This is a genomic window from Haloarchaeobius pelagicus, from assembly GCF_051207375.1.
Lineage (GTDB): Archaea > Halobacteriota > Halobacteria > Halobacteriales > Natrialbaceae > Haloarchaeobius.
The window spans coordinates 226,243-341,585 of the sequence record NZ_JBPJZD010000003.1 but is presented as its reverse complement, the minus strand read 5'-3'; the positions used below and the strand labels follow the sequence as shown (position 1 = coordinate 341,585).

Below are 115,343 nucleotides of genomic sequence, written 5' to 3'. Positions count from 1 at the left end.
TTGGTACATCGCTAATCCTGGAGTCTCAACATCCACTCTCGCCCGGCTTCTCTCTATCTACAGATAAACAAGGCGAGTGCCTCGGGGCTTGACCCCGAGGCGGTTCACACTTAATTACCTGACTCCCGTCTATCAGACTATGGCTGCTGGCGTCGAGACGTTACTGCTTGAGGTGTTGCCCGTGTTCATTATCGCGGCGGCAGTCGGGATTTTCGTCACAAAGGTCTGGGAGTTTCCCTACACGATTGCACTCTTGCTGGCCGGACTTGCCGTCTCGATACTGGGGGTGGTCACTGACCTGGTCACCATCGACATTCGACTCTCTCACGACATCATCTTCCTCGTTCTGCTCCCACCACTCCTGTTCGAGGGGGCAGCTACCACGGATCTGGCGCAGTTCAGGCGGCACTTCAACCCCATTCTCGCACTGTCGACCGCTGGCCTTCTCGTCTCTATTGGTCTCCTTGGTGCTCTCGGCCAGTACGTATTCGGTTACTCCCTACTGGTCTCGCTTCTCTTCGCCGCAATGGTTCTCCCGACAGATCCCGTGTCAGTACTCGCACTGTTCGATGAACTTGGGGTCCCGGACCGCCTCGCCGTCGTCGTCGAGGGCGAGAGTCTGCTGAACGACGGTGTTGGTGTCGTCGTCTTCACCGCCCTGCTCGCACTCGTTGCGGAGGGTGCGACTGCGGTCGACCTCCTCTCGATTACAGGGCTGGGGACGCTCATCCTGGAGATGGTGTTCGTGAGTCTCGGTGGTGCGCTGGTCGGATACGTTACCGGCTACGCGGTGTACAGCGTGATGCGAAACCTGGACGAGCACATGACCGAGGTCGTTCTCACGCTCATACTCGTCTACGGCTCGTTCCTCCTCGCCGAGCACTACCTACACGTCTCGGGCGTCATCGCCACGGTCGTCGCGGGACTGTTCATGGGAAACCGTGGGGCTGAGGAGGCGATGAGTCCCCAGACGAAGATTTCGATATTCACCAGTCTCGCGACGATGGCGTTTCTCGTGAACACGTTCATCTTCGTGATGATCGGCGTCACGACCCCGATCGATCAACTCGTCGCGCACGCAGACCTCATTCTGATGGCTATTCCGCTGGTGGTGCTCGTGCGAGCGCTCGCCGTCTATTCTGTTACCGCCTTCACGAACCGACTCTCGCTGTCCTCGATTTCGACCCAGTATCAGCACGTCATCGTCTGGGGCGGGCTCCATGGGTCGATTCCCATCGCGCTGGTCCTGGGTCTCCGTCCGGACCTGTACCCCGCACTGCCGGTTGCGGAACTCCGTGCGATGGTCTTTGGCGTCGCCGCCTTCTCGCTGATTATTCAGGGCCTGACGATGCCGACGCTTCTTGATGGACTCGGTGTCGTCACTCGCTCAGAAGCCGAGGAGGTGTATGAACTCCTGCGTGGACGGGCACGAGCCGTAGACGCTGCACTCGCTGCCGTCGAGAAGCTCCACAGTGATGGTGAGGTCCCGACGGCCATGTACGAGGCGTTCACGAGGGAGTACGGACGTGAGCAGGAGCAGCTTCGAACAGTCATCCCGGAACTTCTCGCTGCCTACCCGGAGGTGGGGCTCGAGGAGGTCATGATGGGCGAGCGACGCGTCTTGCAGGAGGAGAAAAGTGCCGTGCTCGACGCGATTCGAACCGGTGTCGTCAGCGACGATGTCGGTGAGCGTCTCCTGGAGGAGATAAACTTCAAGCTCGATCGAGTCGCGGCGGGCGAGTCGACCGTGATGGACGGGTGGGAGGGGTACGACGAGGTCTGGCGCGAGCGCGTCCGGGAGTTGGGGCTTTCGGTCGACGAGCCCGACGGAGATGCAGACAAAGCGGCTAGAGAGGAATAACGGTCGCTCGTCGTCTGCCCGAATGCGCTCAATAGATCCTCCGGTGTCGGAAGACTCGGTTACCGACGGTTGGCGTCGGGATGTGACCTGCTCCGATTACGATTCGTCACGGGACTCGTACGTGTTTTCGGATGTGTCGTCGGCGAAGAAGCCGAACATCTCGTCGTCACGCAGAAGGTAGTCGTTTTCGAGCATCTCCGAGACTACCCGGCCGAGGGTGTCGAGTTCCAACTCGATATCTTCCACGGTTCTAGCGTCGAGTTTCTCACGAGCCGCTTGCGGGAGCGTGGGTGACTGGTAGCCGACCTCGTCCGTCGTGGCGTCCCAGTAGAAGTCGAAGTCGTTGATAAGTTCGTATTCCATGACCACCTCGAAGGTGTCCACGGTCAGCCCAGTCTGGGCCGCCCACTCCTCGAAGGCATCGTTCCACGCGCCGCTCGACAGGATCGACGCGATCTCTTCCCGGCGATAGTCGTCTTCTGGGTTAGTGACTGGATTATCGATCGCTTCGTACTCACCCCTGGGCTGTGGCCCGTGGAGCGATGGCGAGTCCGGGATCGAAACGTCGAGAGCCATACCGAATATTGGCTATTCGAAAGCAAATACGCTCCGCCTGTCGCACCGGTTGACGGCGGAAACTGCCAGCCTGACAGTCGTATCGGTGCTGCCAATCTCCTGGGGTGAATTCTCGAGCCACATGTTTCTACCGTCGAGGCGTGTTCGGTTCGGGTGGCGTGGCCCGCGCCAGAGCAGCTCAGGGGGTTTGTTGGAGGATGGCGCGTTGAGTGCGCTCAGATGTCTATCGGATACTGTGTCAATAATTTGCCGGGATGGCCAAATCAAGGTCGTCGTTACATCGAACGATGGCGTATACGTATACATGACTAAACGTCTCGCATCCACGGTGGCGATGATAGATTCGAATCATGTTCTACAGCCGCTCCAGTTTGGGTCCGGCCAGTTCGTCGAGCTCGCAATCCTCTTCTTTATTCTCGCAATCGTCGCTGCAGTCCTTGGCGTACGTGGCGTTGCCGGGGTGAGCATGGACATCGCGAAGTGGCTCATCATCATCTTCATCGTGTTGGCGATTCTCTCGGTAGTGCTCTGAGCGCCGCGGCGTTCACAGAGACGCAAGGCGGAAGTCCACGGCTTTCGTCAGCACCGAGGCAGTGGCTCGCGGGCAGAGACCGTTCCTGTGGATGCCTTGAACGTGCCAATCTCTTCATCCGGCGAGAGAGACCCCGATAAGCGTCCCAACCCCGTAGGTCAGCCCTGCAGCGGCAAGCCCAGTCACGACCTGTCTCGTGCCAGAATAGAGTACACTTCGTCCAGTGAGTACCGTGATCGCCGCTCCCACTCCAAACAGTGCAACTGTACTCAACAGAAGACTCGCCCCTACAGCAGAGAACCCAGAAAGCGCGAAGTACGGGATTACTACTATGACAAAATCTATCCCCTTGGCCGCTTGCTGGAGATGCCCGAGAAGGAGGAACTCCCGTTCTATGACGCAACGGAACACGAGACCCTGACCGAAGACGAACGGGTCCAACGCTATCGGGCATGGAGCGAGTACCGGGAGAACCTCCGCACGGGGACGAGGCCAAGAGACTGATACCTCGTGCGAGCGCAATCCTGCGTCTCCGAGTGCGGGTCAAGCGGACAACGACAGGCGGAGAACTCAAACTGGTTCTCCGCCTAGATGAACCAAGCGGTCAGATAATGATTACAGGACCCAATGTCGGTCAGGCGGAATACGCGACTCTCCCAGAAACAATCGATATTCTTCGATATAGTGCTGAGAGTTTGAGTCTGAACTTCACCCGATGGGATGAACGATACGTGACCGGACCGAGTCTCTATTTCATCATCGTCGCAGACATCGATTTCGGCGAGTACACCGACCCGTTAGGAGACAATACATGGCCCGTCAAGCACTGTCCAGCAGTCACGATCTCATCTGACGAGTTCATCAATGCTGCCCGCAACGTGGCGTTCAGCTGCGATGGGGCGGTCGTGATTGCTGCAGACCGAACGATACAGGAACAGCTGGTTCGTGTTCGAAGCCCGAGTGCTACCGAACCAACCGAAGAGCCACCCATTGCGTCTGCCAATTGGATGGGGACCAAGCATCTCAGTGCGCTCGAGATCTCTCTCCGCGAAGAGGTCCTTGCCGCGGTGACACTCAGTGAAGAGAACGGGCGTGTGACAACCTTTCGAGACGGGGAATACAGCGATTTCCAACGTGACGAACTCGGGGGACGGTGGCGCATCAAAAGATAAACGTGGGTATCTTCGAAGCGGCCTATCGGCTTGAGATGACGACGAACCCGTACGATCCGAACCGGTAGAGTTGCTCCTGTAGGAAGATCGGTCTGGCCCTTCCACACGGTATTCTATCCCTCCCTCAGGAGTGAGGGAGATTCCTCAGATGGAAACCAATACAGACCCACCGCACGACGACGACGATCAGCACAGCCTACCAGACGATTTCGAGACGACCGAGCACATCTACCGAACCGACACGGGGGCATCGATCAAGCTCACGATGACCCGGGGAACCGGGACTCGTGACCAGGAGCGCCTCGAAGGGACGGTGAAAGCACCGACCGTCGAGCAGGCGAAAGCAGACATCGACGAACTGTTCCCGAAGCTGTGCCGCCTCGCCGAAGCCGCACGAGCGTTCGACCCGAGCATCGACATCAGCGAGTAAGCATCCTCCCACAACCTATGCCACTATCCATGCGAATCCGATAGCCACGAACAGTTCGAACGACGCCACCTCTGCCGAGACCGTGACCGTAGCGATGCGCTCCAGACGTATCTCGACGATTGGTGACTAACCTGAATCAGTATCAGTTATCGATTTTATCGGCCCCAGGGCGGTGAGGCGCGTCACGTGCCTCCTAAACCAATGTCGATAGAATTCCAGACCGCAGAGACGCACCGCAGAACCGACGCACACGAACATTTGCTCGTTCGCGTAACCGAACGAGCCACCACGAAAGGAACGCAGACTCATGACCGGACCTACGTCAGGTGTCGTGCCTGTGGCCAGGAACGGCTGTCAGAGCGGGAGTTCTCGAAGTCGTGTGGCGCAATAACCCTCCCAGGGCTACTGACCAGCACTGGCTACGAGATCGACGACCCGCGGACCCGTCGCGCGCTCACCGAAGAGATGGTGGTTGCGTTCGGCGACATCGGCCCAAGGTACGAGGTGCACAGCCAGTCCGGACGAACGTACACGGTGGACCTCGAATCGAAGACATGCTCCTGCCCTGACGCCGAGAAGAGAGCGCCCAAGGGTGGGTGCAAGCACTACCGGCGCGTCCTGTTCGCCTGCGAAGCTGGAGTGGTTCCTGGGCCCGAAGGCGTCTTTGTCAGGTGATGAACCTCGAAGAGTCGGACGAGAGAGGCCGGCCCAGATGGCTCGTTTTGCGGGTCGTGCTGTAGAGCGATTGTATCGGCCCACTGGGGGTGCGGGGCGTTCGCCCCGTTTCGACCATGTCGTCAGAACGAACTCGACCAGCGACGGCTAGAACCGACTCCCGACCGACTCGATGCAACGAATGCGGTGGCCGACTCACCCGTGAGGCAGCAGAGACGAGCTGTCGTGACTGTGGCCTCATCGTCGACGGACCAGCCTTCGAACCGGGCATCACCCAATTCGAGCATACGGGTGCCCCGCTTACAGCGACGAGGCACGACCGCGGGCTCTCAACCGCGATCTGGGTGACCAGGGACTCGAAGGGGAACCAACTCTCGGCCCGTGAGCGACGGCGTGTCTACCGGATGCAACGCGAGCATCACCGTGGCCGCTGGCGGTCGACGGCCGAACAGAACCTCTCCCGTGGCTGTCGCGAGGTGTCGCGACTGAGTGGGATGCTCGACCTCTCTCGTACTGTCCGCGAGGAAGCGTCGACCCTGTTCCGTGCCGCCCAGACGGCAGACCTGCTTCTCGGACGGTCGGTCGAGGCGATGGCCGCGGCCTGTGTGTACGCGACGTGTCGCTGTCGTGGGCTTGGGAGAACTCGCGAGGAGGTGCGCTGCTGTGTGGAATGTCCCGCAGGCCTGGTTGATGCGTGCTATCGCGCCCTGCAGAAACAGTTCCAGCTCGATACCCAGCCGACCTCCTACGATGCCCGACTTTCGCGACTCCTCTCTGAACTCGACGTCCCGGACGACCTCTCGCGTCGCGCCCGCGAACTCGGGAGACGAGCACGGGAACAGGGACTGACGAATGGCCGGCGTCCATCCGGTATCGCGGCGGCCTGTCTGTATCTGGCGGTGCGGGAGGTGAGATACCCACTGACTCAGAAAGCCATCGCAGACGCGGCAGGGTCGACGGCCACCACGCTTCGCGCTCGGTACAGGGAACTCTCCGCAGCCGATTCTATCGCCCCCTGAGGGGTGCGGGGGCCGACATTCGCACGTCCCCGTTCACCGATGAAGACAACGACTACCGAAACATGGCGATGCAGGGCTCCCTGCGAACGAGTACCTCGCGGTTCGACTGCCACCCGTCCAGTTCCACGGATGCTGACCGATGGCGGCCGAGACGCGGATCCTGACGATTCCGAGAGTGATCTGTGCGCCTGTGCAGACCTGACTGATGAGTTTCCGTGCTGGCACTGCTATAGAACTGGCAAACGAACGTTCGAGCGCTGAAATTACTGTCACGCACTAATGAGGATATAACCTCGAGCTCAGCAGAGGAATAGGTACATCCAAGCGGGGATGTGAACGATTCTCCCATCGTGCTCTAGTACGTCGGAGTTGTTCACACAAATCCCGAATTCGAGGTCTTTCCGTTCGATAAATTGCTCCAGTCCGCGAAGGTCTCGTGACGTGGAATCGCCATTTTTCACTTCGATTGGAAGTACGTAGTCCGGTCCTTCTAGGACGAAATCAACCTCTCTTCCGTCGTCTGAATATGCAATATCTGCATTTTGTGCTTTCGAGAGATAGAACTGAAGTCTTCTGGAATGATCGCAGATGGCAGTTTCGATGATCGGACCCATCCGGTTCGGATTCTCGAGCGTTGCTTCGGTGAGGGTTCCAGCAAGAGTGTTGTATAGCCCGATGTCTTGCAGGTATATCTTCGGCAGTCCACCGGACTTGTACTCTGAACTGGTGTACTTCGGACAGCGGTTGATGAGATAGAATTCGCCCAAATAATTGAGATAAGAATCTACGGTCTGACGGCTTACCCCCGCAGTATCCGCCAGATTTGACTTGCTCACTTTGGCTTGCGTGGAGTCCACCAGTAGGTCCAAAATTTTGAGTATTTTTCTGGGCTTTTCCACGTCAAATACGTTCGCAAGGTCCCCCGTCACAGTGTTCCTGAGGTCGGTATCCAACAACTGGTAGGCTTCTTCGATCGGTTCGTTTAGAACTCCAGGATACCCACCTTTCAATAGATATTCGTCCTTTAATCGTTTTAGCTGTGGCTTCTTGGTCTCGTGCACCCCAAAGAAGCGCGCCAGTTCACCAGTCAACGCTGACACATTTCCGGTTTTGACCGCGGTCTCCAAACTACTTCGTAACTCCGTCGATTCGGTGTAGATTACGTCCTCCTCCAGCACCTCCTCGTGCCTGACGTACTCGATGAATTTCATCGGTAACATAACTCGTTCATCCATACGACCGATCAACGTGTCCCCCGCGTCACTCTTGATAAGGGTGCTAATCGACCCAGTTGCGACGAACTGTATATTGGAGAAGGTATCAGTATAATATTTCAGCGTATCTGCCCAGTCCGGTGCCTTTTGAACTTCATCGATGAACACGTAAATGGTCCCATCGACGTCCCTGAAATCTTTCTGAAGAATACTCCCCCTGAAGATCTCAATTGCTTCCTCAATAACACCCTCCGGGTCAGAGAGGATTTTACTGTTCTCGATAGTCAGATAGAGGATACGTTCCTTGGGTACGTTTGATTCGGACAGCAGTGAATCGATGAGCTGGCCACAGAGTGTCGTTTTTCCCACCTGACGAGGTCCTCTGATGGTCATAATCTGTCTAGACGACTGTAGCAGGCGCTCTCTGATTTTGAAAAAGTCCCGCCGCTTGTGGTCCGCTTTTTTCAGTGAATCAGGGACCCCCCGTCCTTCCCACCAGCCGTTCATTCGACTTAAAAGCGCGAGGAGATCTGCTTCTTGCATACTGTCTTCTCACATCCCGACTACAAGTAAGTTGTTAACTCCATTCAACAACTTCTGGTGAATCTAGGAAACTCCACTGTACAACTCTGACTCAAAGTTGCAAGTAAGAGTTTACAATATCTGATTTAGGGGCCAAAATCACCGCATCAACTCGCCCTCTCTAAATGGAACATCTTGGAACCTAATAACTCAGAGTTATATTGGGTGGCTGAAAACAGCAACCACCCATGGTACCGAACCCACGCCCTGGGAATTCATGATTCACGTGATCCACTACTGGATGTGCGGCACTCTGTTCGAGATACACTGAGCCCTCTGTCTGCAGACCTGATATACCAATAAAGATTTGTTGGTATTTCTAGACTAGGAAGTGGAATTATCCCATGCTAATCAGTTGCATACCTTTATGCTATCGCCGATTGAGGTATCCAGTGGAACTTCATCCGCTGCGGTGCCTGCGAGCTTTGTCTAGCTGTGCTTCGCTGAGAGGTGTCGTTCTTCCATAAACCATGACCGCAACTGCTGCACGATTAGCAACGGGTATCGACCGTACGAAACACGCCCTTCGCTGGGTGATCCTCGGTGGGGTTATCATCACCGTGTTCAGCATGCCTGTGCTCGCCCAGGGGAGTGGCAGCGCATTCTGCACCACCGATATGGCGGATACCATCCGCAATCTGTTCTCTGTCATCCAGTTCGGCGGTCCCCTCGTCGGGGGCTTGCTCGCGCTCGGGGCCGCAGTGGCGACGCCGATGGTTCGACGCTCCGACCTCAAGCAGGAGCTGAAAGAGGTGCGCAACCAGGGCATCGTCTGGGGTGTTATCGTCGCCCCGCTCGGGACTGTCATCATCCAGTTCCTGCTGACCAGTGTCGTCGCTGGAGGTGCGAGTTGCGCCTTCTGAGGGCACAGGTCGCACTCCTCGTCGTCACGGTTGCCCTGCTCGCAGCCGTCCAGAGTGCTGCCTCACGCCCAGAAGCACCACCGGGGCTGGACCACGGCCTCTCCAACGAGACGTTCTACCCGCTCTGGGCGGGCGACCTCGACAACCGGACGGTCGACGAGAACGCCTCGGCCTTCGAGGAACTGAGTGCCCTGACCGACATCCCGTTCGCGGCCCCACCACCGGCCGTTGAGCGGTGGAACGCCAATGACATCGAGGACTACTCCCGGACCGACCACACTGTCTCGGTCTACCCGCAGGCCGCGACGCCTCGCTCCGGACAGTTCGTCAGGGACGCACACGTGACCGTCTTCGCCGTCCAGCCGTCGACGCGGGCACACATCGCCCCGGGTGACGAACCGCTGTATGTGGCCGCAGACGGAACCGTGTTGGCGACGTTGGATTATCGGATCGCCGTCCCTGCAGCCACGAACAACTCGACGCATCGCGTCTCCTGGGCGCTGGAGCGGACGACCGTCTCGCCCGTTCGACTTCTGGTAGACGGGCAAGTCGAAGACGTGAGCCTGGGGACGAAACGACCGAGGCTGCAGTACACGCGCCTCGACGAGTACGCGGGGACCGAGCACGACCTCGTGGTCGACGTGACCATCACGGTCGCCCTCAACCGAACCGTCGAACCGCTCAATTCGTCCTGTTCACCACCGGGTGGGAGTCCAAACACGACCTGTCCGGGTGTCCCTGCGAACAACTCGACGACCGTGACGGAGTTCGTGACGGTCGACGATTCGGTAGCCGTCACCGCGTACGAACTGGTCTCGTCGGCGACGGGTGTCGAATACCCTGATGGCGACCTCGGCCTCGAGGTCAGTGCGACCCAGCCGTGGCGTGGCTACGCGACCAGCGAGGCCACCGTCGATGGTCGCTGGGCGTTCTACTCCGCTCGTGATTCACCGTGGGATACGCTGGTGGTCACGACCGCGAACAACACGACGGTCCAGAATTCCTCGGCGCTCCCGCTCCAGGTGCACGCCTATCCCGCGCCAGCATGGGGCGACCGACCTGCGACCGGAACCGGGCCGGTGCAGCTCCTCGCCGCGGATGGCGTCGAACGAGACGCACCGGAACTCCCATCCCTCGTCGAACTTCGGACCCCGAACGGAACCTACACCGTGAGCGACCGCGTCGTCGCGCGCCACGAGGCCGCGAACCTGACCCCCTCGCTCACTGTCTACGGCCTCGTCAGGGGTGTCTCGGGACAGCGAGCGCTCTCGTCCGTACAGACGAATCCACTCACCGAGAGCACGCTTCGGTTGTCTGTCGCCGAGGCGACCGAGGAGACGGTAACTCTGGAAGTTCGGCTCAACGAGACGGTGAGCGGCGCGCCCATCAGCACCGAACGCATCGGCGGCACGGTCACCGTGGATGGGAACCCGGTCGAGACGGGCATCGACGGCGTGGGCACCATCACCCTCCCGCGCAGGAACGTCTACGCGGCTGAGTACGACCCGGGGACCTGGTGGGACGATGATGCCCCGCATCTGCCTGCTGCCGACGTGCTCTACGTCGAGGGGTCACCGTTGGCAGTGATTCAACTGCTCTACAACATGGCGATCCCGCTCGGTTCAATTCTGCTCGGCATATTCATCATCGACCGCATCACCGGCTGGGGTGTCTGGCCACCGTGGCGAGGTGTCCTCCGATGACGGAGCAGTATAGCCGTCGCCGATTCCTCGCAGGTGCGAGTCTGACGGGGGCCGGGCTACTCGCCGGCTGTCTGGGCGATTCGAATTCCGGAGAGACCGAGGCTTCTGAAACTGCGACGACAACCGAGGCGCTCCCCGATGTGGTCACGGAGATCGGCTTCGATGGAATGGACCTCGTCGTCGGCCTGCAGCCTGATGCGGCAGTCTCCAAACTGAACCTCATCTCGCCCGACGGGACTGCGTTCGCCAGCAAGTCCGTTACGAGGGGAGCGACGACCGTTCGGATTCCGATTCTGGATGCTGATACTGGGTTCAACGAGCCCAAGCACTACACTCCGGGTCTGCACGAATTGGTCGTGATAACCGAGGAATCGGCCGAAAGAATCCCTGTGAGTTTGGAGCCAGATATTCAGTTAGTCAATGTTCGGGTGAACTCGGACGCGACTAACATCGAGGACCGGGGTAAGTTGGAATTCACCGTGGAGAACGTGGGGACGGGTCCGACGTGGGTTTTCGATATCACCTACGAGGACGCGCCTAACAGTCGAGCAAACATCCCACTCAACGAATATCCTGGGTTCGCTAGATTCGAGTGGCCCAACGAAACGCGTGACTTCGTCGTTGGGCCAGCCGAACAACGCTCATTTGTTGATGATTTGAACCCGCTTCGATTCCCCGGTCAGGAGTACTCAGGATGTGACCTTGGAACGTTTGAGATTCGTGCGAAAATTGGGGTTGCTAATGGAGATTTGATTGAAGCGGACATTAAGAGCGAGATTGGTGGCGCGGAGATTAATAGAAATATGTACGCGAAATACGGCTGCGACGAATCGGTCGTCGAAGTCATTGCAATCCGGAGATCCAAATGGGAGAATTAGAAGAAGTAATCGTTCGAGCGATAAAGGGACTCCTGAAAGCGCTGTTCTTCCCAGTCGAAGGGCTCGTTGAAGAGTACGGCAATAAATTGGTTTCTGCTGTTGTTGGCTCCCCTTCACCGAATGCGATTTTCACGGCTCCCACCAACAAGCCCTGGCCATCAGTGTACGACTACTACTGGGAAATAATCATCCCGCTATCATTGCTCCTCTGGGGCCTCGCGGTCGGGCTCGTCATCTTCCTCGAAGCGACGAGTCACCTCTTCAGTGGGTATCATCGGTCGAAGCTGAAGAAGCGGACTGTCACTGGGCTCCTCGGAATTCTATCGTGGTGGTGGATTGCGGGACTGTCACTGCAGTTCACCGATTCACTGGCAATCTACCTTGCCCCGGACCTCTCGGACATCAATTTGGTCGAGTCAATTTCATTCGCTGGCATCGGTGTGCTGGGGTACGCAATCTCACAGGCAGTGAATCTCACCCTCGTCATCGCAATTCTCCTGCTGTACATCGTGCGCTACGTGGCGCTTTACATGTACGTCCTGCTGATGCCCATCCTCATCGCGCTCTGGATACCGGGCGTCGGCCCGTTCGCACTCATGTCGAGGCTGATGCTCCGTCTCGCCGGGTTCTATCTCCCGTTCCTGTTCATGACGGTCCCGGTGGCACTCCTGCTCCAGTTCAGTGGACTCCTTGGCGAGAACTTCGGCCTCTCCATCCAGGGAATCAGCGCCTGGCTACTGGCGCTCATCGTACCACTGATGGCCATCATCGCGCCGCTCATCCTGTTCTGGCAGGCGGGCGCCGTGTTCGTCGCGACCCAGCGCATCGCCGGCCAGATGTCCCGTCGTCGCGCACAGCACCGAATGGCTCGAACCCGCGATACCGGGCTTGCTGCCACCCAGGGCGGCCGCAACTTCTCTCGTGGCCTTTGTGGTGACGTTGCGGTGCGACGAGATGGGCAGTACATGCTGGGCTCTGGTGGCTCTAGGGCACACGGTGCAGGGGCCCGGGTCCGTGATGCAGGCAGTCGCCTCTCGGATGCGATCACACCAGGGGGCCGGCGTGGTGGCAAGGGCGGACCCGGTGGCAGCACCCGACCTACAGATTCTCGAGACACCAGCTTCGATACACTGCGTCCCCGGGCGCTCCCACCAGCACCGAGCCCGGAGGTATCGAGCACCCACAAGACCCCGCGAGGTGACTCCGATGCCGAATGAGCAAGCGAAGCGGGTGCCGAAGTCGCTGGGAACCGAGACCAAACTCCTCGGGCAGTACACGTTGAGCGACCTCGCAGTCGGGCTAGTCCCGGCTGTGGTCGTCGTCCTCGGGACGCAGCTGTTGGTCCCACCCGGAATGACTGTCGGTGGGTTCTCGGTCGAGCTGTTGGTGCTCCCTGTGGCAGCCGTTGCAGCCCTGGTCGGTGGGGTGTTCGTCTACCTCACGCCCGCGCACACATCGAGTCTCGACTGGGTGTTCACCATGGTGGGGTTCCAGAGACGACAGAAACGCCTCCCACACGAGACTGCCCGGGAGTACACCCAGGTTCAGCAGATCGACCCGGTATCGGGTTTCATCGAGCGCACCGATGGGACTCTCGTCGGCTTGCTCAGGGTCGACCCACCCATGCTTGCGCTGGCGACGGATGAAGAGTGGGCGGCGATGGCGAATGACTTCCAGAACTTCCTGAACACGAGCGTCGCCTTCCCGATTCAGCTCTATGCGACCACACAGGCATTCCCGGTCGAAGAGTATCTCGCACACTACGAGGCTCGCCTCGGCGACCCGGACGTGCAGGCGAATCCACGGCTGGCTGCACTCATCGAGAACTACGCCGAGTGGTACGCCGCAGACCTTGATGCGCGCCAGATGACCATTCGTGACCACTACGTGGTTGTGCCGGTCGGCCCGGACGAAGTGCGCTTCGAGCGCGAGAGCCTCTCCCAGCAACTGACCACGATTCCAGTTCTCGGCGCGTTCGTTCGAGCACTCTCTGCACCACCGATCGAGGAACAGCGCACGGCCATGCACGATGCACTCGACGACCGATTGGCCCGGCTCAGGGCCGGTACCAGAGAGATGCAGGGGTGTAACGCGAGCCGCGTCTCCGCGGCTGACACGGTCGCGTTACTCGATTCGTTCTGGGGCGGGCATACCGGGACCGACCGGGAAGTTGCCCAGACGCTTCGAACGGGGCCGATGGTCCGGGGGCGACGATGATTCGACGCTGGCTCCGGAGACGACGCTCCCCCGATTCGGCTCGTGACCACACAGCCGACCGAGACGGTGCCGAGGAGTACACCGGGAGCGACCGCGGCCTGGGTGACCAATCGACGGTCCACCAGACGCTTGTCGGCCCGGACAGCCTCGAACGGCATCCGAACTCGGTTCGAACGGGCGACCGCTGGCGACGCACGCTCTGGATGGGTGAGTTCCCCGACGCACCGGTCGATGGGCTGTTCGAGTCACTCTATGCGACGCCCGAGACCCGCGAGACGGACATCTCGATGCACATCGACCCGCGCGATACGGCTCGCACGCTCGACGCCCTCGAGAACAAGATCGAAGACCTCGAGGCGGACTTCGAGTACCTCACCGAGCGCCATCGCGCTGGCGCTCGTGGCGTCCGGAAAGACCTCGAAGACTACCAGGACCTCTACGACGTGCTGCGGAACACGTCGATGGAGGCATTCGACGTCTCGATGTACCTGAGCCTCCACGGCGGGACCGAGGACGCCCTTGACGTGGACGCTGTGATGGGCGTGGCCAGGCGGTCGCCGACCAACCTGACGCCGGTCACGCCGCGGTGGCAGCAACTCGATGCCCTGATTTCGGCCAGTCCGGTCGCTGTGGACAAACTCGAGGAATCGTTCGAGACGACTACGCCGATGCTCGGCGGGGCGCTCGGTGCGATGTTCCCGTTCGTCGCGGGCTCGTTCGCAGAACCCGGCATCGAGTATGGCACCTACGCGCTCAACGAGAGCCCGCTCATCCTCGACCGGTTCGCCCGCGAGACCGGATACTGCGCGATGGTCATCGGAAAACTCGGCGCTGGCAAGTCGTTCTCGACCAAACTGCAACTCCTTCGCCGGGCGATGTACGACCCGGAGACGGTCATCGTGATGCTCGACCCACTCGAAGGCTTCGCGAGCGTGAACGACGCCCTCGGTGGGGAACGCATCACCGTAGGCGGCACCCGTGGCTTCAACCCGCTCGAACTTCGTGAGACGCCCGCGAGCGTCCTCGAATCGGTCTCGGACCTCGACCCGTGGGCGGAGCAGGTCGCGTGGGTGCTCACGTTCTTCGAGACGTTCTTCGAGCACGTGGCCGCGAACCCACTCAGAGAGCGCACCCAGACGCTCAGGCGGGCGGTCCAGGAGACCTACGAGCGCCAGGGTATCACCCGCGACCCGGCGACACACGGCCAGCCGTCGCCGACCATCACCGACCTCATCTCGGTTCTGGAAGCGATGCTGGAAGACCCCGGCTCCTTCGACTATCCGACGGAGGGCGAACAGGAGCGTGTCCGCGTCGATGCACGCTCCCTGCTGACGGACCTGCGGCCCTCGTTCCGGCCGGATGGTGACCTCGCGAACCTGGCCCGTCCCACCGAGTTCGACCTCGAGTCGCCCGTGGTCTACCTGGACCTCCACCAGGAGGAGGGCGTCCGTGGCCGTGCCCAGACGAGTCTCATGATGCAGGTGCTGTTCAACGCAGTGTACGAGCGCGCCAAGGGGACGGACAAGAACGTCGTGTTCGTCATCGACGAGGCCCACTACCTGTTCAACGACGCTACCTCGCTCGGCTTCCTCGAGACGGCGGTCAGACACAGCAGGCACTACGACCTCTCACTGCAGTTCATCACCCAGACCGGTGGCGAGTTCGCGCTGACGCCCGAGGCGAGAACCATCGCGAGCCTCTGTTCGCTCACGCTCATCCACCGGGTGAACGAGGAGGCCGACAAACTCGCCGAGTGGTTCGGTCTGAGCGAGCGCGAGGCGAACTGGGTCCGAACCGCCAAGGCCGGGAACGAAGAGGACGGCTTCTCCGAAGCACTGCTGGGTATCGACGAAGCCGGCTGGTTCCCCTTGCGGGTACGCGCCAGTCCCTACGAACGTGAGGTGCTGGCTGGGGCTCTGGAGGGGACGCCCAACAGCTCCGAACCGTCTGTCTCGCCGGGACCGTCACGGACGGTGCAGGCCAGCCTCGACCAGACGCCCACGAGCATTCCCCGAGCTGATGGAGGTGAATCGCCATGACCGTCGACACAGAGGTCATCCCGGAGGCTCTCCGCGAGTACGACCAGTGGGTCCATTGGCGGGAAGTGCTCCGGAACGGGAAACGGACCAAGCTCCCGGTCGTTCCGCGGATGAAGAAGTACGCGTCTGTCTCGGACCCGGACACGTGGACGGACTTCGAAAACGCGTGTCGCGCACTTCGTAGCAACCTCGGCCTTGGATTCGTGTTCACCGAGGACGACCCGTTTCTGGGGGTGGACCTCGACAACTGTCGGGCAGACGGCGCGCTCGATAGTCGTGCGCAGGACATCGTCGAGCGTCTCGACTCGTACACTGAGGTCAGCCCCTCTGGAACGGGTGTCCACGTGATCCTCGAGGGCTCGATTCCAGGCAGTCGCTCGCGGAAGGGGTCGGTCGAGTGCTACGACTCTGGCCGGTTCTTCACGATGACTGGGGACCGACTCGCTACCGGCTCTCCCGCGGTCGAGCCTCGGCAGGTCGCCTTCGACGCGATGTACCGGACATACGTCTCACCGCGGAAGGCACAGAAATCGAACCGGTCGGCACAACACGCCACAGGGAGCACCTCAATGGGCACGTCGACCACGCTCGACGATTCGGAGCTCCTCGAGAAGGCCCACTCTGCCGAGAACGGCCAGAAGTTCACGCGACTCTGGGGTGGGAACACGACCGGCTACGAGAGCCACTCCGAGGCCGATATGGCGCTCTGTTGCCTGCTCGCGTTCTGGACGGCCAACGACGAATCTCGAATCGACCGCCTGTTTCGCCAGTCCGGGCTCCATCGACCGAAGTGGGACGAAGTCCACTATTCGGACGGGACGACCTACGGGAAGCGGACGATAGAGCGTGCGGTCAACGTGACGAGTGAGGTGTACACGCCACCGGCCGAGGAATCTGCTGAGATCACCCCCTCGACCACCCTCGACCGGAAGACGCAGAACGAGCTGTATATGCTCGGGAAGCGTAACGAACTCCTCGAGAAACGTATCGCAGACCTCGAAGAGAACCTCGCTGAGACGCGGGAAGCCCTCGACGAAGAACGCCGAGAACGAGCCGAAGAGAGACGTAACGCAGAGCGTCGCCTCCAGAAGGAGCTTGCGACGAAACAGGCCGAGTCACGCTCGCGGCTGCAACGGTTCCTCGACAGCAAACGGCTGTGGCCCTAATTGCCCTGTCTGGTGTGCAGACGGTAGCGCCTGACGGTCCTGGAGAAAGGCCCCTCGTACCACTCGATGCGAGCGTTCTCTTTGCTGCACCTTCGCGATTGACATCCTCCCCGTCAGGCCCGAACGCCGATACTGCGCGGAACCCTGTTCCGCGAGGTCAGCGGGACCTTCAGTCCCGCCCGATTTCGGCACGGACACTATGGTCTGGGTAGTAGAGTTCGGCTCTGTTGAAATCCTCAGAGGGTTACAGATTCGCCCGGTAGTTTGACCGAATGCAGGCCCTCCCGAGGTCGCGGTTACTCCGGTTTGTTGAGCAGGCGTATCACTTGGCTCGAAGAGCTGTCGCTCGGTACTCCTCGAAGTTCTCGAAACGCCGGTACACACTCCACCAACACATCGTCCTGCTGTGCCTCAAGGTTCGGAAGATCCCGACCAACGGTGTCGTCGGTATCGATGCATCCGGTTTCGACCGCAGTCACGCCTCGAAACACTACACGAAGCGAACGAAGTTGACGATTCAGCAGTTGAAAGTCACGCTCTTCGTAGACACGAGGTCGAACGCGATTCTCGACGTACACGTGACAACGACCCGAAAACACGACTCGCAAATTGCGCCGTCGCTCATCAAGCGAAACACCGGAGAAGTAGCGGTTCTTCTTGGCGATAAGGGATACGACGACCAGAAGGTTCGCGCGTTGGCCCGTGAAACTGGTGTTCGTCCGCTCATCAAACACCGCGATTTCTCGTCACTCCACAAAGCGTGGAACGCTCGACTGGACGCCGACATCTACGGTCAGCGCAGTCAGAACGAGACCGTAAATTCTCGCCTCAAACGCAAGTACGGCGCATTCGTCCGCTCACGGCGCTGGTGGAAGCAGTTCCGTGAACTCGTTGTCGGGTGTCTCACTCACAACATCGACAAGTCACTCTGAACGTTAGATATAGAGCGTGTATTCAGCAGGATACAACCGAAGATAGTTGTGAAAGTGTGTACTCAGTTACTCGGCTCTGAACGCTCTTCGAGCATCGCATCTTATTTTCCTCGGTAATAGAGCCAGAAGAAGACGAGTAGTGTCAGAGGGAAAAATATGATTGCGACGATAGCCAGTGGTGGAAAGAGGATGAACAGGGCAAACGTCTTCCATGAAACGATTGTGTCGCGGGGCATGGTCTGACCTTGGTTGACAAGATGTTTAAATTTGAAGAGACAGACTCGCACACCGACCTAACGGCTATTCCAGCGAGGCAACTGTTGGAACGATAGGATTTCAACAGAGCCTAGAGTTCGTATTTCGCGTGACGGGTACTTTTTACCATCTATGCATACCGTCTCGGTCGGACGGCTTTTCGATTGCTTGGAACCCCGTCCGTGCCGTCGTCGTCGGTTGCATACTGTTGGTCGGCTTCTTCCCCACCCTGAAGGGCGAGGCTTTCGCCTCGAACTTTCCGTAAGAGTGCCCATTCGGCGGCTCTCCTGGGCGTCTCGAGAATCGTGTTCGACCACACCCACGACGCCGCAAGACGGAGCTACCACTCAGTCGCCGTTCTTGCCTCGATGGGTCCCCGGTGGGTGTGCCACGCCAGTACTCGTCTCGACCGTCTGGAGGTCGGTCGTCGGGGGCGTGGTCGCTTTGGGCTCTTCGAGTTCGACCGTGATGAGGAAGGCAGCAGCGAAGGCGAACACGCTCGCGAGCGCGAACGCTGTCTCGAAACCGACAACTGTCGCCGTGATGCCGAGAATCGATGGTCCGAGTATCCCGCCGACGCCGGCAGCGGTCGATCTGAGCCCGACGAACGCCGCTTCGTGTGAACTCGGAACGGAATCCCCGATGACAGAGACGGTGCCGACGTCCATCGCAGAGAACCCGGCGGCGATCACGACGAACGCTACAGCAGCGACTGCGGCTCGCATCGGGAGCGACCGTGGGAGCGCGGCACCGGCGAGAACCAGGGTATAGACCGCACTCAGGATGATACCGCCGACGACGAGTCGTTTCCGCTCGCCGCGATCGGCGAGGCGACCGAACAACGGCATGAAGCCGATCTGTGCGGCCGGCCCGATTGCGAGAACGACACCCATTACAACCAGGGGAAGCCCGAGTCTGCCCACCAGATATATCGGAACCAGAATTCCGATTCCCTTGATCGCGATATGTCGGAGGGAGATTCCAACGTATAGCCACGTGAGGTTGGTCCGCCGAATCCGGGCTCTTTCGCTGGAATCGGGGAGCAACCGGGCATGCATGTTTCCCACGAGGTCACGAACCGAGGGCCGTGGTCGGGTCGGGGCCACCGGGTCATCGAGGAAGACGAGGAGAACGGTTGTGAGGAGACTCAAGAGCCCGACGACGAGGAAGAGAGACGACGGCACGAGGACCCCGAGCAATACTCCGACCGAGAGTTGCGCGCAGACGTCGCCGATCGCAGAGGAACTGCTGACGAACCCCATCGAGCGACCTTTCTGTGACTGCCCGACCAGGGACCGGACGATGGAGAGGATGAGCGGACCGAACGCCACTGCGAACACGGACCTGAGCCCCCGAAGCCAGACAAGTCCCCACACGCCATCGATCAGGAGAAACCCGAACGTCACGAGTGACGTGAACCCGCTCAGAACGAGCAGCAGGGCACGTCGCCGACCGAGGAGGTCACCGACGGCCCCCCACAATGGTGAGAAGATCATCGAACTCAGGAAGAAGACCGTCGCCAGCATACTCACGGCGAATGGGGACCCGTCACGGCCGATGTACACGACGAGCGCGGTTCCGAGCATCCCTCCACTCGCCGCCTGTGAAGCACCAGATAGGCCGATGACGACTTTCGGACGCCCGACGAGTCCGCTGCTGGTCACATGTGATTCAATCGAATAACGCACCTATGAAAGTCCCACCTTGGACGTCGCCGGGACAGCTAGGGGACCGCCGTGGAAATTCTAGAACCGACTTTCACCCACCGCCCGTCTCACCGACCAGTGTTCGTCTCGTTGTCGAAGTCAATATCCGTGCCCTCACAGAGGCCAGCAATATCCCTGTCAAGGGACATCGCGTCGCTGTCATATCTCACCGTCCGTTCGCGGATTAAGACCCCCTCCGTATATCGAACCGTGCATCAAGCGCGAGCATGCGGAACCCCGAATTGACAGGGGGAACCAGCGCCCTCGAGACGGTGTCCACTATCGAAGGCACCGTTCGAACTGCACCGCGAGAGACTGCGAGATGCCACCCACACAGGCTTGCCTACCCGAAGACCGACTGTGAGGAGTACCTGGCGATGCTGTGCATCGTCTCCAGCGTAAGGGGGGAGAACGTAGGTCGCAGTCAAGCGAAGGAATTTCCAACTGAGGATGAGAAAGTATACACTATATTTCTATGAGGTGTGGCCACGGTACCACAAACAGGCCTGGACCCATGCACGGCGAACTCACGGTTCGTCAGGGATGTCTGTGGAAGCCAGTGGGGCTGCTTCCTCGTGGTATCGCTCGTACAGGTCGAGCGCCCAGTCCCGGGCGGCAGGGTTGTCCGTGTCCACGAAGACACTGAGCATGCCGGTCTCGTTGTCGTACCCGCCGATGCCGACCCGGTCGTCGAAGATGGCGAGCCCGAACGGGAGGTCGTCGTGAGTCGAGAGGCTGAGCTCGCCGCTTTCGAGGGCGGCCTTGACAGCCTTCGGATATGCATCGACGATGTCCTCGACGACGGTCGGGAGGTAGACCACGTCGGTCTCCATACCGTCGAGTATCTCTTCGCGTATCTCATCGACGAAGATGGGCGCGATAGTGGTGGTGTCGAACCCATACAGGGTGTCCGAGTCGCGCAGGAGTTCCATGAACCGCGTGACCGGTGCATACGGGTTCGTCGGTTCCTGTTCGGTCACCCTGGCGTCCGCGAACAGGCCAACGTCGAGCTCGACCGCCCGGTCGGTGTGGGTGTCGAGGAACGGCTGGAGTCGTCGCGCTGCCGTGAGGCGCTGGTGATAGGTGGTCACCTCGGTGGCGACGGTTCGACCGAACGCCGAGAGTTCGAACTCGTCGTCCGTCTGCGCGAGGAGGTCTCGAGCTTCGAGGTCACGAACGATCCGATGAATGGTGGTCCGTGAGACGTCGAGTGCGTCCATGAGGGCCGCTCGCGTCTTCGGAGCGTCCCGCAGCGTCTTCAACGCATCTGCCCGTTTGATCGCTTCCACCGGCAGACTGTCGTCTCCTTCCACCGGGTCGGTGCACATTACGGACAACCATTCGTCTAGCCGACATAGCTGTTCGTGTTCGGAAGGTGGAATCTGTTTCACCCTCTGAAACGCCGTTCATTGTTCGTTACATGGACCATGGATACATATTTAACAACAGTAATTGTTACATACTTATCAACATGGGGAAATCTTCGATTCAGCGGCGGGCGGAACCAGCCAGTCCGCTCGCGACACTCAGTGTAGTTCTCCTCGTCGTTCTGTCCGGGGTCGTCGGCCCGGTCGGCGCCACACAGACGACGACAGCAGCCGCGATGGGCGGATCACCCGGTCTCGGGCCAGCGACGGGTAGTGACTCGGGGCCCAGTTCCGCCCTCGCGAGCGCGGGCTCTCTCAGTTCTCCCTCGACCTGGGAGTCGCTCGGGGCAGGCGACTGGCCGACGGCCGGTCGCGACCCAGGCTGGTCGGGATACAACCCGAACACGACGGCACCGACAACCGACCCTGACGTGCGTTGGCGGTACGGATTCACCGACGACGTGGGCACCGGACCTGCCGTCGTCGCTGGCGGGCTGGTCCTCGTCCCCGGACGGGACAGCCTCCGGGCCGTGGACAACGAGACCGGCGACGTGGTCTGGAACGTCTCGGGTATCGCCATCCAGGACCTCTCCGTCGAAGACGGGGTCGTCGTCGCCGGGACGGGCGACAGCGAGCTATTCACCTTCGACCTCACCACCGGGACGGAGCACTGGAACGTCACCGGGGTGAACGTCGACTCGACCGTCGTGCTGAACGGCACGGTGTACGTCGACGGGTCCACCTACACCGGGCAACGGATCTACGCGTACGACCTCACGAACGGGTCACAGTTGTGGAACACGGAGTACGCCGACGCCGCCTCGGGTGGGCTCTCCGCGAGCGGGGATACCGTCTACGCCACGGCCCAGTTCGGGAGCGACGCCAGAGAATACGCGGTCTACGCGCTGAACGCCAGCGACGGGACCGAGCGCTGGCGCTTCGCCATCGAGGGGCTCACATCGATGCGCCCCGTCGTCGCCAACGGATCCGTGTTCGTGGGCGGGGGGAGCGAAACGTACGACCCCAAGTTCTACCGACTCGACGCCACCGACGGGCACGTCGAGTGGGTGTTCGACGTGAACACCAGACCTGGCGGTGCCGCGGTCGCGAACGGGACCGTCTACCTGTCGGCGGGTAACACCGTGTACGGGCTGGATGCAGCCGCCGGCTCGATGCAGTGGAAGCACCAGCTGAAGACCGGCGTCGACTACGGTCTCACCTACACCACCGTGGATGCGAACGCCCCGGCCGTTGCCGATGGCGTGGTCTACGTGACGAACGACCGCGGAAGCACGGCCGCACTGGACGGGTCGACGGGGTCGACGCTGTGGCGCGACCAGCTCGCGGGGCAGGCCGAGCGGCCGGCCCTCGCGGACGGGCGAGTCTACGTGCTCACCACGAAGACGACTGGGACGGGGACGGACACCACCAGGGTGTACGCGCTGGAGTCACCACCCTTCTCGGTCAGTGGGTTCGCCGTGTCGACGACGACGGTCGAACCGGGCGAGCAGTTCACGGCCGACGTGACCATCGAGAACGTCGACGACGAAGCCCGTGATTACAACCTGTCGCTGCAGGCGGCCAGCCCCTTCCCGGGCGAGAACTGGACCCTCGGCTGGAAGAACGGGACCCTTGCTGCCGGTTCGACGACGACGCTGACGTACACCACGGGCCTCCACAGCGCCGATTCCTGGGAGCTCACGGTCAAGCGGTTGCGTGACGACGAACCGGCCACCGCACCGGTGACGGTCGACGTCGTTCACCCGTCGCCCGTGAACACGTGGCGGATGGGCGGGTTCGATTCGGCGCGGACCGCGGCCAACCCGAACACCGACGGGCCCACCCAGCACCTGCAGGAGGCCTGGAACGTCAGCCACTACGACGAGGACACCACCCCCGCGATGGTGAACGACACGGTGTACTTCATCGGTGACCAACCGCGGTACGACGGTTCTCCCGACGTCTTCAGCGTCGCCGCCCACGACCTGGGCACGGGCACGAAACAGTGGTCGTACAACTTCACGGCCGACAATCGCATCCCTGCCGGCTCGCCTGCTGTCGTCGACGGAACCGTCTACGTGGTCACCACTCCGTACCAGCTCCTGGACCCTGGCCCATCCATCCAGAGGGGCTCCGTCTACGCCTTCGACGCGGCGACCGGCACGCAGAAGTGGACGACGGACGTGAGCATCAACGTCAGCACCTACCGCGACCACGGCCCGGTCGTCGCCAACGGGAACGTCTACCTCGCCGGTGCGATCTACGAGCAGAACGATTACTACCAGAACGCCTCGGTCGTCGCCCTGGACGCCACGGACGGCAGCCTGGCCTGGTCGTACCACCTCGGGGATAAGAGCCTCTCGGAACAGTACGTCACCTACGCCGTCGGCGACGGCTACCTGTTCGCGACGGTCTCTGACGCCGTGGCGATCGGCGACCGGGACGAGGAACTCCACGCCTTCGACGCAACGACGGGCACGCGCGTCTGGTCCACCACCGACCTCGTGCTCGACCTGGGTGAGACGCCGGTCGTCACGAACGGCAGCGTCTTCGTCGTGAACGAGACGCGGAACGCGAACGACGAACCCGCCCAGGAACTCGTCTCCCTGAACGTGACGACGGGGACCGAGGAGTGGCGTTTCACCCCGACGACGATCCCGAACAACTACGGCGGGAGCGACGACGGCTGGCGGGTCAAACAACCCGCGGTCCGCGACGGCTCGCTGTACGTCAGACAGACCGCCTACTCCAACTCGGACTACAACCGCCTCCACCGCCTCGACGCGGCGACCGGGGCGGTCGAATGGAACACGAGCACCAACTTCCTCGCAGACATCCAGCTCGTCGACGGCGTCGTCTACGGTGCCGAGACGACGTTCGATCCCGGGTACACGCGCATCTACGACGCCGAAACGGGCGACTCCCTCGGCGACAGTGAGAAGGGGCTCTCTCGGTCGGTGGCGAACGGGACGGCACTCGTCTACGACGACTGGTCTGGTAAACTCCGCGCGCTCGTCGACGGGGGCGTTGTCGAGTATTCGAACCTCGCGGTGGCGTCGCCGACCGCCGGCGTCGGCGAGAACGCCACCGTCACGGCCACGGTGACGAACACCGGGGCGCTCCCCCGGAAGTACGACGTGAACCTCGGCGTGCTCCCGGACAGCGACCACCACGTCTGGAACTATCCGAACCGCGAAGGGATGCTTGCCCCGGGCGAGACGAAGACGATTACCTGGCAGGTCAGGCTGGACGCCCGCTCGGACTTCGTGTTCACGCTCTGGCCGTCCGGCGACGGGTCGTCGCTCGATAGCTACATGGTCGACGGTACGAGGTCGGTCACGGTGAACGTCGGCGACGCCCGCGACGGCCAGACCATCTCGCTCGGTGGCCCACGGACGCTCGATCCCAGCGCTGACTCCTGGCCGACCCACGGTCGCGACGCCCGGAACACGGGTAACCAGACCGGGTCCGGACCGACGGCTGTGCTCGCCGACCCCGTTAACTGGTCGGTGAACCACAGCGGCTACAACGGCCTGAGCTCGGCCCCGACCGTAGGTGGTGGCATGACCTTCGTCGGCGGGCTCGACGGCTCTGGGGCCCTCGGCGTGCTCGCCTACGACACGGCGACTGGTGCGCCGCAGTGGAGCTACATCACGGACGAAGAACTCGATGTCGCGCCGACGTACGCCAACGGCTACGTGTACGCCGGCGACTACAACGATCGAGTATACGCGCTCGACGCCTCAACGGGCGAGCGCCTCTGGGCGTTCGACGCCGGGAGCTCCATTGAGGGGATGACCGTGGTCGACGATACGCTGTACGTCACCGCAAACGACGGCGGTGGCGTCCTCTACGCCCTGAACGCGACGACTCGTGAAATCAAGTGGACGTTCCGGACTGCCGATGCGATCCCCGTGACCCCCGCGGTCCACGGCGGGTCGGTCTACGTCGCGTCCGCGGTCGGAAACCTGTACAAGTTCGACGCGACGACCGGAGCGGAACAGTGGTCGACCACGCTCACGGCGGACGCGAACTGGTTCGTCACCTCGCCGGTCGTCGAAAACGGCACCGTGTACGTCGCGGCCGGCAGCGACATGCACGCGGTCGATGCGGACAGCGGGAGCGTCTCCTGGAGTACCCCTGCGACCCTCGACGGACATGCGGGCGTCTCGCCTGCGCTGGCGAACGACACACTCTACTTCGGCGGGTCTGGCACGCTCAGCGCGCTCGACGCCTCCGGTGGGGGCTACGTCTGGAACTACACCGTCTGCTCCGACCTCGACCCATCGCCTGCGGTCGCGGGCGGTACCGTCTACATCGGCTCGATGGCTGGCGAGGTCTTCGCCGTCGACGAGTCGACGGGCGAGCTGACCTGGCGGTTCTCGGCTGGCGAGGAAGTGCCGTACCAGTCGACGGTCGCGGATGGTCGGCTGTTCGTCTCCGCGCTGAACGACAGCTCGGACGTGCACACCCTGTACGCGCTCGATGGCGGCACCACGGCGACCGAAGCGACGCTGTTCGAGTACTCCGGACTCGCGGTCTCCTCGTCGAACGTCACGGCTGGCGAGCAACTGACCGTCTCCGCGACCGTCCGGAACCTCGCTGACGGCTCGTGTACCTACACGGCGGACCTCTCGGTCGACGGGACCGTGGTCGACAACGCCACCGGAACCCTCGGCTCCAGCAGCTACAACGACGACGAGGAGGTGTCGTTCACGCACACCTTCGCCACCGAGGGCACCCACACCGTCACCATCGAGGACCTTCCCCCCGTCGACGTGAACGTCACGGCCGCCCAGCCGAACGTCACCGTGTCGCCGACGAGCTGGGACTACGGGACCGTCAACGTCAGCGAGTGGGCCAGCAGGAGTTTCCTCGTGCGAAACGTCGGGACCGCGAACCTCGACTGGCAGGATTCGGTGCTCGTCGGTGCGAACGCCAGCGAGTTCACCATCACGACCGACCAGTCGGACACCTACGCCTACCTCTCACCCGGCGGGTCGGGCTGGGTGACGGTCTACATCTCGCCCCAGACGACGGGCGTGAAGAACGCCGTCTTGCAGATCAAGAGCGACGACCCCGACGAGCCACGATACAACGTTACCCTCACGGGGACGGTCGTCGGCCCGCCGGAAGTCACCGTCTCGCCGACGACCTACGACTTCGGTGACGTCGGGGTCGGAACGAACGCCACCACGAACGTTACGGTCACGAACGACGGCGGCTCGCCGCTCTCGTTCGACGGCGTGCAGGTCACCGGGACTGACGCAGCCCTGTACACGGCGGTCGACGGATCGGGTGCGACCACCATCCCGGCCGGTGGGACGCACAACGTCACCGTCGAGTTCGCGCCGACCGCGGCCGAGACCACGACCGCGACGCTCGAGATCGCGACGAACGACTCGGACGAATCCACGGTGTCCGTCGCACTCTCGGGCATCGGGACGGTCACGTCGCCGAACCGGCCACCTGTCGCTGGTGCGGACCACTACACGACACTCGAAGGGGAGTGGCTGAACGTGAGCGCGCCGGGCGTGCTCGCCAACGACTACGACCCGGACAACGACTCGCTCATCGCGGCGAACGTCTACAACCCGAGTAACGGGACGCTCTCGATGACGGTGGGCGGTGACTTCCGGTACCAGCCCGACCCGGGCTTCACGGGAACCGATTCGTTCCAGTACCGGATCCAGGACAGTGAGGGAGCGTACTCCGGGTACGCGACCGTCACTATCGAGGTCCTGCCCGACCCCAACCGTGCGCCGGAAGCGGTCGGTGAGACGTACTCGGTACACGCCGGTGAGTGGCTGAACGTGAGCGCACCGGGCGTACTCGCGAACGATTACGACCCGGACAACGACTCGCTCATCGCGGCGAACGCGTACGACCCGAGCCACGGCACCCTCACGATGACGGTGGCCGGGAACTTCGAGTACAAACCGGACTCCGGCTTCACGGGGACGGACTCGTTCTCGTACCGCATCCGGGATGACCATGGCGAGTACTCCGACTACGCCACTGTCACCATCGAGGTGCTCCCGCCGCGCAACCGCGCCCCGACCGCGGTCGACGACAGCTACTCTGTCTCCGCAGGTGAGTGGCTGAACGTGAGCGCACCGGGCGTTCTCGTCAACGACTACGACCTGGACAACGACTCGATCTCGGCGACGAACGTCTACAACCCGAGCAACGGGTCCCTGTCGATGACAGTGGGCGGGGACTTCCGGTACCAGCCCGACCCGGGCTTCACCGGGACGGACTCGTTCAACTATCGCATCAGGGACGAACACGGCGCGTACTCCGGGTTCGCAACCGTCACCATCGAGGTCACCGCGGACAACCGGGCACCGACCGCCGTCTCCGACCACTACGGGACGGTGCAAGGCCAGTGGCTGAACGTGAGCGCGCCGGGAGTGCTGGCGAACGACTACGACCCGGACAACGACTCGCTCATCGCGGCGAACGCGTACGACCCGAGCAACGGGTCGCTGTCGATGACGGTGGGTGGTGACTTCCGGTACCAGCCCAACCCGAACTTCACTGGGACGGACTCGTTCAGTTACCGCATCAGGGACGAACACGGCGCGTACTCCGGGTTCGACACGGTGACAATCGAGGTCATCGACGCCAACGGGACGGCCCCGGTGGCCATCCCTGACCACTACACCGTCACCGAAGGCGAGTGGCTGAACGTGAGCGCACCGGGCGTACTCGCCAACGACGTGGACCCGGACAACGACTCGATCTCGGCGACGAACGTCTACAACCCGAGCAACGGGTCCCTGTCGATGACGGTGGGCGGTGACTTCCGGTACCAGCCCGACCCGGGATTCACGGGAACGGACTCGTTCTTGTACCGTATCCAGGACGCCAACGGGGAGTACTCCGGATTCAAAACCGTCACCATCGAGGTGCTGCCGGACCCGAACCGGGCACCGACCGTCGTGTCGGACACCTACTCGACCAGCGAAGGACAGTGGCTGAACGTGAGCGCACCGGGCGTTCTCGTCAACGACTACGACCTGGACAACGACTCGATCTCGGCGACGAACGTTTACCAACCAAGTCACGGCACCCTGTCGATGACGGTGGGCGGGGACTTCCGGTACCAGCCCGACCCGGGCTTCTCGGGTATCGACTCGTTCGACTACCGCATCACTGACGAACACGGCGCGTACTCCGGGTTCGGAACCGTCACCATCGTCGTGACCCCGGACGGGAACCGGAAACCCGAACCCGTCGACGACCACTACACGACGCTCGAGGGTGAGTGGCTGAACGTGAGTGCACCGGGTGTGCTCGCCAACGACGGCGACCCGGACGACGACTCGATACTCGCGTCGAACGTGGGCTTACCGAGCAACGGGACGGTGTCGATGACGGTTGCCGGTGACTTCCGCTACCAGCCCGACGACGGGTTCACGGGAACGGACTCGTTCAGCTACCGCATCCAGGACAGCGAGGGGGCATATTCCCAGTTCGCCACCGTCACCATCGAGGTGCTACCGGACCAGAACCGTGCGCCAACGCCCGTCCCTGATGACTACGTCGTCGGTCAGGGCGAGACGCTCGTCGTGCCCGCCCCGGGTGTGCTCGCCAACGACTACGACCCGGACAACGACTCGATCTCGGCGACGAACGTCTACAACCCGAGCAATGGGTCCCTGTCGATGACAGTGGGCGGGAACTTCGAGTACACACCAGATCCTGGCTTCACCGGTGTCGACTCGTTCGGCTACCGCATCCAGGACGAGCACGGCGCGTACTCCGGGTTCGTCCCTGTCACGATCACGGTCGTGGACCGAACCGTCACCAGCACGGCGGACATCTCGGCTTCGCCCCACCAGCTCGACTTCGGGACCATCTCGGCCGGGACGACCCAGACGGCGACCGTCACCGTCGGGAACGTCGGCGACGAGAACCTCACGGTCACCGGCGCGACCCTCTCGGGCCCTGACGCCGACGCGTTCGAGGTCACGTCGGGGAACGCGACGGTCGTCCTCGGCCACGGCTCGTCACAGACCATCACGGTCGACTACACGCCGACCGCGGACGGCACGGCCACCGCGACCCTGACGGTACACTCTGACGACGCCGACGAACCCACGGTCGACATCGCACTCACCGGCGAGAGCGTCGACGACAGCGCACCGACCATCGACGCCATCGACGTGACCGGTACCCACACCCAGGGCTCGACCGTGTACGCGAACGAGACCCTCGACATCGCGGTGGACGTCTCCGACCCCTTCAGTGCGGTCTCTCAGGTCCGCGTCACGCTCGACTCGCAGTTCTCGACCTACCGCGTGACGCGCGCGGCCAGCTACGACTCGGCGTCGGGCACCTGGATGGTGACCTTCCCTGAAAGCGACCTCGTCGACGACGGCCGCTACGACGTGGCCGTCACGGCAACCGACAGCCAGGGGAACCGCGTCATCCAGACCGCGTCCGAGCACGTCAGACTCGACCGTGAGGCGCCCGGACTGGCCGTGACGGCGACGCGGCTCGACCCGAGCACCGCCAACCTCACCGTCACTCCGGACGAGACGATTCAATCCGGCTCGCTCTCGGTCGACGTTGAACGACCCGACGGAACGGTCGTCTCCGTCGCGCTGACCGACGAGGGCGGCCACTGGAACGGCACGATCACCCTGCCAGCAGACGGCCAGTACGCCGTCGAGGCGGCTGCCGTCGACCTGGCCGGGAACACCGGCACCGACCAGGCGTCGGTCCTGTTCGCGACGCCCAGTACGGACGCGAACAACACCATGACGGTCCAGTTCCAGCCGTCCGGCCTGTTCGTCGAGTTCCGGACCAACCGGTCCGTCACCGACACCACGGTCACGATGTCCGAGAGCACGGTCGAGCTCGAACCGCTCGTCCGTGGCCAAAGTGGCGTGAGGTTCCTCAATGCGGTTCTCGGCCAGCAACTCGCCGATACCCTCACCGAGGCGACTATCGGCATTCCGGTCGACCAGTCGCTACTGCCCGCCGGGACGACCGAGTCTGAGGTGGCAATCCGCTACTACAACGAGACGACCGGGACGTGGGAGTACGAACCCACGACGATCGAGAACCGGACGGTGAACGGCACGACCGGCCGCTACTGGGTCGCGACCGTGCACCACTTCTCGACCTACGGCGCGGTCGTTGCCGACGTAGTCGCACCGACCGTCACTTCGACGACCCCGACCGAGGGAGAGGAGTTGGCGGCCGGCACGACTGCGACGACGGCCCGCGTCGAGTACGAAGACACGGCCAGTGGCGTGAACGTCAGTCAGGTCTCCGTGCTCTTCGACGACGTCCTCGTCACGCGGTCGTCGGCCACCACAATCACCAGCGACTACGTCGAGTTCGACGCGACCGGACTCACGAACGGCTCCAGTCACGAGCTGACGGTCACCGTCGAAGACGAGGCCGGGAACGCCCACACGGAGACGCTCTCGTTCTCCGTCGCGACGGCGGACAATGACGGCGGTGGCGGCGGCAGTGGCGGCGGTGGCGGTGGCGGCGGGCAGAGCGACGGTGGCAGCTCGGGCGTCATCAAGATCTCCGACTGGTCGGTCTCGGACACGACCGTTGCACCCGGCGAACAGATTACGCTCACCGTCACGGTCACGAACAACGCGGACAGCACGAAGGGCTTCACGCCCGCGCTGTACGTCGACGGCGAGTTCGTCGAGGGCACGCGCATCTCCGTCCTGCCGGGGAGCCAACGGACCGTGGAATTCACGTACCGGTTCGACGAGACCGGCACGCACAGTCTCAGCCCGGACGGGAGGGAGTTCGAGTTCGTGCGCGTCGAGGAAGTCACCACGACCACGACGACGACGACTACAACGACGCCGACGGCGACGCAGGTGGTCACCACCACCACCACCTCGACGTCGACCGACCCAGTGCAGACCACCGACGATACGGACACGGCTCGCCCGACCGAGTCCACTACGACTGGGCAACCCCAGACCAGCATCCCTGGCTTCGGTCTCGGGCTCGCAGTGCTCGCGCTCCTCGCCACCGTGGCCCTGCTCGGGCGCCGTGGCCGGCGTCGCGACTGACGGCGTCGCGACCATCGGTTCCCTGCCGCTGTCTGTTTACGGTCCGTTTCTCGACCTGTGTTGCGTGAGAACCCGACCCTCTCGGATCAGCGACTCTGTTGACACCGTCGGGGTATGAGAGGAGTCGCGTGCTGCGTAGCACGATAGAGTTCAGTCACCAATGCACGTTTGTCTCGTCATCGAACCGCTGAAACCGCTGACAGACCTGGAGCGCGACCGAGTCGCTGATAATCAATACCGATGGGCTGCTGTGTGGGTGATTCACAGGGCGTAGCGGCGATGGATTATCACCCGTGACGAGCCACTTCCCTTTCAGTTCCGTGCCGAGCGATCTCCGAGAGTGTGTCAACCGAATAGCCAGATTGGGCGTCTCTCTCAGTCCTCTCGAAGCTCGTTCGCGATCACGGTCAGCTCCGCTTTCCGGAACGAACTGCCCGCTTCCTCGGGGTCGTCCTCGTCAAGCTCGCCGACCTTCCAGAGGATGCCCGCGCGCATCTCCGGTTTCGACGGCAACGAGTGCTCTGGGATGTCGTACTCGACAGCCTCGCAGATCGCGGCGAGTGATTCCTTGGTGAAGCCGGTCGATTCCATCCGCTCGTAGCGGCCGACGGCGACTCGAATCTCGTTCCGGAGGGCGTGGACGGTCGGTGACATGGCAGGTCCAATGGCCGGGCCGGTTGTGTATATTCCGGTCGGGAATCCACGACGGGCGAGACGGACCTTGCGACTCAGTAGTCCCCGAGCACGCCCAGTTTCCGCGCCCGTTTCGTCGTGAACTGGAACACGAGATACCCCCCGAGTAGGTACCCGACGGCCACCCCGACGAGTACAGCCAGGTCGAGCAGCGGGAACTCCCACAACCTCGTCCCGGCTATCATCGTCCGCTGGAGGAGCGCACTCCCCTGGACCAGCGGGAGGAAGCGTGCCCAGCCGAGTCCGAACGCGGGTGCCGAGATGAGCAGGATGAAGCTGAACTGCAGGAGGTTGAGCCAGTTCCCGACCTGCTTGTAGAGGACGGTGATACCGCCCGCCGCGAACCCGAGACCCAGCACGGACGCGATCGACAGGGTCGCGACCACGACGATGGTCAGGACGTTCAACTGGAGTGTCGTCCCGGTCAGGACGAGCATGACGGCGAGGACGACTATCGAGGTGACGAACGTTCTGATTACCTTGGCGACGCCCTTCGCGAGCGCGACCGGGGCGAAGCCAAAGGGCGTCATGAAGTGGCGTTCGAGCGTCCCCCACTGGACCTCGCTCCCGATGTCGTTCGAGAGCGAGCTGTAGGCTCCGACCGCGAGCGTCCAGAGGAAGTACCCGACGATGATACCCTCAATCGAGTCGGTCAGCGCCTGTCCGGCGAGCATCTGCCCGCCGTAGAACAGCAGGCCGAAGAAGAACAGGGAGATGACGATGCCACCGATGGCGTTCGCCGGATAGCGCACGAACAGGAGGAACTCCCGGTAGAGGACGGCCTTCGACAGGTCCCAGTAGGTCGCCGGCTGTGGGTCATCGTCTTCTACTGACGGTGCCTGCGGTGAGGTGCCCTCACCAGTCTCGTGACTCATCGTTGCTCCCCCTTCGTCATCTCGAGGAATGCCTCTTCTAAGTCGGGAGTGACGGTCTCGATGGCGTCGATAGTGACCGCGTGGGCCCGCAGCACAGCCATCAGCTCGTAGAAGCCATCGGAGTCGGTGGCCACCTCGATGCGCGTGTGACCGTCGTACTGCTGCACGTCGGTCACGTCGAACTCGGCCTGGACCTCGGACAGTGCGTCCTCGTCGAGGTTCGGACTCGATACCCGGAATCCCCGCGTCTCGAAGCCACGGAGCAGGTTCGCGACGGTGTCGTCGGCGATGACTCGCCCCTCACTCATGATGATGACGCGGTCGCAGACGTCCTCGATGACGTCCATGTCGTGACTGGAGAGGACGACCGTGAGGCCGCGTTCGCTGACGATACGACGCAACTCACGGCGGAGTTTCAGCGAACTCTCCACGTCGAGTCCCAGCGTCGGTTCGTCGAGGAACACCACGTCGGAGTCGGTCGCCAGCACGCTCGCGAGCGATGCCTTCTGCTTCATCCCGCGGGACAGCTCTCGAACCGGTGTGTCCGCCTTCTCGGCCAGGTCGAGCTGTTCGAGCAGGCGCTGGTGTCGGCCAGCGACCGAGTCAGGCTTCACACCACTGATGGTCGCGAAGTACCGCAGGTTCTCCCGGACGGTCAGTCGCCAGTAGTCGTTGCGGGCCCCTTCGAGCATGGCGTCGACGTGGCGGTAGGCTCGCCGCGGGTCGGCGTGCACGTCGATGCCTCGTATCCGGACCGTGCCGCTGTCGGGCAGGATCATCCCGAGGATGGACTTGATGGTCGTGGTCTTCCCCGCGCCGTTCGGCCCGAGCAGGCCGACGACCGAGCCCTCCCGGACCGTGAAGGACACGTCGTCGACTGCGGTGAGTGCCTCGTCCCCTTTCCCGAAGGTCTTGGTGAGCCCCTCGACGGCGATGGCCGGCGTCTCCGCCGTCTGGTCCGAGTCCTGTCCCGACCGGTCGGCAGTTTCCGGCGGCTCGCTCGCTCGTTTCTCCGACTGGCTTTCCATCGGGCGGGACTTCGGCCCCTGTCGGCAAAAGGACACCTAGTCGTTGTGGGGCCATCGACCGGGCGGGCCGGAGCACGGCCCACGGGAAACGAACACGGTTATGATTCTGAACATGAAGTGTCGAACGTGTCGAACCTGTTTCGTGGTCGTGGTCTCGCCATGGCCGTCCTGTTCGTGATACTGGTGGGTGCCGGCGCGTGGGTCACCTTCAGCGGTCTCGGACCCCAGGTATCGGACTCGGACGCCACGATCGACCGGACGGACCTCTCGGTCCGGTTGAACGACGAGTGGGACTTCCCGGAGAGCGCGAACGACTCCGCGCAGACGTGTCTCACCTCGGGCACTCCAGGGGACAGCATCGGCGTGTACGGGACCGTGACGGTCACCGTCCCGGTTCAGGACGGGTTCGACCTCGATGACGACGACTATCGGGTTGTGATGACCCTCGTTGATGTCGGGGAGACGACCACCAAGACCGGTGACTACTCGGGTCGGGAGATGGTCCGCTTCTTCTGGATCGTCGAGGACGACGAGACCCTCGCCGTGGGTGAGACGACGACCGTGCGAATCCGCGTCCGGAATGGGCCCGAGGTGCTCGCGGAATCGACGCAGAACGTCGTCGTCGAGAAAGGTGACCAGACCTTCGATTGCGAGGACGCCGCGATTCGTGAGTCGGACCGTCACTCGGTCGAGGTGTGAGTTTCGACCGAAGAACACGCCTCGTCAGTGAAACCTGAGGTTCGACCTCACGTCTGGTCGATGGTCGACTCGGTGTTCACCGCGAGACTCCCGCGGACCGTCTGGGTCGCGACGTTCACCGCATCGGTACAGTCGCCGATATTTTCGACGTTGCTGTTACCGATGTCGAGGAACGTCACCAGCGAGAACGCGTAGTACCGGGCGTCACCGTCGCCGTAGGGCAGATAGGTCGTATAGCTGTTGACGTCGACGTTCGGGAACTCGACGAACCGGACCGTCTCGCCGTTGAATTCCTCCTCGTAGGCGACGCCAGAACTCCCATCGCGTTCGATGGCTGCTTCGATCTCTGACTCGGCTTTGCTTGCGGTGACCGCCTCCAGGGATTGGCCGACCCGGACCGTGGCGCTGGAGGACGACCCCTCGTTGGTCAGTTCCGGACTGACGATGCGCTGGATACGTGCGTTGCTCCGGTCGAGCGGGTCTTCGATGGTCCAGCTATCGATGTAGTCGAACGCGAAGACGTAGGGCGTCCCGGCTACGTCGTACGGCGTCGGAGAGCCGGTTATCGGCTGGCAGAACGAGGCAGACTGGCTGGCCGTCGTGGCGGGTTCGTCGGTCGCTGTCTCGGTCGACGTGGCAGTCGCGGTCGCCGTATCGGTCGCCATCTCGGTCGCCGTCGGTGTGTCACTTCCGTCTCCTTCGGGGGACCCGCCACTGTCGCTGGTACAGCCTGCAAGTCCGGACACACCCGCGGCTGCCCCAGCCCGTAAGAGGAACCGTCGCCGAGTGCTTTCACTGTCCATTACACTCAGACCTCCTCGATGGTCGACTCGGGATTGACGGCGAGACTCTCTCGGACCGTCTCGATACCCGCGACCGTCGCATCGACACAGAGCGGTTGTGCCACGTTCTCTTCGTCCAGCCTGACGATGCTCGTCATGAGCGAGAGTTCGAGTGGATAGTACCGTGCGTCGGCGTCCCCGTAGGGCAGCCAGAGTTTGTAGAAGTAGACGTCCTCGTCGGGTGACCCGACGACGCGGACCGTTTCACCGTTGAATTCCTGTTCTGTGACGACCTCGAACCGGGCGTAGTCACCGGAGACGGCATCGGAGATTGCTTCGTCGACCTGGGCCGCCGTCAGGGCCTCGTACGACTGCATGACGGTGAGGCCGGCGCTCTCCGTCTCTCCATCGACGGTCACAGTTGCGGAGGAGAACCCCTGCACTCGCCCTTTCGGTCCTGCAATGGGGTCCTTCGGTTGCCACGAGTCGATGTAGTCGAAGCTGAAGACGAACGGGGTACCAGCCACGTCGAATGGCGTCGGACTCCCTTCCAGGCGCGTGCAGTCGGGGTCCGGGTCGTTGTTCGGTGTCGACGTCTCACTCTGGTCGCCGCCGCCACCGGACGACCCACCCGATGCATCGGTCTGACTGCTATCCGTGCTCCCACCGCCACTACTGGTATCGGTTTCGCTCCCACCAGTGCACCCAGCCAACCCGGTCGTCGCGACCGTTGTACCGAGAAGGAACCGCCGCCGTGACACTTCTTTCATACGAGTTGTGTGGAACAGAACACTATCAGGTTACTTCGTGAACACTTGTTCACGGTGTGAACAGTGTGCCAACAGTGCGCAGCCGACTCGGTCAGCGTTCCGGTTCGAGATCCTCGACGGTCAACGGTGTCGCGTCTGCCTGAAGTCGCTCGAACTCTCCGAGGGCCCACTCCCGGACGGTGGGGGACTGGGTTTCGACGATTCCTCGGGGGACACCCGCCTCGTCGTCGGCAGAGATGACGGTCGTCTCGTCGTAGACGCCCGCCTGGAACGGGACCGATGGTCGCTCGGACAGTTCCAGTGTCCCCTCACCGACCATCTCACGGACCTGCTCGGCGACCGTCTCGTTCGCCAGGATCGCGTCGGTCACTATCGGCGTCACGACGCCTTTCGTGACGTGGTCCCCGTCGCGTGCGGTTGCGTGGCTCGAGGCGACGATCTCTGGCGACATCGCGTGGACCACCATCGAGACCGAGGTGGCCTGCTCGAAGAGCGCGCCGAGTCTGGAGATGTGCTGATTCGGAATCGTCGGTGTCGGCACGACCACCTCCGCATCACCGAGGGCGGAGAGATCGAAATCGAACGCCTCCACCGGCAGGTGTTCGAGGAGGGGTTCGAGGTGGTGTGTGGCGTCGACGACATCGAGGAAGCGTTCGTAGGCCGCGACGACGGTCTGCCCGGCCCTGGTCGCCCGATAGCCGTTCGTGTTCTGCTCGACCCACCCGCGCGCCTCGAGGTCGGTCGTGATGCGCCCGATGGTCACCCGCGACGCACCGACGCGCTCACGGAGTTCTGCCCGACCGCACGGCGCGTCGACGAGCGCAGCCAACACTGCAGCCCGGTTCGGCGACCTGGCCAGAAACGCGACGTCCTCAGCACCCATGTACTCTCTCCTACGCGCTACACTGATAATACTCACCCTCCGATACTCTCCATCCAAAAGAGTTGGATTATCGCTCAGCCAAGCGCCGGTTCGGACGGCCACCACTGCTTGATTGCGTCGAGAAACGGGGCATAGCCCACGTTCCTGCCGGTCAGGGGAGCAGTACGTCGGCTTCCGGGTTCTGGAACGGGTAGACGAGTAACTCGCCGCGCTTTCGCATCCCATCCACTGCCTCGGTCGCCGCGTGGATGTCCAACCCGCCCAGTATCGCCATCGCGTTGAGCAACTGCTGTTTCGGGACGGCCGCTCCCGACTTCCCTGTCGCCTTCGCGAGGTCTTCCTGCATCAGGGCAACGTACTCCCGGGGGTCGGTCTCACCTGCCAACCGGTCGTGCCAGGACTGGGGATAGAAACTGATGTGGCCCTGGTCGACCTCGTACACCGCTCGTTTCGACCACTCGTCCGAGTCCGAGAGGTGGCGCTCGAGTCGCTGCTCCATCTCTTCGACCGTGAAAGGGGCTGCCCCGCCGAGGTCGTTCTCGATGGCTTTGGCGTACGCGTCGAGGACCTCTCTGGAGACGCCCGACCCGTCGTGTGGGTGGTCCTGTTCGACGAGTCGCACGAAATCCGGGAAGGTGAGCCAGCGCCCCCGTTGGAACAGTTCGTCCAGCGCATGACTGTCGAGTGCTACCATGTGAAGACTACGATTGACCAGAGAATAAGCAATGGTCGTGGTGATTTGAACACTGTCTCCAGCTTCCACGTCCGCGCCGGTCGGCGTCGTTGCGCCGGACGACAATCGTTAGAGTACGTAAGGTCCGCGCTGGCGAATCGGCTCGTGATGTGGGTTCCCGGCTATCGCGGCGAACCGGACCTCGGTATCTGTCTCGATTGTGACTGACCCGCCGTTCTCGACCGTGATGAAATCTGCTGGCTCCATCGGTTCGTCGCCGATTCGCCCCTCACCAGCCACGACGAAGACGAAGCCGTTCCAGCCGTCGGGAACCTCCCACTCCCAGGCGTCGGTGACCGTGACGACGTGGTACTCCACGTCGGTCTGGAGGTCGAGTGGAGAGCCCTCCCCGACCACCGTCGTGACGGTCGCACCCTCGGTCTCGGAGACCGGAAGGTCCTCGCTCGATGCCTCCTGGTAGGACGGCTCGATATCCTTCTTCGCCCGGGGGAGATTGACCCACAACTGCAGGCCACTGCAGGCCTCGTCGTTGCCGGGCATCTCGGAGTGTTGCATCCCGCTTCCAGTCGTGATCCGCATCCCGTCCCCGGGTCGTGCCGTACTGGCGTGTCCCATCGAGTCCTCGTGGGCCATCGCCCCGTCGAGCATGTACGAGACTATCTCGAAGCCGCGATGGGGGTGGGTGTCGAAGCCCTGCGTCGGTTCGATGGAGAACCGCTCGAAGACGACGAAGGGGTCGAGGTTGGGCAACTGGTCGTACGGAAAGACGCGCCGGGCGCGCATTCCACCCGGATGTGTGAGGTCACCGGCCTGGCGGGGGACTGGGTCGGCGTCAGAAGGGTCGTGTTCGGTCATCTGTTCGTCGTAAGAGGGCGAGCCCTACCAATCGTGTGGTCGCGGAACCCTCGTTTGTAGGGTCGGAGGTTCCGTCCCAGCCCACGGTGGAGTATAAGAGATGTCGGCCCGACTACGGGTCATGGGACTACTCTCTGGCGACGACTCCGACGACGTCATCGTGGACACGTTCTCGGCGCACAAGAACACCAAACTCGTTCGAGCGATCGACACGGAGACCGGGGTCGTCTGCTACTGGCCGACGCATCACGAGGGGTTCGTCGCGATGCCACTCAGTGACACCGAACTCTCGCTCGACGATATCGAAGCGATGGAGGAGTAACAGCACCCTCCTCTTCCACCGTGGGCGATCTGTTACGCTTCCAGTCGGCCTGAATATCGACTGCCGAGTGGTAGTGGTGTCAGAACGTGAGTTGCTCACTGCACGGCGAACGGGTAGTCGTCCAACTTCCCGTCGCGCTCCCCGAAGACCAACTGGTCGGTCTTCGTCCCATCGACGAAGACCTCGGCCTCGATGCGGTCTGAGCGCATCGGCTCGCCCGTGAGAACCGCGGTGTCTGCGTTCGAGAGATCTGCTTCGACGAAGAGGACCGTTTCCCCGTCCGGACCACCGAACCAGCGCCATGAGTACGAGTCGTTCGATGCTGTCCCGTAGACGCCTTTCAACAGGAGGGGTTCGTTGGCGGCGTCCCCGATGTCGAAACTCGCGACCGCTTCGCCGTCGTCGAGGAACCGAAGCCCACCGGCCATGAACGCCAACTCGCGGTCATCCGTGCTATCTGGGTTCGTCTCTGCGGGGACGATCGTCTCGTTGAACGCGAAGCGAAGGGTCGTCCCCTGGGGAGTGAACCCGGCGGAGGTCGCGTTCGCGAGCTTCTCGGCTGTGAGTTCCAGATACTCGGTCCCGAAGTCGGTTCCAGGTTCGACCTGGGTGTCCTCGTACCATTCGTTGAACGAGGTGATGAGAACCGCTTCGCTGTCGGCGAGGTGCGGTTGAACCTGTTCTAAAACGCGTTCGTAGCGGTCTGGAGAGGACGAGAGTATGGGATTGTCCTCGCGGACGTTGTCGGGGATTCCGGTATCGTTGAATCCGGGGATGACGACTGGGACGAACCCGATGTCGGCGACCCGCGCTCCAAGGTTCATCACCCTGTTCCCCTGCTCGTAGTTGTCGTGGAACACCGCCTCGATGTCTGCCCGGGGGCTGTAGGGGTTGTACGAGGTGACCGCGTCTGCAACGTCGATTATCGGGTACGTGGCCGGGGCGGACCCGAACGGGACACCGGCCAGGACGTAGAGCTCTGTGTCCAGATTCGCCGTCGCATCCGCGAAGGCGGCTTCGACGTCACCGCTGAGGTTGTTCGAGACGTAGAAGTACACGACTGGTTGGCCGTCGATGTGGAGGTAGTTCTCGCGTCCGAAGTACCTCTCTGCGAGGTACTCGAAGTCTGACTGCAACCGCTCGCGAGCAGCGGACCGGTCGAGGTCGTACTCGTACGCTTCCAGACGACCGACCGTCTCGTAGAGGATCGAGAACTGGACGTCGTCGAACCGCTCCATCTCGGTGACCGTCCGGTTCAGCGCGGTGTCCGAGCCAGACTCCGGCCCCCACCAACTCACCGAGAGCCAGTCGATGCCGTATTCGAGACACCACTTGAGGTGCTGGTCGACGACGCGTGGGTCGTCAGCCGAATACTCTCCCAGCACGGGGTCGCTTACGGTCCATTCGGTCCAGTCCTGGTGACCGCCGGACATCTCGTACCAGGGGTAGTAGTGGGCACCGACGAGTCGGTCCGTCTCCAGGGGCTCGGCGAACACCGGGACGTGGTCCGTCTCCAGTTGTGTGCTGGCCTCCCGTCCATCGCCTGTGACGGCGGAGACCGTTATCTGGTACGCTCGCCCGCCTTCCACCGCAAGGGTGGTATCGAGCGTGAATTCGGATTCGCCACCGGCATCGAGGCTCACATCCGCTCCCTTCGTTTCGACCGTGACCGAATCGACGCCGGCGTCGGCAGTGATTCGACCGGTGACGACGATGTGTTGAGACGTGTCGCCAGTTTCGATAGCCGTCTGCAGGTCGAAGGTCGGTCCCGCCGCGACGGGTCGTGTCGTCATCTCCTCGTCTGTCGATTCCACCGTTGCGGAATCGGTCGTCGTCGTTCTGTGGGTCTTCGTTTCCCCTGTAGTGTCGGTCTGCTCGTCCGACGAAAGTCCCTGGCACCCCGCTAGCCCGGCTACTCCGAGTAAACTCAATCGCCGCAGGAGCTCGCGACGCCGCGTGGGGTCCATGTCTCGTAGTCCTCATCGCAGAGTGTAAATATTCGTGCCTGTCCCGGCATGTGACCACCGTTCGCCGTGACCGGTACATTGAAATCTGACTGTGCCTTGGGCCTCGATAGCACAGCGTGTATGACCATTCACAACACCCCCCACCATTGTCGAACGAACACCCCCACCGTCTTCTCGACCCTGCTGCAGGTGACCGCACATGAGTAGCGGGACCGACGTCGAGGTCGAGGTGACCATCCGGAGCAGTTTCGAGCTTCACAGTATCGACCGGACCGCCATCGACGACGTGGCCCTCGGCCGGGCGCTCGCCGGCCGATGGCCGACGGTGACGTGGACGACCCACAGCCAGGACGAGGCTCGCGTCGTCTCGGTCACAGCGGAAGGAGCCCGTACCATCGGGTCCGAGGAACTGCTCATCGGGCTGCAAGCGGAACTCGGGAGCCCGGTCCGGGTCGTCAGTTAGGCTCCTGGCTCCGGCGAGTGCTGGCTCTCAGCCGTGTGGGATGCAGTCAATCGGCGGGGCGAACAGCTACTTTCTCTGGGGTCGTATCCTACGCTATGCCTGCGCAGCGTTCCTTCCCACCAACGAAACGGATTCATTGGCTCCACCGGGCCGTCGAGGCCTGGGTGGCGAATCCGGTTCTCCGTGCTGTTCTTCGGTCGCCGTTACACCGAACCGTCGACCGCTGGCTCATCCTCCTCTCGTACGCCGGTCGACAGAGCGGTCGCCAGTACACCTTCCCGGTCGCCTACGCTCGGGTCGACGGCGCACTCGTCGTGGTGACGCCGAAGGCCGAGAGCGCGTGGTGGCCGAACTTCCACGACGGCCACCCCTGTTCCATCTGGTACAACGGCGAGGAGCGCGCCGCTATCGGGACGGTCACCTCGGGACCGGAGCGCCAGAAATTCCTCTCGGCGTTCGCCGACCAGCGACCCCTGTTGCGGCGTCTGTTGAAGATCTCGCGCGACGACCACGGCGAGTTCGACCCCACCGGTGAGCTGGCCGTGATCCGGTTCGTCTTGGGCCCCGCACAGGCACGGATACCGCCTGGCCCGGTCCCGAACGTGATTCGGGGCTTCTGAGGACCAGTTCCTGTACTGGTTCGTCTGACTGTCTGCCATTGCAACCGACATATCGGATGTGGTTTCTAAACATACTACTGTATACGGTGGCAGTTAGCAGCACCATACTCGGCCAATAGTTTAAAATATTAGGCTGCGAACCACTCAAGATTACATTTCGGTTGGTGCGGGTTCCCTCCGACAGAACCACAGGAGGGAGCGACAGAAATCGAAACGGTATTACGTGTATTACAGGGACACATTACACTAGCCAAAACAGATTTATATCCTAACTAGATTCAGGTTTTATTATTTATGGTCATATTGGCAGAGTAACACTTAATAGGTGGTGTCGGCCTCTATCGCACGTGACACATGACGGCGCACGAGCAGTATTACTGGTAATCTTATTGATTACATCTACTGTGACGATGGGTGGCACTGGTGTTGCGTTACCAGTGCAGGAACAGGTGGACACGGTCACGGTGACCGGGTCCGTGAACTACACAGATGGGAGTGACGCCACGGGGTGGAAGGTCCTCTTCGACGACGGCCCCTCCTCACCACCGACGATCGACCACACGGACAGTTCGGGCCAGTACAACGTCAGCCTGAACGCCTCTGAGACGTACCCCGTGTGGTTCCAGCAGTTCAACAATACCTACAACGCGACGGAGAACTACGTGCGTGACGGGCGCATCGACCTCTACGCTATCGGGAACGTCTCGACGGGGGCGTCCGATGTCGACATGGGCAACACGGAACTCCCCGACCCGAACCTGCTGAACGTGCAGGTCGTCGACGGGAATGGGGACCCCATGAACGGCGTCTTCGTCCGCGTCTTCCACGTCGCGAACGGGATCGAGGCGCAGATGAACACGGAGACGAACTCGAACGGGTACGTGTACGCGGGGAACGTCAGCGAACCCGGCGTCGAGGTCACCGGCACCATCAGGCTCGAAGTTTCCGGCCCACAGGGCTACACGAGCAACTATTCGACCATCGAGGTCACCGGCGACCGGAACTACACGGTCGAACTCACCGCGGAGAAGCAGGTCAACGGGACCATCGAGACCGCTGACGGCTCGGCCGTCGGGGCCGGCGACGACGTCGAACTGATGGCCGACGGGGACGGCCAGCTCGACGCCACCGATTCCAACGGGAACTTCTCTATCGGTCTCACCAGCAACGGGACCTACGGACTGCAGTACTACCAGGACGGTTTCCAGACCACCGCGCCCGCAGACGGCATCCCGGACATCTACGCGTTCGGGAACGTCTCCGTCTCGGGCGACACCGACCTCGGGACGCGGACGCTCCCCGAGGGCCACAACCTGACCATCAACGTCCAGAAGTCGGACGGGACGCCCGTCGCCAACACGAGTGTCCAGGTGAGCCACGATTCCGGCGAGAACACCGTCTACACGGACATCACGACGGACTCGCAGGGACAGGCGACCATCGAGGTCAACGGGTCGACCCAGCTCTTCGTCGATGCGGGGGACCTCGGGGTGCACTTCTCCAGCACGACGGTCACCAGTGACGAGTCGGTGAATATCACCTTCCAATCGTCGAACACGGTCACTGGCACCGTCGAGGCAGCCAACGGAACCGGTGTGGGCGCTGGGGACACGGTGGAATTGATGTCACCCGACTACACCCGGTACGAGAACGACACCGATTCGAACGGTAGTTTCTCGACGACCGTCCCGACCAACGAGACGTACGAGCTGATGTACTACCAGAACGGGACGGACACGGAAGCCGCCGCAGACGGGATTCCGGACGTCTACGCGTTCGGGAACGTGTCGGTTTCGGGTGACACCGACATCGGGACGCGGACGCTCCCCGAGGGCCACAACCTGACCATCACCCTCGAGAGCGAAGACGGAACACCGGTCACGAACACGAGTCTGTGGGTCGGACACGACCCCGACCCGTTCTACGCCAGCACGGAGATAACGACCGACTCGGAGGGGACGGCGACCATCGAGGTCACGGGACCGGTCTCCATCTACGTCCCCCAGACCGGGAATCTGGACAACACCAACAAAGACGTGGCGGTGACCGGCGACCAGTCGGTCACGCTCACGATGCAGAAGACCGTGACCGTGAACGGGACGGTCAGCGACCACACCGGGTCGCCGGTGTATCCGATGCGGATTATCTACTCGTCCGATGACGGGGTGTCCGACGGCGCGTGGACCTATTCGTCGGGCAGCTACGAACTCGGCCTCCAGCCGAACACGTCGTATCACGTCCTCTTCTCGCAGGAGAACACGGATACGGTCCTCCCGAACGATGGCGTTCCGGACGTCTACGTCGCGGAGATGGCCTCCGTCGGGAGCACCAACCAGACGAACGACATCCAGCTTCCGAAGGGCCACGACCTGAACGTCACCGTGGTCGACGAGAATGGTGACCCGCTTTCGGGTGTCGGCGTCCTCATCCAGGCCGACCGCAACAACTACGGGACGGCTGTCGATGGCACGACCAACGCCGACGGGCTGTTCGTCGGTGACGGAGCCAGCCACCCGGGCATCGAAGTGAATGGCTCCATCGACGTCGAAGTCAACCAGCCACCGGCCGGGTACGCCGAGAAGTACGTCGATGTGACGGTCACCAACAGCACGAACGTCACCGTCACTCTCGTGAAGACGATGAACGTCACCGGGACCATCGAAGGGGCAGACGGGACGCCCGCAACGAGCGACTTCCTACGCGTCTCGAACTTCTCCGACCCCTACGGTGAGAGCGTCTGGACCGACTCGAACGGCTCTTTCTCCGCGGCAATCGCGGAGGGCGGCCCCTACGAGGTCGAGTTCAGACAGACCGCAGCCGACGGCGACTGGCAGGGCTCCTTCCCGCAGGACGGTATCCCGGACGTCTACTACTTCGGGACCGTCAACCAGAGCACGAAGGACATGGGGACGCTGACGCTCCCCGAGCCACACAACCTGACGGTCCGTGTCCAGGACCGCAAGGGTAATCCTGTCTCGAACGTCGAGCTCGAGGTCGACCACGAACTACCGGGCGTCGACGGTGACGGTGACTCGATCGCGTGGACAGATTCGAACGGTGAAGTCCACGCCGAGGTCATCGGCCGCATCGATCTCTACGCGGACGGCCGCGACCGCGGCTACAAGACGAACTTCACCGAGGTCACTGTCGACAGTGACCGGACGGTAACGCTCACCATCGCTGCGGTCGCGAACCTCAGCGGGAGCATCGAGTACGCGGACGGAACCGTCCCCGAGGGCTACATCGCCTCCTTCGATGGCGACGAAAGCTACGGGAGTGACCGCGTCTCGACCGACGGCTCGTTCACGGCTGCGGTCGGTGTGAACGATACCTACGACGTCGAGTTCGACCAGCGCGACTGGCAGGGCGAGCACTCGCCCTTCCCGAAGGACGGCAAGCCCGACGTGTACGTGTTCGACGCACCCGTGACCGTCGGAACCAGCGACCAGACCATCGGTACCTGGACGCTGCCGGACGCCCCGCACCTGGTCAACGTCACTGTGACGAACGAGACCGGAGCCGTGCTCGAGGGCATCGACGTCAGTCTCGGCTACGAGAACAACGGTTCGACCACGTGGGTGAGTGGAACCACCGACACGAACGGCGACGTCCGCCTCTACGGCGCGCCGCCGGGCATCGAACTCGCGGCTGGGAACCTCTCCGTGAACGTCTACGGCGATGACCTCGGCTACGACAACAACTACACCGACTACACTATCGACAGCGACCGCAACCTGACCATCGAACTCGAATCGGTCAAGACTGTCACCGGTCGGTTCGTCGACGAGCAGGGTGACCCGCTCGTCGAAGACGGAATCATCGTGGTCGGCGAAGACAGTTCGTTCGATTACGTCCGAACCGATGCCCAGGGGACGTTCGACTTCGACATGCCTGCGGGTAACTACAGCCTGGTGTTCTCACAGGACAACTTCAGCACCGAGCTGTCCGGCGTCGGCGTCCGTGACGGTGTCGCGGACACCTACGAGTTCGCGAGCCTCAACCTTACGAGCTCGACCGACCTCGGCAACGTGACCATCCCTGATGGACACGTGCTCGACCCCAAAGTCGTCGACGAGAGCGGGAACCCGGTCGAGGACGCTGAAGTGCTCTACTACCCGAACGCGTCCGGTGGTGTCGAGGGCGGTGGCATCATCCTCTGGACCCTCTCGGACGGGCGCGTCCACGGACTGGAGAACCTGACCGACCCGGCCGGCCTCGAAGTGGCTGGCCCGGTCAAACTCACCGTCAGGGAACCCGACAACAGCACCCGGTTCAAGGACCAGGAGATCACGAACAACCTCACCGTTACGAGCAACATGTCCCCGACGATTACGCTGGCCGAGGAGAACAGCGCAGTCGTCGAGGGGACGCTCACGCTGTCGAACGGGTCGGATGCATCGGGTGACCTGGTCACCGTATTCAACGAATCCGACTTACAGACCAACAACACGGACGACACTGGGCAGTACAGCTTCGAGATAACCGAGAACGATACCTACTGGCTGGGCTACTACCAGCTCCGGAATGGCTCGTACTTCCTGCGCGACGGGAACGTCGACATCTTCGAGTTCGGGAGCGTCAACGAGACCGACACCGCGACGGTGAACGCGACGTTGCCGGCAGGGCACGTCGTGGACGTCACCGCGCTCGACGAGAGCGGTGACCCGGTGCCGAACGCATCACTCACCATCTGGGCAAACCAGAGCAGGCCGTCCACGGGCTGGAGAACGAACACCACCCAGAACGGCATCCTGAACGAATCCAGTTCCGGAACCGGTATCGAACTCTCCGGTGCGGTGAAACTCGAGGCGCAACCGCCGGAGAACGCCACGCGGTTCCTGAACGAGACGACGGTCCGGAACATCACGGTCACCGGCCCGATGAGCGTCGAGATCACCCTGCCGGAGAAGCAGGCGAACTTCTCGACTGACTTCTCGGTCAACGCGACCGAGGTGCTGACGACCGAGGCTGTCGAGGTGAATGCAACGGTCACGAACGACGGGCCGGTCGTCGGTTCCACGTCGGTCGAATTCGAACGTAACGGCTCCGTGGTCAACACGACCACCGTCGACCTCGCAGCGGGCGAGACGACGACCGTCACGTACAACATGTCCCTCGACCGTGGCGACAACGCTGTCAGCGTCAACGGGCTGAGCCCGACGACCGTGACGGCGCTCGCACCCGCGAACCTCTCGACGAGCTTCACCGTCGACCCGACGACCCTCTTGCCCAGCGAGACGGTCACGGTCACGGCGACCGTCGAGAACACCGGCGACGTGAACGGCACGCAGGAGGTCAACGTCAGCATCGACGAGTCGGTCGTCGACACGCAGACGGTGACCGTGCAGGGAACGTCCACCGAACAGGTCACCTACGAGACCTCCCTCGATACCGGTGAGCACACCGTCTCGGTGAACGACCTCACCGCGGCGACGGTCACCGTTCAGGAACCGGCGAACTTCTCGACGACCTACTCGGTCAACGAGACCACAGTGCTGACCAACGAATCGGTCGGCATCACCGCCACCGTCGAGAACACCGGCGACGTCGAAGGGACGACGTCGGTCGACTTCCTGGCCGACGACATCGTCATCGGCACGCAGTCGGTGACGGTCCCGGCCGGGAGTTCGAAACAGGTCACGCAGACGATCATCAGCATGACCCGCGGGACGCACAACCTCTCGGTGAACAACCTCACCCCGACCGAGGTCACCGTGCTCGCGCCTGCGAACTTCTCGACGACATACGCGGTCAATGAGACGAGCCCGCTCACGAACGAGACGGTCGGCATCACCGCGACCGTCGAGAACACTGGCGACGTCGAAGGCACCGAGACCGTCGAGTTCGTCATCGACGGCACGGTTGTCGACACGCAACAGGTCACCGTCGCGGCCACGAGCTCGAAGACGGTCACCTACAACACGACGCTGGACCGCGGCACGCACGACGTGACGGTGAACGGGCTCGACCCGGTCACGGTCACGGCGCTCGCACCCGCGAACGTCTCGGTCGACTACTCGGTCGCCCCGCTGACCGCGCTCACGAACGAGACGGTCTCCGTGTCCGTGTCGGTCAGCAACTCGGGCGACGTGGCGGCGAACCAGACGCTGAACATCAGCGTCGACGGCACGGTCGTCGACTCTCGCACGAAGGAGGTCGCCGGCACGAGCCTGGAGACCTACACGTACGACCTCGGGACGCTCGACCGCGGCACGCACGACGTGACGGTCAACGGACTCGCCGCGACCACGGTGACGGTCGAGGCACCCGCGAACATCAGCCTCGTCTCCCAGACCGTCGAGTCGACTGACCTGCTGTCGACCGACCCGGTCAACGTCACGGCGACGCTGGAGAACACTGGTGACCGAAACGGAACGACCTCGGTCGACCTCTTCATCGACGGGTCGGTCGTCGCGACCAAGACGGTCGCCGTCGCCGGTGGCCAGACCGCGACGGTCGACTTCACCGAGCGCGTCTACTGGGACAGCTACGGCGACCACACCGTCAGCGTCGGCGACCTCGCCGGTGAGACCATCACCGTCGAGCGCCCGACCAACCCGGACGCGAGTGTCAGTATCACCGCGCCGGCCGCTGGCAGCGTCCTCGCCACCGGCGACGTGGGCGTCGACTACACGTTCACGAACGTCGATACCGGCATCGACCACGCCGAGTACCGCGTCGACGACGGCAGCTGGCAGACCGTGGCGAGCGGTTCCCTCGCAGACGGAACGCTCTCGCTCACGGGCCTCGCAGACGGCTCGCACACCGTCGACATCCGGCTCATCGACAACCTCGGGAACGCGGCTGGCTCCGCCCAGACCACGTTCACCGTGGACACGACCGCACCCGTGACGGCTATCACGGCCGGTTCGGAAGTCGGTCCGCAGGACCCGGTCACCATCTCGGTGGAACACACGGACGCGACCCGTGACACCACCGTCATCGAGGTTCGTGACGGCGGCAGCGTCGTCACGACCTTCGACATGACCGACGAGGTCGACGCCACCAGTGGCGGTGGGGTCGGCAACGCGACGCTCTCCTGGAACGGCTCCACGGCCGACGGCTCGATGCTCAGCACCGGCGAGTACACGCTGGCTGTCGTCGGCACCGACGCAGCCGGTCAGCAGAGCGAATCGACCACGACCATCACGCTCGACCGGGACGTCCCGACCGTGTCCGTCCAGTCGGCCTCGCCCGACATCGTCGCGGGCGGTGACACCATCACCGTCTCCGGCACGGCCACGGACGACACGACGAACGTGTCCACCGTGACCGTCGTCTTCGACTCACAGTCCGGGCGCGCGAGCCAGACCACGGCCGCGACCCTGAACGGTGACGGGACGTGGACGGCGACACTCGACTCCAGTACGCTCCCGACCAGCGGGAAGTACACGGTCGGCGCAGTGGCAATCGACGACCTCGGCAACGGGGCGTTGGTCACCAACGAGTCGCTCGTGGTCGCGCTCGACCGCACGGCCCCCTCGCTCGGCCTGACGGTCGGCCAGCAGTCCACGACGACCGGTCGCGTGAACGTCACCGCGACCGAGAACCTCAGCGCGGCACCCGACGTCGACGTGACGCTCCCGAACGGCACGGTCCGCACGGTTTCGCTCAGCGAGACCAGTGCTGGCTGGACGGGCACGTTCGACTTCGGCGGCTCCGGTGAGTACGCTGTCAACGCGACCGGTACCGACATCGCCGGCAACGCTGGCAGCACGAACGCATCGACCACCGTCCAGACCTCGGCCAGCACGGCCGACCGGACGCTGACCATCACGAACGACAAGACCGGGACGTTCATCGAACTGCACACGACGACCGACGTCGACAACGCGTTCGGTGCACTGACCGAGAGTGAGCAGCCGCTTGCCTCGCTCAGCGCCGGCCTGTCCGGTGCGCGGTTCATCGACGGACAGCTCGGTGCGAAACTCGAGGGCAATCTCTCACACGCCATCATCGGCATCCCGGTCCAGCAGGACGACCTGCCGGCCGGCGTCGACCCGTCCGACGTGGAGATCCGCTACTTCAACGAGACGAGCAAGCAGTGGGAGGTCGTCGGTGACACCACGCTGGCGAACCGGACCATCGGCGGGACGACCCAGCAGTACTACCTCGTCAACGTCTCGCACTTCTCGACGTACGGCGCGGTCGCCGCGGACACGACGCCGCCGTCCATTGACGGCACCTCGCTGTCCTCGGGTGGCCCGACGTACGACTACGACACCGACACGGTCGACGTGACGTTCGACTACAGCGACACGCAGTCCGGCATCGACACGGACGCGGTCGAGGTGTACGTCGACGGCCAGCTCGTCACCGGCTCCTTCGCCGGCGACGTGCAGGTCACCTCCGACAAGGTGGTCGTCTCCCCGACCGGCCTCGTCGGCTCCGGCACCCACACGGTGACGGTCAAAGCCGTGGACAACGCCGGCAACGCGGCGGCCAACGTGACCGAGGAGTTCGAGGTCACGGCGGACACGACCGCACCGACCATCTCCTCGGGCTTCACGAACAACCAGACGCTGGCCTACGGGACCAGCGACGTGACGGTCGACGTGTCCTACACCGACAGCCAGAGCGGCATCGCACAGGACACCGTCAGCGTCATCTTCGATGGCTCGGACGTCACCGGGCCGGCGACGGTCACCTCGACCGGCGTCACCTACGACGCGACCGGCCTGAGCGCCGGCAGCCACACCATGACCGTCGAGGTCACGGACGCGGCCGGCAACACCGACACGCTCACGCGTGCGTTCACCATCGAAGCGGACACCACGGCCCCGAGCATCGACAGCACAGCGCTGTCGCCCTCGGGCAGTCCGCTCCCAGCGAACACGACCGAGGTCACGTTCGACGTGTCCTACAGCGACACCGAGAGCGGTATCGATGCGAGCAACGTCGTCGTGGAACTCGACAGCGGGTCGGGCTTCACCGACGTGACCGACAACGCGGTCGTCACGGCCGACTCGACCAGCATCACCGGCCTCGACCTCTCGCCCGGTTCCCACACCTTCCGCGTCACCGTCCCCGACGGCGACGGGAACGAGGAGACCGTCACCGAGACGGCGACCATCGGAACCGGCACCGCGCCGACGTTCGGCACGGTCGACTTCAGCCAGCCCATCTCAGATGGCAGCCTGGACGCCGGCACCAGCCAGACGGACATCACGGTGAACTTCGACGACGTCGACGGCGACGTCGAGACGATCACCGCGACGTTCGACGGCACGGACGTCACGGCCTCGCTGACCGAGACGAGTGGCGCGGTCACCTACACCGCGACAGGGCTCTCTGATGGGTCCTCGCACGCGCTGAACGTGACGCTGACCGACGCCGGCGGGAACACGGTCTCGAAGGCAGTCGAGTTCTCCGTCGACCAGAGCAGTGGCGGCAGCGGTGGCAGCACTGGCGGCGGTGGTGGCGGCCAGGGCGACACCAACACGGGGACGATCAAGATCTCCGAGTGGTCCGTCTCGGACTCGACCGTCGCCCCCGGTGAGCAGGTCACGCTCGCCGTCACTGTCGTCAACAACGCCGACAGCACGAAGACCATCACCCCCGCGCTGTACGTGGACGGCGAACTCGTCGAAGGCCAGCGTATCTCCGTGCTGAAGGGCATGGAGCGCACCGTCGAGTTCACCTACCGCTTCAGCGAGGAGGGGACGCACAGTCTCAGCCCCGACGGCAGCGACTTCGAGTTCGTCACCGTCGAATCGGCGGGCGAGTCGACGACCGCGACGCCGACCACGACTGAATCGACGCAGACCACGACCGCGACGTCGACCGGTGACGAACCGGTGCCGACGACCGGGACCACCGTGGCCGACACCACGACGGAACCCCCGGCCGGGGACGATGCTGACGACGACGGAAGCAGCTCCTCGATACCCGGATTCGGTCTCGGACCCGCGCTCGTCGCCCTCGTCGCGGCGGCGCTGCTCGCGATGCGTCGGACCAACTGAGCGCAGGACGACCTGCGTTCACCATCCGATTCCAGCGGACGGTCTGAAGGGTGGACATTGTTTTTTGCTCGTTGAAAAATTCTGCTGTCATACTCCCGATTACAGCTCCGATACTCGCGGTCGAAACACATTTTACGAGGCTATCACGAGTACTGGTATCACTACGATGGATCGTCGTACCTTCATTCGGGCGCTTGGCCCTGTCTCGCTTGCAGGCTGTCTTCGGCTGGAGAGTGACACTGCGGACGTGGCGGCTGGTACCGATACGGAATCGTCGACGCAGCTGTCGAAACAGACGACTGAGCAGACGACGGCAGAGACAACGACGGAGCAGCCGACAGACCGACCGACTGAATCGACGACGCAAGAGGAGACAGAATCAAGCGGGGACCAGCCGACACTGTACGAGGTCCAGGTCGACTGGGAGCACCTCGAATCGACGCTCGAAACGGCGTCGAGTTCGACCCGGTTCGCTGGTGCGAGTGCCCCGGGCGTCGCAAATCAAGTCTATCTCTCACACGTCGCTATCAGACTCCGATATCCAAGCAACGGTGCGGTATACTCCAAGGCAGTCCAGCGGGAGAACGACGAGGACGTGATCCAGATGGTGGTCCCTGCCACCTCGAAGGCGAACCTCGCCGTCGTGGCCGTGAACAGCGGAGGCGACTCGGGTACCCTGGAGGGGGTCGCGAGTTTCGAGGGGTTCAGCATCGAGGAGAGTGCGACGACACAGATGAGCACGAAGGCGTTCGAGTGGCTTCCCGCGGAGTGGCACGTCCAGTCTGCGTTCGCCGACGCGTATCAGGATGGCACCTTCACTGTCGACAAGGACGAGCAGCACTTCGACATGGGATACGTTGCCACCTATCCGTTCCCGGGAACGGACCTCGGGTACCGGGACCTGCTCATCCAGCTGCAGGGGCACGGTGGCCCCGGGAAGAACCTGGACGACTACCACGAGTATTTCATCCGGACCGACAACCCGTCTCCCGGGACAGCCTCCGAGACGGACGTCCGGTTCAAGCCGGTGTTGGCGAGTGAGAAGTTCAATCTGCCGTCTGGTGAGTATCTGATTCCTCCGGAGGGGACGTTCACTGTCCGCTGGCGGTGAGGCGAGTCTGCGGTCGAGTACCACAAGAAATTCGTGCGAACGTTGCCGCGGGAACTTTACGTCCAGCATGGGTCTGTTGTACCGTGACAGATACGTTCGGTCCCCGGCAGGAAGCGATACTCTCCGCGTGGAAGCAGACAGTTCCGGAGCATCCCACTGGACCGGGATACGACCTCTCGGAATCGAACCGGACCCGCGTGTGTACCGAGCGTCTGGACGAGTTCATCGAGGACCCATCGAAAGAGACCTTCGAGGAACTGTGGGACCTCGATGCCCTCTACGAGTCGCTCTCTCCGAACAAGAGCCTCGCCCTCGACTCCTTCTGGGGGTCGGTCGAGGAGCTCGCCGAACTGTTCGCCGAGGTGCGCGACGCCGAGACGTACGACCCGGCATGGGAGCGGAAGTTCCAGTGGTCCCAGTCGCTCTGGGAACTGTACGGGCGGACCCACGCCGAAACCAGTCCCATCCCGACGAGCCAGGCCGCGAGTGGGCTCAAGCAGTTCGGGTTCGCGGGCGGGAACACGTACAACAAACGGGTCGACTCGCTCGAACGGTTCGCGGAGACCTACCGTGAACGCGTCGGCCACGTGACGGCCGGGACCGACCACGAAGTCCCTGTCTGGGTCGAGATAGACGAACTCCTCGCGCTGGTGACGACGGTCGACCCGGAGACCATCCGGGCGGAGGTGGACGGTCCGCGCGGGCCACTCTACCGGTCGCTCGACGGGTACGGCTCGTCCGGAAGCACGGAGACGAACCGCCCGATACGGCTCGACTACGAGAAACTGGCCCCCGCCATCGACGGCCACCTCGCCGCGCGAGAGTCCGGAGCGTACCAGGACGAGACGACCGAGCACTGGGGCGGGACCCACATCGAGTCCTGGAAGTGGGAGTATGCGAAGTACTTCGAGGAGACGATTCGAGAGAAGTACGATATCACCGACCTCGACCCCGAGGAACTCGACTCGTTCTTCGAGGACCTCGACGTGGGGATGGAGCCGGTCTCCTCTGTCCTGAACCACATGATGGGTCGGTGGGGCGCGTCCGACTGGAACGCCGTCCGAAAGCACTGCCTCGAGAACCCCGAGGAGGGCGCAGCAGTCATCTCGGACCTGTTGACCGAAGACGCACACGTCACCGACCGACTCGGGGCACTCCAGAACTTCTGTGCCCCGCTCGACGTCTCCCCGGGGAACCTCATGCGGTTTGCGAGCACGCTGTTGATGTTCGCCTACCCCGAGGACTACATCACCTTCCAGTACAGCCGCTTCGACTCCTTCTTCGCGGCAAACTCCTCGGTCGACGGCCTCGACACCGGCTTCCGACCGACCCAGTACTGGCAGGTCGTCCTCGCCTGTCGCGAACTCCGGGACGTGCTCAGGGAAGAACGACCCGACGCCGACATGATCGACGTGCACACGCTGGTGTACGTCTGGAACGACTGGGCGGACGAGTCGGACTGAGAGTCCCAGACAAGTTTCAGCCGCTCATTCGTCCCCAGCTTCCACGAGCACGACCGGCTCTTTCTGCAGCGCCGGCCAGACGGCCAGCACCGTCCCGGTGACGACCAGCACGAGACTGGTCACGACCGACAGACCCAGCGTCGAAACACCGAGTTCCACGGGCGCGCTGACGCCATAGACCCGGAGCAATCCGAGTTGCTCCAGCGCGAGCACAGACCCCGTCCCGAGTGCTAGCCCAAGCACGGTCGCAACGCTCCCGACCCGGAGTCCATCACGGACAACCACGCCGAGGACCTGCCGACGGCTCGCACCGACCGCCCGGTACAGCCCGAGTTCGCGGTACCGGGCCTGGACGCTCCGGGCGAACGCGGCCGTCGTCCCGCCGACGGTCATCACGCCGGCGAACACGACGAGGGCAGCGACGATTATCTGGACGTTCCCGAAGACGGTCGCGACGGCTCGACCGATACCGGTCGTCCCGGCCTCGGTGGCGCTGTGGGAGGCGATTGCAGACGCGAGCCGAGCGTGGCCCTCGACCTGGAGCGTCGCGGTCGCCAGTTCCTCGCCGTCGCTCACGGCGGTGAACTCGTACGAATCGGGTGCCAGCCTGCCGACCGAAACCGGCACCGTCCGGGATTCACCGGGGGCGAGCGAGATGGACACCGACCGCGTTCCGCCGGGATAGTTGAGCAGGACCGTCCGAGAGAGCGTCTGGTTCCAGGGGTTCGAGACGGTGAGGCGACCCTCCACCTGCGAGAGCGGCGAGGCGGCCGCAGGGACGTCCCACGAGGCGACGAGGGAGCGCTGTGCGCCAGTCGTGGCCTCGAGCTGTTGCGTCGTCGCGTAGTCGCCGCGAGCGACTTGCACGTCGTGAGTCCCTGCCGATGGGACCGAAAGCGTCACGACGCCGTTCTCGTCCGACTCGTACGTCTCGTCACCGAGGGTAACCGTGGCCCCTGCAACGGGTGCGCCGTCAGCCACGCCGACCACCTGGACGCGGATGCTCGAATCGGGTGGCGCGACCGGGGGAAGTCCGCGGATGGTGACGGCATCTGCGGGCAGCACCTGCACCGTCCTCGTGCGGTCGTCGACGCCGACGGTCACCGGCCCGGTCTCGGTCGCTTCGAATTTGGTAGATACCTTCCGCGAGGCGAACGACCGGATCGAGACCGTCCGGTCGACCGATTGGCCGTCGATGGTGAACGTCACCGTCCGCTCCGTCGTCGTCGCAGTCGGGTTCAGCACCGTCGCGGTCACCGTGACCGTCGACCCGACAGTCGTCCGGTTCGGCGCACCGAGATCGACGACCTGGACCTCGTCGCCACCCGGGGAGGCGTCCGGTCGCTCGGAGAGCCGGATGAAGTTCACCGAATCACCGCGCTTCGTCGAGAGATGACGAGCCGTCGAGAGCGAGACGAGCAGGTGGTCGTCGAAGTACCCCGGTGCCTCGTAGGTCCCCACCACCGACACCGAGGTGAACGCGGGTCGCGTGCTCCCCCCGAGCGTTACCTCGTCACCGGGCTCGACACCGAGTGACCCGGCAAGGTCCGCTCCGATGACGGCCTCGCGCTGTGTGGTCGGCGGGCGGCCGGCGACGAGGGTCGCGCCGCTCACCGTCGCGAACTTCTCGTAGTCCGCCCCACGGACCAGCACGGCGGTCCCGTCGACGGTCGAGAAGCCCAGTATCTCCGGGCTCGCGGTAATCTGGTCCTGCGATTCGAGAACACCGGCGTAGTGCCCGGGGACGTCGCTCGCGATGGGGTGTGTCGCGCCCGGTTCGGTGACCGTCGCCCCGTCACCACCCGCAAGTGGGCCGAGCGCCCCCGCGAACGAGGTCACGAGCAACAGCACGGCGACGAACACGGTCAGGGCCCCGGCGGCAGGCACCACCCCGCGCCAGTCGAACAGTTCCGGTTCGAGCATTGCCGGTGCGAGCCTCGTCAGGCGACCGTCGGAGTAGTCCTCGCCCGTCTCGGCGTAGGGTGCGCCCCGGACTGCCGGAAGCGTCGCGAGTATCCCAGCGATGCCACCACTGGCGAGGACGATGCCGTACCCCTGCAAGAGCATCACCGCGGACCGTGCCGAGACGCGCATGGAGAGCGAGGTCGGTAGCCCGAGGAACACGCCCACGTTCGCGGCCAGATTCACACCGATAACGCCGACCGAATACCCGAGTGCGATTCCGACCGCCGTCAGCAACAGTGCCCGCCCGCCGAACAGTGTGAGGACCTGTCGCGGGAGCGCGCCGAGTGCCCGGACCAGCCGTATCTCCTCTCGCCGGTCCCTGACGGTCATCCTGACGACGCTGTAGACGATGACGCCCACGAGGATGGCGACACCCACTGCCCCGGCGAAGAGCAACCCGACGAGCGAGCGCGTTCCGGCGACGAAGAACGCGAGTGCACCGAGCACCGGTGACCCGTCGGCCGGGACGGTCGGCGTGTCCGTCTCGATTCGGTACCCAGCCCCGCCACCGACCTGGCTGGCGAGCGTCTCGTTCGCCACGTACCACTCCCCGGGAATCGCTTGCTGGCCGGCGGACCGCGTCTGGAGCGAGACGGTCGTCTCGGTCCCGTCGCTCGTCACGACAGTCACGTTGCCAGCTGACTGCCCTGCGCCGTCAGTAGCGACGGTGACACCGGCCCCTGGTGGCGGCGGCACGACGATACTCGACGCTTGCAGGCGCTGAGCCGTCTCGTTCGAGAGCCCGACGAGCGTCGCGTTCGTCCCGTCGATTCGAATCGTCCCTGCGGGGATGGCGACACCCTCGTCCGTGGCGGCGCTACCAGAGACGTGTTCGACGCTCGCTGGCGTTTCGAACTCGGCGGCGATGGCGGTCGTCTGGGTCGAGACGGCCGTCACGGCGAGCACCGTACTCGTGAAGAAGGCGACGGTGACCGCGATGGTGAGAACTGCCAGCCGGTCGCGTCGGGTCCACCGCGTCAGAACGAGCCGTCTGTATTCCATCAGGAGGTAGGGCTCTTACTCGTCCGCCGTCGGCGCATCTCGCGTCTCATCACCGAACTGGAAGCCACTGACCTCCGGCGGCGCGATGCGTTCGAGCACGTCCTCGACGACGTCCTCCGCATCTATGCTCCCCAGGTCTGCCTCGGTACTGAGTACGATCCGGTGCCGGAGCACGGGTCTCGCCAGCGCCTTCACGTCGTCGGGAATCACGTAGTCCCGACCCCGGATTGCAGCCCGCGCTTTCGTCGTGTTCAGGAACGTGATGCCCGCACGAGGTGAGGACCCGACGTCGACGTTGTCGTCCTCACGGACTGCCCGGACCACGTCGAGGATGTACTCCTTCACCGACGACGCGACGTGGATGTCCTCGACGACATCTCGCAGTTCGAGCACCTCCTCCGTGGTCAACACCTGTTCGACATCGCGCGCACCGAGCTGTGCGTCGTCGTCGAATCGGTCGAGCAAGATTCGTTCGTTCTCGCGGGTCGGCGTGTCGACGACGAGCTTCAGCTGGAAGCGGTCACGTTGCGCCTCGGGCAGGTCGAACGTGCCCTCCATCTCGATGGGGTTCTGCGTCGCGATGACCATGAACGGCTGGGGGAGTGGCAGGGTGTCTCCCTCGATGGTTACCTGGTTCTCCTGCATCGCTTCGAGCAGGGCGGACTGCGTTTTCGGCGTCGCCCGGTTGATCTCGTCGGCCAGCGCGAGGTTGGAGAAGATGGGGCCACGCTGGAGCTGGAACTCGCCAGTTCCCTCACGGAAAACGTGGGTCCCCGTGATGTCTGCGGGTAGCACGTCGGGCGTCATCTGGATACGGGTGTAGTCGAGTCCGACCGCTCTCGCGAAGGCGTTCGCCGCGGTCGTCTTCGCGACGCCCGGGACGCCCTCGACGAGGACGTGTCCCCGAGTGAACAGAGAAATCGTCAGGTGCTCGATGAGCTCGTCGTTGCCGACCAGAACAGTGGATATCTCGTCGCGGAGGGCGGCGTAGGCGTCGGCCGGGTTATTCATCGTTCACCGTATTTTCGGATGGCCTGTTAATACTTTTCGCGACACGGCGGACACGTTCGTGTTCCCACTCCGGATGTCGACGTTCCAGCAGGTCGGTGATGGACGCCTCGTCGAGTGTGACCGCTGTGAGCGATGGCGACTCCCGTCCCCACGGGACCGGAACCGAGACCGGCAGCCCACGAACGGCGATGGTTCCACCGACCAGGAGCAGGAGGCCGGTCACGAGCAACGCCAGCGCCGAGTCGGCGAGCAGATGCGTGAGCCTGACCAGTGGCGGGAGTTGCCCTGCGTGGGAGTAGTCGAAGAGGACCGTCTCGGACTCACCCACGATAGAGGAGAGGAACGCCCGGTTGTCGCCCCGGTCGAGCATCGTGTTGATGAACACGCTCGGGTCGGAGACGACGACGACCTGTCCCTCACCGACGGACTCGGCGACGACGACGGGATAGCTGGCGAGCGTCTCGTTGTCGTCGAGGGCTTCGTTCCCGTTCGCGTCCAGATACCCGTACGGGGAGCTCCGAACGAGAACGGTGCTTCCGGTCCCCGGGTCGACGACCGTCGCGTAGTTCAGCGCGAGTTCGTCCACGTCGGCCACGCGCGAGTCGTCACTGACGTTCGTCGCCAGTGGCATCGCGGGGGATTCCGTGTAGTGCTGTTCGTCACGGAGGGTCGTCCCGTCGAGCCGAGAGCCGGCGCCGATCCCCGAGAGCAGTGGATTCACGGCCCCGCCGAAGTCACCAGCCACGACCAGTGTACCGCCGTCCCGGACGAAGTTCCTGAGGTCGGCTTCGGCTGCCGGGCCGTAGTCGCTGGTCGGCGAGAGGACGAACGCCGTGGTCTCGTTCGCATCCAGCATCTCGTACTTGCCAGTCTCCTGTGCGACGACGACCGTCCTGTCCGTCTCTCCCACGATAGTCCGTGCGTCCTGCGACCCGTCCCACGCAGGGTTGTACGCACCGAAGGCGTCGGCGGACGTGACGCCCGCCCAGAGTCCTGCCCCGACGAGCAATACCAGAAGGCCGACGACGAGGAGTTGCGGGTACCGGACCGTCCGGCCAGCGACCCGCACTCAGAACACCCCCGGTGGCAGGATGGCCAGGATCCGCCGAATCACGATGTAGGCGAAGACGACCAACCCGAGTCCGATGAGCCAGCGCAGGCGCTTGCGCCAGGCTGGCGTCACGTTGATCGCAGCCGTCAGTTCGGTCACGACCAGCACCCCGATGAGCGAACAGACGAAGAACAGCTCGTACTCGAGCGCGCCCAGCAGCGACAGCGCGAGTGCGCTGGCGAGGGTCCATGCGAGCGTCGCATGGACGTACCGCTGGCGACGACGAGTTGTCATTGGTCGCCGATTGTGCGGGGGCGCTCAAGAAGATGTTGGCTCGACCCCGTGCCTGCTGTCAATCTTCGATGTCGTTCCCACAGCCTCTGCAGACGTTCGGTTGCCAGCCGACCGTCTGGATGATCGGCTTCTCTTCCTCACAGTGCTCGCAATACTGAGTTTTCATACCTGACATGTTTTCCCCCACCACAACCCCAATGTGGTTGACGTGATAATAGCGAGACATCCGTAGTATATAGGTTTTGGCCATGCATCTCAATGCCTGCCGCAATCTTCTCCGGGAAAACAACGAACGTATCCCGCTGCTCTGCAAAGCAGCATTCGATGTGGCCCTGGGGACACGCTGCGTTCGGCTATCTCGCTTATCGTCTGCTACCGACGAAGCGGAAGGCGCACGAGTCGGTGCTAGTGTTACTCGTGTTGCTGGTCGGGACACAGTTGCCTGACCTCGTCGACAAACCGCTCGCCTGGTGGGCAACGATATTGCCGACGGGCCGGAGTTTCGCTCACTCGCTTCTGACGCTGAGCGTCTTCATCGTCCTCGCGTACGCGGTCGCTCGGCGGTACGACCGTACCGACCTCGCGTTCGCCGCGTCGTTCGGCTACGCCTCCCATCTCGTGGGAGATTCACTCAACTCGCTGCTGCGGCTCCAGTTTGCTGACCTCACGTTCCTGCTGTGGCCGGTCCTGCCTTCGCCGGACTACCCCACGGACAAGAGTTTCACCGCCCACTTCCAGAACCTCTCGTTCTCGGGGTTCACCATCGTCGGGTTCGCGCTCTCTGTGCTCGCACTCGCGGTCTTCGTCCGGACCGAGTTGAACCGCCGATAGATCAGGAGGCCTCGGGTGGTGTCGTTCTAGTATTAATACCAGTAGTGAACCGTTGTTGAACTGTCTATAGTTTAGAACAGTCCGGGCGGCCTGTCTGTCAGCGAACGGGAATAGTCGTTGGTGAGCAATCCCCATACGTTATCTCCAAACCCCCCGACCCCGGGGACGGTCTGGTGTGCCCCACGGTATCGGGATTCGACCGAAGAGCCTATTTAATTCTACTCAAAAATTTTGGTAATGAAACGACGTGCGTTCCTCGCGCTCTCCACCGGAATCGTCACAGGGCTCGCTGGATGTGCTACCGACAACGGGTCGGGAGCAGGTGCGGGTACTGCCTCGACTGCGCCGACCGCGACGCCGACGCGAACCGCAGATAGCGACGGGGCACAGGAGATCGGCGGGGATGACGACACCGCGACATCGGGAACGGAACGCCCCAGTCCGCGCGAGGTCACGTGGAACCCGAACGACCCGAAGCCGGCCGATGGCTACCCGCCAGACCCGGATTCGGTCCCTGCCGAGCGCGACATCGACACGGGTGCGTACGAGACCATCGAGGTCGATGGCGAGCAGGTTCGACTGGCTCCCGTCGAGGACGTCCACTACTGGTGGGGCCGACGCGAGGCCCGGTTCGCCGATGCCCGTGGGATGGCCCAATACCGGAACGAGCACGTTTACGGTGCGGTGAGTTCACCGGCTGGGAGCCCGCTGGATATCTCCCCGGTCGCGGACTGGAGCCAGTCCGACCGCATCATCTGCTACTGCGGCTGTCCGCATCACCTCTCGTCGGTTCGGGCCGCAGAACTCCAGCAGGCCGGTTACTCGAACGTCCTCGTCATCGACGAGGGCTACTACGAGTGGAAAGGACTCGACTACCCGGTCGTCGGTGAGAACGTCTCGGAGCGGCGTACGTACCGCATCCGGGGACGTGTAAGGCCGGAACACCAGGGCGAGATGGTCTGGGTCCGCGAGGTCGGTAGCGACCGGATGGAGGCCGCACCGATACAGGCCGACGGGTCCTTCTCGGTCCACGTGAAGTTCGCGGACGTGACCGGCCAGACGAGGGGCACTGTCGAACTCCCGACAGGGGATATCACGGGCACCCTTGCCAGTCTCTCGACGCGCGTCGTGCGCGGGTAGGGGGGAATCGACGTCAGGGGAGGCCTTCATTGCAGCCAGTTCGTCTCGGGTTTCAATAACCATCCCCGATAGCCAACAGTATTGGTTGGTGTATCGAGCAGAATCGGGCGAATCGGGCCCACTAGTTTAGTTACCAAAGCAGATTGTCTTTTTCTCGGTGGCTTCAGTATACTATTTAGAACAAATACAATGTTTTATTAAGTCTTGCTTCGCCCGACATGGTATGCGACGACGTGACTTCCTCACATCGCTCACGGTCGCGGCGGCGGGCACAGCAATCGGGAACTCCGCATCTACGGTGGCGCGAGCCGCCTCGGGTAGCATCGACTCGCTGGAGTTCGACTCCACGGCGAGCCTCCTCGACGCTTCGGGCAACACCCTGACCGACGACTCGCTCATCGCGGTGAAGGCGGAGACCACTGCCAATAACGACGACGCCGACGGGAACGGCGACGCGGTCGCATACCCCTACAACACCGACATCCCACTCGTGGCGGTCGACGACTCCAGCGCGGGCACGGTCGTCGGCTTCGGCGCGACGCTCGTCTCCGACGACGCGAACTTCAGGAGCGACAACGAGGAGTTCGTCCTCAACGTCTTCGACGCCTACCTCGGTGGCTCCGGGACCATCCTCTACGACGAGGGACACGACGCGTACCACACGCTCACCGGTTTCTCGAACATGGCGAACTACGCCGAGACCCAGCAGAACTACACGGTGACGGGCACCTCGACGCTCTCGTCGGACCTCTCGACCGCGGACGCGGTCTGGCTCACCGGCCCGGCGACCGCGTACACCAGCTCGGAAAAACAGGACCTCGCGGACTTCGTGGCGGGTGGCGGGCACGTGTTCATCTTCGACCGCGCCGACTACTCGAACTTCGACGAGACCGCGAACCTCAACGACATCGCGGACGGCCTCGGACTCGCGTTCCGCTTCAACGACGACCAGGTCACGGACAACGACAACAACGGAGGCGTGTATTACAAGCCGACGACCTCCCGGTTCGACACCACCTTCGATTTCTTCGCGGACCGGCCGGGGATGGAGATCGACCCGGACACGACACACCTCGTCGACGTCGTCGATGTAACCGACGGGGACACCGCGAACGTCCGATTCGACTCCGGGCGCGAGGAGAACGTCCGCATCCTCGGGATGGACACGCCCGAGAAGGAACAGTACCAGCGGTTCGAGCGCACCCAGGAGTGGGAGGGCATCGAGTCGCTGACCTACCTCGCGGACTGGGGCGCGAACGCGACCACCTGGGGACAGAACGAGTTGAGTGGAAAGACCATCGAACTCTCGTTCGACCCCGCGGAACCGGGCATCTTCGACACCTACGACCGTCTGCTCGGATACATCCACTACGACGCCACCGGCGATGGCGTCCGCGACGACTTCTACAACCTGCGCACGGTCCAGAACGGCTACGCCCGCGTCTACGCCTCCGCGTTCAGCAAGTACGAGCAGTTCTACGACGCCGAGGTCACGGCACAGCAGAACGGGACGAACCTCTGGGCCCAGAGCGACCCGTCGGCCACAGACCCCATCCGGAATCGGCCCGTGGACGACCAGTTCTTCCCGGACGCGGCGTCGATCAAGACGAGTTCGGGAGCCATCAGCCAGTCCCGCGTGCCCGTGCTCGCGGAGTCGACGGCGACCCAGACCGGGACCCCGAGCGTCTCGTACACCGACATCCCGCTCGTCGGCGTCGACGAGGCGGCGAACGTCGCGATGGTCGGCTCGCCGTTCATCGACGAGTCCTACGAACAGGCCGAGGATTACGCGGTCGACACGTCAACCTACGAGAACTTCACCTTCCTGACCAACCTGCTCGACTGGCTCTCGGAGAGTGCAGGGAAGGTGGTCATCGATGGCGGTCACGGCCAGTTCAGCGCCGATTACGCCCTCTCCAGCGAGGACGTGGCGTACTACCAGCGCTACCTCGAAGGCGTCGGCATCGACTTCGACCAGGTGAACAACCTCACGAGCGACAACCTCTCGGGTGCGCGCTCTCTCATCGTCACCTCGCCGCCACAGTCGCTCACGACGGCCGAGACCGACGCCATCTCACAGTTCGTCGCGAACGGTGGCTCTGTCGTCCTCATCGGTGCCTCGACGGCGACGAGCGATGCCCGGTCGAACCTCAACACGCTCGCGGCCGACCTCGGCAGTGACCTGCGCCTGAGCGACGACCAGGTCGAGGACGATTCGAACAACGTGAATTCCGACGCGACCGTCCCTGTCAGCACGCGATTCGATACCTCGTTCCCGCTGTTCTCAGCGTTCGACGGCAGCAACACGGGCGGGTCGGGCACACTCGAACTCGTGAAGGTCCACGCCGACGCGGCGGGTACCGAGTCCGAGAACCTCAATGACGAGTACATCGTCTTCGAGAACACCGGGTCCGGCTCGATGGAACTCACGAACTACGTGGTCGAGGACGCCGCCGGCAAGAGCTACACCGTCCCCGAGTTCAGCCTAGACGCCGGGGCGCGGGTCACGCTCCACACTGGGAGTGGGACCGACTCGGCAACCGACCTCTACTGGAACCGTGGCTCCTCGGTCTGGAACAACTCCGGCGACACCGTCATCGTCACCGACGACTCCGGTGCTGAGATCATCAACCGCACCTACAGCGGCGATGGCTTCGACGAGACCGGCGACGACGGGAGTACCAGTGACGGTATCGTCGTCAAGAACGTCCACGAGGACGCCGCTGGCACCGACTCGGAGAACCTCAACGACGAGTACGTCGTCTTCGAGAACGCCGGCAGCTCGGCGGTCGACATGACCGACTACGTCTGCGAGGACGAGGCGGCCCACGACTACACCTTCCCGTCGTTCACCCTCGACGCGGGCGCGACCGTCACGCTCCACACCGGGAGCGGGACCGACACCAGCACCGACCTCTACTGGGGCCGTGGCTCCTCGGTCTGGAACAACTCCGGCGACACGGTCTACCTGTTCGACGCGAGCGGGAACACGGTGTTGACGCACTCGTACTGAGTGACTGGTCTCCCGGTAGCGCAGGCTGTTCTTCCTTCTTTCCCCGCGGTCGTTCGGCCCGCGATGAGCGGTTCCAAATATATTTACAACTTCTGTAAGTAATATCTCTACAATGGCTGGTCTCGAACACGACAGCGACTGGTGGAAAGAAGCAGTCGTCTACCAGGTCTACCCCCGCAGTTTCAACGATACAGACGGCGACGGCGTCGGTGACCTCCAGGGCGTCATCGAGAAGCTGGACTACCTCGACGAGCTGGGCGTCGACGTCGTCTGGCTCAACCCCGTCTACGAGTCCCCGAACGCGGACAACGGCTACGACATCGCCGATTATCGCTCTATCATGGACGAGTTCGGGACGATGGCCGACTGGGAAGCCCTCCTCGACGGACTCCACGAGCGCGGTATCGCGCTCATCATGGACCTCGTGGTCAACCACACCTCCGACGAGCACGAGTGGTTCCTCCAGTCGCGCGACCCCGAGAGTGAGTACCGCGACTGGTACTGGTGGCGCGAGGGCGTCGACGCGGACGAGGTGGACTGGGACGCCGAGGAAGGGCCCGAGGGCGAAGCCCCACCGAACGACTGGGGCTCGTTCTTCGGCGGCCCCGCGTGGGCCTACGACGAGGAGACGGAAGAGTGGTATCTCCACCTCTTCGACCGCAAGCAGCCCGACCTGAACTGGGAGAACGCCGACGTCCGGGAGGAGGTGTTCGACATGATGCAGTGGTGGCTCGAGAAGGGCATCGACGGGTTCCGGATGGACGTCATCAACCTCATCTCGAAGGTCGAGGAGGACGCTCCCGACGATGCGATTCCGGAGCACTACTTCAACGGCCCGCGCATCCACGAGTACATCCAGGAGATGAACGAGGCGGTGCTCGAGGGCGAGAACCTCCTGACCGTCGGCGAGATGATCGGTGACGAGATGGCGATGGAGACCGCGCGCCAGTACGTCGGCGAGGACGGCGACGGGCTCAGCATGATCTTCCACTTCGAGCACATGCTGCTCGACCGTGGGCACAACATCTGGGAGCGCAAGGAACTCGACCTCACCGAGTTCAAGGCCGTCTTCGACCGCTGGCAGCACGGCCTTGCCGACGACGGCTGGAACAGCCTCTACCTGAACAACCACGACCAGCCCCGGATGGTCTCCCGGTTCGGGAACGACGACGAGTACCGCCGCGAGTCCGCGAAGCTCCTCGGAACCCTGCTCCACACGCTCCAGGGGACGCCCTACATCTACCAGGGTGAGGAACTGGGCATGACGAACTACCCGTTCGAGTCCCTCGACGACTACCAGGACGTGGACACGGTCAATCCGGTCCAGAACGCGATCGACGACGGTCGCATCGACTCGTTCGAGGCCGTGGCCGACGATGTGCGCCAGAACTCCCGTGACAATGCGCGGACCCCGATGCAGTGGTCCGCCGACGAGCACGCCGGGTTCACCGATGGTGAGCCGTGGATGCAGGTCAACCCGAACCACGACCACATCAATGCCGAAGCCGAGCGCGAAGACCCCGACTCGGTCTTCCACTACTACCGTGCCCTCATAGACCTCCGGAAGGAACACGACGTGGTCGTCTACGGCGAGTACGACCAGCTCACGCCCGACCACGAGGAACTCTGGGCGTACACCCGAACCCACGGGGACGAGCAGCTGTTCGTCGCGCTCAACTTCTCGGATTCCTCCACGACGATGGACGTCTCCGAGTTGGTCGACCTCGGCGACGGCGAGGCGACGCTCCTGCTCGGGAACTACGGCCAACGAGAGGAGTCGGCAGCTGCCGACTCACTCGCTTCGGTCGACCTGCGGCCCTGGGAAGCTCGAGTGTATCGCCTCGAGCCCTGAATCACAACGATTAATCCGAAGTGTGACACATACTCGTGTTCATGCCGCCTGAGCAGCGCCCCACCGTCGATGCTGCCTACGACAAGTTGGCACAGACGTACGAGTCGCAAGAACAGGACCCGTACTGCGCTGATTTCGAGTTCCCTGCGACGACCGAGCTCGTTCCGGACGTAACGGGGAAACGAGTCCTCGATGCGGGCTGTGGACACGGTCGCTACACAGAGTGGTTGCTCGAGCGAGGGGCAGCGGTCGTCGCGGTCGACAAGAACGAGGAGATGCTCGAACAGGCGAGACGACGAATCGGTGATCGAGCGGTGATTCGCCAGGGCGATATCACAGCACCACTCGAGTTCGCCGGCGACGACGAGTTCGATGGCGTCATCTGCGGCCTGTCGCTCCACTACGTCGAAGACTGGCGACAGCCCTTCAGGGAGTTCGCCCGCATCCTCAAGCCCGGCGGATTCCTCGTGTTCTCGGCGCAGAATCCAGTCGACGAGTACATCGCGTTCGAGGCCGAGAACTACTTCGAGGTCGAACAGGAGGTGATGACGTGGTCGGCCGACGGTGAGGAGGTGGATGTCCCGTTCTATCGCCGCCCGATTTCGGAGGCCATCAACCCCCTCATCGAGACCGGGTTCCAACTGGAGGAACTGGTCGAGCCGACGCCGAAAGAGACGTTCAAAGAGAAGAAGCCAGAATCCTACGAGAAACGACTGAGATATCCGACGTTCCTGTGTGTCCGGGCATCGAAACCCGAATAGTGACCGAGCTCGGCTGTCCCGCAAACGAGACGGTTCTGCTCGGTCGCTTCGTTCTCTTCGTCACCGTGTGACGTATCTGGCCGAAGTTCAACTGTGTCTCCCCGATAGAATCGCAGACCTGGCTCTAGCGGCCGGTCCAACGAGGAGTACGGCAGAACCGGTTCAGACGTACTCGATGCGGTGCAGCTCGTACCGGTAGGTTCGCCCCTCGTTCTTGATCACCAGATACTGTCGCTGCCCGACGCGTTCGAGCCTGTTGAAGTGCTCGCCCGTGTTTCCTGGGTTCAACGAGTGCGGCTGGCCGTCGATGTCGAACTGCAGTCGAGCGAGGTCCCCCTTCACGCCGTCGACCTGCCTGGCTTCTACCGACACGACTGACCCACTGTCCTCGATGCTGATGTCACCGGTCAGCTTCCAGGTGTGGCCCCCATAGCGCAGTTCCCTCCCCTTGATGTCGTCCCAACGTGCCTGGAACATGATTTCACTCTAGGGGTGGTAGCCACATCGCGGTTTCGCCAGTGCTGTCAACGAGAATGAGTGGACGGCTCCACTACTTGTTGTACGACTCCCGAATCCTGAGCGTTCCGTTCGAATCACGCACGACGATGGTGTCTTCGAGGTTCGCCCAGACTGGCTTCTCCGACCCCCAGTGGTAGTCCCACTCGGTGTCGACGCCATCTCCGGTGTGCAGCGTGACGTGGTCACCAGGTTCGAGGACCGTCCCCTCCGGGAACTCGAACTGTTCCCCCGCGTCGTCCTCGACGGTCCAGCCCGAGATGTTGAGCTGGTCGTCTCCGGTGTTCTTGAACCGGACGTACTCTTCGTCGAGGTGCTTCTCGTCCCGACCCATGGGGTCGTTTCGAATCTCGTCTATCTGTAGGTCGCTGTGGTGGACCTTCTCGGGTTGGCTCATATCTCTCCCCCTCAACAGTAGTACGCGAGCAAGGCACATAGGTCAGTCACCTCGTTTCGCGCTCGACTGACGCCCCCCGTTCCTGGCGACTTCGTGTCGTGAGAGAGCTACGCTCATTCCGGTTCGGGCCCTCTGTGGTGACATGGAACCCGTACTTCCTGACCGGTCGTTGCTCCGACGGGCGAGGGAACAGCTCGATAGCTGGGTCTTCGATGGCCGGGACCGGGCGTTCGCTGACCTCTTCGACGGCCCCGACGCAGTCGTGACGGGGGCGGAACTTCACCAGCTCGACCGCATCGACTCCGCGCTGAGCAGGCAGACGGGCCTCGGTATCTGGGGCAGTGACGACTACGGTATCATCACGGGACACGACCTCGACGAGGTCCCCTTGCGAGTCGTCTGTACCCTCCACCCCGAGATTCCGGGCGAGGGCTACCGGGGGCAGCACAGCCTGGACGAGGCGACCCGCGAGCAGTTCAACGACGTCCTGTTCGAGTACTGTGAGCGCGTCGCGGCCTACAGCCAGACCGACCTCGAACGGTTCTTGCAGGACGTCCAGCAGCCAGCCTGAGACGGCCATCGACCCGTCTGAAATTCCGTTCTCCGCACGCATCGGCCCGCGCACTTGGGATATAAGGGAGTGGTTGGAATGGCGCGCGAGCCTACTCTGTCCGAGGAAACCACCATGGCAACGAAGCGTAACCCGTTCGAGGAACTCCAGCGGTTCTTCGACAGGATGGGCGACCAGTTCGCGGAGTTCAACGACACCTGGACCGGCTGGGGGCAACCGATGAGCGACTGGAGCGGAGTGACTGTCGAGGCGATGCCCCTCGACATCCAGGAGGTGAACGACGAGCTGGTCGTCGCCGCGGACCTGCCCGGTTTCGACCGGGATGAGATCGACGTGACCATCGACGGGAACATGCTCAGTATCAGTGCCGAGCACGCCACCGAGAGCGAAGACGAACAGGAAGGTGAGTTCATCCACCGCGAACGGACCCAGCGGTCGGTCAAGCGGTCGGTGACCCTGCCGGCGGCTGTCGAGGAGGACGTCGTCTCGGCGACGTACAAGAACGGCGTGTTGACCGTCGAGTTGAAGAAATCCAAGAAACCGAAGGGGAAAGACATCCCCATCGAGTGAGCTGGACCGTTCCAGCCCACTGTTCCGTCACTCGTCTTCCCCGAGTTCCTCTTCGAGTTCTTCGTCCTCGTGTTCCTTCTTCCGTTTCTCGGCTTCGTCTTCGTACGCCAGTTCCTCCTCGAGCTCGTGTTCGCGCTGTTGCTCTTCCTTGGAGTCGGCCTGGTCGTCCCGTCCTTTCTTGGTATCGGCCATGCCATCTAACACGCTGGTCACTCGGGTAACGGTTCCCTTGATTAGACGCATCACCACTCCACAGCCTCGGCCCTACACGCGCTCTCCCCGCTCTCGGACGAGCAGTTCGACCAGCGTCTTCGCCAGTCCCAGCACGACGGGCCCGATGAAGAGCCCGAGGAAGCCAAAGACCGCGATGCCCCCGAAGATGCCGATGACGAGGACGCCAGTATCAAGTTCGGCACCACGCTTCATCGCGAACGGCCGGACGACGTTGTCCGACCCGCTGATGACGATGGAGCCGTACACCAGCAGTCCCACTGCCTCCGGGATGCTCCCAGTGCTGAGAAGGTAGAGGACGGCCGGAATCCAGACAACGGAGGCACCGATGATGGGGAGCAGCGCCAGCACGAACGTCGTCATCCCCCAGAAGATGATGTTGTCGAACCCGACGGCGACGAACCCGAGGACGGTCAGCACCGCCTGTAGTGCCGCGACGATGACGTTCCCCACGACGGCTGCCCACAGGAGATCATCGGTCCGCTCGATCAGTTCGTCCATCGTGGCAGGGTCGAGGGGGATAGCGGACCGAATCCAGGCGACGAGTCGGTCCCCGTCTCGCAGGAAGGAGAAGAACGCGAAGAAGAATACCACCGTCCCCACCAGGAAGGCCGGGACGCCGCCGAGGAAACCGACCACACCCCCCAGAATTCCCTGGAGGCCAGCCTGAAGCGCACCGGCGACCGGCTCGGCCAGCACGGAGAGGTCCGGGGGGTTCGTCCCGAGCCATCCCCGAAAGACCGCCTCGATAGCCGCGATGTCGGGGACCTCGACTCCACGGAGCAAGAGGACGGCCTGGGTCGCTGCGACGGCGAGGAGTAGCAGTATCGGGGCGAGGACGACCACGACGGTCGCGGTCATCGTGACGGCCGCCGCGATTGTGCGCCCCAGTCGTGCCGCAAGCCGTACCTGTGCCGGCCTGGCGAGGTACGCCAGCAACCCGGCCAACAGGATGGGCTGAAGGAACGGCAACACCAGAAGCGCTGAGAGGATTCCGGCCACCAGCAGTAGAACTCGTAACGTGGACCGGGACGACGCGTTCTTGCTCTGGTCGGTCTCGTCGTTCTGTTCCACGTCGTCAGTCCCGTCGCTCTCATCCCCCGGGTCGACCATCAGTCGACCCTCCGTCCAGGCCGCGACCCGACCCGCATTTCGGGCGGGAGTCGACTGCGTTCCATGGAGTCGTTCTAGGTGTGCCCCGGTAATTACGGTTATCCAGTCCCCGTGGCGGGATGCACGTCCGCTGCGGGTGTACACTTCCGAGGCGTAACGCCATCCGAGCTGCTCGTACTGCGCATCCAAAATAAACTCTATATTGTTTATTTATTCCATCGTAGATTGGACGGGAGCGATCAACTGTCACGGCACGATTGCCGGAGTGAGGGAGACACGTGTTCGATAATCAGCGTAGATAACTCAAAACGGCTGTAAATGGATGATAGAGGGTTGTATCCCAATACAGATTCCGAACAGGCGAGAGATAGAGCAGTGGGTTCGATTCTATACCCAATATCCGTAACTACTTCCCGGCGAAAGCCTATCTAAATTCGGAAAATCACACTGAGACCAATAATTCTCCGGAATAAATAGCCATTTGCTACTGATTTGTAGGCGGGTTATCCCCTATCCCTCACAAAATATTAAACACAGTTACATAAACAAATCAATAATTTATCTGCTGGTTTTGGGCGAGTTCCGCAACGGGTGGATGAAACGACAATTTATAACCACGCCACCACAAGGTTCCCGGTATGGCCGACGAATCCGAGAGTACGCTGAGTGGTCGAGGGAAGGTTTCTCGCCTCATCGAGAGATACAATCTCGGAGAGGAGACAGGCGCGGACCTCGTCGCTCGATGGACCGGTGACGGCGCTGAACGGATGAGCCTTCGAGACCTCGCAGACTATTTCAACCGGAAACTCCTGCGTGCTGCCCTCCAGGAAAACGGTACCCATCCCCACGAGGACGAGGTAGAATCCTATTACCTCCGGCTGACCAACCCCGATATCTCAGCTGGAGACAGGATAGAGATCGAGACGCAACTCGAATCGTCTGGAATCGACGTCGATGCACTCCTCTCGGATTTCGTCTCGTACCAGTCGATACGGACGTACGTGAAGAGCCGAGGTGCCGAATACGAACAGACCACCGACGAGGCCCAGATAGAGAAGGACGCCGAGAGCATCGAGCGGCTCCGGTCACGCCTCGAATCGGTCGCAGACGAGCGAATCGACCGGTTGGAGAGGACCGGACGGATCTCTGTCGGTGATTACTCGCTCCTTGTCGAGGCGACCGTGCTCTGCTCTGACTGTGGGAACCAGTACGACATCGCCGAGTTCTTCAGAAACGAAGGGTGTGACTGCGAGTCAGCCACCAACGAATCTGCGTGACCGCCGGTAGTGAGGCCGGTCGACTCTGGCTTCGGCCACTGCGATAACAGGCGTACTGTTGTTATGGGTGGCTGTGAGAGTCAGTCGAAGGGGTTCGTCCAGTACCAGCAGTGACGGGTGCGACGGCCCGCAGACCGTCCATCTCCACGAGTAGAGCACGGTTCGAGACCACCCATAACAGAAGCACGGGTGTTATGGTAAGTGGCGAGTTACGCAAAACGTGAGCCGGCTCGGTCAGGAAAGCGATATCTCGAGTTCGAACTCGTTCGCCACACCCAGGAGGATGTTCGGAAGCTCGCTCCGGAACCGTTCTTCGTCGACCCGGTTCGCCGGGCTGGCGACGCTGAACGCACCGACGACACGCCCATCGGGTCCTTTCACAGGAACACCGACCGCCTTCACACCATCCAGTTGCTCCTCCTCGTTGAACGCGATTCCCCTCTCGCGAATCTCGGCCAGTTCGTCCAGAAGGTCTTCGACGTCCGTGATCGTGTTCTCCGTCTCGGCAGGCAGTCCCCACTTGTCTGCGATCACCCTCACCTGGCTCTCGGGAAGCTGGGAGAGCAACGCCTTCCCGGACGCCGTCTGGTGGAGATGAAAGCGCTTGCCGACGGTCGAGTACTTCCAGACCGCGTGTCTCCCGGAGTACGTGTGCAGGTAGACCCCGCGTCCGTTCTCCTCCACGACGAAGACGGCCCGGCATTCCGTCTCGTTCGCGAGCTGCTCCGTGTAGGACTTCGCCGTGCGGTACGCTTCCTTCTGGTTGGCCACGTAGTCGCCGAACGAGAGGAACTTGAGACCGAGATGGTAGACGTCCCCGGACTTGACGACGTACTCCTTCTCTTTGAGCGTCGTGAGATGGGCGTGCATCGTACTGGGGGCGAGCCCCATCTCTTCTGCCAGTTCGGTGACCCTCGCTCCACCGATCTCCCTGAGTGTCTCTAACACTTCGAGGGAGGTCTCCGTCGTCCGCAACGTCCGTCCGCTTTCATTCGTGCCCATACGGTGGCATTCACGAGGAAGTACTTAAAGTTCCGCGTGTGCGAATCCACCACTCCGTCGTCCCGGATTAACAAACACGGTCATGGGTCTTGGTGGTCCAGAACGGCTGGTGGCACGAGGGATAGTATATAATATTCTGACCGAGCGAATTAATTCATAATATAGTTACAAACTCTACTGTGGACAGTGTGTGAGATTATACGCTGAAAAGTAGATTTCCGTTGCAAAATCCCCGGTATTAGTCTTCGTTCGTCTGCCCAACATCGTGACCTATTCGTGTGTCTGGCCAAGAACTCGACAGGACTCGCCTGTCGAACGCACTCGATTACCATGAACAACCACGATAGAAAACCTGAGACATGGGAATCGCAGTTTGTCCCCGCTGTCTCCGCTTCAGCGGGCAACCGAAGTGGACACCAGTTCGTGAGGTGCGAATACCTCTCATGAGTGGTGCTAACGTACAAAAACGGCGTGCTGGGGGTTCGAGGGACGGTGCAGAGGAACCGAAACGACGGCAGTCCGGGCGGTCAGAGGCCGAGCTTCTCTCGCGCTTCGGCAGGGGTCGCGATAGGACGCTCGAGTTCCTCGGCGATTCTGGCGGTCCGGCGGACCAACTGGGCGTTGCTATCGGCCAGCTCTCCCTTGCGGTAGTAGACGTTGTCCTCCATGCCGACCCGGACGTGCCCACCCATGGTTATCGCGGCGGTCGTCATCGGGAGCTGATGTTTGCCGACGGCCAGCGCCTGCCACTCGACCGGTTCCGGGAGGTTGTCGACGAAGTTGATCAGGTTCCGTGGCCCCGGCGGCATCCCGTTCTGCATGCCGAAGATGACCGTCGCCCAGTAGGGGGCGTCGAGGAGACCCTCTTCGATGAGGTGTTCGGCCTCGGGTATCTGGCCCGGGTTGAACAGCTCCAGTTCGGGTTTCACCCCCGCGTCACGCATCCGTTCTGCGTACTCCTCGTTCTGCTCCCGCGTGTTCTCGGCCGTCCTCGTCTGCCCGAAGTTGATGGGGCCGAGGTCGATGGTGGCCAGTTCCGGTCGGGGGTCCGTCTCGAGGACAGGCGCGATGCGTTCCTCGCGCGGGTAGATGCCACCGCCGCCGGTGGTGAAGTTCACGATGATGTCGTCACAGTACTCGTCGATGCAGTCACGCATCTCCTGGAACCGGGCGACGTCCTTGGTATTCTCGCCGTTCTCGTCGCGGGCGTGCAGGTGCACGATGGAGGCACCGGCCTCCTCACACTCGGCCAGGTCCTGTGCGATCTCCTCGGGCTGTTCCGGCAGGTTGGGGTTCGCTTCCTTCCCCTGGTGCCCGCCGGTGGTTGCCACGCTGATGATGAGCTTCTCGTCGAAATAGTCGTTGTAGCCGTCGTACGCCATACGATTGGAACTGTGGGAATGCGAGATTTATAATTTTGGGTGTGTCGGACAAGTAATTTTCATCTAGTTATCGCGTCTAATTATGCGATATATTTATTACTTGTCTCGTGAACCTGTTGATACATGGTATCAGGAAGCACTGCCATCGTTACCGGTGGCGGTCGCGGTATCGGCCGTGCTATCTGTTGTGCACTCGCAGCAGAGGGGGCCGATGTCGTTATCGCCGACATCGACCGTGAGGAGATGGCTGAGACAGCGGCCCTCGTCGAAGAAGAGGGGGTCCGTGGGTATCCGGTGCAGACCGACCTTCGGTCGTTCGAGGACATCGAAGCGACCGTCGAGGAGGTACTCGAAGAATTCGGATCGATCGACATCCTGGTCAACAACGCAGGTATCGCGGGGCCGACGGCCGAGTGTGAAGCCGTCGAACCCGAAGAGTGGGACCAGACTATGGCGGTCAACCTCCGTGGACCCTTCCTCATGTGTCGGCAGGTGCTGCCGTCGATGAAAGAACAGGGGTACGGGAGGATTGTCAACATCTCCTCTGTGACCGGGAAACGACCGTTGACCCAGCGGACACCGTATGCGACAGCCAAGATGGGTCTTATCGGATTCACGCGCACGCTCGCTGCGGAGGTCGGTGAAGACGATATCAACGTGAACGCCGTCTGTCCTGGGTCAGTCGACGGACCGCGTATCGACCGCGTGTTCGAAGCGAAAGCCGAGGCCCAGGGCAGGACGTATGAAGAGGTCAGAGGCGATGCGGAAGCTGAGAGCCCACGTCGTGAACTCGTCCAGAAGGAAGATATCGCACAGACTGTTTCGTACCTCTGCTCGTCAAGTGCGGATCGCATCACAGGACAGGATGTCAACGTCTCGGCCGGGAAAGTGATGTACTGACGGTTTCGGACCATCGTCACCTGAAGAACCCCTCGTCGCAGCTCCATTTTCGTCCGTCTCTCCTGCTTAGCACTGATTTGTAAATTAACATTCATAAGGTTTAAATGGGTATGCCCTAATGTTCGGATTGTTCAATACATGGCAAGAGATAGCACCAATCACTCTCGGCGGTCCTTCATGAAACGGTCCGTTGCTGGTGGCTCGGCAATGGGGCTCGGTGCGATTGCAGGGTGTACCGGGAACTCGGGAAGTTCCAGCAACGGCGGTGGCAATGGCGATGCAGAAAGCGGTAGTGGCGGTACGAGTGGTGGTGGCGGCGGTGGTAAGTCCATGGCGACCATCACGCGACTATCCAACGCCTACTGGGGCTCCTGGGTCAAGGGATACAAGGAGGCTGCTGAGGCCCTCGGGTACGATACCAACGTCCAGCTCAACGAGGGGAAACTGAGTAAACAGATCCAGCAGGTCGACTCGGGTATCGCGAACAACGTCGACCTCATCATGGGACAAGCGTTCACCAACTCCGGCGTCCCGCCGATCGCCGAGGCGGCCGTCGAAGCTGGCGTGCCACTGACGATGCTGTGGACCATCGACAAGTGGTACACCCCGGAAGACGCTGGCGACGAGTTCGTCCAGTTCTTCATGCCCAACGCGATCAACAACGGCTACACCGCTGCAAAGGCGCTCTTCGAGGCGATGGGCGGAAGCGGTAACATCGTCCACATCGAGGGCGTTCGCGGCAACGCTGCCAACACCGGCCGCAACCTCGGCCTGGAGAAGGCGATGAAGGAGTACCCGGACATCAACCTGCTTGCACCCCCGCAGCAGGGGCGGTGGGTCAAGTCCGAGTCGCGGAAGGTGATGTCCGACTTCGTCTCGCAGTTCGGAGACGATATCGATGGCGTGTTCGGGCAGAACGACGCCGTCGGGCTCGGTGCCCTCACGATCGCCGAGGAGAACGACCTCGACGTTGAGGTCGTCGGTATCGACGGTATTCCCGAAGCGCTAGAGCTCGTCGAGGAGGGGCGGTTCACCGCGTCCGTCTCCTCCCTCGGCCCATGGCAAGGTGGCTGGTGTCTGGTCAAGGCACACGACTTCGCGAATGGTTGGCGGCCCAAGCCCGGCGAGCGCATGATGCTGCACGGCAGTCCGCTGCTCGTGAACGAGACGAGTGATTTCGACATGATCGAGACGCTCCCAGTCATCGACGCCGGTGACTTCAACCAGCTCATCTTCGAGGGCGACTCCACTCCCTACGACTGGGAGAAGATGTCCGTCGTCGAAGCGGGCGAGGACAACTGGGACCCCCAGAACTCGCTCGTGCCCATCCGGAAAGAGGACATGGTCGCACCCGGTCTCCTCAACTGGAAGGATGAGAACCGTCCAAGCGGGTACGAAATCCCGTCCGTATACTCCGATTCGGGGGCACTGGACGAGATCGAGCAGATGTACGCGGACCACTACCAGACCAACCCACTCCAGTGAACATCGTCACAGCGCTCCCTGAGAACAATGGCTAACAATACCACACAACATGTTGCACCCGATGACGAGACATCGGCACAACGACAGAGCGAATCCAGCCTCCGTGTCCACGATATCTCGAAATCGTTCCGGCACGTCACCGCACTCGACGGCGTTTCGCTCCACATCGACAAGGGTGAAGTGGTCGGGCTCGTCGGCGAGAACGGGGCTGGTAAGAGCACGCTCCTGAACATCCTCACGGGAGTGTTGCAACCCGACGACGGTGACCTTACTATCGACGGACAACCGGTCACGCTCTCGAATCCCAGCGAAGCCGCCGAGTACGGTGTTTCGCTGGTTCATCAAGAACAGGACGTCATCCCGAACCTCAAGGGATACGAGAACCTGTTCCTGGCCAGGGAGTCGTCTCAGTTCGGTATTCTCAGACGGAGCGAGATGAGAGAACAGGCCCAGGCGTTCGTCGACGACCTGGGCATCGATATCGACGTCGACGAGTACGTCAAGGACTACTCGTTCAACGAGCGCCAGATGCTCGAGATCGCCAAGGCGTTTCATCGCTCGAGCAAATCTGACAACCCCGTCATCCTCCTCGACGAGCCCACGGCCGGGCTGGAAGAGGCGGGCCGGGAACTGCTGTTCGAACGAATCGACGACCTCCGCGACAAGGCGACCTTCGTGTTCGTCTCCCACGAACTCGACGAAGTACTGCAGGTCACGGATCGAGTGTATGTCCTGAAGGACGGTGAGCTCGTCCACGAAGTCCCGTCGGCCAAAGCAACGCAGGACCTGCTCCAGGAGAAGATGGTCGGTCGCGAGAGCTCGTCGGAGTATTACAAGATACCCGACCAGCGGGACGAGTCTTCCCTCGGAGAGCCGACGATGGAAATCGAAGACCTTCGGTCTGACCAGGAAGACATCGGCCCGCTCTCGTTCTCCGTCAGTGAAGGTGAGATATTCGGCATCGTCGGGGTCGAAGGCTCGGGCAAAGAGCGGCTCGGTCGGTTGCTCGCCGGCGACCTCCCCGCCAGCGACGGGACGATACGAATCGAGGGCGAACCCGTCGAGACCGGGTCTGTCGCAGAGATGGTCGAAGCCGGGGTGGGGTACGTGCCGAAAGACCGTAAGACGGAGGGATTGCTGTTGTACCAGTCTGTGGTCAACAACACGTCACTTGCCGCCGTCCGGACGATGAACGGTCGGCTTCCACTCTTGGACCTCGACAGCGAAGTCGAGATGACCGACGAGGCCATCGAGGAGTTGAACATCAAGACACCCGGTCGTGAAGCCCTCGTCCACGGACTGAGTGGTGGCAACCAGCAGAAGGTGGTCCTCGCCCGTTGGCTCGCACAAGAGTCCTCCGTGCTGGTCGTCGACAACGTCACCAGAGGTGTCGACGTCGGCGCGAAAGAGGAGGTGTATCGACTCTGCCGGGAACTGACGGAGAAGGGCGTCTCGATCGTCTTCATCGGCGACGAGCTTCCCGAAGTCATCGGGATGTCGAACCGCATCGCAGTGATGCGGAAAGGACGACTTGACGAGGATATCTTCGATGCGTCGCCCGGAAACAAACCGACCGAAGAAGAACTGATTCAGCGGATGATCTAACAATGAGCGGAAACACGCAAGAGAACACGATTTCGCAGTGGATTGCCGAGCAACGAGACCAACGGACACTCCAGGACTGGATCATCGACGTCGGCCCGTTCGCCATGTTGATGATCCTCGGTGTGGTGTTCTCCCTGCAGTCGGAGAACTTCCTCACGTACGGGAACCTGGTCACCAACGTCGCGAAGAACAGTGCGTTCCTGTTGCTCGTTGCACTGGCTGGGACGTTCCCCATCCTGCAACAGAGTATCGACCTCTCCGTCGCACAGCTCGTGACGCTTACCGGGGTCGTCGCCGCCGTCCTCGTGGGCGACTACGGAGTCTTCGCGTTGGTCATCGCCGTGTTCGTCGGCATGCTCGCTGGCGCCATCAACGGACTCGTGTTCACCAAGCTCAAGGTTCCGTCGTTCCTGGTCACCCTGGGTACCCTCTCGATCATGGGCGGGCTCGCCCTCATCGTGACTGACGGTTCGTCCATCACGTTCCGGAACGACACCGTCCGGAACATCGCCACTGGCGAGTGGATTCCGGGTGTGCCGAACCTCGTGATGTGGGGCCTACTGTTCTACGGCTTCACGGTGTTCCTCGCGTGGCGGACCAAGTTCGGGCGCTACTGTTACGCCCTGGGTGAGAACGAACGCGTCGTCGAACTCGCCGGCGCGAAGGTCGACCGGTACAAGATCTACCCGTTCATCCTCTCGGGGCTGCTCTGTGGGGTTGCTGGCGCGCTGCTCGCCGCCCGCATCTCCTCGGGGTCAGCACAGATGGGTGAAGGGTTCCTGCTGCCGAGTATTGCGGCCATCGTCATGGGCGGGACTGCACTGACCGGCGGTGTGGGCGGCCCCCACCGGACGCTCCTCGGCGTCCTCGTCATCGCCGTGTTGCAGAACGGCATGAACCTCACCGCGGTCGACCCCTTCATCCAGGAGATCGTCCTGGGAGTCGTCGTGGTCGCTGCGGTCGCCCTGTCCATCGACCGCCGCAAGATCGACGTGGTGAAGTGAGCGCGCCGGGCGCTCCGCTCAGTCACAGTTGATCGGCCATCGGGCATCGCTTCTTCCGTCCGTCTCGTTCACCTTCTCGAAACGTTTCTGAGGCTTTTCCTTGTCCTCGTGTCGACTCCAGCTGGTTCTCTAGGACAATCGATGGCGAGGCACGACCGCGGTCACACTGCTCGCAGGGGGGTTGAATCGGCGAGAGAAAGAAGCGTCCCTGTTCATGTTCTGGCCTGAAGACCTGAACGCCACAGCCGGTGTCAAGCGTCGCGGTTGCTGTATATCCGTTCGTGACTGTGCGAGTAGATCTCCAGCAGGTTCCCGTACGGGTCTTTGCAGTACGTCAGCGTGTACTCGTCGTCGTCCTCGAATATCTCCCAGATCTCCGAATAGTGGTCGCCGCCGTGCTCGTCGATGCGTGCGGCCAGTCCCTCGACGTCTGGGTCGATTACACACAGGTGAAACAGCCCTGCTCGGGTCGGGTCCGGCTCCGAGTTGGCGTCCGTCGACGCGAACTCGAACAGTTCGATTCCGATCTGGTTCCCTGTGGCGAGATGTGCAAAGCGCATCGTCTCGAATTCGCCCAGGAGATTCGCGGCCTGTCGCCCGCCGTATCCTTCGTTGGCAGTTATCTCGTCGGGACCTTTGACGTGGCTGAACCCGAGGACGTCACAGTACCAGTCGATCGCTTCGTCGAGGTCCGGAACGGTGAGTCCGACGTGGGCGAGGCCACGCGGGTATGTTGATTCGGACATTCCGTGCCAAGAGATGGCACGCAATATCAAATAGTTTCGGTTTCAGCAACTCCTGTGGACGGCGTTTACTCGGCCCATGGCGTGCTATCGACCTTCTCCTCCTCGGCAGGATTCACTGTTCGAACGACCCGTTCGATACCATCGATACGCGCGAGTTCGTCGTCGGTGAGTTCCAGCGTGAGTGCGTCGTAGTTGTCCGGGATGTGGTCGCCAGATGCCTTCGGGATGGCCGCGACGTTCTCCTTGCTGAACAGCCATGCCAGGCTGACCTGTGCGACGCTGACGCCGTGAGAGGCGGCGATCTCTTGCAGCACTGGCTCGTCGAAGACTGCTCCCTGTGCGAGCGGAGAGTAAGCAACGAGGTACATGTCTGCCTGCTGCACGTACTCGACTAATTCGTCCTGGTGGAGCATCGGATGCATCTCGACCTGCGTCGCCAGTACCGGTGCGTCGAGGATTTCACGCGCCTCGTCGAGCAGCGCTGGCGTGAAGTTGCTCAGTCCCACGCTGCGTATCTTGCCCTCCTCGTAGAGCTCGTCGAACGCGCTGAGCGTCTCCTCGGGGTCGTAGGCGTTCGTCGGCCAGTGGACGTAGAGCACGTCAGTGGCGTCCAGCCCCAGTCGTTCGAGGCTCTCCTCCGTCGTCCGTCGCACGTCCGATGCACCCAGGTTCTCCGGGAGGACCTTCGTCGCAACGGTGACCTCTTCACGGGGAATGGAACTTTGCCTGATGCCGTCTCCCACGACGGCCTCGTTCTCGTACCACTGTGCAGTGTCGATGTGGCGGTAGCCGATCTCGAGTGCGGTTTCGACAGTCGACGGGTCGGTGATGCCGACGGTTCCAAAGCCAAGTCTCGGCAGTTCTCTGGCTGGCATGGTCAAATGTTCACAGACAGCAATGAAAAGCGTATCGTCGGATTCAGTCGTTCGCTGGTCTCGAGTGGCCCACGCTACGGTTCGACGAGGATCTTGACGTGCTCGCTCTCGGGGTCGAGCAGATCTTCGAACCCGTCCTCGACGATATCCTCGAGCGATATTCGGGCGGTGATCATCGGTTCGGGGTCGAACTCACCGGATTCGAGGAAGCTCGTGACCATCTCGAACTCACGGTCGGCGAGTGGCCCGCTGAGGTAGCCGTTCGAGCCGTTTATCGTTCGTTCGACGACGACGAGTTCGTTGGGCGTGAGGCCGACGTCGTCGTCGGAGATGCCGACAGCGGTGATCTGGCCACCACGCTTGGTCGCCTCGATAGCGGCCTTGAACGTCGGTTCGATACCGACCGCTTCGAATGCGACGTCGACGCCTCCATTGGTCGCCTCGTTGATCTCGTCGACCGCGTCCGTTGCGGTCGGGTCGAGTGTCTCTGTCGCCCCGACCGTTTCAGCGATCTCACGGCGCTTCGGTCTCGGCTCAGAGACGAACACGTCCGTCGCACCTGCTGCCCTGGCCGCCTGGACGATGGAGATGCCGATGGGGCCTGCACCGAAGACAGCGACGCTATCCCCGGCCTGCATCCCGGACCGTCGCGTCGCGTGGACGCCAACGCTGAACGGTTCCACGAGGGCCCCGTATTCGACCGGAACACTGTCGGGGAGCTGGACGACGTTCCCTGCGGGGACGACCGCGAACTCGGCGAACCCGCCACTCGCTGCGGAGAGGCCGATGTTCGCGACTGACTCGCAGAGGTTGTGACGGCCTTCGGCACAGTACCGACACTCCCCACAGACCATCGCGGGGTTGGCTGTGACTTCGTCGCCGACTTCGACGTCCTCGACGTCTGGACCCACCGCCGTGACGGTGCCACTGAACTCGTGGCCGAGTGGGACGGGGAGGGCGACGCCAGTGAGTGGGTGTGGGGTATCCTCGTTGGGGGTCAGGTCAGGGCCACCCTCGTACTCGTGGAGGTCGGTCCCACAGATACCACAGGCCGCGATCTCGATTCGTACGTCTGCTGGGCCGAGGTCTGGCTCCTCGACTGATTCGACACGCAGGTCTTCCGGGCCGTAATAATTTGCAACCCTCATGTCCCAGAGTAACATGGACCACCCACAAAAGGATTCGCTTGTGGCAAGTATCCCGGTCCTGGTCGTGGCGAGCTAACCGGGGACGACCAGTGGGAACGAAGCGTTCAGTCCGACTGGACCGTTGCGACGTGGTCGTCGGGAACGGTGCCGTCGTCGTTCCAGTCACGCACGCCGTAGTACTCGTCGAGTGCCGTCTCGAAGTCGGGCAGGTCGTACGGCAGGCGGTCGTCCGCCCGGTCGAAGCCACGCTGGTTGTTGAAGTGTCGTTCGAGTTCCACCACGCGCGAGCCGATAGCGAGCATCTCGTCGTAGTCCGCGTCGAACAGCCCCTCGTAGCGTTCCTCGGTCATGGTGCCACGCGAGAATCGACAGATGATGCCACAGTCCTCGAAGGCGCGGGCGTTCTCCTGTCTGACCACGAATGGAGCCTTTCCATCGAGGCCGCCCTGGGGGAGCGCTTCCTCCTTCTCCACGAGCGGGTACTCCCACGAGTACAGCGTGGTATACATGTGGTCCGCGCCGCGATTCGCCGTGGCATAGCTGAGCCCCTGGCCGTGGAGTGTGCGGCCATCGTGGGCGGCGAACTCCAGTCCCTTCACCGTCCAGTTCTCGACCCCGAGTTCCTCGTGGAAGCGGTCGATGCCCTCTGCGAGCGTGTCGCCGACGTCCTCGCGGTAGGCGATCTTCTCGACGAGGTCGAAGATGAGGTCGGTGTTCCCGAACTCGTCCTCGCTCGCGAGGTACGCCGAGACCACGTCGCCACAGGAGATGGTGTCCATCCCGAACTCGTCGCAGAGGTCGTTCGACTTCATCACGTCCACGATGTCGTCGACACCCGCATTCGACCCGAACGACATGACGGTCTCGAACTCGGGCCCTTCGGTCTCGACGCCGCGTTCTTCGTCCTTCGTCGGGAGCTTGCAGGCGAACGCGCAGGCCGAGCACGTCCCGCGTTTGTACTTCTTCTCCTCGACGCTGTCGCCGTTGATGCCCTCGACGCCCTCGAACGAGAGCTCCGAGAAGTACCGCGTCGGGAGCGCGTCGACCTCGTTGGCGAGGTCCGTGACGTTGGTCGTCCCCTGTCGTTTCATCAGGCTGTCCGAGGTCGCGGCGTCCCGATGGACGTCCATCTGGACAGGGGGAATCTCGATCTCGTGGCGCGAGTCACCCTCGAACGTGATGGCCTTCACGTTCTTGGAGCCGAGGACGGCACCAAGGCCACCGCGGCCGAACGCCCGGCTCTCGGTCGTCATGATAGACGCAAACCGGACCGCGTTCTCCCCAGCGGGACCGATGCACGCGGTGTGCTCGGGTTCCAGACCGTGCTCGTCCTCGATGTACGCGACCGTCTCGGGCACGGTCGCCAGTTCGAGGTCCGGGACCGGTTCGAACTCGACGCCCTCGTCGGTGACGTGGACGATGCTGAGTTCGTCGCACGCCCCGGTGAACTCGACGGCGGCGTAGCCGGTGTCTGCGAAGTGGCGCGACATGAATCCGCCCGCGTTCGAGGAGAGCAGGCCACCGGTCTGTGGTGAGACGGCGGTGCAGTTCATCCGGCCGGTGAAGCTCATGTTCGACGTCTGCATCGGGCCGGTGCTCAGGTAGAGTCTGTTCTCCGGGCCGAGCGGGTCGGCGTCGAACGGCACGCGCTCGTGGGCGAGTTTCGTCGCGACACCGCGGCCGCCGACGAACGTCTCCACGACGTCGTCGATGTTCTCGGTAGTGGTCGTGTGGTCCCCACAGTCTATCGACAGGAGGGGCCCCTCAGTGTGAAGCATACACAGAGACAGTCTCGCACGGTCTACTAAGTCGTTACGACGTCGGCACAGATGGATTCAGGCCGTGAAGCCGCCATCCAGCACGAGGTTGTGACCGGTCATGAACGAGGACTCTTCGCTGGCGAGGAACAGTGCCGCATCCGCGACCTCCTCCGGTTGACCGGCCCGCCCGAGTGGTGTCTGTTCGAGGATGCCACCTGCCGTGTCGCCGTCCTCCTGGGTCATCGCCGTCTCGATGAATCCCGGGTTGAGTGCGTTCACCCGGATATCGTTCTCCCCGTGCTCGACCGCGAGCTCGCGCGTGAGGTTCGTGACGGCCCCTTTCGAGGTGCAGTAGAGCGAGGAGTTCGGGAGCCCGCGGATTCCACCGATGGAGGACATGTTGATGATACGGCCTCCCTCGTCCTGGTCCACCATCGTCTGGATGGCGACCTGGCTGCCGAAGTAGACGCCCTTCACGTTGATGTCCATCAGGAACTCGAAGTCCTCCTCGCTCGCTTCTTCGATGGGGAGCTGCCGGTCGACGCCCGCGTTGTTGACCATCACGTCGAGCGAACCGAAGGCCTCGACGGTCTGGTCGACCGCGTTCCGGAGTGCGTCGATGTCGGTCACGTCCGTCTCGACGAACTGTGCGGTTCCACCTTCGGCTTCGATGACCTCGTGCGTCGGGTCGCCGCCGAGTCGGGGTTCCATCTGCAGGTCCGCGACGGTTACGCTTGCGCCCTCCTCGGCGAAGCGTCGCGCGATAGCTCGGCCGTTCCCTGATGCGGCACCGGTCACCAATGCTACGGTATCCGTGAGTCTACCACTCATGGTCTACTGGAAGACGTGTCTGTGATGAATTAAGTGTTACCCGGTCCTGAGGTGGCGCATAATGACGTTAGATTGATTGGTAAATGTTCGTGAACATCCATAACTTTAATACGGAATGTGAGAAACCGTGACCTTGTATGTTAGAGTCTGGCGCATTAGTGGTTGACTCTGTCAGTCACTGTTTCAACCACACACCCGACAATCACAAGCACCCACACGCCCAGCGATGGGACGACGAGACCTACGAACTCGGCGCGAAACTCCTCCCCGACAGCCACGTGCCGTCGGAAGAGGTGTTCTACCGAGACCACTCGCCCGAGGAACTCGCTCGCCTCATCTTCCTGGAGAGCCAGATCGACTACAGCGTCTACCACTCGCTCCCGCTCGACGACTACTTCCACGACGGGTACGTCTCGCGCGAGAAGGGCTTCGAGTTCTGCGAACAGAACCCGACCCGGACGTCGATGTACGTCGACATCAACCCGCTCGAGGACGATGCCGTCGAACAGGTCCACGAGTACGCGAGTCGTGACGTGGTCGAGGGCATCAAGCTCTACCCGTCGCGGTACCAGAACGGACGCGACCTCTCGCTCCAGCTCAACGAGGACACGGTCTGGCCCATCCTCGAAGCGGCAGCCGACTCCGACGTCGACACCGTCGCGATGCACAAGTTCATCCCGTTCGCCACGGCTCCGGTCAAGTACTTCCGGATGGACGACGTCGAGGACGCGGCACTGTCGTTCCCCGACCTCAACTTCGAGATCATCCACGCGGGCTTCTCGTTCCTCGAGGAGACGGTGTTCGCGATGGCCAGCCACGACAACGTGTACGCGAACCTCGAGAACACCGCCTGTATGGTCAACACCCGCCCGCGCAAGTTCGCCGAGTCGCTCGGCGAGATGCTGTACTGGGCCGGTCCGGACCGCATCCTGTTCGCCAGCGGCGCGACCGCACTGCACCCGCAGCCACCCGTCGAGGGCATCTGGAACTTCGAGATGCCGGAGGACCTGCGCGTGAACCAGGACTACCCCGAGGTCACCCAGGAGATCAAGGAGAAGATTCTCGGCAAGAACGCGCTCCGGCTCCTCGGGAAGGACCCCGACGAGGTTCGTAACCAGATCGAGGGCGACAAGTGGGACCAGAAGCGCGCGGAACTCCGCGAGAACGACGACTTCCCGGTCGAACCCTGGTCCACCTACGAGACCACCGCATGAGTATGTCCAACCACATCACTCCCGACCACGTGTTCGACGACCCACTCAAGTCCGAGATCAAAGCCGAACTCGACGAGGTGCTCGACCCGTGTAGTTGCGCGAGCGACCATCCGATCAGCATTCTCGACCTCGGTCTCGTCGAGGGTATCGAAACACGCGACGGCGGACGTCACGTCGAGGTGACGCTGCTGTTGACCTCGCAGCTGTGTACCTACTTCATCGATATGAACGACGAGATCATCGAGCGCGTCGAAGCGCTCGACCCTGTCGAGGAGGTCATCGTCCACCAGGACACCAGCGGACAAGTCTGGACGAAAGAACGCATGTCGGATGAGGAGCGGAAGACCCGTCGCGAACGGTTCCTCCAGCGCATGGACGACGCCGGGGTCACACCCTACGCCGAGCGAACCAGCTGACCGTATCGACCCGAATCACCAACCGACTCCCACCCGTGCCACATCACCGAGGCGCGTCGGCGACAACTCCCACCGCTGTCCGATAGCACCCACCCGTCGCCGGGCGCTTCGATGATTTTCGAAAAATCGACCGCCGAGCGACGGCTACACCGCGTCTTCGATCGCCTCGAGCGCTGCCGGGTTCTCCATCGAGGAGAGGTCACCGGGGTCCTCACCACGGTAGACCGCTTCGACAGCGCGCCGGATGACCTTCCCCGACTGGGTACGAGGCAGGTCGTCGACGAAGACGAGTTCTCGCGGCCGGAAGGGTTTGCCCTGTTCTTCGCCGACCAGTTCACGGAGCTCACCTGCCAACTCATCGCTCGCCTCGACGCCGGGTTCGGTGATGACGAACGCAACGACTGCGGTCCCGGTGGTGTCGTCGGGGACACCCACAGCCGCGGCTTGATTGATATCGGCGTGCTCGCAGAGGACGCCTTCGATCTCGGCGGGCCCAACCTTCCGACCGGCCACGTTGAGCGCGTCGTCGGCGCGGCCGTGGAGGAACCAGAATCCGTCCTCGTCCTTCTGGGCCCAGTCGCCGTGGTCCCAGAGGTCGTCCCAGGTGCTCCAGTACTCCTCGAGGTAGCGCTCGTCACCCGACCAGAGCGACTTCGTCATGCTGGGACAGGAGTCCCGGGCGACGAGGTACCCACGTTCGTTGTCCTCACGGACGCTCTCCCCGTCGCCGTCGACGACGTCGATGTCCATCCCGAGGCCCGGGCCACCGAGGCTGCAGGGCTTCAGGTCGTTGATCGGCATGGGCATGAGGAAGCAGCCACAGATCTCCGTGCCGCCGGAGATGTTGATGATGGGTGCCTCGCCTCCCCCGACGTTCTCGTAGAACCAGTGCCAGGACTCGGGGTCCCACGGTTCGCCCGTGCTCCCGAGGAGACGCAGGCTGGAGAGGTCGTGCTGCTCGACCCACTCGTCACCGTGCTTGCGCAGGGCGCGGATAGCCGTCGGCGAGATGCCGAACTGGGTGAGCTTGTGACGGTCGATCATCTCCCAGAACCGGTCTGGTTCCGGGTGGTCCGGTGCGCCCTCGTACATGAAGACAGTCCCGCCGAACGCGTGGTTGCCGATGAGCGTCCACGGGCCCATCATCCAGCCGATGTCGCTAACCCAGAAGAATCTATCAGAGGGCTTCTGGTCGAAGCCGAAGTGCAACTCCTTGGCGCACTGCATCAGCGCGCCGGCGTGGGTGTGGACGATACCCTTCGGGGTGCCGGTCGTCCCCGAAGAGTACAGCAGCATGGACTCCTGGCTCGAATCGAGCTCCTTGGACTCGTACTCGTCCGACTGCGGTTCGACGGCCTCGTGCCACCACTCGTCACGGTCGTCGTCCCAGGGCACCTCGACGCTACTCCCGGGGTCCGAACCACCGAGCCGGTCGTAGACGACCGTCTCTTCGACGTGGCCTGCCGCATCGATAGCGTCGTCGGCAGCCCCCTTGAGCGTGATCTCGCCACCGCGACGGTAGAAGCCATCTCCAGTGAACAGCACCGAGCATTCCGCGTCGGCGATGCGCGTCGCCGCGGCGTCGACGCCGAACCCGGAGAAGATGGGGACCGCGATGGCACCGACCTTGAAACAGCCATAGAGGATGGAGACGACCTCCGGAACCATCGGCATGTATAGCCCGACCGTGTCGCCGGTCTCGATACCGGCCGATTCGAGGTAGTTCGCGACCTTGTTGGCCTGGCGATGGAGCTCGTGGTAGGTTATCTCTCGAACGTCGCCGGGCTCGCCTTCCCAGATGAGCGCGACCTTGTTCCGCGTCTCGCTCCCTTGGACGGCGTGGCGGTCCACAACGTTGTGGGCCGTGTTGATGGTCCCGCCCGGGTACCAGTCAGTGAACTGCGGCCCGTCGCTCGAATCCCGCACGGAGTCGTACGCCTCGTAGAACTCGATATCGAGGTAGTCGACCAGTTCGTCCCAGAACCAGTCGACGCCGGATTGCGGGACTCCTTCGATGTCCGTGGTCGTCCGTTCGATCAGTTCGTCGTAGTCGTCGATGTCGTACTCCTGCATGAACGCCCAGACGTTCGTCGACTCGACGAACGCCCGGGACGGCTCGTGCGCTATCGCTGCAGAATCCGCTGGCTGGTCTGACATAGCGTCTGTCCTATTGTGACAACGGCAGGCATGATAAGAGGACCGGATGGCGGCGTTCCCTGCGACTACTCGAAGTGGCCGGACTCCTTGTACTCCTGGCCGAGTTCGACGTAGTGCTCGTGTGTGCGGGATATCTCGTCGAGCTGTGCGTCGCTGAGCGGTTTCGTCTCTGCAGGGGTCCCGTACGCCAGGTGCCCCTCGGGAATCGTCTGGTCCTGGAGGACCACCGTGTTCGCTGCGACGATACAGTTCGATTCGACTGTGGCCCCACGAAGGACGGCACTATGCATCCCGACCAGCGAGTGGTCCTCGATTGTGGCGTAGTCGACGACGGCGTTGTGTCCGACGGTCACCTCGTCGCCGAGCGTCGCGCCATGGAGCATCGAGAACTCCTGGACGTTCGTCTCCTCCCCGACGTCGACGGTCGCCCCGTCCCCCCGGAGGCAGACGAACGGCCACAGGCTCGCACGCTCGTCGACGACGACGTCCCCGATGAGGTACGCCATGTCCGAGACGAACGCGGACTCGGCGACGATCGGGCTGGTGTTCCGCAGTGGTTTGCGCATGGAACCAGATGGATGCTCGACCGGCATAGTACTACTTGCTTGGACGGAAGACGAGCATCCGACTCCCGGTGGTGTCCGATAGTTCGACCGATGGAACGACCGCTGCCCCAGTGTCCAGGTCGGCATCCGCATCACCGCGGAGTCGTCCCGTCATGGTGACTGGTCCAAATTCGGCGATGCCGACCACGTACGGCGTCTCGCCTTCGAAGCCACTCCCGGCGACGTGGATGCGGGTCTGGTCTTCGAGGACGCCCGCGGTGGGCAACGGCTCCTCGGAGAGGTCCGGCTCGCCACAGACCGGACAGCGGGGGCTTGGAGGAACCGAGCCATGCCCCTCGGGACACGCCAGATAGTAGCCCTCGCCGCTGGCGATGGCGTCGAGGAACTCGTCGTACCCGGCATCCCTGGTCTCGTTCATGCGACCACCTCCGGACCTGCGGCCCGGCGAACTCGCAGGAACTCGCTTCGCTCGCTCATGTGACCACCGTCAGACTCGGGGTCTGACGTCTTCGCATTCACGTCGCTGCGCTCGTTCATGCGACCACCTCCAGAACATGCACGACAGCACTCGCGACGGTCCCACCGGCATTGTGCGCGAGTCCGACACGGGCGTCGGGCACCGCATCGCTGTGGACGTGCTCACCTGCCAGAAGTTCGGTGAGCTCTGCGATCTGTGCGACACCGGTCGCGCCGACCGGGTGCCCCTTGGCCTTCAGGCCGCCGGAGAGGTTGACTGGCAGCTCGCCATCACGGGTCGTCTCGCCTGCGGCGGCCGCAGAGATACCCTCGCCCGGGTCGTAGAACCCGAGTGCCTCAATGGCCAGCACCTCCGCGATGGTGAAACAGTCGTGGACCTCCACCAGGTCGATATCTGCGGCCGTGACGCCGGCCATCTCGTAGGCCGCTTCGGCCGCCTGCTCGGTCGCCGGCGTGGCGGCCCGGTTCGCACGCCGCTGGAGCGCCAGCGTGTCGCTGCGCTGGCCGGTGCCAGTAACGGCGACTGGCGCGTCGAGGTCGTGCTCGTCGGTGTACTCGTCACTGACAAGGACGACCGCGGCGGCCCCGTCGCTGATGGGACAGGCATCGTACAGGCCGACCGGTTCGGCGATGGGGGGTGCATCCAGGACGTCCTCGGTGGAGATCTCCTGCTGGAGATGTGCGTTCTCGTTGTCCAGTGCGTTCTCGTGGTTCTTCACCGCGACCGCGGCGAGTTCCTCTCGCGACCCACCGTACTCCCTGAAGTAGGCTTCCGTGAGGAGGGCGTACGCCCCAGGGAAGGTCATCCCGACCCGGCGTTCGTGCAGGTCGTCGGCGGCCAGTGCCAGCGCGTCGGTCGCGTGATGAACGTCGACGTTCGTCATCCGCTCCATCCCACCGACCAGGACGACGTCGGCGTCGCCGCTGCGGACCGCCCGCACGCCAGCGCGCATCGCCACGCCACCGGACGCGCAGGCACTCTCGAACCGGGTCGAGGCTGCGGTCGTCCCTACGACCTCCGCCACGAGCGGTCCCTGATGGCCCTGGTCCTCGGTGACCTCGCCGATGAAGTTGCCGTACAGTACCTCGTCGATGTCGGTACGAGGGATACCGGACCCCTCCAGGGCGTCGTCGCTCGCCTGTGCGAACAGGTCCCTCCCGGTGCGTTCCGGGTGTTCGCCGAACGGAGTCACGGCTACGCCCGCTATGCGGACTGATTGCATACGACAGTCTAGAGCAGAGTCTATATTGTAGCTATTGCGGTCGTGACAAATACCGAAACGGCTCGTTCAGACCGATTCGCTCCCGGCTGGCTGGCTCGCTCGGTCGATGGACAGCCGCGTGAGGAGCGCGATGGCCACGAGGCTGGCCATGATGGGGACGATGGTCTGCATCGCCTCCGTGATTCCCACTCGTCCGGCGAGGATGCCAACGACGAACGGACCGGCCGTGATACCGAAGAAGTTCGCGCCGGTGGCGATGGCGTTCACCGGGCCGCTGAACTCCGGAGTCGTGTCGACGCCGAACGCGGAGAGCGTCGGGAAGAACCCGGCGACGAACAGACCGAGGCCCATCACAGCCGGGAAGAAGACCGCCTCGATGCGCAGCACGAAGGCGACGACGAGCAATGGAAGCGAAGCCAGCCCGACGATGGCGACGATGTCCAGGTGGCCGACCCGGTCCACCAGCACGCTGTACGCGAGCCTCGCGGGGATATACATCACGAGGAAGCTCGAGAGCAGGACGTTCGCCGATTCGCGGGGCATGAACTGGGACGCATAGAATGGGAGCCAGGTGAACACCGTCCCCTCGATTGCCCCGCTGCAGACGAGCGCGGCAACCATCCCGATGACCGCGGGTTTCTCCAACACGGTGCGCAGGGCACCAAGGGAGATTGTCTCTTCCGACCAGGATTCCGCAGGGAGGTCCAACCGCCACATCCCGACGAAGAGCGGGACGAGCGCGAGTCCGACCAGCGCGTACACGGCACGCCAATCCGCGTTCGCGAGGACCGCGTTGACGAACAGCGGGCCGGTCGTCGCGCCGACCGCCCACAGCAGCGCGTACAGGTTGAACATTCGCCCGCGCCTGTCCGGGTAGAGGTGACTGAGCAACGGCCGGTCGAGCGCCCGGACGGTTCCGACGCTCGCGCCTTGCAGAAACAGGAACAGGAGAAGTGCGGCGAAGGAGCTGGTCACGCTGATGACCAACGACGCCACGATGGTACCCGCCGTCCCGAGGACGAGCATCCGCTTGATGTCCAGCGCACCAGAGCGCATCCCGACAACCATGACGGTCAGCAGGAGTCCGAGCGTCGCTGCGGGTCCGACCATCCCGAGCAGTTCCTGCGTGACGAGGAACTCTTCCTCGAAACTGGGCAAGAGTGCGCCCATGGACTGCTGGATGACCCCGTGACCAGCGACGAACGCGAACAACACGACTGTCCAGACGCGACGCGAACGCATGGAGTAGCGATACACACGGCGGTTGGTAAAGTGTTCTGTCGAGGGCAGATTTCCCCTCACGTGGACACTCCCGACCCCAGACACTATGTAGATGCGCGTGGTTGTCGGTACCGTATGTACCGGATAGTAGCACCGGTCGGTACGGACGTCGAACGAGCACTGACACAGGCATCCTATATCGCGGGACTCCCGAACGCGGAGTCGGCCATCGCGGTGACCATCGTGCACTCGTACGCCGACGAAGACGAGGCCGAGAACCCGATGGACGATTCGCTCCCCCCGGAGGAGAGCGAGGCGGTAATCGAAGTGCAATCGCACCTCGAAGACCGCGGTATCGAGGTAGAGAAACAGGAGATATACAGTCCAGTCGACAAGGGAATCATCGAGGCGGCTCGTGATCTGGACGCCGAGCAGGTCGTCATCGCGGGGCGGAAACGGTCTCCCGTGGGCAAGGCGCTGTTCGGCAGCACCACGCAGTCGGTGTTGTTGCAGTCGGAGATCCCAGTCGTCGTGACCGGAATGGCAGAGTAACGCACAGGACGACCCCATCGAAGTGATGAGCCAGCCGTACCCCTGACGCTGCACGTGTCGGGGCGACGGGGTCGGATAGCGACAGCTCTGGAACCCGAATGCTGCCCGCTCGAAGCATTCTCTGTATTGCCACACTCTCTCGATGAGCTGCCACCGGGACCCAAGTAGATGGGACAGGTCAGACCACAGTTTTCAAAATAAAATTATACTCTTATAGCTAGTAGGAGCCGGCAAGTACACGGTGCGACAGTGGCTCGGCAGATTAATTGACACTTCTACGCCGGTACCCCGAGTAATTGGCGTTTGAGAGCGTTACGTTTCCACATTCCCTCGTTCAGTCGTCTGATTTTCTTGTGTCTGTCGTGAGCCACCTACTGGAGATCCGCTTCGACACCAATTCGTCGATAACGCGTGATATGCGCTGTGAAAACGCGGGAGTGGAAGGATTTGGGTATTCACTGGGTAGAGTTTGTTTCAAACCTGCGACTGCTTCGGTGTGGCGGACAACAAATCATAATCTCCATTGTAATATGCCATAATAGTAATTATTCAGTTAATTGCCACCCCGATGATTTCCACTCACTCAGCTGGTGACCTGGGTCTCGGGAAACGAACCATCGAACAGAATCTGTGGAAGTATGAAGTACAATTTCACAAAACATTTTTGTACTGTGGGGTGGTGGTCTGAGCAAACGTGGAACGTGACAATGGCTGACAGGAAGAACACACCGACAGGCGGCGACTCCCTGACACGGCGACGAGTCCTCCAGTACGGCAGCGTGGCGAGTCTCGGGATGTTCGCCGGCTGTGGCGGCACCCAGGGAGAACCCACAGAGACGACCGCACCGACAGAAGAATCGACCAGTCCCGACACCGAAACCGAAGACGACCACCCGAACGACAACAACCGACCGCCCGGTGGCGCGTTCGACCCCGGGCCACCTAGATTCATGCAGGTCGGCGAGCGCCTCATGGACCCCATCTTCTCCGACGCGAGCCACGGCCTGGACCGGGACAACCTCGCGCCGTCCATCCAGAACCCGACGCGCGACCCCGACAACTACAGTCCGGACGACTTCACCTGGTCAATCGCGTCGAAACCGGACGACAGCGACGCCGAACTCGTGTTCGCGCCGACCCCCTACGACGAGGGAGCCGAACAGTACGACGCGGGCCAGCACAACACGGCGGAGTTCGAACCCGACGTCCCCGGGACCTACGTCGTGGAACTCGCCGCACCCGACGGGACGTACCAGCAGACGATTCGAGTGTTCGAGGCTGCACCGAGCAACGCGGGTGGCCCCCCAACGCTCGAACTCTCGGGGTCGTACGACGGTGACGCAGACGAGTTCGTCGTCGACGCCAACGCGGCGCTGGCGAGCGACAGCAACGCCGACGCGAACGACCTGGACGTCGAGTTCCTGCCAGCGGACCAAGCAGGCCTCTCGAACGCCGACATCGAAGTCGACGACCAGCACCGGGCGCACGTTCCGAACGACGCCCTCGACGGCCCAACGCGGCTCTCCGCCGCCGCCTTCGACGGCGAGGCACACAGCTACACCGACGAGATCGAACTCGACCCAGAATCCGAGTCGGTCACCCTTCCGAACCGCCCGCCCGAGTGGCTGGACGACGCGGTCATCTACGAGATATTCACGCGCTCGTTTGCCGGGAGCGAGGGCGCGACCGACTTCGCGTTCCTCCAGGAGAAAGCCAGCTATCTGGCTGAACTCGGCATCGACGTGGTCTGGCTGACGCCTATCGTCCCTGCATGGAGCGCGACCATCGACGCCGAGACCGACACCCACGCACCGGGCGGCCCTCACGGCTACAGCACGGGTGACTACTTCGACGTGGCCGAGGATCTCGGCACCCTGGCCGAGTACGAAGCGTTCGTCGCGGAACTCCACCGCCACGACATCAAGGTCTGTTTCGACCTCGTCATCAACCACTGCGGCTGGACTCACCCCTTCTTCCAGGACACCATCGCCAGCACCGGCCCGGACCCGGCGAACTCCTGGGAGTTCCCCCAGATTACGGGCTGGAACGAGGACTCGAAGTACTTCGACTGGTTCGACCGCATGGAGGGACTATCCTACGACGCCGCACCCGCACAGACGAGCTTCTTCGGGGTTCGCCTCCAGCCGAACCTCAACTTCGGGAACGTCGCCCTCCGTGAGCACATCCTCGCCGCGGCTGACTTCTGGTCGGACATCGTCGACGGGTTCCGGTGCGACGTCGCCTGGGGTGTACCCCACAGCTTCTGGAAGGAGGTTCGTGACCTCGTGAAGGCGAAAGATACCGAGTTCTTCCTGCTCGACGAGACGGTCCCGAACGACCCCTCCTTCGCCGAGTCCGAGTTCGACGTGCACTTCGACACGGTCGACTTCATGAACACCGTCCACGACGTGGCCCGCGGCGAGGCCAAGCCCGCCGAACTGGTCGATGCTGTCGAGGGCCGCCCAATCGAGGGGTTCCCGAGCTACACCCGGCTCATCAATTCCGTCGAGAACCACGACGAACCCCGGCTCTACTACGAGGCCAAAGCGCACGGGAGCCGCGACGACCCGGCCAGGGCCCAGCGCGCTGCGGCCGCAGCCAGCTTCACGCTGCCCGGAATCCCGTTCGTCTACTACGGCCAGGAACGCCTCATCAGCGAGTATGGCACCCGGCGCGAGAGCGTGTGGGAAGACAACGTCAGTCTCGACGACGACATCGAGACGGACCCGTACAAGCGGGCGTTCATGAACTGGGCGGAGAACGGCGACACCGTTCCACAGGACCACCTCGGGTTCTACAGAGCACTCATCGCGTTCTACCACGAGTCACCGGTACTCGGTCCAGATGCAGAACTCACCCGGGCCTGGCACGAGACCGACGCAGACGGTGACGTGCTCGCCTTCGGGCTGGACGCCGAGGCCGGCAAGCGCGTCGTGTTGGTCAACTTCGGTGTGGACGCGGCCTCGGTCGACCTGCGCGACGCGGTCTCGACCACCGACGAGTTCTCCGGGAGCGACAGACAGGTCGGGAGCGGCGAGGGGACGGTCACCGTCTCGGTCGACACGCTCGCCGTCTTCGAGACATCCTCACTGGTCGGGCTCGGCGACCGAATCGTCGGGCTGGATGACGTGACCGGTGACGATGCCGGACCCGGGAACTACACCTACCCGACCGGCGTTGCTGAGGGAAGTTTCGACATCACCGGCGTCACCGCGTTCGAGACGACCGACGACTACCAGCTGAAGTTCGACGTCGCCGGGCCGGTCGAAAATCCCTGGAACCTCGACCACGGCTTCTCCCACCAGCACATCCAGTGCTACCTCTCCAACGGGAAGGGCCTCTGGGGCGTCGACGAAGCACGGGCAGGCGTCGGCGTCACCATCCCCGACCTGTACCAGTACCGCATCCTCGTCGACGGCGAGCACGGCGTTCGCGTCGAGACCGCACTCGACGAACAGGTCGCGACCGGTCAGGTCGCCCTCCTCCCCGATGGGGGTATCCTCGTCCAGTTCCCCAAGCACTCACTCAACGACCCGCTCTCGTCGATGAAGGTCGCACCCCTCGTACTCGGCTACGACCCCGAATCCGAGGGGAACGTCATGCAGGTCGAATCGACTGCCCACGAGCGTACCTTCGGCGGCACAGAGAAGGCGAACGCCCCGAACGTCGTCGACCTCGTGACGCCACAGGGCGTGACCAATGCCGACGCGCTCGCCTTCAGTGAAGATGCTCCGGCAGAGGTTCCCTACACACCGATGACGTCCTCGTTCGAGTCCCTCGCGAGCTGGACCGACCAGTCCGGCGACGACCACGGACCGGGGAGCTACACCTACCCGACCGCGGGCGATTTCTACGAGAACGCGTTCGACCTCACTGGCTTCCGCATCGAGGAGAGCCGCGACCGCGTCCGGTTCCTGTTCGAGATGGCCGACCCCGTCGAAAACCCGTGGAACCTGGAGAACGGGTTCTCCCATCAGTTCTTCCAGGTGTACCTGCGCGACCCCGGTGCAGCCACCGACCAGCCCGCGAGCGAGCAGGCTCGACAGAACGTCGTCGCGACCTTCGAGGCACCCTACCACTACCGGGTCGTCGCGAACGGCGAATCGACGGTCAATGTCGAGGTGCCGAGCGACGACGGCGGCGAGACGGTCAGCACGGACACCGACGCCGGCCTCGCCGACGAGAAGACGGTGTACCTGGAGTTCCCGAAGCGAGCCATCGGCGGCTCGGTTGCCGGGATGGAGATTGCGCCGCTGGTCTGCCCCTACGACGGCTACGGCGACGGCGGCCTGCGCGCTATCAGCTCGTCGAAGGGAGAGTGGACCTTCGGCGGCGGGAGCGACGGTAACGTCGAACCGAAGGTGCTCGATATGATTCCCCCGGAGGGGACGAGCCAGTCCGAGGCACTCGCCTACAGCACCAGTGAGCAGGCGACGATTCCGTTCCTGTCGGTCGAGAGTGAATCGGAATAGGAGTGAGAGTGGTACCCACGGTTGGAAAACGTTTTTCAAGCTGACAACAGTCCGATACTGACACGCATGCGCCTCCGTTCCTCCAACGACGATCCACCTGCGACGCTCCCGCACGCCGCGGTCGAACTCGACCGCTGGAATCCACTGGACGACGCGATCCCCGACCACTGGCGAACGCCCATCGTCAGCATCAGCGACATCCACGGCTACCTCGACGACGCTCGCAGTGCCCTGACGGCCGTCGGCGAGACCGACCGGTTCGACCCGGTGGTTACCCAGGACGAGGACGGCACCCTCCACTGGGCCGGGAACGACTACGTGCTCGTCTTCAACGGGGACATGGTCGACCGCGGCGACCGTAACGACGAAACCCTCGCGCTGGTCCAGCGACTGCTCGACGAAGCCCCCCGCGGTCGCGTTCGCTTCCACCTCGGGAACCACGAGATGGCCATCCTCCTCCCCGAGGTCCTGTACTGGCCCGAGACGTACAGTGGCCGCCTCGACGACGAGTCGCGCGAGCGATTCCTCGAGTGGGTCGACGCCGGACTGGTGAGTGCGGCCTTCGAGGGACACGAGTACACGTACAGTCACGCCGGGTCGCCCGGCGCAATCGACGTATCTGCGGCGAACGAAGCGGTTCAGGCAGCAGCGCGTGACCTCGGTGCTGCAATCGACGCGGGCGAGTACATCGAGGTGCAAGAAGAGATACCCGAGCAGTATCCGACCGTCTTCGGCCTCGATGGTGGGTCCGGTCGCGGGCCCGACGCAGGCCTCCTCTGGATGGACTTCAAGCACATGCCGACCGACACCCCCGCGCAGGTCGTCGGACACACGAAGCACAGGGCTCCAACCCGCCGCGGCCACGCGGTCTGTGGGAACGTCATCCGTCAGAACCAGAAGACGACCGGCGGTGAAGGCGTCCTGGTCGAGGCCCCCGAAGCCCTGTGGGCCGTCACCCGCGATTCCGGGGGTCAGGCGTTGGTCCACACGGTCTGAGCCGCACCCGATTGTTCTTCTCCGGTCGGTCTGGACTGGTTCAGGCGAGCCTGCGACAGAATTTACACAGTCCAAACAGTGTGCAATGTGTTAAATGTGTACACATTGTGCACTGCTCTCCCGGAATCAGACTGCGTCCACGACCAGCACGTCGTCGACCGTGGCTTCGGTACCATCGTCGACAGGGACCGAATCGACAGCTGAACCGGTCACGAGGTCGGTGTCTCCGATGGACTCCGAGAGCGTGACGGTCGCGGTGCCATCGCCGAAGTGGAGGAGGACCAGCACCCGCTCGTCACCGTCGTCCCGGGCGAACGCGACCGCTTCGGTCGTGTCAGCCACGTAGTCGACGCGTTCGACCGACCCCTCACGGAGAACTGCGTGCTCGTCCCGGGCTCGGCTGAGCCGCCGGTGGTAGTCCGTGAGGGCGGTGTCCCCATCGTGCCAGGCCATCGGGCCGCGGTACTCTGTCATGCCGCGCTCCTGTCCGGCGTAGATCATCGGCGCGCCGGGGAGCGTGAACGTCGCGGCGGCGGCAGCCCGTAAGGCGTGCTCACTACACTCGTCGATGTAGCGGTCCTCGTCGTGGTTCTCGACGTAGCGCATGTGAACCGAGCGGTCCGGGAAGCCCGCGTGCTCGATGTGGTCCAGGGCGTCGAGGATGGCGGTGGCCGGTTCGTCGCCGGTTCCGATGTCCCGGAGCGCGTAGTAGAGACTCGTGTCGTAGTGCGCGTCGAACTCCTGGTCGTGGTAGTCCGGGTCGTGCGGAATCGTCTCGTCGAGCCACCCGAACTCTGGATGGTGCTCGTTGACGCGCTCTCGAGTCTCCTTCCAGAAGCCGTGCGGGACGCCCCAGGCCACGTCGCACCGGAACCCATCGACCACGCCGGCCCACTCGTCGACCACGTCGAGGAGGTGCGACCGGACGGCGAGCGATTCGAAATTGAAGTTCGGGATGCGCTTCCAGTTGAAGTACCGTTCGGCGCGCTTGTCGGATTCTCCAGGCCCGCGGGACCGCGGGCTCGGCTCCTCGTTCGGCGTGAAGGCATCTGCCCGCTCCTCCCAGACGTACCAGTCCTCGTATTCGGGCACGCCCGCGGCGCTCATCTGGAAGAAGGGGTGCTCGCGGTCGGAGTGGTTGACGACGAGGTCGAACATGACCGTCATCCCACGGTCGTGGGCCGCCTCGACGAAGGACTCGAACTCCTCGCGAGTGCCGAGGTCGTCGGCCAGCTCGAAGAAGTTCGTGATGTGGTAGCCGTGTTCCGTCGGACTCTGGAGAACGGGCGTGAGCCAGACACAGTCGACGCCGAGCGAGTCGATGTACGGGAGTCGTCGCTCGAGTTCCTCGAAGGTAGTCGGGGGGCGCGTGCCGGCGAACGACCGGACGAATATCTCGTAGATGGTGGCGTCCTGCAGCCACTCGGGGGCTTCGTTCGGATAGTGGAGATAGACGGAGTCCTCGCTGCTGTCCTCCACGCGGATGTCGACCACGTCGGGCACACTGTGTCGTTCGCCGACGGCGACCGCGTGAATGCGAGCGCGCTCGCCGACCGCGTCGAGGGGAAGGCTCGCGGTGTTCCCGTCCCTCTGGAGGTCGCTATCCGAGACGGCGTCGCGGTCGTCCGGGTAGAACTCGACTGAAATCTCCTCGTCCTCGAACTTGCTCGCGGGTGCAGCGGCCGTGACCGCACTCACGACGACTGCGTCGTCTTCGACGCTGGCGTCGAGTCGGAGTTTCGGTCGGCCGGGACCGGACACCTCGTGCATGCCGCCTGGAACCCAGAACGAACCGGGGGCGGTGAACCCGAAACGGTGTAATCCCGGCGAGAGTCGCTTCTCGATACCGACCATGCCGTTCTCGACCGTCGGCTGGTCCACGCCGAGGATGTGTTCGTTGAACAGCCCGATGACGGAGACGTCGTCGAGCTCGTCGGCGTCACGGGGGAACTCGTCCAGGGGGTACTCCAGCCGTGTCTCTTTTCGGTCGTCCGGAAAGACCCGAACCGTGAGTTCGTGGGTCCCATCCGGCGCGTCGAGTGCGATCCGATAGGTGCCGGGCGCGTCGGGGTCGAAGTCGAGGACTGCGCCATCGCCGAGGGTGGTCGTGCTTTCTGCTGGCGCGTCCACGACTCGCCAGTCGTAGTCGCCGCCCGGGTCGGGGTCTCGCGGCGCGAGTTCGACAGGGTCGCCGACCGTCGTGAATCGAGGGGGGCCAGGATGATGCATCGTACACCGAGGCACGGTGTCGGCCATCATAACGGTAATCAGAAGGTATCTTCAGTGGCTTCCAGCGTCTCGGTGAACTGGGTTCATCGTCGGCTGCCGGAGCTAGTCGGGGACGCGCCTGAGACTGGCCCGCTGGACCCGTCGACCACCTCGTGAGGAGACCGGGGTTGGTATCGAAGGAAGACCGACAGGCCGCCGACGTTGTGAAGAAATCTTCTGGAACCGTTGCAACGACTACTCTGGGATGTCGAGGTCCACGCTGACCCTCTCGCCCGTTCGTGCCGATTCGTAGGCCGCTTCGGTGACCGCAGTCACGGCCAGCGCGTCGCGGGCCGTCGCCGGTGGGGTCTCACCGTGCACGATAGCGTCGATGAACGCCTCCGCACGGTTGCGGTTCTCGACGCCCTCGGTCGAAGGGTACACCTCCGTGCCGTCCGTTTCGACGATGGAGACCGCTCGTTCGTCCCAGTCGGTCCCGTCGATGCGGACGCCGCCGTCGTCGCTCCAGAGACGGATGTGTTCGCTTACCCGCGGTGAGTCCCCGGAGACGGAGAGGCTCGCGACGCAGCCGTTCTCGAACGTCACGTTGAGGACCGCCTGGATGTCGACACGTTCGGCCTCGTCCTCGTACACCATCTCGGCAGACACGGACTCGGGGACCAGGCCGGTGGTCCAGAGGACGGCATCGACGAGGTGACTCCCGGTATCGTAGAGCTGACCGCCGCCGCTGAGGTCGGGGTCGTGTCGCCACGTCCCGCCCGTCGCCGCGAGCCAGTTCTGGGTTATCTCGGCCGTGATGAACTTCGGCTCGCTGCCGGCGAGTTCGTCTCTGGCCAGCATGAACGCCGGACTGAGGTGGCGCTGGTAGCCGACCATGAGAATCGTGTCGCTCTCGTCGGCGCGCCTGACGAGGTCTTTCGCGTGACCGAGGTCGGTGGTCAGGGGCTTCTCGCACATCACGTGGAGGCCCGCATCCATCGCGGCCGTGATCATCTCGTAGTGGAGCGTATGGGGTGTCGAGATGACGACGGCGTCGATGTCAGCCTCGGCGAGCATGTCCTCGTAGTCCCCGTACCGCGACTCGGGAGGGACGCCGAACTGGTCGCCGGCCCGGTTTCGGTTCTCCTCGCTCACGTCCGCGATGGCCGCTATCGACGCATCCTCGACCTCGGCCAACTGTTCGCCGAAGAACGTGCCGAACCCGCCTGTCCCGATGATGCCAGTGCTGATTGGGGCTGTCATTGCGTTACCGGGAGTTGGGGACAGCGCCCAATAAGGTTCAGCAGAAGTTTTCTTCGGCCGAGAGGGACAGGTTCAGGAGACTGCTCGCCGAAGAGCAGGTATGGAAGAGCGCACCGCCGACGTGGACGCGGAGGAGGCAGCCGCCGCGCTGGGGGCGCTCGCGGACGAGGCACGCATCGACATCCTGCTCGCGCTCTGGCAGTCCGACCCGCTCGGATTCGCCGCGCTCCAGGAAGCAGCGGGCTTCGAAGACAGCGGGCGATTCAACTACCATCTCGACAAGCTCGTCTCCCGGTTCGTCACCAAGACCGACGACGCCTACCACCTCACTCCCTCCGGTGCCAAGGCGGTCGACCTGGTCCTGGACGAGCGCTTTGGGCCAACTCCGGCCCCGCTCGACGAACCGGCTGGGGCGGACTGCCCCGAGTGCGGGACCGAACTCCACGCGACCTACGAAGACGGCGACCTCGAACTCGCCTGTCCCGCGTGTGAGACCCTGGTCCACTACGGCTACTTTCCCCCGCGCGGGCGGGCGACCCGTGACGCCGATGCGTTCCTCGACGCGTACTCCCAGCGCCTCTGGCGGGACTTCACGCTCGCCCACCGTGGCGTCTGCCCGCACTGCAGCGGCAGGATGCAGACGACGGTCGAAACGGACCCCGGCTGGTACATCGACTACGCGGCCACGAGCAACTGCGAGGACTGCGGCAGCACCGTCGGGTCGACCATCGGACTCCGGTTGCTTTCGGACCCCGAAGTCGTCTCGTTCCTCGCTGACCACGGTATCTACGTCGACGACCGCCGGTTCTGGACGTTCGACTTCTGTCTGAACGACGAGGCAGTGCGTGTCGTCTCCGACGACCCGCCGCAGTATCTCGTCCCCATCGAAGCCGGGGGTGAGACGCTGGCGGTCACGGTCGACGAGACCGCAACCGTGGTCGAGACGGCGAGGCGGCGACCCAGACACTAACGACTACCTGTCGCCAGCTCGTCGAGACGTTCTCTCTCGCCAGACTGGACCAGTCAATCGTCAGTTTCGGCAGGTGCGACCACCGTCTTCCGTTCGACCCCGTCACTGGACTCCGTGTCGAAATTCGCTGCGACCTGTGCTGGCATGTGTTTCGTCCACCGGTAGCACCCGTACGCGAGCACGCCGGAGCCCACACCCGCGAGCACGACCGCTTCGCTGACACCGGCCGAGAGTCCGAGCGGGCTGAACAGTCCGAGTGACCACCAGTGGCCCCCAGCACTGAGTGCGGAGACGAGTTCGGAGCCGTTCGTATCGACGGTCTGCAGACCACCAGTCACGGTCCCGATTTCGGTGATGTACGGCGCAAGAACCGTACTCGCGACAGTCACGATGGTGGTCATGATGCCACCGCCGATGACCGTCCGGACGAGGTTCCCCTGGCTGATCGCGGCAGCCCACATGCAGAATATCGGCAACACGACGAGGTCTGCCAGCGGCATGACGACGATGCCGGGGATGAACGCGAGGCCCAGCGCATAGGGGATGAGCAGGAGTCCGGCCACGACTGCGGTCGTGTCGGCGAACACGATGGCCCCGGCATCGATGCCGATGACGACCGTGTCGCCACCGAATCGGTCGCTCTCGTTGACCCGGGTGGACGCCTGCTCGACGACGGGGTCGAGGCCGTCGACGAGGAACTCGACCATCTCGGGGAGGATGGTCAGCAAGCCCGCGACGTAGACCGCGGTTCGGAAGCCGTCCATGGGTGGTTGCTGTGCGAGGAGACTGATGAACAGGCCGACGAGGAAGCCGAGCAGGACCGGTTCTCCAAGGACGCCGATTCGCTCCTCGATAGCCTCGGGGCTGACCTCCAGCGACCCGATGACGGGGAGCGCCCGCAGACACCGGTCGATGGCGAAGACGAACGGGGCCTGCAGGACGCTCTGCGCGTGGGGAAGGCTCGTCCCCGGAATCCCGAAGTAGACCTGCCCGAGTTCGGCCGTCCAGTCGGCGAGTCTGAGCACGAGTATCTCGGTGACGATTGCAGCGAGGAGGCCCAGTGCCCAGCTCCCCGTGAGGACGTAGACGATGGCCGCGTTGAGCGCCCATTGCCAGTAGTTCCAGATGTCCGCATCGAGAGTTCGAGTCCAGCCGAGCGCGAGCATGAGGAGGTTCACGCCGAGCCCGAGCGGGATGATGAGCGCGGTCACGCCCATCGCCCAGGCGAACCCGGAGACCGGTGCCCAGCCGATGTCGAGTCCGACGAGGTTCAGGTTCCAGACCGTCGCGAGTGCCTGGACCGTCTGTGCGATCGGCCCCAGGACGAAGTCCAGCAGCGCGAAGATACCGACGAAGGCGACGCCGACGAGCAGGCCCGAGCGAACCGCACTGAGAACGGGCAAGCCCACGACGACGCCGAGGAGGAACACGATGACCGGCATGAGTAACGCTGGACCCATCGCCGAGAACAGCGACTGCACCTGCTCCAGGAGCTGGACGCCACCGTCTGCCTGTCGCAGTAGCTCGGGAGCGAGCGACAACGTCGAGAACGCTTGGCGAACTAGCCTGCCCGAGAAATCGTACACGGGCTAACTCACAAGGAGCCGAGTAAAAAGCTACCTACTCCGTCAGAACCTGCTCCAGCGCGTCCATCACGCGGTCGACCTTCTCGACCTTCGCGTTGTATCCCATGTGACCCACGCGGAGGATATCGTCCGCAAGGTCACCGAGTCCGGTCGAGAGGACGATGTCGTGCTCCTCGTCGAGTTCGCGCTGGATGGTCGCTGCCTCTCCGGGGAGGTGGAACGCCGTCACCGTCGGGGCGCTGCGCTCGGCATCGGGGTAGAGGTCCAGACCCAGCTCTCCCCCTCGTTCGCGGCAGCGGGCAGCCGCTGTCTCGTGGCGTTCGTACACCGATTCCAGCCCCTCGTCCAGCAACATCGACACCGATTCGTCGAGCGCAGCGACGTTGGAGACGAGGTGCGTGTACGGGAACATCTCGCTGGTGTCGCGCCAGGGAAGCAGGTTCGTGTAGAGCGAGTTCGGGTCGCGCTCCTCTGCGACCGCCCATGCGCGGTCGCTGACGGCGACCGTCGTCAGTCCCGGCGGCGAACTGAACGCTTTCTGGGACGCGCCGAGGTTGATGTCGATGTGCTCGCTCGGGACTGGGGTTCCGCCCAGTGAAGAGACGGCGTCGACCACGGTCAGGACGTCGTGTTCGTGGCACAGTTCCAGAACCGGTTCGATGTCGTTGAGTGTGCCCGTCGGGGTCTCACAGTGGACCATGGTCGCGACCTTGTAATCGCCGTCGTCGAGGGCCGCCTCGACGGCTTCGACGTCCAGGGGGTCGGTGTAGTCGGCCCCGACGAGCGTGGGGTCCCCGCCGTAGTTCTCGACGAAGTCGGCGAAGCCGTCGCCGTAGAGTCCGTTCGAGATGCAAAGCACCTCGTCGCCCGGAGCGACCGTCGAGGCGATGGCCGCTTCGAGTCCGAGGATACCCTCGCCGCCCATGACGATCACGTCGTCGTCGGTTCCGTAGACGGTCTGGAGGTTCGCGCAGACGTCGTCGTACATGTCGAAGAAAGCCTGCTCCACGTCGGGGTTCGGCATCGGGTCGCTCATGCGGTCGCGAACCCGCGGGGGAACGGCCGTCGGACCGGGTGTCATCTGCATAGAGAGCCGTTATCGGTACGGTCGCTTCAACCCAGCGCTCGACGGAAGGCACAAAAGCACACCACACACAGAGGAGGACATGAGCAAACTCTCGCCTGCGGACCTCGACCGCTACATCTTCTCGCGGACGGGGGCGGCCAACGAGGACCTGGTCGTCGGCCCCGGCTATGGGGAGGACGCTGCGGCCATCGCCACCGACGAGGGAACCATGGTCGTCAGCACCGACCCCATCTCGCTCGCGGCGGAACGCATCGGGACGCTCGGTGTCGCCATCGCGAGTAACGACGTTGCCGCCTGCGGTGGCGTTCCGGAATGGCTCGTGAGCACCATCCTCCTCCCGGAACCGGACGTCGACCTCATCGACGACATCACCGCACAGCTCGACGACGAGGCCAGCCGACTTGGAATCTCCATCGTCGGTGGACACACGGAGACGGTCGCCGGGCTCGCCCGCCCATTGCTCTCGCTGACCTGCATGGGTCCGACCGACAGGTACGTCCCGACCTCTGGGGCAGAGCCCGGGGACGTCGTGATACTCACCAAGGGTGCCGGTATCGAAGCGACTGCCGTCCTCGCGACGGACTTCCGCGCCGACCTCACCGAGCGTGGCGTCGAACCCGGGACCATCGACCGCGCGACAGGGTTCTTCGACGACATCAGCGTCCTCCCCGAAGCCGCGGTCCTCGGGTCGGTCGCGACCGCGATGCACGACCCGACCGAAGGCGGTGTCCTGAACGGACTGGTCGAACTCGCCTGCGCGTCGGCGGTCCGGCTCGACGTGTCGCGAGGGGACGTCCCGGTCCGGCCGGAGACGCAGACGCTATGTGATGCGATGGCTGTCGACCCGCTCCGGGTGCTCGGCTCGGGTGGGATGCTCGCGAGCGTCCCCGAGGCGGCGGCCGAGCAAACACTCTCGGCGCTGCGGGCGGAGGGCATCGACGCGAGCATCGTCGCCACGGTCGATGAACCGGCAGAAGAGGACGACATCGGCGTCTTCACCGACGGCCAGCGCTTCACCGGCGGTGTCCGTGACGACATGTACGACCTCTGGGACTGAGCTGGACCGGGCTGCGCGATTCCGGGGCAATCTGTCCTTGGTATCCTCAAATCCCTCGCTCTCGGGTGCGACGGCAGCGGAGCGAGTCCGGTCCAACGATTACTAATCACGTCGGTTCGATACTCCGGGTATGCGAATCGCACGACTTTCCACACCGGACGGCCCTGTCGAGGGGCACTACGAGGATGGAGTGATTCACGCCGCGGATGGCGACTACGAGGTCGGCGTCGACGGTGAGTTGCTCCCACCCTGTGACCCGTCGACGCTGTACTGTGTCGGTCGGAACTACGCCGAGACCCTGGACCAGATGGAGTACGAACGACCGGACGAACCCGACTTCTTCATCAAACCACGGACCTCGCTCGCGGCACACGAGCAACCGATTCGCTATCCCGAGTTCACCGACGAGCTGACCTACGCTGGAGAACTCGCGGCGGTCATCGACCAGCGCTGCCGGAACCTCTCTGTCGATGAAGTTCCCGAGGTCGTTCGCGGCTACACCATCATGAACGACCTCGACGCGCTCGACCAGCAGGGGCGGACCGCTCGCAAAGCGTTCGACCGGTCTGGCCCACTCGGTCCGTGGATAGAGACGGACGTCGACCCCACCGACATGGACATGTGGACCGACGTCGGCGGGGAGCGACGACAGGAGGCGAACACCGAACTGATGCTGTTCGGGCCGCACGAGATCCTCTCGTACCTCTCGAAGCGATTCACGTTCCAGGCGGGAGACGTCATCGCGTTCGGAAGTCCTGCGAACCCGGGGCTGGTCGAACCGGGTGAAACGGTCGAGATCCACTACGAGGGAATCGGGACCCTTCGGAACACCATCGTCGAGTAATCCAGTCACGTCATTCGACGCTCGGAACCCTGCTTCTCGCTCGACCCCGGAGAGATTCCGGCATTGGACCGTACGGACTCGGCTTCTCCAGCGGTGCTGCCGCAGATGTCGGCTCAGCGCGGTTCAGCCGATTTGCTATAGCGTCATAAGGTTTATATACACCCTTAGCGGGCTGCTCGTGGGCTCAGACTCTCGAATTCGGGCGAATCGGGGAAAACAGAGTGTGGTCATGATTACTCTGATAATCACGACCAGATTGAAGTACCTCCGCGCAGTCGGGTAAGCACGAATGCTACATCCGCCACAATCGACGGCGTGCCCCCGGAAGAGAGCCAGCAGCACCGCTATCGCGGACTCACGGAGGGCCGGCCGATGAGAGGGCGAGGCCCGACGACACCACTCGCCGAAACGTTCGAGCGCTACCTCCAGGACAAGGGCAAAGGACGCGGCGGCTCTGGCGGGAACTACCGACGGAACGCGGCCCGCGAACTCGAGCGCTTCGCGGCGTGGGCGGCCGGCGACCGCGGGAGCGATTCCTGGGCCGGAATCGTTCCCCGGGATGCAGACCGTGAACCGACGTTCGACGACATCGACGAACGGGTGTTCCGCGAGTACGCACGACATCTCACGGGAGACCGCGGACTCAAGCAGAACACCGTCAAGACGTACTACGCCTACATCTCTGCCTGGTGTGGCTGGTGCGTCAACGAGGGCTATCTGGGGGCGCACTACGCCCAGCGAGCGAGCGCGACCGCACCCCTCCCCGAGGACGACGGCAGGAAACCCGGCGACCAGCAGTCGTGGACCCCGGACCAGCGACACGCCTTCACCCGCTACGTCGACGAGCAGGCCCGAACCGCGATCGAGACGTTCACCGAGCTCGAGAGCGAGTCCGACCGACAACGAGAACGGTACGTTGCACTGCGGGCGGCCCGGGACCGCGCCCTCGTCTTCATCCTCGCGTACACGGCCGTCCGCGTCGGGGAGCTCCTCCGGGACCCGAACGACCCGCGTCGACGCGGCGTTCGGTGGGAGGAGCTCGACCTCGAGGACGGAAGCATGGAGGTCTACCGGAAGAAACAGCAGTGGGACGCAGCGAGTCTCCCAGACCCGGTTATCGCGCCACTGGAATCCTACCGGAGACTCATGGACCCGCCATCAGACCGGTGGCCGGTGTTCCCGACGTTCGACCAGCGAACGCTCGCCGAACTGGTTCGTGACGAACTGGCCGACCGGGGGCACCGACCCGATGCTATCGACGAACGACGCGATGGGTACGCCCGTGACCTCCTGCTAGCGCTCGATGCGGATATTCGGCCCCCATCGTTGACCACCGATGGCGCTCGGTCGCTCCTCCAGCGATTGACCGACGATGCGAACATCGAGATCACCGACCACAAACACGACTACCTCGCTCCCCACGGTGGGCGGCGTGGCATGGGGGAGGTCCTCGTGCGCGCGTTCGGGTACACCGTCGCCGCCCGCTATCTCGATAATTCCGAGGAGATGGTGCGTGAGCGGTACTCACACATCGAGGCCGGGGAACTGGGCGATGTTGCGACTGAAGCACTCGAAGCAATCGACAGGGACACGTGACCGTAGTCGCTGTCGACCACCACCGGGCCCCTGGTCGCCGGTGGTAGCAGGATCCTTGCCGGTGCTCTGAGCCTGCAACCCACCGACTCCGTCGATGCTGGCGCTCAGCGGGTCGAAAGCGTCACGTACCCGTCGAAGTTCAGGGCGACCTGCTGTGCGACGTCCCCGAAGAGTGCCTTCCCAGTGGGAGAGCGCCGCTCCCCCAGGACGAACACGTGGTCACAGTCTCGCTTGTCCGCGACGTCGAGTAGCGCCTTCGCGGGCCTGTCCGTCATCCGAGCGACCACGGTACTCTCTACGTCGTCCGGAATATGGTCGCCGGCGAACGCCTCGATGTCCGCAACTGCACCGTCGAGCACGGTGTTGCTGTCGTAGTTCGTGTTCTCACTTCGCCCGATAGACTCCAGTGTCTCGGCATCGTCTTCGAACTGTTTCTCCGTCATCGTCGTCAACAGGACGAGATCCGCCCCTGCACCGACGGCGTGTTCGACCGCTTCCGACAGTAGACGACGATGGTCGTCGCTCTCCTCGATGAGTACTAATCCTCGGTCCATCTCTGTCGAAGTGGTCTCTCATGCTACATAAAACCACCGGGGATGCGTGGGCGGTGCCGTCGTCAGCTACTGCCCTGGTCGCCCGCTTTTGCACCCTGTGAGTCGAGGATGTCGACGAACCGGTTCGCGAACTCGACCGTCCGCGTGGGGAGACCGTAGCGGTCCGTCTCCATGTCGAGGTCACGGAGACCAGCCACCAGTTCCTCGGGGTGTGTCATCGTGGTCACCGTCTCACGGACATCGACAGTGAGTTCACCGTCGTCCGTCTCGAGCCAGGGTTGCGTGCTCTGTGTGTCGTCGTACTCGATGGTGTACGTCTCACCACCGACGCTGTCGACGATGTCGTCGACTGCACCGATTTCGACCCTGTCACCCTCGGAGACCAGAAAGAGCGTCCCATCCACGCAGTCAGGTTCGTACCGTCTCATCGTCTCCGTGTTCGGGAGTCGGGGTGTTAATTCCCCCGGCTCGGTCAGTGTAGAAGTCCTACCGAACTCGAGGGGCTGTCGAGGCGATCGGATTCTTCGGTTTCTTCCTCGTCTCTCTCCCAGTCCGCAACGACCGATAGTCCGTCCTTCGTGATTCTCACGTGTTGGTTCGCATCGACGTTTTCGAACGTCCGCGTCGTGCCATCCGGGAAGGTCACCGTCAGGTCGACCTGGTCGTGGCCACCCAGTCCGACGTGCGAGACGCGACTCTCCTGTGAGAGGAAGTCCGACTGGACCGTCTGCTGGACCACCGTCGTTCGGTCGGCCGTCGAGACGGTGACTTCTGCACCGTACAGGGTCGACCCCTGCGCATCGGCCACCCGGAACTCGATACTGTTCGCGTCAGCACCCACGTTCTCGTAGAGTTTCACGTCGCCATCGTACGGGGCGACGACCACGTCGCGGTCGCCATCCCGGTCGTAGTCGAGCGTTACGAGCCCGCGTCCGTCTTGCTCGCCCAGGTTCCGCTCGCTGGCGTCGAGGTTCTCGAACGCGTCACCCTCGCGCTCGAACAGCATCGGATAGGTGTAATGTGGGTTCTCACGGTCGAGCCGGACCACGTACTGCGTCGCGTGAATCAGGTCCCGGTCGCCGTCGTTGTCGAGGTCGCTCAGACTCGCGGCCCACCCCCAGCCACCCTGGCGAACGCCGAAGGAGACCGCCCGGTCCTGCAGCCCGCCAGCGCCATCATTGAGCATGAGCGTGTTCCCTTTCGTGCGCCCAGACTGTATCACGTAGCTGAACAGGAACCGGAACCGTTCCTGGCGTTCTTCGTCGCCGACCTCGTCGAGGGGGAGGTAGATGTTCGTCGTGAACACGTCCTGTGCCCCGTCGCCGTTCACGTCGGCGATCTCGGACGACATCCCGTTCCGAGACGTGTTCCCACGCAGTGGTCGCTCGTCGAACGTCCCGTCCCCATTGTTGACGTACACGGTGTCGGTGTTGAAGTCGTTCGCGACGTGGACGTCGGGCAGTCCATCACCGGTGAGGTCGACGAAACTCGCCGCGAGGCTCCAGCGGTGTGACTCACTCAGGCCCGAGTTCTCGACGCGCTCGAAGCCATCACCGGTGTTCTCGTAGAGCACGTTCGGGTGGCCGTTGTCCTTCCGGACGACCTTGTGCAGGCTGAAGTAGCCCTCCGGCTTGGTGGTCGCCCAGTCACCCGACTGGTAGACCAGCAGGTCGAGGTCGCCGTCACCGTCGTAGTCGTCCGCGGTCGCACCCATCGGGTACGCGAGCGAGCCGAAGTCCATCGCTGCCCGGTCGAACTGTCCGCCGTCGTTGTGGAACAGCACGGGCTCGCCGTGGGACCGAAGGAACAGCAGGTCCTCCCACCCGTCGCCATCGTAGTCGAAGAAGAGTGCACTCTTGACCGAGTCACCGACGGAGAAGTTCTCGACCCGACTGAACTCACCCCCAGTGTTCCGGAACAGGACTGGATTCTCGCCGCCGACGGCCAGGATGTCTTGCCAGCCGTCACGGTCGTAGTCCGCGACGTAGACGCCGTCGTCCCCGTTGCCTGCACCGCCCCCGTCCGTCCGGTACTCGAGGCCGACCTCGTCGGTCCGGTCCCGGAAGTCTATCGTCGTCTCCAGCTCCGCTTCGGAACTGGTCAGTCCAGTACAGCCCGCACTCGCGACCAGCAGGAACACCACCAACACCGCACCCCTTTGCTTCCGAGACCACGGAAGTCGTGTCGTAAGCCCCGTCATCGGTTACTCGGGAGGGCTCTGTCTGCGCGCGGCGGGACGAGGTAGGTACTCCGCGACCGGGTGCCGAGGTAGTCGACGATACCGTGCCGGTCGTCCGGCACATCGTGGTCGTACTCGTCGATGTTCATCGCCCTCCGCACGTCCACGAACTTCCGGGTGTCCGTCTGGATGGACGAGAAGTTGAACGAGGAGCCATCGACGTCGTCGGTCGCGACCCCCTCCGAGCGGCGGAGGATCTTCGTCTGGAAGTCGTCGTCCCTGGCAGCGGCCACCTTCTGGGCGTGCCCGACGATACCATGCTCGGCTGCCAGTTCGTCCATGTTCTCGACGTCCGATTCCCTGATACCGCTGTGGTCACCCATCCGGTCACCGATGTCGCCCACCTCCTCGTAGTCGTGAGCCGGACAGTACATCTCCTTCAATCGGTTCTGGTGAGACTGCTCGTACCAGTCGCCGAGTTCGGTCTTGATGCGGGAGACGACGAGTGTGGTCCCACCGGCGAACGGGCCCGAGGATAGCGTCGCGATCTCCTCCGGTGGCAGGCTGTTGTCGAACCCTGCGCGGAAGCCCATCGAAAGCGGTGCATCCTCGGGGATGTTCTCGTTGTCGAGTTCCTGGGCCGGTCGCCCCTTCCCGATGACTCCGGACCGGCGCGTCGTCACCTCGAACACACCGGTGAGTCGGTCCTCGACTTCGAGCCCGTTGAGCATCTCCTTTTCACCGAACAGCGCCTGCTCGGCCGCGAGGAGAATCGACGCGAAATCGCTATCCAGCAGCAACATCGCGTCGAACTCAGCCGCCAGACCGGGGTCCTCACCGAGTTCTTCCAGTATCTCCTCGGGCGGCTGAAGCCCGTCGACGTCGATGTCGACCTGCGACAGGTAGCGGGGTGCATAGCCGAGCATGAACAGCAGCCCGTTGTTGATACTGCCACTGGTGTTGAGACCGCTCCCCCACTGGAAGGCGCGTTCGAGTCCCCGGAGTGCGTTCTCGACCTGTCGTCGCTCGGACTCGGTGGGTGGGATGGAGCCCTCGTAACTGAGACCGAGGAGCAACTGATGCTGACTCTGGGTCGTCGTTCCGTGGACGCTGTTCACCAGATACTCGTCCCAGGCGTGCTGCCGCGCGGGGAGCATCGAGCGATCCTCGACACCACGGGGGTATTCGGCAGACGCCGTCGACCCGTCGTCGGGCGGTCGCTCGAACTCCTGGCAGGCCGCGAGTGCGTTCGCGCCACCGATGGCGAGTGCAGCTCGAACGAGCGACCGCCGTGAGAGTCCGCGAGAACTATTGGCAGGCATAGTACGGTAATTCATAATCAAGTTATAAAAATGTTTTTGCTGGAATGAGACTGGTCACTGGGACAACTCCCATCTATCACGACCGGTCCTCCGTTCCGGACCCCCTACTGCAACTGTGATGGTGATTTGTCTTGTATGGGCCCAAAGAGAAAATCAACGCGATTCTATCCGGCCCAGTTGGGGCAGATACCGGAAGAAGTTCTCTGGGACTAGTAGTACCAATTTGGGAATAGCTGTTCGCGTCTCGATCCCCAGATAGACGGTCTACCGGAAGGGCCAGTCACGTCAGCCCGGTCCTGTCCGCGAACCACTCCTCCCAGAAGTTGTTACAGAGGTATTTGTGTAACACCCTTGGAAATCCTCGTTACACCAATAGCATTGTAACAGACTGCCGCGTTTCCTCGCACAGGAGGGAACACGACTCGTTCCAGTCCAGCGACACACGTTCGGTTCTCGACGAACCGGTGGCTAACACGTGGCTTCAGTGGGACGGGACAGCCGATTCGAGATAATCGGAATCAGCACCAAACTCTATGGCACGATTGACCATGATAATAATACCCACAGTGGGGTCATTCCGATTATCTCGAAAACTCGGCTGGTACCGACAGCTACCCGCACCCCCAGGCAAGAACCCGTAATCGCAGAGTCTCAGACTCGACCCGTCAATTTCGATATAACCGGAACAATGATGTGGATTGCTACAGATGTACATGATATGCCTTCGAAGCCTCTCAAGTCGCTCGTTCGTGCGAATCGGATACTGGAGAGACTCGTAGAGATGAAGACGGCATCCGTCCGGGAGCTTGCCGATGAGTTCGATATGCCACTCAGTACGATGTACGAGTACATCAATACGCTCGAGACACTCAACCACATCACGAAACAGGCAGATGGTCGCTACCGTGTCGCGACCTCCTTCCTCGAGGTGGGCAATCGCGTCCGCCGAGACAACGAGATATACCGGACTGCGGAACCCGAGCTTCGGCGGCTGGCAGAAGAGACGGGCGAGTTCGCGGGGTTGATGATCGAGGAGAACAACCTCGGTGTGTTGCTGTCGATGAAGAAGGGAGAGAAGGTGAAGCGACTCCAGGTTAGCCGGACCTATCCGGGGGTCAAGTCCCGCCTGCACACGACCGCCTACGGAAAGGCGATCCTCTCGCAGTTACCGGACGAGGAGATCCGGGCCATCATCGAACAGTACGGCCTCTACCCGAAGACGGAGAACACCATCACGGACGTCGAGTCCCTGCTCGAGGAGATAGAGCTGGTTCGCCAGCGCGGGTACGCGTTCGACGACGAGGAATGCTTCGACGGAATGCGCGGAATCGGTGTCCCGATAACGAGTCAGTCGGACGATATGCACGCCGGAATCGCAGTGTATGGCCCACCGAACCGCCTCGACGACGAGGTGTTCTTCGAGGACTACCCCAGCGTCGTCCAGGAGTACGCGAACATCATCCGCGGGAACCGCGAGTATTCGTGAAACATCGACGACACGATCTGCCAGGCGGTTTTCGCGGGGTGCAACGACCGTAGTTGGCTGGATATCGGGCCTGCAGCGGTGTCCGTGTTCGTTTACTCCACGCCTGCGACCAGGCGGTAGAGTACCACCAAGTGATAATATGGTGTAATCACTAGTTTTAAGCCGGTGTTTACTGTCATGATAAGACGTAGCATGGCAAATTATAATTTAGATACAGCCGAGGGAAGAGTAGAGGCCCTGCGCCGGATGCTGACCATCAGAGAGTTCGACACCAAGGCGGGGCAGTACTTCGCCGACGGGGAGATTCCAGGCTTCGTCCACCTCTACATCGGTGAGGAGGCGGTGGGGGTCGGGACCTGTGCCGCGCTCGAACCGGACGACTACATCACCAGCACACACCGAGGACACGGTCACTGTATCGCGAAGGGGCTGGACCCCAAGCTGATGATGGCCGAACTGTTCGGCAAAGAGAGCGGGTACTGCAAGGGTAAGGGTGGCTCGATGCACATCGCCGACGTCGATGCGGGGATGCTCGGCGCGAACGGCATCGTCGGTGCCGGGCCGCCGCTGGCAACGGGTGCAGCGCTCTCGATCGATTACCAGGACCGCGACCAGGTCGCACTGGCCTTCTTCGGTGACGGTGCGACCGCGCAGGGACAGGTTCACGAGGCCATGAACATGGCCGCAACGTGGGACCTGCCTGCCATCTTCCTCATCGAGAACAACCAGTACGGTGAGGCGACGCCGGTCGAGAAACAGCACAACGTGAACAACCTCAGCGACACCGCACAGGCATACGACATCCCCGGAATCACCGTCGACGGGATGGACGTGACAGCCGTGTACGAGGCCGTCACCGAGGCACGAAAGCGAGCCCGAGCCGGTGACGGACCGACGCTCATCGAAGCAGAAACGTACCGGTACCACGGTCACTACGAGGGCGACGAACAGAACTACCGAACGGACGAAGAGCTCCAGCAGTGGAAGGACCGAGACGCGATAGACTCGTTCAAGGCGCGACTCATCGACCGCGGCGAACTCAGCGAAGGCGAGTTCGAAGACCTCGAGGCGAACGTCGAAGCGACAATCGCCGATGCCATCGAGTTCGCACAGGAGTCCGACCTGCCCGAGC

Annotated in this window: 90 protein-coding genes (2 of these 90 only partly in view); 47 read left to right on the top strand and 43 right to left on the bottom strand. The window is 62.9% G+C overall.

Translation table 11 applies throughout. The features are described 5' to 3' along the window. Positions 1-15: the end of a DUF5789 family protein gene (locus tag ACSC1S_RS19715; protein ID WP_435365801.1), read on the top strand. The gene continues 318 nt to the left of window position 1, outside the view; only the last 15 of its 333 coding nucleotides appear in the window; its start codon lies off the left edge, out of view; its stop codon occupies positions 13-15. Positions 16-139: 124 nt separating this feature from the next. Next, a complete protein-coding gene (locus ACSC1S_RS19710) occupies positions 140-1,861 on the top strand; it encodes a cation:proton antiporter (RefSeq protein WP_435365800.1) in 1,722 nt (573 codons plus the stop codon). Between the two features lie 96 nt (positions 1,862-1,957). Here the strand turns inward: ACSC1S_RS19710 and ACSC1S_RS19705 are convergent, their stop codons facing one another. Beyond that, a complete protein-coding gene (locus ACSC1S_RS19705; RefSeq protein ID WP_435365799.1) occupies positions 1,958-2,437 on the bottom strand; it encodes a DUF7992 family protein in 480 nt (159 codons plus the stop codon). A gap of 304 nt (positions 2,438-2,741) precedes the next feature. Between ACSC1S_RS19705 and ACSC1S_RS19700 the strand changes: the two genes are divergently transcribed. Further along, on the top strand, positions 2,742-2,969 hold the full coding sequence (locus tag ACSC1S_RS19700) for a DUF1328 domain-containing protein (protein WP_435365798.1): 228 nt from the start codon (positions 2,742-2,744) through the stop codon (positions 2,967-2,969). A gap of 114 nt (positions 2,970-3,083) precedes the next feature. Here ACSC1S_RS19700 and ACSC1S_RS21840 read toward each other — a convergent pair whose 3' ends face one another. Then, positions 3,084-3,242: a VIT1/CCC1 transporter family protein gene (locus ACSC1S_RS21840; protein WP_492766638.1), complete on the bottom strand. Its 159-nt coding sequence runs from the start codon at positions 3,240-3,242 to the stop codon at positions 3,084-3,086. On the opposite strand from ACSC1S_RS21840, the gene ACSC1S_RS21835 reads away from it, so the two are divergent. The 5 genes from ACSC1S_RS21835 (at position 3,174) to ACSC1S_RS19670 (ending at position 6,265) form a co-directional block, all read left to right on the top strand. Beyond that, a complete protein-coding gene (locus ACSC1S_RS21835) occupies positions 3,174-3,473 on the top strand; it encodes a DUF8110 family protein (RefSeq protein ID WP_492766637.1) in 300 nt (99 codons plus the stop codon). The two genes, ACSC1S_RS21840 and ACSC1S_RS21835, sit on opposite strands and share 69 nt — an antisense overlap. A 107-nt stretch (positions 3,474-3,580) precedes the next feature. Continuing rightward, complete coding sequence (locus ACSC1S_RS19685; RefSeq protein WP_435365795.1) at positions 3,581-4,141, top strand: diadenylate cyclase; 561 nt, start codon at positions 3,581-3,583, stop codon at positions 4,139-4,141. 148 nt (positions 4,142-4,289) lie between these two features. After that, positions 4,290-4,571 (top strand): DUF7389 domain-containing protein, encoded by a 282-nt coding sequence (locus ACSC1S_RS19680; RefSeq protein WP_435365794.1) that lies wholly within the window; start codon positions 4,290-4,292, stop codon positions 4,569-4,571. 201 nt (positions 4,572-4,772) lie between these two features. Continuing rightward, positions 4,773-5,246: a hypothetical protein gene (locus ACSC1S_RS19675; protein WP_435365793.1), complete on the top strand. Its 474-nt coding sequence runs from the start codon at positions 4,773-4,775 to the stop codon at positions 5,244-5,246. A 404-nt stretch (positions 5,247-5,650) separates the two neighbouring features. Further along, complete coding sequence (locus tag ACSC1S_RS19670) at positions 5,651-6,265, top strand: transcription initiation factor IIB (protein WP_435365792.1); 615 nt, start codon at positions 5,651-5,653, stop codon at positions 6,263-6,265. 299 nt (positions 6,266-6,564) lie between these two features. On the opposite strand, the gene ACSC1S_RS19665 is transcribed toward ACSC1S_RS19670, so the two are convergent. Then, positions 6,565-8,022, bottom strand: coding sequence for an ATP-binding protein (locus ACSC1S_RS19665; protein WP_435365791.1), 1,458 nt, complete (start codon positions 8,020-8,022; stop codon positions 6,565-6,567). Positions 8,023-8,678: 656 nt separating this feature from the next. Between ACSC1S_RS19665 and ACSC1S_RS19660 the strand changes: the two genes are divergently transcribed. The 8 genes from ACSC1S_RS19660 to ACSC1S_RS19625 all read left to right on the top strand — a co-directional run bounded on the left by ACSC1S_RS19660 (position 8,679) and on the right by ACSC1S_RS19625 (position 17,859). Then, positions 8,679-8,924, top strand: a complete 246-nt coding sequence (locus ACSC1S_RS19660; RefSeq protein WP_435365790.1) for a hypothetical protein — start codon at positions 8,679-8,681, stop codon at positions 8,922-8,924. After that, positions 8,912-10,627 carry a DUF8186 domain-containing protein gene (locus ACSC1S_RS19655; RefSeq protein WP_435365789.1) on the top strand — a complete coding sequence of 572 codons (1,716 nt, stop codon included), beginning with the start codon at positions 8,912-8,914 and terminating at the stop codon, positions 10,625-10,627. Before ACSC1S_RS19660 ends, ACSC1S_RS19655 begins: the two co-directional genes overlap by 13 nt. Then, positions 10,624-11,505 (top strand): hypothetical protein, encoded by an 882-nt coding sequence (locus ACSC1S_RS19650; RefSeq protein ID WP_435365788.1) that lies wholly within the window; start codon positions 10,624-10,626, stop codon positions 11,503-11,505. Before ACSC1S_RS19655 ends, ACSC1S_RS19650 begins: the two co-directional genes overlap by 4 nt. Continuing rightward, a complete protein-coding gene (locus ACSC1S_RS19645; RefSeq protein ID WP_435365787.1) occupies positions 11,493-12,722 on the top strand; it encodes a TrbL/VirB6 family protein in 1,230 nt (409 codons plus the stop codon). The genes ACSC1S_RS19650 and ACSC1S_RS19645 overlap by 13 nt, the downstream gene beginning before the upstream one ends. Next, positions 12,712-13,722 (top strand): TraC-like domain-containing protein, encoded by a 1,011-nt coding sequence (locus tag ACSC1S_RS19640; protein ID WP_435365786.1) that lies wholly within the window; start codon positions 12,712-12,714, stop codon positions 13,720-13,722. Before ACSC1S_RS19645 ends, ACSC1S_RS19640 begins: the two co-directional genes overlap by 11 nt. Further along, on the top strand, positions 13,719-15,761 hold the full coding sequence (locus tag ACSC1S_RS19635; protein WP_435365785.1) for a VirB4 family type IV secretion system protein: 2,043 nt from the start codon (positions 13,719-13,721) through the stop codon (positions 15,759-15,761). Before ACSC1S_RS19640 ends, ACSC1S_RS19635 begins: the two co-directional genes overlap by 4 nt. Continuing rightward, on the top strand, positions 15,758-16,927 hold the full coding sequence (locus tag ACSC1S_RS19630; protein ID WP_435365784.1) for a phage NrS-1 polymerase family protein: 1,170 nt from the start codon (positions 15,758-15,760) through the stop codon (positions 16,925-16,927). Before ACSC1S_RS19635 ends, ACSC1S_RS19630 begins: the two co-directional genes overlap by 4 nt. A gap of 272 nt (positions 16,928-17,199) precedes the next feature. Further along, a complete protein-coding gene (locus ACSC1S_RS19625) occupies positions 17,200-17,859 on the top strand; it encodes an IS5 family transposase (protein ID WP_435365783.1) in 660 nt (219 codons plus the stop codon). Between the two features lie 602 nt (positions 17,860-18,461). On the opposite strand, the gene ACSC1S_RS19620 is transcribed toward ACSC1S_RS19625, so the two are convergent. Beyond that, positions 18,462-19,778: an MFS transporter gene (locus ACSC1S_RS19620; protein WP_435365782.1), complete on the bottom strand. Its 1,317-nt coding sequence runs from the start codon at positions 19,776-19,778 to the stop codon at positions 18,462-18,464. Between the two features lie 569 nt (positions 19,779-20,347). Continuing rightward, the gene (locus ACSC1S_RS19615; RefSeq protein ID WP_435365781.1) at positions 20,348-21,148 is read right to left on the bottom strand and encodes a helix-turn-helix transcriptional regulator; all 801 of its coding nucleotides are present in this window, start codon (positions 21,146-21,148) and stop codon (positions 20,348-20,350) included. 275 nt (positions 21,149-21,423) lie between these two features. Here ACSC1S_RS19615 and ACSC1S_RS19610 point away from each other — a divergent pair, with 275 nt between their 5' ends. Then, positions 21,424-31,245 carry a cadherin-like domain-containing protein gene (locus ACSC1S_RS19610; protein WP_435365780.1) on the top strand — a complete coding sequence of 3,274 codons (9,822 nt, stop codon included), beginning with the start codon at positions 21,424-21,426 and terminating at the stop codon, positions 31,243-31,245. Between the two features lie 375 nt (positions 31,246-31,620). Here the strand turns inward: ACSC1S_RS19610 and ACSC1S_RS19605 are convergent, their stop codons facing one another. The 3 genes from ACSC1S_RS19605 to ACSC1S_RS19595 all read right to left on the bottom strand — a co-directional run bounded on the left by ACSC1S_RS19605 (position 31,621) and on the right by ACSC1S_RS19595 (position 33,841). Further along, positions 31,621-31,899: a hypothetical protein gene (locus ACSC1S_RS19605; protein ID WP_435365779.1), complete on the bottom strand. Its 279-nt coding sequence runs from the start codon at positions 31,897-31,899 to the stop codon at positions 31,621-31,623. A 74-nt stretch (positions 31,900-31,973) separates the two neighbouring features. After that, positions 31,974-32,813 (bottom strand): ABC transporter permease, encoded by an 840-nt coding sequence (locus ACSC1S_RS19600; RefSeq protein ID WP_435365778.1) that lies wholly within the window; start codon positions 32,811-32,813, stop codon positions 31,974-31,976. Further along, positions 32,810-33,841, bottom strand: coding sequence for an ABC transporter ATP-binding protein (locus ACSC1S_RS19595; protein WP_435365777.1), 1,032 nt, complete (start codon positions 33,839-33,841; stop codon positions 32,810-32,812). Before ACSC1S_RS19595 ends, ACSC1S_RS19600 begins: the two co-directional genes overlap by 4 nt. Before the next feature lie 159 nt (positions 33,842-34,000). On the opposite strand from ACSC1S_RS19595, the gene ACSC1S_RS19590 reads away from it, so the two are divergent. Then, the gene (locus ACSC1S_RS19590) at positions 34,001-34,540 is read left to right on the top strand and encodes a hypothetical protein (protein WP_435365776.1); all 540 of its coding nucleotides are present in this window, start codon (positions 34,001-34,003) and stop codon (positions 34,538-34,540) included. A 47-nt stretch (positions 34,541-34,587) separates the two neighbouring features. Here ACSC1S_RS19590 and ACSC1S_RS19585 read toward each other — a convergent pair whose 3' ends face one another. The 5 genes from ACSC1S_RS19585 to ACSC1S_RS19565 form a co-directional block, all read right to left on the bottom strand. Continuing rightward, positions 34,588-35,343, bottom strand: coding sequence for a hypothetical protein (locus ACSC1S_RS19585; RefSeq protein ID WP_435365775.1), 756 nt, complete (start codon positions 35,341-35,343; stop codon positions 34,588-34,590). A 5-nt stretch (positions 35,344-35,348) separates the two neighbouring features. Further along, entirely contained in the window at positions 35,349-36,092 is a 744-nt protein-coding gene (locus ACSC1S_RS19580; RefSeq protein ID WP_435365774.1) for a hypothetical protein, read from the bottom strand. Positions 36,093-36,183: 91 nt separating this feature from the next. After that, on the bottom strand, positions 36,184-36,975 hold the full coding sequence (locus ACSC1S_RS19575; protein ID WP_435365773.1) for a helix-turn-helix transcriptional regulator: 792 nt from the start codon (positions 36,973-36,975) through the stop codon (positions 36,184-36,186). A 151-nt stretch (positions 36,976-37,126) separates the two neighbouring features. After that, complete coding sequence (locus ACSC1S_RS19570; RefSeq protein WP_435365772.1) at positions 37,127-37,669, bottom strand: hypothetical protein; 543 nt, start codon at positions 37,667-37,669, stop codon at positions 37,127-37,129. A gap of 108 nt (positions 37,670-37,777) precedes the next feature. Continuing rightward, positions 37,778-38,524 carry a pirin family protein gene (locus ACSC1S_RS19565; RefSeq protein ID WP_435365771.1) on the bottom strand — a complete coding sequence of 249 codons (747 nt, stop codon included), beginning with the start codon at positions 38,522-38,524 and terminating at the stop codon, positions 37,778-37,780. A gap of 121 nt (positions 38,525-38,645) precedes the next feature. Between ACSC1S_RS19565 and ACSC1S_RS19560 the strand changes: the two genes are divergently transcribed. Beyond that, a complete protein-coding gene (locus ACSC1S_RS19560; RefSeq protein ID WP_435365770.1) occupies positions 38,646-38,846 on the top strand; it encodes a hypothetical protein in 201 nt (66 codons plus the stop codon). A gap of 95 nt (positions 38,847-38,941) precedes the next feature. Here the strand turns inward: ACSC1S_RS19560 and ACSC1S_RS19555 are convergent, their stop codons facing one another. Beyond that, positions 38,942-40,660: a glycoside hydrolase family 99-like domain-containing protein gene (locus tag ACSC1S_RS19555; protein ID WP_435365769.1), complete on the bottom strand. Its 1,719-nt coding sequence runs from the start codon at positions 40,658-40,660 to the stop codon at positions 38,942-38,944. 352 nt (positions 40,661-41,012) lie between these two features. Here ACSC1S_RS19555 and ACSC1S_RS19550 point away from each other — a divergent pair, with 352 nt between their 5' ends. From ACSC1S_RS19550 to ACSC1S_RS19530, 5 genes are all read left to right on the top strand, one after another. Continuing rightward, complete coding sequence (locus ACSC1S_RS19550) at positions 41,013-41,276, top strand: hypothetical protein (RefSeq protein ID WP_435365768.1); 264 nt, start codon at positions 41,013-41,015, stop codon at positions 41,274-41,276. Between the two features lie 95 nt (positions 41,277-41,371). Beyond that, positions 41,372-41,896, top strand: coding sequence for a hypothetical protein (locus ACSC1S_RS19545; RefSeq protein WP_435365767.1), 525 nt, complete (start codon positions 41,372-41,374; stop codon positions 41,894-41,896). Positions 41,897-42,333: 437 nt separating this feature from the next. Continuing rightward, the gene (locus tag ACSC1S_RS19540; RefSeq protein WP_435365766.1) at positions 42,334-51,858 is read left to right on the top strand and encodes a carboxypeptidase regulatory-like domain-containing protein; all 9,525 of its coding nucleotides are present in this window, start codon (positions 42,334-42,336) and stop codon (positions 51,856-51,858) included. A gap of 166 nt (positions 51,859-52,024) precedes the next feature. Next, on the top strand, positions 52,025-52,969 hold the full coding sequence (locus ACSC1S_RS19535; RefSeq protein WP_435365765.1) for a hypothetical protein: 945 nt from the start codon (positions 52,025-52,027) through the stop codon (positions 52,967-52,969). An 83-nt stretch (positions 52,970-53,052) separates the two neighbouring features. After that, positions 53,053-54,432 (top strand): hypothetical protein, encoded by a 1,380-nt coding sequence (locus ACSC1S_RS19530; protein WP_435365764.1) that lies wholly within the window; start codon positions 53,053-53,055, stop codon positions 54,430-54,432. 24 nt (positions 54,433-54,456) lie between these two features. Here ACSC1S_RS19530 and ACSC1S_RS19525 read toward each other — a convergent pair whose 3' ends face one another. From ACSC1S_RS19525 to ACSC1S_RS19510, 4 genes are read right to left on the bottom strand one after another with little or no spacing between them, the layout of a single operon-like run. After that, positions 54,457-57,399: an FtsX-like permease family protein gene (locus tag ACSC1S_RS19525; protein WP_435365763.1), complete on the bottom strand. Its 2,943-nt coding sequence runs from the start codon at positions 57,397-57,399 to the stop codon at positions 54,457-54,459. A gap of 15 nt (positions 57,400-57,414) precedes the next feature. Further along, the gene (locus ACSC1S_RS19520; RefSeq protein ID WP_435365762.1) at positions 57,415-58,410 is read right to left on the bottom strand and encodes an AAA family ATPase; all 996 of its coding nucleotides are present in this window, start codon (positions 58,408-58,410) and stop codon (positions 57,415-57,417) included. Further along, positions 58,403-59,479, bottom strand: coding sequence for a DUF4350 domain-containing protein (locus tag ACSC1S_RS19515; RefSeq protein ID WP_435365761.1), 1,077 nt, complete (start codon positions 59,477-59,479; stop codon positions 58,403-58,405). The genes ACSC1S_RS19520 and ACSC1S_RS19515 overlap by 8 nt, the downstream gene beginning before the upstream one ends. Then, entirely contained in the window at positions 59,480-59,755 is a 276-nt protein-coding gene (locus tag ACSC1S_RS19510; RefSeq protein ID WP_435320810.1) for a DUF8044 family membrane protein, read from the bottom strand. It abuts the gene before it with no gap. 324 nt (positions 59,756-60,079) lie between these two features. Here ACSC1S_RS19510 and ACSC1S_RS19505 point away from each other — a divergent pair, with 324 nt between their 5' ends. The 5 genes from ACSC1S_RS19505 to ACSC1S_RS19485 all read left to right on the top strand — a co-directional run bounded on the left by ACSC1S_RS19505 (position 60,080) and on the right by ACSC1S_RS19485 (position 67,352). Continuing rightward, a complete protein-coding gene (locus ACSC1S_RS19505) occupies positions 60,080-60,586 on the top strand; it encodes a metal-dependent hydrolase (RefSeq protein ID WP_435365760.1) in 507 nt (168 codons plus the stop codon). A 237-nt stretch (positions 60,587-60,823) separates the two neighbouring features. Beyond that, complete coding sequence (locus ACSC1S_RS19500) at positions 60,824-61,726, top strand: rhodanese-like domain-containing protein (RefSeq protein WP_435365759.1); 903 nt, start codon at positions 60,824-60,826, stop codon at positions 61,724-61,726. Between the two features lie 223 nt (positions 61,727-61,949). Then, entirely contained in the window at positions 61,950-64,739 is a 2,790-nt protein-coding gene (locus ACSC1S_RS19495; protein WP_435365758.1) for a DUF4350 domain-containing protein, read from the top strand. A gap of 112 nt (positions 64,740-64,851) precedes the next feature. Then, positions 64,852-66,591, top strand: coding sequence for a glycoside hydrolase family 13 protein (locus ACSC1S_RS19490; RefSeq protein ID WP_435365757.1), 1,740 nt, complete (start codon positions 64,852-64,854; stop codon positions 66,589-66,591). Positions 66,592-66,632: 41 nt separating this feature from the next. Next, the gene (locus tag ACSC1S_RS19485; protein WP_435365756.1) at positions 66,633-67,352 is read left to right on the top strand and encodes a class I SAM-dependent methyltransferase; all 720 of its coding nucleotides are present in this window, start codon (positions 66,633-66,635) and stop codon (positions 67,350-67,352) included. 162 nt (positions 67,353-67,514) lie between these two features. Here ACSC1S_RS19485 and ACSC1S_RS19480 read toward each other — a convergent pair whose 3' ends face one another. Both ACSC1S_RS19480 and ACSC1S_RS19475 read right to left on the bottom strand, forming a co-directional pair. Continuing rightward, entirely contained in the window at positions 67,515-67,829 is a 315-nt protein-coding gene (locus tag ACSC1S_RS19480) for a hypothetical protein (RefSeq protein WP_435365755.1), read from the bottom strand. A 73-nt stretch (positions 67,830-67,902) separates the two neighbouring features. Then, positions 67,903-68,265, bottom strand: a complete 363-nt coding sequence (locus tag ACSC1S_RS19475; protein WP_435365754.1) for a lamin tail domain-containing protein — start codon at positions 68,263-68,265, stop codon at positions 67,903-67,905. A 142-nt stretch (positions 68,266-68,407) separates the two neighbouring features. Here ACSC1S_RS19475 and ACSC1S_RS19470 point away from each other — a divergent pair, with 142 nt between their 5' ends. Beyond that, positions 68,408-68,836: a DUF7539 family protein gene (locus tag ACSC1S_RS19470; protein ID WP_435365753.1), complete on the top strand. Its 429-nt coding sequence runs from the start codon at positions 68,408-68,410 to the stop codon at positions 68,834-68,836. 114 nt (positions 68,837-68,950) lie between these two features. Beyond that, the gene (locus ACSC1S_RS19465) at positions 68,951-69,406 is read left to right on the top strand and encodes an Hsp20/alpha crystallin family protein (protein WP_435365752.1); all 456 of its coding nucleotides are present in this window, start codon (positions 68,951-68,953) and stop codon (positions 69,404-69,406) included. Positions 69,407-69,433: 27 nt separating this feature from the next. Here ACSC1S_RS19465 and ACSC1S_RS19460 read toward each other — a convergent pair whose 3' ends face one another. Continuing rightward, entirely contained in the window at positions 69,434-69,598 is a 165-nt protein-coding gene (locus ACSC1S_RS19460) for a hypothetical protein (protein ID WP_435365751.1), read from the bottom strand. 72 nt (positions 69,599-69,670) lie between these two features. Beyond that, a complete protein-coding gene (locus ACSC1S_RS19455) occupies positions 69,671-70,750 on the bottom strand; it encodes an AI-2E family transporter (protein ID WP_435365750.1) in 1,080 nt (359 codons plus the stop codon). A 638-nt stretch (positions 70,751-71,388) separates the two neighbouring features. Between ACSC1S_RS19455 and rdfA the strand changes: the two genes are divergently transcribed. Then, positions 71,389-72,027, top strand: a complete 639-nt coding sequence (rdfA, locus tag ACSC1S_RS19450) for a rod-determining factor RdfA (RefSeq protein ID WP_435365749.1) — start codon at positions 71,389-71,391, stop codon at positions 72,025-72,027. Positions 72,028-72,261: 234 nt separating this feature from the next. On the opposite strand, the gene ACSC1S_RS19445 is transcribed toward rdfA, so the two are convergent. Both ACSC1S_RS19445 and ACSC1S_RS19440 read right to left on the bottom strand, forming a co-directional pair. Further along, a complete protein-coding gene (locus tag ACSC1S_RS19445; protein WP_435365748.1) occupies positions 72,262-73,029 on the bottom strand; it encodes an IclR family transcriptional regulator in 768 nt (255 codons plus the stop codon). A 527-nt stretch (positions 73,030-73,556) separates the two neighbouring features. Continuing rightward, the gene (locus ACSC1S_RS19440; RefSeq protein ID WP_435365747.1) at positions 73,557-74,411 is read right to left on the bottom strand and encodes a beta-keto acid cleavage family enzyme; all 855 of its coding nucleotides are present in this window, start codon (positions 74,409-74,411) and stop codon (positions 73,557-73,559) included. Positions 74,412-74,534: 123 nt separating this feature from the next. Here ACSC1S_RS19440 and ACSC1S_RS19435 point away from each other — a divergent pair, with 123 nt between their 5' ends. The 4 genes from ACSC1S_RS19435 (at position 74,535) to ACSC1S_RS19420 (ending at position 79,405) form a co-directional block, all read left to right on the top strand. Beyond that, positions 74,535-75,311: an SDR family NAD(P)-dependent oxidoreductase gene (locus ACSC1S_RS19435; protein WP_435365746.1), complete on the top strand. Its 777-nt coding sequence runs from the start codon at positions 74,535-74,537 to the stop codon at positions 75,309-75,311. Positions 75,312-75,641: 330 nt separating this feature from the next. Next, positions 75,642-76,796 carry a sugar ABC transporter substrate-binding protein gene (locus ACSC1S_RS19430; protein ID WP_435365745.1) on the top strand — a complete coding sequence of 385 codons (1,155 nt, stop codon included), beginning with the start codon at positions 75,642-75,644 and terminating at the stop codon, positions 76,794-76,796. Between the two features lie 27 nt (positions 76,797-76,823). Then, complete coding sequence (locus tag ACSC1S_RS19425; protein WP_435365744.1) at positions 76,824-78,401, top strand: sugar ABC transporter ATP-binding protein; 1,578 nt, start codon at positions 76,824-76,826, stop codon at positions 78,399-78,401. A gap of 2 nt (positions 78,402-78,403) precedes the next feature. Next, positions 78,404-79,405 (top strand): ABC transporter permease, encoded by a 1,002-nt coding sequence (locus ACSC1S_RS19420; protein WP_435365743.1) that lies wholly within the window; start codon positions 78,404-78,406, stop codon positions 79,403-79,405. Positions 79,406-79,656: 251 nt separating this feature from the next. Here ACSC1S_RS19420 and ACSC1S_RS19415 read toward each other — a convergent pair whose 3' ends face one another. The 5 genes from ACSC1S_RS19415 to ACSC1S_RS19395 all read right to left on the bottom strand — a co-directional run bounded on the left by ACSC1S_RS19415 (position 79,657) and on the right by ACSC1S_RS19395 (position 84,765). After that, entirely contained in the window at positions 79,657-80,151 is a 495-nt protein-coding gene (locus ACSC1S_RS19415) for a VOC family protein (RefSeq protein WP_435365742.1), read from the bottom strand. Between the two features lie 65 nt (positions 80,152-80,216). Then, the gene (locus ACSC1S_RS19410; RefSeq protein WP_435365741.1) at positions 80,217-81,026 is read right to left on the bottom strand and encodes an aldo/keto reductase; all 810 of its coding nucleotides are present in this window, start codon (positions 81,024-81,026) and stop codon (positions 80,217-80,219) included. Positions 81,027-81,100: 74 nt separating this feature from the next. Then, positions 81,101-82,174, bottom strand: coding sequence for a 2,3-butanediol dehydrogenase (locus ACSC1S_RS19405; protein ID WP_435365740.1), 1,074 nt, complete (start codon positions 82,172-82,174; stop codon positions 81,101-81,103). A 104-nt stretch (positions 82,175-82,278) separates the two neighbouring features. Next, the gene (locus tag ACSC1S_RS19400) at positions 82,279-83,952 is read right to left on the bottom strand and encodes an aldehyde ferredoxin oxidoreductase family protein (RefSeq protein WP_435365739.1); all 1,674 of its coding nucleotides are present in this window, start codon (positions 83,950-83,952) and stop codon (positions 82,279-82,281) included. A gap of 57 nt (positions 83,953-84,009) precedes the next feature. Continuing rightward, positions 84,010-84,765, bottom strand: a complete 756-nt coding sequence (locus ACSC1S_RS19395) for an SDR family NAD(P)-dependent oxidoreductase (protein WP_435365738.1) — start codon at positions 84,763-84,765, stop codon at positions 84,010-84,012. Positions 84,766-84,923: 158 nt separating this feature from the next. Here ACSC1S_RS19395 and ACSC1S_RS19390 point away from each other — a divergent pair, with 158 nt between their 5' ends. Continuing rightward, positions 84,924-85,979 (top strand): amidohydrolase family protein, encoded by a 1,056-nt coding sequence (locus tag ACSC1S_RS19390; RefSeq protein ID WP_435365737.1) that lies wholly within the window; start codon positions 84,924-84,926, stop codon positions 85,977-85,979. Continuing rightward, positions 85,976-86,395 (top strand): metal-sulfur cluster assembly factor, encoded by a 420-nt coding sequence (locus tag ACSC1S_RS19385; protein WP_435365736.1) that lies wholly within the window; start codon positions 85,976-85,978, stop codon positions 86,393-86,395. Before ACSC1S_RS19390 ends, ACSC1S_RS19385 begins: the two co-directional genes overlap by 4 nt. A 144-nt stretch (positions 86,396-86,539) precedes the next feature. On the opposite strand, the gene ACSC1S_RS19380 is transcribed toward ACSC1S_RS19385, so the two are convergent. The 6 genes from ACSC1S_RS19380 to ACSC1S_RS19355 all read right to left on the bottom strand — a co-directional run bounded on the left by ACSC1S_RS19380 (position 86,540) and on the right by ACSC1S_RS19355 (position 92,060). Next, positions 86,540-88,552: an AMP-binding protein gene (locus ACSC1S_RS19380; RefSeq protein WP_435365735.1), complete on the bottom strand. Its 2,013-nt coding sequence runs from the start codon at positions 88,550-88,552 to the stop codon at positions 86,540-86,542. A gap of 65 nt (positions 88,553-88,617) precedes the next feature. After that, positions 88,618-89,118, bottom strand: coding sequence for a gamma carbonic anhydrase family protein (locus ACSC1S_RS19375; protein ID WP_435320784.1), 501 nt, complete (start codon positions 89,116-89,118; stop codon positions 88,618-88,620). Positions 89,119-89,149: 31 nt separating this feature from the next. Next, the gene (locus ACSC1S_RS19370; protein ID WP_435365734.1) at positions 89,150-89,536 is read right to left on the bottom strand and encodes a Zn-ribbon domain-containing OB-fold protein; all 387 of its coding nucleotides are present in this window, start codon (positions 89,534-89,536) and stop codon (positions 89,150-89,152) included. Beyond that, a complete protein-coding gene (locus ACSC1S_RS19365; RefSeq protein ID WP_435365733.1) occupies positions 89,533-89,655 on the bottom strand; it encodes a hypothetical protein in 123 nt (40 codons plus the stop codon). The genes ACSC1S_RS19370 and ACSC1S_RS19365 overlap by 4 nt, the downstream gene beginning before the upstream one ends. After that, entirely contained in the window at positions 89,652-90,818 is a 1,167-nt protein-coding gene (locus ACSC1S_RS19360; RefSeq protein ID WP_435365732.1) for a thiolase domain-containing protein, read from the bottom strand. The genes ACSC1S_RS19365 and ACSC1S_RS19360 overlap by 4 nt, the downstream gene beginning before the upstream one ends. A 66-nt stretch (positions 90,819-90,884) precedes the next feature. Further along, a complete protein-coding gene (locus tag ACSC1S_RS19355) occupies positions 90,885-92,060 on the bottom strand; it encodes an MFS transporter (RefSeq protein WP_435365731.1) in 1,176 nt (391 codons plus the stop codon). A 114-nt stretch (positions 92,061-92,174) separates the two neighbouring features. Here ACSC1S_RS19355 and ACSC1S_RS19350 point away from each other — a divergent pair, with 114 nt between their 5' ends. From ACSC1S_RS19350 to ACSC1S_RS19340, 3 genes are all read left to right on the top strand, one after another. Further along, a complete protein-coding gene (locus tag ACSC1S_RS19350; protein WP_435365730.1) occupies positions 92,175-92,591 on the top strand; it encodes a universal stress protein in 417 nt (138 codons plus the stop codon). Positions 92,592-93,298: 707 nt separating this feature from the next. Beyond that, on the top strand, positions 93,299-97,063 hold the full coding sequence (locus ACSC1S_RS19345) for a glucodextranase DOMON-like domain-containing protein (protein ID WP_435365729.1): 3,765 nt from the start codon (positions 93,299-93,301) through the stop codon (positions 97,061-97,063). Positions 97,064-97,129: 66 nt separating this feature from the next. Continuing rightward, positions 97,130-98,059, top strand: coding sequence for a metallophosphoesterase (locus tag ACSC1S_RS19340; RefSeq protein WP_435365728.1), 930 nt, complete (start codon positions 97,130-97,132; stop codon positions 98,057-98,059). 126 nt (positions 98,060-98,185) lie between these two features. On the opposite strand, the gene ACSC1S_RS19335 is transcribed toward ACSC1S_RS19340, so the two are convergent. Both ACSC1S_RS19335 and ACSC1S_RS19330 read right to left on the bottom strand, forming a co-directional pair. Further along, a complete protein-coding gene (locus ACSC1S_RS19335; RefSeq protein WP_435365727.1) occupies positions 98,186-100,288 on the bottom strand; it encodes an alpha-amylase family glycosyl hydrolase in 2,103 nt (700 codons plus the stop codon). A gap of 234 nt (positions 100,289-100,522) precedes the next feature. After that, positions 100,523-101,530 carry a Gfo/Idh/MocA family protein gene (locus tag ACSC1S_RS19330; RefSeq protein WP_435365726.1) on the bottom strand — a complete coding sequence of 336 codons (1,008 nt, stop codon included), beginning with the start codon at positions 101,528-101,530 and terminating at the stop codon, positions 100,523-100,525. A gap of 100 nt (positions 101,531-101,630) precedes the next feature. On the opposite strand from ACSC1S_RS19330, the gene ACSC1S_RS19325 reads away from it, so the two are divergent. Further along, complete coding sequence (locus ACSC1S_RS19325; RefSeq protein ID WP_435365725.1) at positions 101,631-102,500, top strand: DUF7351 domain-containing protein; 870 nt, start codon at positions 101,631-101,633, stop codon at positions 102,498-102,500. Between the two features lie 53 nt (positions 102,501-102,553). On the opposite strand, the gene ACSC1S_RS19320 is transcribed toward ACSC1S_RS19325, so the two are convergent. Both ACSC1S_RS19320 and ACSC1S_RS19315 read right to left on the bottom strand, forming a co-directional pair. Next, positions 102,554-104,086, bottom strand: coding sequence for a PTS transporter subunit IIC (locus tag ACSC1S_RS19320; RefSeq protein ID WP_435365724.1), 1,533 nt, complete (start codon positions 104,084-104,086; stop codon positions 102,554-102,556). A 34-nt stretch (positions 104,087-104,120) separates the two neighbouring features. Beyond that, entirely contained in the window at positions 104,121-105,173 is a 1,053-nt protein-coding gene (locus ACSC1S_RS19315; protein ID WP_435365723.1) for a pyridoxal-phosphate-dependent aminotransferase family protein, read from the bottom strand. A 79-nt stretch (positions 105,174-105,252) separates the two neighbouring features. On the opposite strand from ACSC1S_RS19315, the gene ACSC1S_RS19310 reads away from it, so the two are divergent. The 3 genes from ACSC1S_RS19310 (at position 105,253) to ACSC1S_RS19300 (ending at position 108,670) form a co-directional block, all read left to right on the top strand. Beyond that, on the top strand, positions 105,253-106,230 hold the full coding sequence (locus tag ACSC1S_RS19310) for an AIR synthase family protein (protein WP_435365722.1): 978 nt from the start codon (positions 105,253-105,255) through the stop codon (positions 106,228-106,230). A gap of 130 nt (positions 106,231-106,360) precedes the next feature. Further along, complete coding sequence (locus ACSC1S_RS19305) at positions 106,361-107,074, top strand: fumarylacetoacetate hydrolase family protein (RefSeq protein ID WP_435365721.1); 714 nt, start codon at positions 106,361-106,363, stop codon at positions 107,072-107,074. 372 nt (positions 107,075-107,446) lie between these two features. Next, positions 107,447-108,670 carry a site-specific integrase gene (locus tag ACSC1S_RS19300; RefSeq protein ID WP_435365720.1) on the top strand — a complete coding sequence of 408 codons (1,224 nt, stop codon included), beginning with the start codon at positions 107,447-107,449 and terminating at the stop codon, positions 108,668-108,670. A 104-nt stretch (positions 108,671-108,774) separates the two neighbouring features. Here the strand turns inward: ACSC1S_RS19300 and ACSC1S_RS19295 are convergent, their stop codons facing one another. The 4 genes from ACSC1S_RS19295 to ACSC1S_RS19280 form a co-directional block, all read right to left on the bottom strand. Next, a complete protein-coding gene (locus ACSC1S_RS19295) occupies positions 108,775-109,224 on the bottom strand; it encodes a universal stress protein (RefSeq protein WP_435365719.1) in 450 nt (149 codons plus the stop codon). Between the two features lie 62 nt (positions 109,225-109,286). Then, a complete protein-coding gene (locus ACSC1S_RS19290; protein WP_435365718.1) occupies positions 109,287-109,652 on the bottom strand; it encodes a hypothetical protein in 366 nt (121 codons plus the stop codon). A gap of 44 nt (positions 109,653-109,696) precedes the next feature. Then, positions 109,697-111,364: a CRTAC1 family protein gene (locus ACSC1S_RS19285; RefSeq protein ID WP_435365717.1), complete on the bottom strand. Its 1,668-nt coding sequence runs from the start codon at positions 111,362-111,364 to the stop codon at positions 109,697-109,699. A 56-nt stretch (positions 111,365-111,420) separates the two neighbouring features. Next, the gene (locus ACSC1S_RS19280; protein ID WP_435365716.1) at positions 111,421-112,725 is read right to left on the bottom strand and encodes a DUF7405 family protein; all 1,305 of its coding nucleotides are present in this window, start codon (positions 112,723-112,725) and stop codon (positions 111,421-111,423) included. Between the two features lie 718 nt (positions 112,726-113,443). Between ACSC1S_RS19280 and ACSC1S_RS19275 the strand changes: the two genes are divergently transcribed. Together ACSC1S_RS19275 and ACSC1S_RS19270 are read left to right on the top strand one after the other, a co-directional pair. After that, positions 113,444-114,211 (top strand): IclR family transcriptional regulator, encoded by a 768-nt coding sequence (locus ACSC1S_RS19275; protein ID WP_435320762.1) that lies wholly within the window; start codon positions 113,444-113,446, stop codon positions 114,209-114,211. Positions 114,212-114,388: 177 nt separating this feature from the next. Beyond that, positions 114,389-115,343, top strand: partial view of a thiamine pyrophosphate-dependent dehydrogenase E1 component subunit alpha gene (locus ACSC1S_RS19270; RefSeq protein ID WP_435365715.1) — the 5' portion only. The gene runs 107 nt beyond the window's last position; only the first 955 of its 1,062 coding nucleotides appear in the window; the start codon lies at positions 114,389-114,391; the stop codon falls past the right edge of the window.

Excerpts from the sequence above, each read along its gene's own strand:
- ACSC1S_RS19710 (WP_435365800.1), top strand. The coding sequence starts at position 140 with ATGGCTGCTGGCGTCGAGACGTTACTGCTTGAGGTGTTGCCCGTGTTC.
- ACSC1S_RS19705 (WP_435365799.1), bottom strand. The coding sequence starts at position 2,437 with ATGGCTCTCGACGTTTCGATCCCGGACTCGCCATCGCTCCACGGGCCA.
- ACSC1S_RS19700 (WP_435365798.1), top strand. The coding sequence starts at position 2,742 with ATGACTAAACGTCTCGCATCCACGGTGGCGATGATAGATTCGAATCAT.
- ACSC1S_RS19685 (WP_435365795.1), top strand. The coding sequence starts at position 3,581 with ATGATTACAGGACCCAATGTCGGTCAGGCGGAATACGCGACTCTCCCA.
- ACSC1S_RS19680 (WP_435365794.1), top strand. The coding sequence starts at position 4,290 with ATGGAAACCAATACAGACCCACCGCACGACGACGACGATCAGCACAGC.
- ACSC1S_RS19675 (WP_435365793.1), top strand. The coding sequence starts at position 4,773 with ATGTCGATAGAATTCCAGACCGCAGAGACGCACCGCAGAACCGACGCA.
- ACSC1S_RS19670 (WP_435365792.1), top strand. The coding sequence starts at position 5,651 with ATGCAACGCGAGCATCACCGTGGCCGCTGGCGGTCGACGGCCGAACAG.
- ACSC1S_RS19665 (WP_435365791.1), bottom strand. The coding sequence starts at position 8,022 with ATGCAAGAAGCAGATCTCCTCGCGCTTTTAAGTCGAATGAACGGCTGG.
- ACSC1S_RS19660 (WP_435365790.1), top strand. The coding sequence starts at position 8,679 with ATGGCGGATACCATCCGCAATCTGTTCTCTGTCATCCAGTTCGGCGGT.
- ACSC1S_RS19650 (WP_435365788.1), top strand. The coding sequence starts at position 10,624 with ATGACGGAGCAGTATAGCCGTCGCCGATTCCTCGCAGGTGCGAGTCTG.
- ACSC1S_RS19645 (WP_435365787.1), top strand. The coding sequence starts at position 11,493 with ATGGGAGAATTAGAAGAAGTAATCGTTCGAGCGATAAAGGGACTCCTG.
- ACSC1S_RS19640 (WP_435365786.1), top strand. The coding sequence starts at position 12,712 with ATGCCGAATGAGCAAGCGAAGCGGGTGCCGAAGTCGCTGGGAACCGAG.
- ACSC1S_RS19635 (WP_435365785.1), top strand. The coding sequence starts at position 13,719 with ATGATTCGACGCTGGCTCCGGAGACGACGCTCCCCCGATTCGGCTCGT.
- ACSC1S_RS19630 (WP_435365784.1), top strand. The coding sequence starts at position 15,758 with ATGACCGTCGACACAGAGGTCATCCCGGAGGCTCTCCGCGAGTACGAC.
- ACSC1S_RS19625 (WP_435365783.1), top strand. The coding sequence starts at position 17,200 with ATGCAGGCCCTCCCGAGGTCGCGGTTACTCCGGTTTGTTGAGCAGGCG.
- ACSC1S_RS19615 (WP_435365781.1), bottom strand. The coding sequence starts at position 21,148 with ATGTGCACCGACCCGGTGGAAGGAGACGACAGTCTGCCGGTGGAAGCG.
- ACSC1S_RS19610 (WP_435365780.1), top strand. The coding sequence starts at position 21,424 with ATGGGCGGATCACCCGGTCTCGGGCCAGCGACGGGTAGTGACTCGGGG.
- ACSC1S_RS19605 (WP_435365779.1), bottom strand. The coding sequence starts at position 31,899 with ATGTCACCGACCGTCCACGCCCTCCGGAACGAGATTCGAGTCGCCGTC.
- ACSC1S_RS19600 (WP_435365778.1), bottom strand. The coding sequence starts at position 32,813 with ATGAGTCACGAGACTGGTGAGGGCACCTCACCGCAGGCACCGTCAGTA.
- ACSC1S_RS19595 (WP_435365777.1), bottom strand. The coding sequence starts at position 33,841 with ATGGAAAGCCAGTCGGAGAAACGAGCGAGCGAGCCGCCGGAAACTGCC.
- ACSC1S_RS19590 (WP_435365776.1), top strand. The coding sequence starts at position 34,001 with ATGGCCGTCCTGTTCGTGATACTGGTGGGTGCCGGCGCGTGGGTCACC.
- ACSC1S_RS19585 (WP_435365775.1), bottom strand. The coding sequence starts at position 35,343 with ATGGACAGTGAAAGCACTCGGCGACGGTTCCTCTTACGGGCTGGGGCA.
- ACSC1S_RS19580 (WP_435365774.1), bottom strand. The coding sequence starts at position 36,092 with ATGAAAGAAGTGTCACGGCGGCGGTTCCTTCTCGGTACAACGGTCGCG.
- ACSC1S_RS19575 (WP_435365773.1), bottom strand. The coding sequence starts at position 36,975 with ATGGGTGCTGAGGACGTCGCGTTTCTGGCCAGGTCGCCGAACCGGGCT.
- ACSC1S_RS19570 (WP_435365772.1), bottom strand. The coding sequence starts at position 37,669 with ATGGTAGCACTCGACAGTCATGCGCTGGACGAACTGTTCCAACGGGGG.
- ACSC1S_RS19565 (WP_435365771.1), bottom strand. The coding sequence starts at position 38,524 with ATGACCGAACACGACCCTTCTGACGCCGACCCAGTCCCCCGCCAGGCC.
- ACSC1S_RS19560 (WP_435365770.1), top strand. The coding sequence starts at position 38,646 with ATGGGACTACTCTCTGGCGACGACTCCGACGACGTCATCGTGGACACG.
- ACSC1S_RS19550 (WP_435365768.1), top strand. The coding sequence starts at position 41,013 with ATGAGTAGCGGGACCGACGTCGAGGTCGAGGTGACCATCCGGAGCAGT.
- ACSC1S_RS19545 (WP_435365767.1), top strand. The coding sequence starts at position 41,372 with ATGCCTGCGCAGCGTTCCTTCCCACCAACGAAACGGATTCATTGGCTC.
- ACSC1S_RS19535 (WP_435365765.1), top strand. The coding sequence starts at position 52,025 with ATGGATCGTCGTACCTTCATTCGGGCGCTTGGCCCTGTCTCGCTTGCA.
- ACSC1S_RS19525 (WP_435365763.1), bottom strand. The coding sequence starts at position 57,399 with ATGGAATACAGACGGCTCGTTCTGACGCGGTGGACCCGACGCGACCGG.
- ACSC1S_RS19520 (WP_435365762.1), bottom strand. The coding sequence starts at position 58,410 with ATGAATAACCCGGCCGACGCCTACGCCGCCCTCCGCGACGAGATATCC.
- ACSC1S_RS19510 (WP_435320810.1), bottom strand. The coding sequence starts at position 59,755 with ATGACAACTCGTCGTCGCCAGCGGTACGTCCATGCGACGCTCGCATGG.
- ACSC1S_RS19505 (WP_435365760.1), top strand. The coding sequence starts at position 60,080 with ATGTGGCCCTGGGGACACGCTGCGTTCGGCTATCTCGCTTATCGTCTG.
- ACSC1S_RS19500 (WP_435365759.1), top strand. The coding sequence starts at position 60,824 with ATGAAACGACGTGCGTTCCTCGCGCTCTCCACCGGAATCGTCACAGGG.
- ACSC1S_RS19495 (WP_435365758.1), top strand. The coding sequence starts at position 61,950 with ATGCGACGACGTGACTTCCTCACATCGCTCACGGTCGCGGCGGCGGGC.
- ACSC1S_RS19490 (WP_435365757.1), top strand. The coding sequence starts at position 64,852 with ATGGCTGGTCTCGAACACGACAGCGACTGGTGGAAAGAAGCAGTCGTC.
- ACSC1S_RS19485 (WP_435365756.1), top strand. The coding sequence starts at position 66,633 with ATGCCGCCTGAGCAGCGCCCCACCGTCGATGCTGCCTACGACAAGTTG.
- ACSC1S_RS19480 (WP_435365755.1), bottom strand. The coding sequence starts at position 67,829 with ATGTTCCAGGCACGTTGGGACGACATCAAGGGGAGGGAACTGCGCTAT.
- ACSC1S_RS19475 (WP_435365754.1), bottom strand. The coding sequence starts at position 68,265 with ATGAGCCAACCCGAGAAGGTCCACCACAGCGACCTACAGATAGACGAG.
- ACSC1S_RS19470 (WP_435365753.1), top strand. The coding sequence starts at position 68,408 with ATGGAACCCGTACTTCCTGACCGGTCGTTGCTCCGACGGGCGAGGGAA.
- ACSC1S_RS19465 (WP_435365752.1), top strand. The coding sequence starts at position 68,951 with ATGGCAACGAAGCGTAACCCGTTCGAGGAACTCCAGCGGTTCTTCGAC.
- ACSC1S_RS19460 (WP_435365751.1), bottom strand. The coding sequence starts at position 69,598 with ATGGCCGATACCAAGAAAGGACGGGACGACCAGGCCGACTCCAAGGAA.
- ACSC1S_RS19455 (WP_435365750.1), bottom strand. The coding sequence starts at position 70,750 with ATGGTCGACCCGGGGGATGAGAGCGACGGGACTGACGACGTGGAACAG.
- rdfA (WP_435365749.1), top strand. The coding sequence starts at position 71,389 with ATGGCCGACGAATCCGAGAGTACGCTGAGTGGTCGAGGGAAGGTTTCT.
- ACSC1S_RS19445 (WP_435365748.1), bottom strand. The coding sequence starts at position 73,029 with ATGGGCACGAATGAAAGCGGACGGACGTTGCGGACGACGGAGACCTCC.
- ACSC1S_RS19440 (WP_435365747.1), bottom strand. The coding sequence starts at position 74,411 with ATGGCGTACGACGGCTACAACGACTATTTCGACGAGAAGCTCATCATC.
- ACSC1S_RS19435 (WP_435365746.1), top strand. The coding sequence starts at position 74,535 with ATGGTATCAGGAAGCACTGCCATCGTTACCGGTGGCGGTCGCGGTATC.
- ACSC1S_RS19430 (WP_435365745.1), top strand. The coding sequence starts at position 75,642 with ATGGCGACCATCACGCGACTATCCAACGCCTACTGGGGCTCCTGGGTC.
- ACSC1S_RS19425 (WP_435365744.1), top strand. The coding sequence starts at position 76,824 with ATGGCTAACAATACCACACAACATGTTGCACCCGATGACGAGACATCG.
- ACSC1S_RS19420 (WP_435365743.1), top strand. The coding sequence starts at position 78,404 with ATGAGCGGAAACACGCAAGAGAACACGATTTCGCAGTGGATTGCCGAG.
- ACSC1S_RS19415 (WP_435365742.1), bottom strand. The coding sequence starts at position 80,151 with ATGTCCGAATCAACATACCCGCGTGGCCTCGCCCACGTCGGACTCACC.
- ACSC1S_RS19410 (WP_435365741.1), bottom strand. The coding sequence starts at position 81,026 with ATGCCAGCCAGAGAACTGCCGAGACTTGGCTTTGGAACCGTCGGCATC.
- ACSC1S_RS19405 (WP_435365740.1), bottom strand. The coding sequence starts at position 82,174 with ATGAGGGTTGCAAATTATTACGGCCCGGAAGACCTGCGTGTCGAATCA.
- ACSC1S_RS19400 (WP_435365739.1), bottom strand. The coding sequence starts at position 83,952 with ATGCTTCACACTGAGGGGCCCCTCCTGTCGATAGACTGTGGGGACCAC.
- ACSC1S_RS19395 (WP_435365738.1), bottom strand. The coding sequence starts at position 84,765 with ATGAGTGGTAGACTCACGGATACCGTAGCATTGGTGACCGGTGCCGCA.
- ACSC1S_RS19385 (WP_435365736.1), top strand. The coding sequence starts at position 85,976 with ATGAGTATGTCCAACCACATCACTCCCGACCACGTGTTCGACGACCCA.
- ACSC1S_RS19380 (WP_435365735.1), bottom strand. The coding sequence starts at position 88,552 with ATGTCAGACCAGCCAGCGGATTCTGCAGCGATAGCGCACGAGCCGTCC.
- ACSC1S_RS19375 (WP_435320784.1), bottom strand. The coding sequence starts at position 89,118 with ATGCGCAAACCACTGCGGAACACCAGCCCGATCGTCGCCGAGTCCGCG.
- ACSC1S_RS19370 (WP_435365734.1), bottom strand. The coding sequence starts at position 89,536 with ATGAACGAGACCAGGGATGCCGGGTACGACGAGTTCCTCGACGCCATC.
- ACSC1S_RS19365 (WP_435365733.1), bottom strand. The coding sequence starts at position 89,655 with ATGAACGAGCGCAGCGACGTGAATGCGAAGACGTCAGACCCCGAGTCT.
- ACSC1S_RS19360 (WP_435365732.1), bottom strand. The coding sequence starts at position 90,818 with ATGCAATCAGTCCGCATAGCGGGCGTAGCCGTGACTCCGTTCGGCGAA.
- ACSC1S_RS19355 (WP_435365731.1), bottom strand. The coding sequence starts at position 92,060 with ATGCGTTCGCGTCGCGTCTGGACAGTCGTGTTGTTCGCGTTCGTCGCT.
- ACSC1S_RS19350 (WP_435365730.1), top strand. The coding sequence starts at position 92,175 with ATGTACCGGATAGTAGCACCGGTCGGTACGGACGTCGAACGAGCACTG.
- ACSC1S_RS19345 (WP_435365729.1), top strand. The coding sequence starts at position 93,299 with ATGGCTGACAGGAAGAACACACCGACAGGCGGCGACTCCCTGACACGG.
- ACSC1S_RS19340 (WP_435365728.1), top strand. The coding sequence starts at position 97,130 with ATGCGCCTCCGTTCCTCCAACGACGATCCACCTGCGACGCTCCCGCAC.
- ACSC1S_RS19335 (WP_435365727.1), bottom strand. The coding sequence starts at position 100,288 with ATGCATCATCCTGGCCCCCCTCGATTCACGACGGTCGGCGACCCTGTC.
- ACSC1S_RS19330 (WP_435365726.1), bottom strand. The coding sequence starts at position 101,530 with ATGACAGCCCCAATCAGCACTGGCATCATCGGGACAGGCGGGTTCGGC.
- ACSC1S_RS19325 (WP_435365725.1), top strand. The coding sequence starts at position 101,631 with ATGGAAGAGCGCACCGCCGACGTGGACGCGGAGGAGGCAGCCGCCGCG.
- ACSC1S_RS19315 (WP_435365723.1), bottom strand. The coding sequence starts at position 105,173 with ATGCAGATGACACCCGGTCCGACGGCCGTTCCCCCGCGGGTTCGCGAC.
- ACSC1S_RS19310 (WP_435365722.1), top strand. The coding sequence starts at position 105,253 with ATGAGCAAACTCTCGCCTGCGGACCTCGACCGCTACATCTTCTCGCGG.
- ACSC1S_RS19305 (WP_435365721.1), top strand. The coding sequence starts at position 106,361 with ATGCGAATCGCACGACTTTCCACACCGGACGGCCCTGTCGAGGGGCAC.
- ACSC1S_RS19300 (WP_435365720.1), top strand. The coding sequence starts at position 107,447 with ATGAGAGGGCGAGGCCCGACGACACCACTCGCCGAAACGTTCGAGCGC.
- ACSC1S_RS19295 (WP_435365719.1), bottom strand. The coding sequence starts at position 109,224 with ATGGACCGAGGATTAGTACTCATCGAGGAGAGCGACGACCATCGTCGT.
- ACSC1S_RS19290 (WP_435365718.1), bottom strand. The coding sequence starts at position 109,652 with ATGAGACGGTACGAACCTGACTGCGTGGATGGGACGCTCTTTCTGGTC.
- ACSC1S_RS19280 (WP_435365716.1), bottom strand. The coding sequence starts at position 112,725 with ATGCCTGCCAATAGTTCTCGCGGACTCTCACGGCGGTCGCTCGTTCGA.
- ACSC1S_RS19275 (WP_435320762.1), top strand. The coding sequence starts at position 113,444 with ATGCCTTCGAAGCCTCTCAAGTCGCTCGTTCGTGCGAATCGGATACTG.